At 75.1% G+C, this 106,524-nt stretch carries 94 protein-coding genes and 1 pseudogene; 55 read left to right on the forward strand and 40 right to left on the reverse strand.

All coding sequences use genetic code 11. The annotated features are described in order from the left end of the window. Nucleotides 1-171 precede the first annotated feature (171 nt). The 4 genes from ACZ462_RS16545 to ACZ462_RS16560 all read left to right on the forward strand — a co-directional run bounded on the left by ACZ462_RS16545 (nucleotide 172) and on the right by ACZ462_RS16560 (nucleotide 3,697). Nucleotides 172-549 (forward strand): hypothetical protein, encoded by a 378-nt coding sequence (locus ACZ462_RS16545; RefSeq protein WP_467803549.1) that lies wholly within the window; start codon nucleotides 172-174, stop codon nucleotides 547-549. A gap of 7 nt (nucleotides 550-556) precedes the next feature. Further along, a complete protein-coding gene (locus tag ACZ462_RS16550) occupies nucleotides 557-826 on the forward strand; it encodes a DUF4031 domain-containing protein (RefSeq protein WP_467803548.1) in 270 nt (89 codons plus the stop codon). Nucleotides 827-977: 151 nt separating this feature from the next. Continuing rightward, nucleotides 978-2,132 carry a lipase family protein gene (locus ACZ462_RS16555; RefSeq protein ID WP_467803547.1) on the forward strand — a complete coding sequence of 385 codons (1,155 nt, stop codon included), beginning with the start codon at nucleotides 978-980 and terminating at the stop codon, nucleotides 2,130-2,132. Next, complete coding sequence (locus tag ACZ462_RS16560) at nucleotides 2,120-3,697, forward strand: caspase family protein (protein WP_467803546.1); 1,578 nt, start codon at nucleotides 2,120-2,122, stop codon at nucleotides 3,695-3,697. The genes ACZ462_RS16555 and ACZ462_RS16560 overlap by 13 nt, the downstream gene beginning before the upstream one ends. 10 nt (nucleotides 3,698-3,707) lie before the next feature. Here ACZ462_RS16560 and ACZ462_RS16565 read toward each other — a convergent pair whose 3' ends face one another. Continuing rightward, entirely contained in the window at nucleotides 3,708-4,937 is a 1,230-nt protein-coding gene (locus ACZ462_RS16565) for a Cmx/CmrA family chloramphenicol efflux MFS transporter (RefSeq protein WP_467803620.1), read from the reverse strand. Between the two features lie 150 nt (nucleotides 4,938-5,087). Beyond that, nucleotides 5,088-5,813 carry an HD domain-containing protein gene (locus tag ACZ462_RS16570; RefSeq protein WP_467803544.1) on the reverse strand — a complete coding sequence of 242 codons (726 nt, stop codon included), beginning with the start codon at nucleotides 5,811-5,813 and terminating at the stop codon, nucleotides 5,088-5,090. Nucleotides 5,814-5,926: 113 nt separating this feature from the next. On the opposite strand from ACZ462_RS16570, the gene ACZ462_RS16575 reads away from it, so the two are divergent. After that, a complete protein-coding gene (locus ACZ462_RS16575; RefSeq protein WP_467803543.1) occupies nucleotides 5,927-6,622 on the forward strand; it encodes a copper homeostasis protein CutC in 696 nt (231 codons plus the stop codon). 165 nt (nucleotides 6,623-6,787) lie between these two features. Here ACZ462_RS16575 and ACZ462_RS16580 read toward each other — a convergent pair whose 3' ends face one another. Continuing rightward, complete coding sequence (locus ACZ462_RS16580) at nucleotides 6,788-8,905, reverse strand: HelD family protein (protein WP_467803541.1); 2,118 nt, start codon at nucleotides 8,903-8,905, stop codon at nucleotides 6,788-6,790. Nucleotides 8,906-9,240: 335 nt separating this feature from the next. Here ACZ462_RS16580 and ACZ462_RS16585 point away from each other — a divergent pair, with 335 nt between their 5' ends. Continuing rightward, nucleotides 9,241-9,426 carry a hypothetical protein gene (locus tag ACZ462_RS16585; protein ID WP_467803540.1) on the forward strand — a complete coding sequence of 62 codons (186 nt, stop codon included), beginning with the start codon at nucleotides 9,241-9,243 and terminating at the stop codon, nucleotides 9,424-9,426. A gap of 121 nt (nucleotides 9,427-9,547) precedes the next feature. After that, a complete protein-coding gene (locus tag ACZ462_RS16590; protein WP_467803539.1) occupies nucleotides 9,548-10,408 on the forward strand; it encodes a glycosyltransferase 87 family protein in 861 nt (286 codons plus the stop codon). Here ACZ462_RS16590 and ACZ462_RS16595 read toward each other — a convergent pair. Continuing rightward, nucleotides 10,366-12,009 (reverse strand): DNA repair helicase XPB, encoded by a 1,644-nt coding sequence (locus ACZ462_RS16595; RefSeq protein ID WP_467803538.1) that lies wholly within the window; start codon nucleotides 12,007-12,009, stop codon nucleotides 10,366-10,368. The genes ACZ462_RS16590 and ACZ462_RS16595 overlap by 43 nt on opposite strands. Before the next feature lie 135 nt (nucleotides 12,010-12,144). On the opposite strand from ACZ462_RS16595, the gene ACZ462_RS16600 reads away from it, so the two are divergent. Next, the gene (locus ACZ462_RS16600) at nucleotides 12,145-12,606 is read left to right on the forward strand and encodes an N-acetyltransferase (RefSeq protein WP_467803536.1); all 462 of its coding nucleotides are present in this window, start codon (nucleotides 12,145-12,147) and stop codon (nucleotides 12,604-12,606) included. A 108-nt stretch (nucleotides 12,607-12,714) separates the two neighbouring features. On the opposite strand, the gene ACZ462_RS16605 is transcribed toward ACZ462_RS16600, so the two are convergent. The 3 genes from ACZ462_RS16605 to ACZ462_RS16615 form a co-directional block, all read right to left on the reverse strand. Then, a complete protein-coding gene (locus ACZ462_RS16605) occupies nucleotides 12,715-13,986 on the reverse strand; it encodes a hypothetical protein (RefSeq protein WP_467803535.1) in 1,272 nt (423 codons plus the stop codon). A 260-nt stretch (nucleotides 13,987-14,246) separates the two neighbouring features. Continuing rightward, entirely contained in the window at nucleotides 14,247-14,873 is a 627-nt protein-coding gene (locus ACZ462_RS16610; RefSeq protein WP_467803533.1) for a DUF4291 domain-containing protein, read from the reverse strand. Between the two features lie 89 nt (nucleotides 14,874-14,962). Next, on the reverse strand, nucleotides 14,963-17,449 hold the full coding sequence (locus ACZ462_RS16615) for a helicase-associated domain-containing protein (RefSeq protein ID WP_467803532.1): 2,487 nt from the start codon (nucleotides 17,447-17,449) through the stop codon (nucleotides 14,963-14,965). An 85-nt stretch (nucleotides 17,450-17,534) separates the two neighbouring features. On the opposite strand from ACZ462_RS16615, the gene ACZ462_RS16620 reads away from it, so the two are divergent. Together ACZ462_RS16620 and ACZ462_RS16625 are read left to right on the forward strand one after the other, a co-directional pair. Beyond that, the gene (locus ACZ462_RS16620) at nucleotides 17,535-18,593 is read left to right on the forward strand and encodes an HAAS signaling domain-containing protein (RefSeq protein WP_467803530.1); all 1,059 of its coding nucleotides are present in this window, start codon (nucleotides 17,535-17,537) and stop codon (nucleotides 18,591-18,593) included. Between the two features lie 76 nt (nucleotides 18,594-18,669). Continuing rightward, a complete protein-coding gene (locus ACZ462_RS16625) occupies nucleotides 18,670-19,347 on the forward strand; it encodes an HAD family hydrolase (protein WP_467803529.1) in 678 nt (225 codons plus the stop codon). Between the two features lie 36 nt (nucleotides 19,348-19,383). Here the strand turns inward: ACZ462_RS16625 and ACZ462_RS16630 are convergent, their stop codons facing one another. After that, nucleotides 19,384-19,650, reverse strand: coding sequence for a hypothetical protein (locus tag ACZ462_RS16630; protein WP_467803527.1), 267 nt, complete (start codon nucleotides 19,648-19,650; stop codon nucleotides 19,384-19,386). Between the two features lie 190 nt (nucleotides 19,651-19,840). On the opposite strand from ACZ462_RS16630, the gene ACZ462_RS16635 reads away from it, so the two are divergent. Beyond that, nucleotides 19,841-20,224, forward strand: coding sequence for a cold-shock protein (locus tag ACZ462_RS16635; protein ID WP_125548056.1), 384 nt, complete (start codon nucleotides 19,841-19,843; stop codon nucleotides 20,222-20,224). A 107-nt stretch (nucleotides 20,225-20,331) separates the two neighbouring features. On the opposite strand, the gene ACZ462_RS16640 is transcribed toward ACZ462_RS16635, so the two are convergent. The 4 genes from ACZ462_RS16640 to ACZ462_RS16655 all read right to left on the reverse strand — a co-directional run bounded on the left by ACZ462_RS16640 (nucleotide 20,332) and on the right by ACZ462_RS16655 (nucleotide 23,932). Next, entirely contained in the window at nucleotides 20,332-21,213 is an 882-nt protein-coding gene (locus ACZ462_RS16640; protein ID WP_467803526.1) for a 1,4-dihydroxy-6-naphthoate synthase, read from the reverse strand. Continuing rightward, a complete protein-coding gene (locus tag ACZ462_RS16645) occupies nucleotides 21,179-21,925 on the reverse strand; it encodes a futalosine hydrolase (protein ID WP_467803524.1) in 747 nt (248 codons plus the stop codon). Before ACZ462_RS16645 ends, ACZ462_RS16640 begins: the two co-directional genes overlap by 35 nt. A gap of 14 nt (nucleotides 21,926-21,939) precedes the next feature. Next, nucleotides 21,940-22,425, reverse strand: coding sequence for a DUF2771 domain-containing protein (locus ACZ462_RS16650; protein WP_467803523.1), 486 nt, complete (start codon nucleotides 22,423-22,425; stop codon nucleotides 21,940-21,942). 133 nt (nucleotides 22,426-22,558) lie between these two features. Next, entirely contained in the window at nucleotides 22,559-23,932 is a 1,374-nt protein-coding gene (locus ACZ462_RS16655; RefSeq protein ID WP_467803521.1) for an MFS transporter, read from the reverse strand. A 382-nt stretch (nucleotides 23,933-24,314) separates the two neighbouring features. Between ACZ462_RS16655 and ACZ462_RS16660 the strand changes: the two genes are divergently transcribed. Both ACZ462_RS16660 and thpR read left to right on the forward strand, forming a co-directional pair. Further along, nucleotides 24,315-25,223 carry a DUF3027 domain-containing protein gene (locus ACZ462_RS16660; RefSeq protein ID WP_467803520.1) on the forward strand — a complete coding sequence of 303 codons (909 nt, stop codon included), beginning with the start codon at nucleotides 24,315-24,317 and terminating at the stop codon, nucleotides 25,221-25,223. A 296-nt stretch (nucleotides 25,224-25,519) separates the two neighbouring features. Further along, the gene (gene thpR / locus ACZ462_RS16665; RefSeq protein ID WP_467803518.1) at nucleotides 25,520-26,071 is read left to right on the forward strand and encodes an RNA 2',3'-cyclic phosphodiesterase; all 552 of its coding nucleotides are present in this window, start codon (nucleotides 25,520-25,522) and stop codon (nucleotides 26,069-26,071) included. Between the two features lie 195 nt (nucleotides 26,072-26,266). Here thpR and ACZ462_RS16670 read toward each other — a convergent pair whose 3' ends face one another. Beyond that, nucleotides 26,267-27,256, reverse strand: a complete 990-nt coding sequence (locus tag ACZ462_RS16670; protein WP_467803517.1) for an aldo/keto reductase — start codon at nucleotides 27,254-27,256, stop codon at nucleotides 26,267-26,269. 58 nt (nucleotides 27,257-27,314) lie between these two features. Continuing rightward, nucleotides 27,315-28,016: a GDSL-type esterase/lipase family protein gene (locus ACZ462_RS16675; protein WP_467803516.1), complete on the reverse strand. Its 702-nt coding sequence runs from the start codon at nucleotides 28,014-28,016 to the stop codon at nucleotides 27,315-27,317. Between the two features lie 77 nt (nucleotides 28,017-28,093). Here ACZ462_RS16675 and ACZ462_RS16680 point away from each other — a divergent pair, with 77 nt between their 5' ends. Beyond that, nucleotides 28,094-29,182, forward strand: coding sequence for a WD40 repeat domain-containing protein (locus ACZ462_RS16680; protein WP_467803514.1), 1,089 nt, complete (start codon nucleotides 28,094-28,096; stop codon nucleotides 29,180-29,182). Between the two features lie 25 nt (nucleotides 29,183-29,207). Here the strand turns inward: ACZ462_RS16680 and ACZ462_RS16685 are convergent, their stop codons facing one another. Together ACZ462_RS16685 and ACZ462_RS16690 are read right to left on the reverse strand one after the other, a co-directional pair. Beyond that, nucleotides 29,208-30,560, reverse strand: a complete 1,353-nt coding sequence (locus ACZ462_RS16685) for an MFS transporter (protein WP_467803512.1) — start codon at nucleotides 30,558-30,560, stop codon at nucleotides 29,208-29,210. A gap of 25 nt (nucleotides 30,561-30,585) precedes the next feature. After that, nucleotides 30,586-31,023, reverse strand: coding sequence for a MarR family winged helix-turn-helix transcriptional regulator (locus ACZ462_RS16690; RefSeq protein ID WP_467803511.1), 438 nt, complete (start codon nucleotides 31,021-31,023; stop codon nucleotides 30,586-30,588). Nucleotides 31,024-31,163: 140 nt separating this feature from the next. Here ACZ462_RS16690 and ACZ462_RS16695 point away from each other — a divergent pair, with 140 nt between their 5' ends. Next, nucleotides 31,164-31,346, forward strand: coding sequence for a ribbon-helix-helix protein, CopG family (locus tag ACZ462_RS16695; RefSeq protein WP_467803510.1), 183 nt, complete (start codon nucleotides 31,164-31,166; stop codon nucleotides 31,344-31,346). On the opposite strand, the gene ACZ462_RS16700 is transcribed toward ACZ462_RS16695, so the two are convergent. Beyond that, nucleotides 31,339-32,802 carry an NCS2 family permease gene (locus ACZ462_RS16700; protein WP_467803509.1) on the reverse strand — a complete coding sequence of 488 codons (1,464 nt, stop codon included), beginning with the start codon at nucleotides 32,800-32,802 and terminating at the stop codon, nucleotides 31,339-31,341. The genes ACZ462_RS16695 and ACZ462_RS16700 overlap by 8 nt on opposite strands. A gap of 140 nt (nucleotides 32,803-32,942) precedes the next feature. Here ACZ462_RS16700 and ACZ462_RS16705 point away from each other — a divergent pair, with 140 nt between their 5' ends. Both ACZ462_RS16705 and ACZ462_RS16710 read left to right on the forward strand, forming a co-directional pair. Beyond that, nucleotides 32,943-33,239, forward strand: a complete 297-nt coding sequence (locus tag ACZ462_RS16705; RefSeq protein ID WP_467803507.1) for a DUF2530 domain-containing protein — start codon at nucleotides 32,943-32,945, stop codon at nucleotides 33,237-33,239. A gap of 145 nt (nucleotides 33,240-33,384) precedes the next feature. After that, nucleotides 33,385-35,883 (forward strand): HAD-IC family P-type ATPase, encoded by a 2,499-nt coding sequence (locus ACZ462_RS16710; RefSeq protein ID WP_467803505.1) that lies wholly within the window; start codon nucleotides 33,385-33,387, stop codon nucleotides 35,881-35,883. Nucleotides 35,884-36,057: 174 nt separating this feature from the next. On the opposite strand, the gene ACZ462_RS16715 is transcribed toward ACZ462_RS16710, so the two are convergent. Together ACZ462_RS16715 and ACZ462_RS16720 are read right to left on the reverse strand one after the other, a co-directional pair. After that, on the reverse strand, nucleotides 36,058-36,276 hold the full coding sequence (locus tag ACZ462_RS16715) for a hypothetical protein (protein WP_467803504.1): 219 nt from the start codon (nucleotides 36,274-36,276) through the stop codon (nucleotides 36,058-36,060). A 22-nt stretch (nucleotides 36,277-36,298) separates the two neighbouring features. Further along, nucleotides 36,299-37,636 (reverse strand): transcriptional regulator, encoded by a 1,338-nt coding sequence (locus ACZ462_RS16720; protein WP_467803503.1) that lies wholly within the window; start codon nucleotides 37,634-37,636, stop codon nucleotides 36,299-36,301. 419 nt (nucleotides 37,637-38,055) lie between these two features. On the opposite strand from ACZ462_RS16720, the gene ACZ462_RS16725 reads away from it, so the two are divergent. The 8 genes from ACZ462_RS16725 to ACZ462_RS16760 all read left to right on the forward strand — a co-directional run bounded on the left by ACZ462_RS16725 (nucleotide 38,056) and on the right by ACZ462_RS16760 (nucleotide 45,119). Continuing rightward, complete coding sequence (locus ACZ462_RS16725; RefSeq protein WP_467803502.1) at nucleotides 38,056-38,259, forward strand: hypothetical protein; 204 nt, start codon at nucleotides 38,056-38,058, stop codon at nucleotides 38,257-38,259. A 144-nt stretch (nucleotides 38,260-38,403) separates the two neighbouring features. Beyond that, entirely contained in the window at nucleotides 38,404-39,483 is a 1,080-nt protein-coding gene (locus ACZ462_RS16730; protein ID WP_467803501.1) for a sugar-transfer associated ATP-grasp domain-containing protein, read from the forward strand. 13 nt (nucleotides 39,484-39,496) lie between these two features. Then, the gene (locus tag ACZ462_RS16735; protein ID WP_467803499.1) at nucleotides 39,497-40,426 is read left to right on the forward strand and encodes a hypothetical protein; all 930 of its coding nucleotides are present in this window, start codon (nucleotides 39,497-39,499) and stop codon (nucleotides 40,424-40,426) included. Nucleotides 40,427-40,477: 51 nt separating this feature from the next. Further along, the gene (cysS, locus tag ACZ462_RS16740; protein ID WP_467803497.1) at nucleotides 40,478-41,857 is read left to right on the forward strand and encodes a cysteine--tRNA ligase; all 1,380 of its coding nucleotides are present in this window, start codon (nucleotides 40,478-40,480) and stop codon (nucleotides 41,855-41,857) included. Continuing rightward, on the forward strand, nucleotides 41,854-42,423 hold the full coding sequence (locus tag ACZ462_RS16745; protein ID WP_467803496.1) for a 2OG-Fe(II) oxygenase: 570 nt from the start codon (nucleotides 41,854-41,856) through the stop codon (nucleotides 42,421-42,423). Before cysS ends, ACZ462_RS16745 begins: the two co-directional genes overlap by 4 nt. A 54-nt stretch (nucleotides 42,424-42,477) precedes the next feature. Further along, complete coding sequence (locus ACZ462_RS16750) at nucleotides 42,478-43,650, forward strand: serine hydrolase domain-containing protein (protein ID WP_467803494.1); 1,173 nt, start codon at nucleotides 42,478-42,480, stop codon at nucleotides 43,648-43,650. 185 nt (nucleotides 43,651-43,835) lie between these two features. Continuing rightward, the gene (locus tag ACZ462_RS16755) at nucleotides 43,836-44,402 is read left to right on the forward strand and encodes a DUF4291 domain-containing protein (RefSeq protein ID WP_467803493.1); all 567 of its coding nucleotides are present in this window, start codon (nucleotides 43,836-43,838) and stop codon (nucleotides 44,400-44,402) included. Between the two features lie 171 nt (nucleotides 44,403-44,573). Next, the gene (locus ACZ462_RS16760) at nucleotides 44,574-45,119 is read left to right on the forward strand and encodes an AAA family ATPase (RefSeq protein ID WP_467803492.1); all 546 of its coding nucleotides are present in this window, start codon (nucleotides 44,574-44,576) and stop codon (nucleotides 45,117-45,119) included. A 236-nt stretch (nucleotides 45,120-45,355) separates the two neighbouring features. On the opposite strand, the gene ACZ462_RS16765 is transcribed toward ACZ462_RS16760, so the two are convergent. Together ACZ462_RS16765 and serC are read right to left on the reverse strand one after the other, a co-directional pair. Beyond that, the gene (locus ACZ462_RS16765) at nucleotides 45,356-48,499 is read right to left on the reverse strand and encodes a sacsin N-terminal ATP-binding-like domain-containing protein (RefSeq protein ID WP_467803491.1); all 3,144 of its coding nucleotides are present in this window, start codon (nucleotides 48,497-48,499) and stop codon (nucleotides 45,356-45,358) included. 287 nt (nucleotides 48,500-48,786) lie between these two features. Continuing rightward, entirely contained in the window at nucleotides 48,787-49,905 is a 1,119-nt protein-coding gene (gene serC, locus ACZ462_RS16770; RefSeq protein WP_467803489.1) for a phosphoserine transaminase, read from the reverse strand. Between the two features lie 85 nt (nucleotides 49,906-49,990). Between serC and ACZ462_RS16775 the strand changes: the two genes are divergently transcribed. Both ACZ462_RS16775 and ACZ462_RS16780 read left to right on the forward strand, forming a co-directional pair. Beyond that, on the forward strand, nucleotides 49,991-52,768 hold the full coding sequence (locus tag ACZ462_RS16775) for an FAD-binding and (Fe-S)-binding domain-containing protein (protein WP_467803488.1): 2,778 nt from the start codon (nucleotides 49,991-49,993) through the stop codon (nucleotides 52,766-52,768). Between the two features lie 46 nt (nucleotides 52,769-52,814). Further along, nucleotides 52,815-53,846 (forward strand): EamA family transporter, encoded by a 1,032-nt coding sequence (locus ACZ462_RS16780; protein ID WP_467803486.1) that lies wholly within the window; start codon nucleotides 52,815-52,817, stop codon nucleotides 53,844-53,846. A gap of 37 nt (nucleotides 53,847-53,883) precedes the next feature. On the opposite strand, the gene ACZ462_RS16785 is transcribed toward ACZ462_RS16780, so the two are convergent. Continuing rightward, a complete protein-coding gene (locus ACZ462_RS16785; protein WP_467803484.1) occupies nucleotides 53,884-55,497 on the reverse strand; it encodes an alpha/beta fold hydrolase in 1,614 nt (537 codons plus the stop codon). 354 nt (nucleotides 55,498-55,851) lie between these two features. Between ACZ462_RS16785 and ACZ462_RS16790 the strand changes: the two genes are divergently transcribed. From ACZ462_RS16790 to ACZ462_RS16820, 7 genes are all read left to right on the forward strand, one after another. Then, entirely contained in the window at nucleotides 55,852-56,652 is an 801-nt protein-coding gene (locus tag ACZ462_RS16790) for a TIGR03084 family metal-binding protein (RefSeq protein ID WP_467803482.1), read from the forward strand. 92 nt (nucleotides 56,653-56,744) lie between these two features. Next, complete coding sequence (locus ACZ462_RS16795) at nucleotides 56,745-58,478, forward strand: acyclic terpene utilization AtuA family protein (RefSeq protein WP_467803619.1); 1,734 nt, start codon at nucleotides 56,745-56,747, stop codon at nucleotides 58,476-58,478. Further along, entirely contained in the window at nucleotides 58,475-60,073 is a 1,599-nt protein-coding gene (locus ACZ462_RS16800) for an acyl-CoA carboxylase subunit beta (protein ID WP_467803481.1), read from the forward strand. The genes ACZ462_RS16795 and ACZ462_RS16800 overlap by 4 nt, the downstream gene beginning before the upstream one ends. 11 nt (nucleotides 60,074-60,084) lie before the next feature. Next, nucleotides 60,085-62,145 carry an acetyl/propionyl/methylcrotonyl-CoA carboxylase subunit alpha gene (locus ACZ462_RS16805; protein WP_467803479.1) on the forward strand — a complete coding sequence of 687 codons (2,061 nt, stop codon included), beginning with the start codon at nucleotides 60,085-60,087 and terminating at the stop codon, nucleotides 62,143-62,145. Continuing rightward, complete coding sequence (locus tag ACZ462_RS16810; RefSeq protein ID WP_467803478.1) at nucleotides 62,142-63,344, forward strand: acyl-CoA dehydrogenase family protein; 1,203 nt, start codon at nucleotides 62,142-62,144, stop codon at nucleotides 63,342-63,344. Before ACZ462_RS16805 ends, ACZ462_RS16810 begins: the two co-directional genes overlap by 4 nt. Nucleotides 63,345-63,428: 84 nt before the next feature. Continuing rightward, nucleotides 63,429-64,169, forward strand: coding sequence for an enoyl-CoA hydratase family protein (locus ACZ462_RS16815; RefSeq protein WP_467803477.1), 741 nt, complete (start codon nucleotides 63,429-63,431; stop codon nucleotides 64,167-64,169). Beyond that, nucleotides 64,157-64,825 (forward strand): TetR/AcrR family transcriptional regulator, encoded by a 669-nt coding sequence (locus tag ACZ462_RS16820; protein WP_467803476.1) that lies wholly within the window; start codon nucleotides 64,157-64,159, stop codon nucleotides 64,823-64,825. Before ACZ462_RS16815 ends, ACZ462_RS16820 begins: the two co-directional genes overlap by 13 nt. Nucleotides 64,826-64,866: 41 nt before the next feature. Here the strand turns inward: ACZ462_RS16820 and ACZ462_RS16825 are convergent, their stop codons facing one another. Beyond that, entirely contained in the window at nucleotides 64,867-65,973 is a 1,107-nt protein-coding gene (locus ACZ462_RS16825) for a citrate synthase 2 (RefSeq protein ID WP_467803474.1), read from the reverse strand. A gap of 199 nt (nucleotides 65,974-66,172) precedes the next feature. Here ACZ462_RS16825 and pdxH point away from each other — a divergent pair, with 199 nt between their 5' ends. Together pdxH and ACZ462_RS16835 are read left to right on the forward strand one after the other, a co-directional pair. Next, the gene (gene pdxH, locus ACZ462_RS16830; protein ID WP_467803472.1) at nucleotides 66,173-66,835 is read left to right on the forward strand and encodes a pyridoxamine 5'-phosphate oxidase; all 663 of its coding nucleotides are present in this window, start codon (nucleotides 66,173-66,175) and stop codon (nucleotides 66,833-66,835) included. Between the two features lie 389 nt (nucleotides 66,836-67,224). Then, nucleotides 67,225-68,538 (forward strand): PAS domain-containing protein, encoded by a 1,314-nt coding sequence (locus tag ACZ462_RS16835; protein WP_467803471.1) that lies wholly within the window; start codon nucleotides 67,225-67,227, stop codon nucleotides 68,536-68,538. A 52-nt stretch (nucleotides 68,539-68,590) separates the two neighbouring features. Here ACZ462_RS16835 and ACZ462_RS16840 read toward each other — a convergent pair whose 3' ends face one another. Continuing rightward, on the reverse strand, nucleotides 68,591-69,346 hold the full coding sequence (locus ACZ462_RS16840; protein ID WP_467803470.1) for an SIS domain-containing protein: 756 nt from the start codon (nucleotides 69,344-69,346) through the stop codon (nucleotides 68,591-68,593). A 214-nt stretch (nucleotides 69,347-69,560) separates the two neighbouring features. Between ACZ462_RS16840 and ACZ462_RS16845 the strand changes: the two genes are divergently transcribed. Next, nucleotides 69,561-70,253: a metal-dependent transcriptional regulator gene (locus tag ACZ462_RS16845; protein ID WP_467803468.1), complete on the forward strand. Its 693-nt coding sequence runs from the start codon at nucleotides 69,561-69,563 to the stop codon at nucleotides 70,251-70,253. Between the two features lie 277 nt (nucleotides 70,254-70,530). Beyond that, nucleotides 70,531-71,400 (forward strand): alpha/beta fold hydrolase, encoded by an 870-nt coding sequence (locus tag ACZ462_RS16850; protein ID WP_467803467.1) that lies wholly within the window; start codon nucleotides 70,531-70,533, stop codon nucleotides 71,398-71,400. Nucleotides 71,401-71,411: 11 nt separating this feature from the next. On the opposite strand, the gene ACZ462_RS16855 is transcribed toward ACZ462_RS16850, so the two are convergent. Continuing rightward, nucleotides 71,412-71,861 carry a MarR family winged helix-turn-helix transcriptional regulator gene (locus tag ACZ462_RS16855; RefSeq protein WP_467803465.1) on the reverse strand — a complete coding sequence of 150 codons (450 nt, stop codon included), beginning with the start codon at nucleotides 71,859-71,861 and terminating at the stop codon, nucleotides 71,412-71,414. Between the two features lie 157 nt (nucleotides 71,862-72,018). On the opposite strand from ACZ462_RS16855, the gene ACZ462_RS16860 reads away from it, so the two are divergent. Together ACZ462_RS16860 and ACZ462_RS16865 are read left to right on the forward strand one after the other, a co-directional pair. Further along, complete coding sequence (locus tag ACZ462_RS16860; protein WP_467803464.1) at nucleotides 72,019-72,411, forward strand: DMT family transporter; 393 nt, start codon at nucleotides 72,019-72,021, stop codon at nucleotides 72,409-72,411. Between the two features lie 41 nt (nucleotides 72,412-72,452). Continuing rightward, nucleotides 72,453-72,770, forward strand: a complete 318-nt coding sequence (locus tag ACZ462_RS16865) for a DMT family transporter (RefSeq protein ID WP_467803462.1) — start codon at nucleotides 72,453-72,455, stop codon at nucleotides 72,768-72,770. 94 nt (nucleotides 72,771-72,864) lie between these two features. Here the strand turns inward: ACZ462_RS16865 and ACZ462_RS16870 are convergent, their stop codons facing one another. The 3 genes from ACZ462_RS16870 to ACZ462_RS16880 form a co-directional block, all read right to left on the reverse strand. Further along, the gene (locus tag ACZ462_RS16870; protein WP_467803461.1) at nucleotides 72,865-74,523 is read right to left on the reverse strand and encodes a transporter; all 1,659 of its coding nucleotides are present in this window, start codon (nucleotides 74,521-74,523) and stop codon (nucleotides 72,865-72,867) included. Beyond that, nucleotides 74,520-75,362, reverse strand: coding sequence for an ABC transporter ATP-binding protein (locus tag ACZ462_RS16875; RefSeq protein WP_467803459.1), 843 nt, complete (start codon nucleotides 75,360-75,362; stop codon nucleotides 74,520-74,522). Before ACZ462_RS16875 ends, ACZ462_RS16870 begins: the two co-directional genes overlap by 4 nt. Nucleotides 75,363-75,512: 150 nt before the next feature. Next, nucleotides 75,513-76,193 (reverse strand): bifunctional DNA primase/polymerase, encoded by a 681-nt coding sequence (locus tag ACZ462_RS16880; protein WP_467803618.1) that lies wholly within the window; start codon nucleotides 76,191-76,193, stop codon nucleotides 75,513-75,515. Nucleotides 76,194-76,414: 221 nt separating this feature from the next. Between ACZ462_RS16880 and ACZ462_RS16885 the strand changes: the two genes are divergently transcribed. Together ACZ462_RS16885 and ACZ462_RS16890 are read left to right on the forward strand one after the other, a co-directional pair. After that, nucleotides 76,415-77,794: a transcriptional regulator gene (locus ACZ462_RS16885; protein WP_467803458.1), complete on the forward strand. Its 1,380-nt coding sequence runs from the start codon at nucleotides 76,415-76,417 to the stop codon at nucleotides 77,792-77,794. Between the two features lie 149 nt (nucleotides 77,795-77,943). Next, complete coding sequence (locus tag ACZ462_RS16890; RefSeq protein ID WP_468252304.1) at nucleotides 77,944-79,824, forward strand: DNA polymerase III subunit gamma/tau domain-containing protein; 1,881 nt, start codon at nucleotides 77,944-77,946, stop codon at nucleotides 79,822-79,824. Nucleotides 79,825-79,916: 92 nt separating this feature from the next. Here ACZ462_RS16890 and ACZ462_RS16895 read toward each other — a convergent pair whose 3' ends face one another. Then, on the reverse strand, nucleotides 79,917-81,197 hold the full coding sequence (locus ACZ462_RS16895) for an ABC transporter substrate-binding protein (RefSeq protein WP_467803455.1): 1,281 nt from the start codon (nucleotides 81,195-81,197) through the stop codon (nucleotides 79,917-79,919). A 198-nt stretch (nucleotides 81,198-81,395) separates the two neighbouring features. On the opposite strand from ACZ462_RS16895, the gene ACZ462_RS16900 reads away from it, so the two are divergent. Beyond that, entirely contained in the window at nucleotides 81,396-81,842 is a 447-nt protein-coding gene (locus tag ACZ462_RS16900; protein WP_467803617.1) for an SCO4402 family protein, read from the forward strand. Between the two features lie 14 nt (nucleotides 81,843-81,856). Then, nucleotides 81,857-82,732: a formyltetrahydrofolate deformylase gene (purU, locus tag ACZ462_RS16905; protein ID WP_189809543.1), complete on the forward strand. Its 876-nt coding sequence runs from the start codon at nucleotides 81,857-81,859 to the stop codon at nucleotides 82,730-82,732. Between the two features lie 15 nt (nucleotides 82,733-82,747). Here the strand turns inward: purU and ACZ462_RS16910 are convergent, their stop codons facing one another. Both ACZ462_RS16910 and ACZ462_RS16915 read right to left on the reverse strand, forming a co-directional pair. After that, nucleotides 82,748-84,061, reverse strand: a complete 1,314-nt coding sequence (locus ACZ462_RS16910; protein ID WP_467803454.1) for a maleylpyruvate isomerase N-terminal domain-containing protein — start codon at nucleotides 84,059-84,061, stop codon at nucleotides 82,748-82,750. Continuing rightward, nucleotides 84,058-84,636, reverse strand: coding sequence for a sigma-70 family RNA polymerase sigma factor (locus ACZ462_RS16915; RefSeq protein ID WP_467803452.1), 579 nt, complete (start codon nucleotides 84,634-84,636; stop codon nucleotides 84,058-84,060). Before ACZ462_RS16915 ends, ACZ462_RS16910 begins: the two co-directional genes overlap by 4 nt. A gap of 313 nt (nucleotides 84,637-84,949) precedes the next feature. On the opposite strand from ACZ462_RS16915, the gene ACZ462_RS16920 reads away from it, so the two are divergent. Continuing rightward, on the forward strand, nucleotides 84,950-85,471 hold the full coding sequence (locus tag ACZ462_RS16920; RefSeq protein WP_467803450.1) for an EF-hand domain-containing protein: 522 nt from the start codon (nucleotides 84,950-84,952) through the stop codon (nucleotides 85,469-85,471). A gap of 57 nt (nucleotides 85,472-85,528) precedes the next feature. Here ACZ462_RS16920 and ACZ462_RS16925 read toward each other — a convergent pair whose 3' ends face one another. After that, nucleotides 85,529-86,812 carry a serine hydrolase domain-containing protein gene (locus ACZ462_RS16925; RefSeq protein ID WP_467803449.1) on the reverse strand — a complete coding sequence of 428 codons (1,284 nt, stop codon included), beginning with the start codon at nucleotides 86,810-86,812 and terminating at the stop codon, nucleotides 85,529-85,531. A 96-nt stretch (nucleotides 86,813-86,908) separates the two neighbouring features. Further along, the gene (locus tag ACZ462_RS16930; RefSeq protein WP_467803447.1) at nucleotides 86,909-88,591 is read right to left on the reverse strand and encodes a class I adenylate-forming enzyme family protein; all 1,683 of its coding nucleotides are present in this window, start codon (nucleotides 88,589-88,591) and stop codon (nucleotides 86,909-86,911) included. Nucleotides 88,592-88,769: 178 nt separating this feature from the next. Between ACZ462_RS16930 and ACZ462_RS16935 the strand changes: the two genes are divergently transcribed. The 4 genes from ACZ462_RS16935 to ACZ462_RS16950 all read left to right on the forward strand — a co-directional run bounded on the left by ACZ462_RS16935 (nucleotide 88,770) and on the right by ACZ462_RS16950 (nucleotide 93,086). Next, complete coding sequence (locus ACZ462_RS16935) at nucleotides 88,770-89,957, forward strand: amidohydrolase family protein (RefSeq protein ID WP_467803445.1); 1,188 nt, start codon at nucleotides 88,770-88,772, stop codon at nucleotides 89,955-89,957. 9 nt (nucleotides 89,958-89,966) lie between these two features. After that, entirely contained in the window at nucleotides 89,967-91,121 is a 1,155-nt protein-coding gene (locus ACZ462_RS16940; RefSeq protein ID WP_467803444.1) for an acyl-CoA dehydrogenase family protein, read from the forward strand. Between the two features lie 2 nt (nucleotides 91,122-91,123). Further along, nucleotides 91,124-92,287, forward strand: a complete 1,164-nt coding sequence (locus ACZ462_RS16945) for an acyl-CoA dehydrogenase family protein (RefSeq protein WP_467803443.1) — start codon at nucleotides 91,124-91,126, stop codon at nucleotides 92,285-92,287. Nucleotides 92,288-92,612: 325 nt separating this feature from the next. Continuing rightward, entirely contained in the window at nucleotides 92,613-93,086 is a 474-nt protein-coding gene (locus ACZ462_RS16950) for an ATP-binding protein (protein WP_467803441.1), read from the forward strand. Nucleotides 93,087-93,255: 169 nt separating this feature from the next. Here ACZ462_RS16950 and ACZ462_RS16955 read toward each other — a convergent pair. Both ACZ462_RS16955 and ACZ462_RS16960 read right to left on the reverse strand, forming a co-directional pair. After that, a pseudogene (locus ACZ462_RS16955) lies at nucleotides 93,256-93,627 on the reverse strand (response regulator transcription factor); the annotation flags it as partial. 196 nt (nucleotides 93,628-93,823) lie between these two features. Continuing rightward, nucleotides 93,824-94,750, reverse strand: coding sequence for a cyclase family protein (locus ACZ462_RS16960; RefSeq protein WP_467803616.1), 927 nt, complete (start codon nucleotides 94,748-94,750; stop codon nucleotides 93,824-93,826). Between the two features lie 107 nt (nucleotides 94,751-94,857). Between ACZ462_RS16960 and ACZ462_RS16965 the strand changes: the two genes are divergently transcribed. Genes ACZ462_RS16965 through ACZ462_RS16975 form a run of 3 tightly spaced genes read left to right on the forward strand, consistent with a single transcriptional unit; the run spans nucleotide 94,858 to nucleotide 98,114 of the window. Beyond that, the gene (locus ACZ462_RS16965; protein ID WP_467803439.1) at nucleotides 94,858-95,784 is read left to right on the forward strand and encodes an SDR family NAD(P)-dependent oxidoreductase; all 927 of its coding nucleotides are present in this window, start codon (nucleotides 94,858-94,860) and stop codon (nucleotides 95,782-95,784) included. Between the two features lie 13 nt (nucleotides 95,785-95,797). After that, nucleotides 95,798-97,045 carry an acyl-CoA dehydrogenase family protein gene (locus ACZ462_RS16970; protein WP_467803438.1) on the forward strand — a complete coding sequence of 416 codons (1,248 nt, stop codon included), beginning with the start codon at nucleotides 95,798-95,800 and terminating at the stop codon, nucleotides 97,043-97,045. 4 nt (nucleotides 97,046-97,049) lie between these two features. Further along, nucleotides 97,050-98,114, forward strand: coding sequence for a Zn-dependent alcohol dehydrogenase (locus tag ACZ462_RS16975; protein ID WP_467803437.1), 1,065 nt, complete (start codon nucleotides 97,050-97,052; stop codon nucleotides 98,112-98,114). 50 nt (nucleotides 98,115-98,164) lie between these two features. Here the strand turns inward: ACZ462_RS16975 and ACZ462_RS16980 are convergent, their stop codons facing one another. Beyond that, nucleotides 98,165-98,779 (reverse strand): flavin reductase family protein, encoded by a 615-nt coding sequence (locus tag ACZ462_RS16980; protein ID WP_467803615.1) that lies wholly within the window; start codon nucleotides 98,777-98,779, stop codon nucleotides 98,165-98,167. Between the two features lie 253 nt (nucleotides 98,780-99,032). Here ACZ462_RS16980 and ACZ462_RS16985 point away from each other — a divergent pair, with 253 nt between their 5' ends. Next, nucleotides 99,033-99,830, forward strand: a complete 798-nt coding sequence (locus ACZ462_RS16985; RefSeq protein ID WP_467803435.1) for a VOC family protein — start codon at nucleotides 99,033-99,035, stop codon at nucleotides 99,828-99,830. Between the two features lie 111 nt (nucleotides 99,831-99,941). Here ACZ462_RS16985 and ACZ462_RS16990 read toward each other — a convergent pair whose 3' ends face one another. The 3 genes from ACZ462_RS16990 to ACZ462_RS17000 all read right to left on the reverse strand — a co-directional run bounded on the left by ACZ462_RS16990 (nucleotide 99,942) and on the right by ACZ462_RS17000 (nucleotide 104,610). Next, nucleotides 99,942-100,673, reverse strand: coding sequence for an enoyl-CoA hydratase/isomerase family protein (locus ACZ462_RS16990; RefSeq protein WP_467803613.1), 732 nt, complete (start codon nucleotides 100,671-100,673; stop codon nucleotides 99,942-99,944). A 162-nt stretch (nucleotides 100,674-100,835) separates the two neighbouring features. Next, the gene (locus ACZ462_RS16995) at nucleotides 100,836-103,070 is read right to left on the reverse strand and encodes an acetate--CoA ligase family protein (protein WP_467803434.1); all 2,235 of its coding nucleotides are present in this window, start codon (nucleotides 103,068-103,070) and stop codon (nucleotides 100,836-100,838) included. A gap of 235 nt (nucleotides 103,071-103,305) precedes the next feature. Beyond that, nucleotides 103,306-104,610: a flavin-containing monooxygenase gene (locus ACZ462_RS17000; RefSeq protein WP_467803433.1), complete on the reverse strand. Its 1,305-nt coding sequence runs from the start codon at nucleotides 104,608-104,610 to the stop codon at nucleotides 103,306-103,308. Nucleotides 104,611-104,789: 179 nt separating this feature from the next. Between ACZ462_RS17000 and ACZ462_RS17005 the strand changes: the two genes are divergently transcribed. After that, nucleotides 104,790-105,242: a DoxX family protein gene (locus tag ACZ462_RS17005; RefSeq protein ID WP_467803431.1), complete on the forward strand. Its 453-nt coding sequence runs from the start codon at nucleotides 104,790-104,792 to the stop codon at nucleotides 105,240-105,242. Continuing rightward, the gene (locus ACZ462_RS17010) at nucleotides 105,239-105,682 is read left to right on the forward strand and encodes a Zn-ribbon domain-containing OB-fold protein (RefSeq protein WP_467803430.1); all 444 of its coding nucleotides are present in this window, start codon (nucleotides 105,239-105,241) and stop codon (nucleotides 105,680-105,682) included. The genes ACZ462_RS17005 and ACZ462_RS17010 overlap by 4 nt, the downstream gene beginning before the upstream one ends. 29 nt (nucleotides 105,683-105,711) lie before the next feature. On the opposite strand, the gene ACZ462_RS17015 is transcribed toward ACZ462_RS17010, so the two are convergent. After that, complete coding sequence (locus ACZ462_RS17015) at nucleotides 105,712-106,401, reverse strand: pyridoxine/pyridoxamine 5'-phosphate oxidase (RefSeq protein WP_467803429.1); 690 nt, start codon at nucleotides 106,399-106,401, stop codon at nucleotides 105,712-105,714. Nucleotides 106,402-106,524 lie beyond the last annotated feature (123 nt).

The following is a 106,524-nucleotide window of genomic DNA, read 5'->3' on the forward strand; positions in this document are numbered from 1 at the left end:
GGGCAAGGCTGAAGGCTCCCTCCGCGTCCTCGCGCATGCCGGAAAGCTAGGTTCGGTTCCCGAACCGGGTCAATACGCCATAAGGCTCCCCGGCGGTCTTGGCCGCGTGACCTGCGGAATGCCGTCGGGCGGGCCTTCGCCGCGGGGCCCGTACGGGTCCACAATGGCCCCATGGACCACGCAACACCGCTGGAGCAGGCGCTGCACGCCGCGCGGGCGCTCGTCATCGCCGACCTCGTCGCGGGCCAGGTCGCCGACGCGGACGTCGTCTCCCTCGTCGAGGACTCCGTCACGCACCGCCGGTGGTGGGTGGAGCAGTGGCCGGAGGGGGTCGAGTACCTCGCCGGGCTCGTCGCCCAGGACGTCCAGGACGCCCTGCTGGAGAAGTACGGGCGCTGGCCGCTGTGCCCGGTCTGCTCGCACGGCGACCCGCACGCGCTCGACGTGGAGCCGGAGTTGGGGCCGGACCCGCACTGGGTGTGCGCGAAGGCGGGCGTGAAGGTCGCCTCCGTCGGCGGGCTGGGCCCGGTCCTCGGGCCCGGCCGGTGAGCCGCCGGTGACGCTCTACATCGACCCGCCGACCTGGCCGGGCCACGGCCGCATGTGGTCGCACCTGGTCAGCGACGTCTCGTACGAGGAGCTGCACGCCTTCGCGGCGTCGATCGGCTGCCCCCCGAAGGCGTTCGACGGCGACCACTACGACCTGCCGGAGTTCCGGTACGCGGACGCGGTCGCGGCGGGCGCGGTGGAGGTCGGCAGCAAGGAGCTGGTGCGCCGGCTGACCGCGGCGGGCCTCCGCAGACCGAAGCACCGGCCGTCGGCGTGACCGGGCCGCAGGGGCGCAGGGGCCCGCCCCGCGCCCCTCGCCTGACGATATGACGCTTCGTCACATGGCCGGAAAAATACGGTAGTTGCTGCATTAGGATGACCGCCTGTTCGTCCCGTCGCACCGCCTGAGGGGGATCGTGGATCGGTCAGTGCTGTTCGTACACGGAACGGGAGTGCGGGAGGCCTCGTACACCGAGAGCCTGGCCGCCGTCCGGGACGGTCTCGGCCGGATCCGGCCCGGCCTGGAGGTCCGCGGCTGCTTCTGGGGCCGCGAGCAGGGCGCGTCCATGGCGCTCGGCGGCGACTCCGTCCCCGGCTACCGGCAGTCGCGCGGCGGCACGCGTGAGGACGACGGGGACGACGAGATGGCCCTGTGGCGCGTGCTGTACGACGACCCCTGCTACGAGCTTCGGCTGCTCGGCCTGCGCCCCGCGCCCGAGAGGGGCATGTCCCGCGGGCTCCCCCCGTCCGAGCTGTTCCTCGACGAGATCACCGGGTATGCCCCCTCGCCGGCCGTGTCCGAGGCCTTCGCGGCCCGGGGCCTGGAGAAGGATCTCACCGAGGCGCTGCGCACCGTCGCCGCGGCCCAGGAGCTGCGCGACGCGGCCGCCACGGTCGACGGCGACGGCTTCGAGCACCGCCGGACCGTGGCCCGCGCGGTCGTCGCCCTGGTGGTCGACCTGGCGACCGATCGCGGGGCGGAGGTCTCCGGCATCGTCCGCGACGCACTCCTCGCCGCCCTGAGCGCCGACCTGTACGCCGACGGCCGCTCCCTGAAGGGGATGATCGGGAAGGCGCTCCTCGCGCCGGTCGGCCGCCGCGCGCGCCGCCGCCGCGGCGCCTGGGGCGACACCGCCCTCCCCGCCTTCGGGGACATCCTGCGCTACCAGGCCCGCGGACAGGGCGTGCGCGACCAGATCCGCCGGACCCTGGACACCACTCCGGGCGAGGCGGTCACGATCGTCGCGCACAGCCTCGGCGGGGTCGCCTGCGTGGACCTGCTGGTGCAGGAGCGCCTGGACCGGGTCGACCAGCTGATCACGGTCGGCTCGCAGGCGCCGTTCTTCTACGAGATCGGCGCCCTCGTCTCCCTCGAACCCCCGCAGCCGCTGCCGCCGCACTTCCCCGTGAAGTGGCTGAACGTCCACGACGGCCGCGACATGCTCTCCTACCAGGCGGCCAAGGTGTTCCCGGGGCGGGCGCACGACCACCGGGTCGACAACCGGCAGCCCTTCCCCTGGGCACACACCACCTACTGGTCCAACCCGGGGCTGTGGGACGCCGTGGACGCATGGCTGGGGTGAGCGGCACCGACCCGGCGCGCGTGCACGCCGTCCTCGTCGGCATCGAGAGCTTCCCCCGCATGCCGGGGATGGACCTGCCCGGAGCGGCGGAGGATGCGATGCGCCTCGCCCGCTGGCTGCGCAGGCGCGGCGTCCCGGCCGAGAACATCCGGCTGCTGCTGGCTCCCGCGAACGACTCGTGGGCCGAGCTGAACCGGTCGGTGCGCGACCTCGGCCTGACCGCCTCCACCACGTACGTCGCCTCCCGCGACCAGATCCTCGACGGCCTCGCGGCCGGGGGCTCCGCACCCGGGGGCGACGTCCTGTACGTGTACTGGGGCGGCCACGGCGTACTGGGCCGGGGGGAGCGGCGGCTGCTGGTCTGCCCGGACGCCTCGGACGCGGACCTGCGCTGCATCGACCTCACCGACCTGCGGGAGTACCTCACCCGCAACGACGTGTACCGGTGCCCCAGGCACGTGTACCTCGTCGACACCTGTGCGGACTTCCTCAAGGCGCACGAACGGGCGGCGGTGGCGGTGTTCCCCGAGGGGCGGCGGGAGTCGGTCGAGCACTTCATGCTGCTCGCGGCGGCCGTCGGACAGACGGCCGTGCAGAACAACGCCGAGCGGTCGGGGGCGTGCTCGACCGTCGTCATGGACTGGCTGGAGGAGCACTCGCCGGGCCTCGACCCGGACCTGGACGCCCTGGTGGCGCACGTCCGGGAGAGCTTCGCCGGGCTGCGGCCGGGTGGCCGGCGGCTTCAGACGCCGGTCACCTGGGTGGCGCGGTCCTTCGCCGGAGACACCGAGGAGTTCGGCGGCGGCCCGGCGGCGGAGGCGGCGGCCGGGCCCGCGCCGGAGGCGGGGCGTCCTGCCGGCCGGGGCGCGGCCGCGAGTACGCCGGAGGTGCGCGTCCCCCGGCGGCGGGGCGGCCGGGTGCTCGTCGGGGCCGCGGTGGCGGCCGTGGTCGCGGTTGCTGCGGGCGGGACGGTGTACGGCGTGATGGCGCGCGGGCAGGACGGCGCCGCCGCGAAGGCAGCCGCCCCCGGGGCGGCGGCTCCGGGAGCGGCGTCCCCGTCGGCCACGCCGAGCCCCTCGCCCTCGGCGAGCCCCTCGCCGTCCGGCAGCCCGTCGGCGCAGCCGGCCAGTGCGTCGGCCTCGGCTGTGCCGGGCCCGTCGGCGCAGGCCACGGGCGTGCAGCCGGCCGGCGCGACGAAGCCGACGTGTGCGTCCACGCAGCCCATCGCCGCTGTGCCCGAGGTCGTGGCGAGCCCCTGCTACGTCCTCGACGGCGGCCGGGTCGCCATGGTGGCCCAGCTCCGGGCGACGAAGCCGGTCGACGTCACCGTCTACCTGTGGCTGACCGCGAAGGACGACCCCCGGCACCTGTTCCCCGCCGGCGGCATGGCGCAGCAGACGCTGCGGTTGGGGACGGAGCCCAGGGAGGTGCGCGAGCAGGTCGGGATCGCGCTGGCTCCGGGGAGGTACGAGGTCCACGTCTATGTCACCCCCAAGGGCGAACCCGCGCCGAGCCCGACCAACCCGACGGTGACCGGCCGCTCCCAGGGGTTCTCGTACCCGTAGGAGCCGCGGGTCAGGTGCAGTCCGCCGTAGGGCGGTCCGCGCCGCGGGCACCGGCCGTGGCGGTGGCGGACGAGGCGACGATGCGGGTCGGGCGGGGGCGGCGGTCCAGGCGGAGGGCGGTCAGGCCGAGGGCGATCGCGGTGACGGTCATCGCCGCGCCCGCCCACGCCGTGGCGGTGAAGCCGAGCCCGGCGTCGATGACGGTGCCGCCGAGCCAGGGGCCGCCCGTGTTGCCGAGGTTGAACGCGGCGGTCGTGGTGGCCCCGGCCAGGGTCGGGGCGGCGCCGGCCACGTTGAACATCCGGGCGTTGAGGGCGGGGGCGGTCAGGAACGTCGAGAAGCCGATCAGGAAGGACAGGGCCACGGCTGCCGCGGCCGACGACGCGGACAGGGCCAGCGCGACCAGCAGTGCGGTGCTGGCGGTGATGCCCCCCAGCATGATCCCGAAGAGGTGGGCGTCGGCGAACCGGCCGCCGACGGCGGTCCCGGCGAGCGCGCCCAGCCCGAACAGGCCGAGCACCCACGGTACCCACGCCGAGTCCAGGCCGGCCACGTCCGTGAGCAGCGGCGAGAGGTAGCTGAAGGCGCAGAAGACGCCTCCCGCGGCGAGTGCGGTCACGCCGACGGACAGCCACACCTGGCGGTCGCGGTAGATCCGCAGCTCCCGGCGCAGGAGGGGCCGCTCCGCGGGCAGCGGGATGCGGGGGACGAGGGCGAGGATGCCGGCGAGGGCGACCGCGGAAGCCGCGCCGACCGCCCAGAACGCGGAGCGCCAGCCCAGGTGCTCGCCGAGGAAGGCGCCGGCGGGCACGCCGAGGACGTTCGCGACGGACAGGCCGCCGATCATGACGGCCATGGCGCGGGCCCGCTGGTCCTGGCGGACCATCGCGATGGCCACGGCCGCGCCGACGGCCCAGAAGCCGGCGCAGGCGAGCGCGGAGACGACGCGGGAGGCGAACAGCAGCGCGTACGTGGGTGCGAGCGCGCCCGCGACCTGCCCGAGCCCGAAGAGGCTGATGAGCGCGATGAGGGTGGTGCGGCGCGGGAGGCGGAGCGTGGCCACGGCCAGCAGCGGCGCGCCGACGACCATGCCGACGGCGAACGCGGAGATCAGCAGGCCGGCCTGCGGGATGCTGACGCCCATGTCCTCGGCGACGGGCGGCAGCAGTCCCGAGAGCATGAACTCGCTGGTGCCGAGGGCGAAGACGGCGAGTCCGAGGACGTGGACGGCGACGGGCATCCCCGTCCGGGCGGGTACGGCGGCGGGTGTGGCGGGTGCGGTGGGACGGGTGTCTCGCTGGGCTTCGGGCATGCCTTTCACGAACCGGAGCGGGCGTGATCGCATTCCCGGGCGGCGGGCGGCGGGTGGCGGGCGGCGGGCGGCGGGCGGTCAGCCGGTGAGCGCGGCCAGCTCTGCGGCGAGGTTGCGGCGGGCCTGGGCCTCCCAGTGCGCGGCCCCGTACGGGGTGCGGAAGAGGCGGGGCAGGGCGAGCAGCTGCCGCAGGACGGCGGCGCGGCCGGCGCGGAACGCGTCGTCGGGGACGAAGCCGTACTCGGCGCGCACGGCGGCGGCGTACGCGGCGTAGGCGCCCGGGTCGCCGGCCAGGACGGCCAGGTCGGCGTCGCAGAGGACCTCGCCGTCGGTGTCGCCGGGGGCGGGGTCGTGGGTGGTGGTGAGCCGGACCAGGCGGGCCACTTCGGCGGTGCGCTCCTCGGCGATGCCGAGTTCGCGCAGGGCGCGTTCGGCGAGGGCGGCGCTGCGCTCCTCGTTCTCGGAGCGGTCGGGCCGGTAGACGGCGTCGTGGAACCAGGCGGCGAGTTCGACCGCGGCCCGGTCGGCGGCGTGCGGGGCGAGTACGTCGATCCGGGCGAGGACGTCGGCCAGGTGGGCGGTGGTGTGGTAGCGGCGCTGGGGCTCCGACCAGGCGGCGAGGAGGCGGTCGGCGTAGGGGCCGGGGTCGCGGTCGGCGGGGGCGCCGGCGGAGGCGGCGGTGGCGAGCCAGCGGGAGCGGAGGCGGGCGGCGGCGCCCGCGTCCGGGGCGGAGCCGGGTGCGTGGGCCTGTGCGGCGTCCGGGGCGGAGCCGGGTGCGGAGTCGGGTGCCCTGTCTGAGTCCATGCGGACATTGTGGGTGGCGTGAAGGTGCTGGTGATGGGTGGGGCCGCCCCGTACCCTGGATATTGGACTAGACCTATTTTTCCCATCAACAGCTTTCCCGAGGAGTGGGCCCAATGAGCAACCGTGCAGTCCTGGAGGTGATCGCCCTCGACGCGGAGGACGCGGTCGCGGCCCAGGCCGGTGGGGCGGACCGGCTGGAACTGGTCAGCGACATCGCCGCCGACGGGCTCACCCCCGCGCGGGAGACGTTCGCGCGGATCCGGGCCGCCGTCGACATCCCCCTGCGCGTGATGCTCCGGGCCGCCGACGGCTTCTCCGCCGGCTCCGCGGAGGACCTGGAGCGGCTCGGCGCGCAGGCGCGGGCGCTGCGGTCGGACGGGGCGGGGGAGTTCGTCCTCGGGTTCCTGAACCCGGACGGCAGCCCCGACCTCGCCGCCGTCGAGGCGGTCGTCGCGGAGCTGGACGGCTGCCCGTGGACGTTCCACCGGGCGATCGACCGGGCCGCCGACCGGGAGCAGGCGCGGAAGGCGCTCGCGGACCTGCCCGGCCTGGACACCTACCTGACCGCGGGCTCCGCGGACGGCGTCGACGGAGGACTGGCGGTGCTCGCCGCGGAGGCCGGGCGCAGCGGCGAGCCGGGGTACGGGGCGCGGCTGATGGTGGGCGGCGGGCTGCGCCTGGAGCACCTGGACGGGCTGCGGGCGGCCGGGGTCGACGCGTTCCACATCGGCGGCGCGGCCCGGCCGGACGGCTGGGGCGGGCCCGTCTGCCCGGCCGCCGTCGAGGCCTGGCGCACGGCCCTGGCGTAAGCCGCCCGCCGCGGGTGCGGGCGGCCGGGCCGCGGGCAGGGCGGCCGGCCCGGCACCGTACCCCCGCCTGCCCCGCCTGCCCCGCCTGCCCCGCCTGCCCCGCCTGCCCCGCCTGCCCCGCCTGCCCCGCCGCCGCGCCGTCCGCGCCGCCGCGCCGTCGTGGTGTCAGGCGGCGAGCGGGGCCGGGAGGGGCAGGGAGTGGACGGCGGTCAGGCCCGACACGGCCCGGGTGAGGCAGACGTACAGGCGGCGCAGGCCCGTCCGCTCGTCCGGTTCGCCGGCCACCACCGCGGCCGGCTCGTCCAGTACCACGTAGTCGTACTCCAGGCCCTTCGCCAGCGACGCCGGGACGAGCGTCAGCCGCGACCGCGCCGTCGTCTCCTCGCCCGGCGACAGCCACTCCATCCCGGCCGCTTCCAGTGCCCGTGCCAGCTCGGGGATCCGGGCGTCGGCCGCGATCAGGCCGATCGACCCCTCCCGTTCCAGCGACGCCCGGCAGGCGGCCAGCACCTCGGCCGCCTGCCGCTCCGGGTCCCCGACCCGCGACACGGCCAGCGAGCCGGGCGTCTCGCGCACCGACGAGACCGGAGCCAGCCCCGGCGAGATCGACGGCAGCAGCCGCGACGCGTACGCGATGACCTCCCGCGGCACGCGGAAGCCCGCCGTCAGCTCCTCGACCGCCGCGTCCGGCTTGCCCAGGTGGGACAGCGCCTCCGCCCAGTCGCGGGTCGCCCACGGCGTGGTGCCCTGCGCCAGGTCGCCCAGTACGGTCGCCGAGCCCGTCGTGCAGCGCCGGCCCACCGCCCGGTACTGCATGGGCGACAGGTCCTGCGCCTCGTCCAGGACGACGTGGCCCAGCGACGGGGTGCGCTCCACCAGGTCCGCGGCCTCGTCGATCAGCACCAGGTCCGCCGGCGACCACTTCGCCGAGCGCACGCTGCGGGGCGGCTTCTCCCACAGCAGGAGCCGCTGCTCCTCCGCGGTCAGGAGCCCGTCCGCGTGCGCGGTCAGGAACGCGGCGTCGGACAGCAGCCGCAGCACCAGCTTCGCCGGATCGACCGCCGGCCAGACCGCCTTGACGGCCGCCTTCACCGCCGCGTTGCGGGCGACCGCGTCCTGGACCCGGTCGTCGGGCGCCTCGCCCGCCTGCTCCATCCGCACCAGCACCGTGTGCGCGATCCGCTGCGGCAGCGCGTCGCGGGCGGCCCCGTAGCGCATGTCCCGGGCGAGGAGCTCGGAGACGATCTCCCGGAGCTCGTACGCCGGCACCCGCCACCGGCGCGAGCCCCGTACGACGACCAGCGGCTCGGCCGGCTCGGACACGTGCGAGCGGACCGCCCGCCGCAGCACCTCGGCCATCCGGGCGTCGCCCTTGACGACGGCCGTCGCCGGCATGTCGGCGCCGCGCACCTCCAGGCCGTCGCGGGCCACCAGGTCGTCGACGGTGGCCTGCCTGACCTCCAGCTCGCCGAGCGCCGGCAGGACCTGCTCGATGTAGCGCAGGAAGGAGCGGTTCGGGCCGACGACGAGGGTGCCGGTGCGGGCGAGCCGCTCCCGGTGCGCGTACAGCAGGTAGGCGACGCGGTGCAGGCCGACGGCGGTCTTGCCGGTGCCCGGACCGCCCTGGACGCACACGGATCCCGACAGCCCGGAGCGGACGATCTCGTCCTGCTCGGGCTGGATCGTGGCGACGATGTCGCGCATCGGGCCGACGCGGGGCCGCTCGATCTCCTGCTGGAGCAGCCGGCTGACGGTCGCCGCCTCGGCCGGGTCCGACAGGTGCTCGTCCTCGTACGCGGTCAGCTCGCCGCCGGTGTAGCCGAAGCGGCGGCGCAGGGCGACGTCCTGCGGGTCGGCCTTGGACGCCCGGTAGAACGGCTGGGAGACCGGCGCCCTCCAGTCGATCACCATGGGGTCGCCCTCGGCGTCGTGGACGTGCCGGCGGCCGATGTAGAACTGCTCGCCCTCCCTGCCCTCGGCGAGGTCCGCGCCGGGCGCGTGCAGGTAGTCGAGGCGGCCGAAGAACAGCGGGGTGTGCGCGAGGTCGGCGAGCGCCTTGATGCGGTCGTCGATCTGCGCCTGGAGGACGAGCGCGTTGACCCAGTTCGCGGTGACGTCGCGGATGTCGAGGGCCTCCACGTCGGCGCGCATCGCGCGCAGCGCGGCGCGGGAGGCGGCCAGGTGCGCCTGCTCGCGGGCCAAGGGGTTCGCGGTGTCGGGCGCGGCGTGCGCGTCGGGCGCGGCGGTTGCGGGGGCGGCGGACTCGGGGGCGTGCGCGGGCACGGCAGGGCCTCCAGCTGCTGGTCTGCGGGGTCGGGTGCGTCAGCGGTGCGATGCGGGTGCCCGCCGGTTTCCGTGCGGCGGACGCTCTCCCCGGTCGGGCTGCGGGAGGCGGCGGAAGCGGAGATTGTAGTCAGCAGCCCCCGCCCGCGCGAACGGAATTCGCCGCCGGGGCGGGGCCGGCGGCCCGTTCCCCCGTACGGGTCCCCTACCTCGGAGTGTCAGACCTGCGGGTGGGGGCCGCGGTCCGGCATGGGACGTCAGGAGGAGGCCAGCGCCCGTGCGGTTCAGCCCCGCGAGCGATGCGCGCCCGGCCCCCGTGAACGCACCATGGAGACATGAGCACCGCAACCTTCACCCCGGTCCCCGGGGGCCGCCCGAGCGGCGCCACCGCAGCCACTTCCGGCCCCCACCGCCACCTCATAGGCAACGCGCTGCGCGCCGTGAAGGTGTTCGCCGCCGCGGCCGTCAGCGTGGTCGTCATGGGCGAGTTCGCCGAGGACGCGGGCGTGGCCCGCCGCTGACCCCGGCGAGCCGCCCCGCCTCGCCGGCGACCCGTCCCGCGCCTCACCGGCGGCCCGCCCGGGCGTCGTCGGCGTCCGGATTCCGGCGGTCCTCCCGCGTTGATCCACTAGGGTCACGCGCGTGACCCCCCGCGCCCCTTTCCGCCCCGCGCCGGCAGCCCTGCCCGGCGTGCTGGTCACGGCTCCGCTCCTCGCCCTCGGCGTCCTGTGCGTCCTGCTGCGGGTCCCCGCCGCGGACTCGCTCGTCGCCGGCCTCGCCGACGGGCTCTCCGCCGCCGAGTGGCGCCCGCCCGCCGCCTATCCGCCGTTCGCCGCGATCATGTTCACCCCGGCGGCCTGGCTGCCGACCGGCATCCTCAAGGCCGTCTTCGTCCTCGGCAACGCGGGGCTGCTCGCCCTCCTCGTGCTGCTGTCCTGCCGCCTCGCCGGGCTGCGGCCCGGGCCGGCGGCCCTGCTCGCCGCGACCACCGCCGGGCTGTGGGTGGAGCCGCTGTTCCAGAGCCTGCTGCCCGGGCAGGTCAACCTGGCGCTCGCCTGCCTGGTGCTGTGGGACCTCGGCCGGCCCGGCGGCGCGCTCGGGAAGGGCTTCGGCGTCGGCACCGCCGCCGGGATCACGCTGGCGCCGGCGGTGCTCGTCCCGTACCTGCTGCTGACCGGGCGGGTCCGGGCCGGGCTGACCGCGCTCGCCGCCTTCGCCGGGACGGCGCTGCTCGGGCTGCTCGTCCTGCCCGAGGAGTCCGCCGCGTTCTGGGCCCGGCTCGCCGCGGCCGGCCCCGACCTGCTGCCGTACTGGCCGCACCTGTGGGTGTGGGCCGTCCCGGCCCTCGCGTTCGCGGCCCGCGCCGGCCTGCCCCGCCAGGGCGCCGCGTTCCGGCCGACCGGGCCGGCCCGCCCGCGGCCCGCGGCGGGGCGGCTCCGCGCGCCCGGCCGCGGGCCCGGTCAGCCCTCCGCGAGCAGGTCGTCGGCGTCCATGATCCGGTAGGCGTAGCCCTGCTCGGCCAGGAACCGCTGCCGGTGTGCGGCGAAGTCCTGGTCGATCGTGTCGCGCGCGACGACCGAGTAGAAGCGGGCCTCGTGCCCGTCCGCCTTCGGCCGCAGCACCCGGCCCAGGCGCTGCGCCTCCTCCTGCCGGGACCCGAACGTCCCCGACACCTGGATGGCGACGGTCGCCTCGGGCAGGTCGATGGAGAAGTTCGCGACCTTGGACACCACCAGGACGCTGATCTCGCCCTCGCGGAACGCGTCGAAGAGCTTCTCCCGCTGCGCGTTGGACGTCTCGCCCTTGATGACGGGCGCGTCGAGGTGCTCGCCGAGTTCGTCGAGCTGGTCGATGTACTGCCCGATGACGAGGGTCTGCTCGCCGCGGTGCTTGCGCACGAGCGCCTCGGTGACCTTCCGCTTCGTCGCCGTCGTCGCGCAGAAGCGGTACTTCTCCTCCGTCTCGGCGGTCGCGTACGCGAGCCGCTCCGACTCGGTCAGGTTCACCCGGACCTCGACGCAGTCCGCGGGGGCGATGTAGCCCTGCGCCTCGATCTCCTTCCACGGGGCGTCGAACCGCTTCGGCCCGATCAGCGAGAACACGTCCGACTCGCGGCCGTCCTCGCGGACGAGCGTGGCGGTCAGGCCGAGCCGGCGGCGGGCCTGGAGGTCGGCGGTGAACTTGAACACCGGCGCGGGCAGCAGGTGCACCTCGTCGTAGAGGATCAGGCCCCAGTCCCGGGAGTCGAACAGCTCCAGGTGCGGGTAGACGCCCTTCCGCTTCGTCGTCAGGACCTGGTAGGTCGCGATGGTGACGGGCCGGATCTCCTTGCGGGTGCCGGAGTACTCGCCGATCTCGTCCTCGCCGAGCGAGGTGCGCCGCACCAGCTCGTGCTTCCACTGGCGGGCCGAGACGGTGTTGGTGACCAGGATCAGCGTCGTCGCCTTGGCCTTGGCCATCGCCCCGGCGCCGACGAGCGTCTTGCCGGCGCCGCACGGCAGGACGACGACACCGGAGCCGCCGTGCCAGAACCCCTCGACGGCCTGCTGCTGGTAGGGGCGCAGCGCCCACCCGTCCTCCTCCAGCTCGATCGGGTGGGCTTCGCCGTCGACGTAGCCGGCGAGGTCCTCGGCGGGCCAGCCGAGCTTGAGCAGCGTCTGCTTGATCTGCCCGCGCTCGGAGGGGTGCACGGCGACGGTGTCGGGGTCGATGCGGGCGCCGACCAGCGGCGCGACCCGCTTGGACCGCAGGATCTCCTCCAGCACGGGCCGGTCGGTGGTGGTGAGCACCAGCCCGTGCACGGGGTGCTTGGACAGGGTGAGGCGGCCGTAGCGGGCCATGGTCTCGGCGACGTCGACGAGGAGGGCGTGCGGGACGGGGTAGCGGGAGAACTCGACGAGTGCGTCGACGACCTGCTCGGCGTCGTGCCCGGCGGCCCGCGCGTTCCACAGGCCGAGCGGCGTGATCCGGTAGGTGTGGATGTGCTCGGGGGCCCGTTCGAGTTCGGCGAACGGGGCGATGGCACGGCGCGCGGCCCCGGCGAGTTCGTGGTCGACCTCAAGCAGGAGTGTCTTGTCGCTTTGTACGATGAGAGGCCCGTTCACCTGGCGTGAGTCCTTCCGGCAGAGTGACCCCCCGTTTACGGGCGGCCAAACCTCCAGTCTGCCGCATCGCGGCGCGGGCCGGAGTGCGGGAAATTCGGTGGCGGGTCGGTGCCGGGCGGTGCCTAGGGTCGGCGCATGAGTGATCACGATTCCTTCGTGCCCGACGGGTTCGAGGTGCCGGCGGGGCTGGTCGGCGACGGGTTCCGGCTGGAGCCGCTCGGTGAGCGGCACAACGAGCGGGACCTCGCGGCCTGGAGCGGGAGCATCGGGCACGTGCGCGCCACGCCCGGGTTCGGCGACGGCGCCTGGCCGCCGCCCGAGGGCATGTCCGCCGAGCAGAACCTCGCCGATCTGGCCCGGCACGCACGGGACTTCGCGGCTCGGACCGGGTTCACGTACAGCGTCCTGGACGGCGACGACGTCATCGGCTGCGTCTACATCTACCCGGGCCGGAAGGACCCGGACCGGGTGCAGGTCAGCTCCTGGGTGCGGGCCGACCGGGCCGCGCTGGACCGGCCGCTGTACGAGGCGGTGTCCCGGTGGCTGGCGGAGGCCTGGCCGTTCGAGCCGGGGCGGATCGTGTACGCCGCCCGGTGAACGTCCGGAGGGCCCGGCACGCAGGTGCCGGGCGCTCCGGGGTGCCGCGGGGTGTCAGGGGTGTGCGGCGGGGGTGTCGAGCCGGGTCGGGTCGGTGGGTCGGGTGGGTCAGGAGTGGGTGGCCTTGCGGCGGCGGGCGCCGAGCCAGGCCGCGGCCCCGCCGGTGGCGATCAGCGCCGCGGACACGGCGGCGAACAGGCCGGTGCGGGAGTCGGCGCCGGTCGCGGCGAGGGTGCCGGAGGCGCCGCCGGGGGTGGTGGTCGAGGTGGTCGTGGTGGCCGCCGTGGCGGTGGCGGTGGTGGACGGGGACGGCGAGGGGGAGGCCGTCGCGGAGGTGCTCGGCTTCGGGCTCGGCGAAGGCGACGGCGAGGCCGGGGTGGCCGGCGCCAGCTGGATCTTGGTGATGGCGGAGTGGAACGGCGCCGGGTTGCCCTCGGTGTGCCGGAACTCGGCGGTCACGTCGAACTCGGTGCGCTGTGTCAGCTTCGCCTTCGGGCCGAGCTTGACCTGGACGCGGACGGAGCGCTCGCCGGAGGCCGCGCCGAAGCCCTCGGCGATGCGCAGCAGCTCGAGGTTGCCGCTCTCGCCCTTCAACTGGCGCCACGTTCCGTCCACCCGGGCCCGAACCTCCAGGCCGTCGGTGTCGGCGGGCTTGGGGCCGTTGATCCGCAGCAGCGTCACCAGGCCGGTGTCGAAGGTGCCTTCACCGTTGGCGCGGTACTTCAGGTCCAGCTCGCGGCAGTCGGCGCCCGTGCTGCCCTCGCAGGGGGTGGCCGGGGTGAACGCGCTGGTGAACTTCTCGGCCTTGACGGCCGGGTCCGTCTTGAAGGTGAGGGAGGCGGCACCGCCGGGCGCCAGCTCCCTGGCGTACGTGGAGGCCTGCAGCGTCAGGTCGCCGTTGTTGCCGGGGTAGCCCTTGCCGAGGCCGACGGTCACCTTCCAGCTGAGCTTGCCCTTGGCAGGCACCTCGAAGCCGTCGCCGGCCTTCCCGCCCTGCGGGTGGAAGACGCCCTGCCATTCGCCGTCCTGCCCTCCGATGGAGGACGTCGTCGCCGGGGCGTCGGCCGCCTCGACCTTGAAGGCCACGTCCTCGGCCCGGAGCAGGCTGGGGCCGGCGGGCAGGCCGTGGATCCACGGGTGGAAAGGCGCGGCCTTGTCGGAGGGGTTGGTCACCGTCAGCTCGAAGGTGCTCGTCGCGCCGCCGCGGGTGAGCGGGGCGTCCGGGACGGGCGCGCCCAGCGAGATCTTCAGGCTGCCGCCGTCCGCGGTGGGGACGGCGTACGCGGCCGGCTGCATCAGCACGGTGCCGGCGACGGCGGCGACGAGTGCGGTGGCGGCCGCGGCGAGGGCGGGGCGGCGGGCGGCGGTGCGAGCGGACATGGCGGATCTTCCCGGGGAATCGGATGGGGTGGGCATGCCGAGGTGCGGCGGACGCGCGAGGGGCGGGGTGCGGGATGTCGCTCCCGGCCGGGACCTGCCTCTGCGGCGGCCGCCGTTGCGATGTACCGATCTTCACATGGTGTGGATCACCAATCCAACCCCCGTTTGTCACCGCTGTGCAACAGCCCCGGCGGTAGCGCGCACCACCTCTGACCTGCAAGAACGGTATGAGCCACTCCGCTTTTCGGCGGGCTTCCGGCCTACGCCCCCAGGTGCTCCAGCGGCCCCGCCGGATACGGCGTCTCGGCGGGCAGCAGAGCCCGCGCCGCGGCCAGGTCGCCCGCCCGCACGAGCGCCCGGATCTCCGCGGCCAGCGGCGTGACGTCGCGGATGGAGACCGTCCAGGCGTCGGCGTACGCGCGCGAGGCGGGCCCGGACAGTCCCAACTGGAGCGAGCGGTGGGGCAGCGGGTGCAGGCGCAGGTCCCGCTCGGGGTCCCACTGGACGCGGACCGGGGAGGTGCGCAGCGCCTGCCGCCACGCCTCGCGGTCGGGGTGGGTGCCGGGCTCGTAGTGCGAGAGGCAGGCCCGGCGCAGCGCGTCGTCGAAGCCCTCGCGGGTGATCTCGACGGCGAGGACGGTCTCCTGGTCGGGCTTGGTCGCCCAGCCGCAGCGGTACATCATCCACAGGAACGACGGCTTGATCCAGGTCATCCGCTCGCGTTTCCAGGCCGGCGGGAAGCGGCCGTCGCGGGCCGCGGGCAGCCCGAGGGAGGGCGCGTAGGCCTGGTACACGGTGACGGTGTCGGCGGTGTGGGCGGCGCGGATCTGCCGGTACGGGACGGGGGCGGCGGCCTGCTCGGGCGCCGGGCCTGCGGTGTCGTGCATGGGGCCAGCCTGCGGGGCGGACGCGCGCGGCGGCCACCGGTTTTCGCGGCGGGCGCGCCCTCGCCCGCCTCCGCCCGGCCGACGGCCCGTCAGACCTGGTCGTCGGCGAGTTCGGCGACCCCGGTGATGCGGTGCAGGGCGAACGTGCGGACCTCGTCGGCGGTGTGGTCGTAGCCGGTGACGAAGCCGCCCTCCACCCGCACCGGGGCGATGACGCGCTGGCTGGCCGCGCCCTCCGCGTTCACGTACCCGATCCACACGACCGACCCGGTCAGCGCGGCCGCCTGCACGGTGGCCAGGGTCTCCGCGGCGCTGGTGCGCGGCAGCTCTCCCGGGGCCGCAGCCGCAGCCCCGGCCCCGCCGCCCGCCGCGGCGGCCGCCGGCTCCTTGCGTACGGCCGTCGCCGCGAGGTCGCCGGCGCGGATGGCCCGTACGGCCGCCGCCAGCAGCGTCTCGTCCGGTACGGGCGGCCCCTCCGGCACCGGCACGGGCCTCGCGCGCGCCGGGGTGCGGCGGGCGTCGGCCCGCGCCACGAGCACGTCGCCGGTGTGCGATTCGGCGGCCGGGGCGTAGCCCATGGCCCGCAGCCCGTCGAGCAGCGCGCCGGGCTCGGCCTGCGCGGCGAGCACGGTCGGTGCGAGGCGGCGCAGGCCGAGGGAGGCGGACCGCTTGTCGGCGAGGATCTCGCCGAGCAGGGCGTCGTCGTCGCAGCGGACGTACGAGGAGGCGGCGCCGACCCGCAGCCGGCCGTGGCGCCGGGCCACGTCGTCGATCAGGTACGACAGCGGTTGCGGGACGGGGGTGGCGCTGTGCTCGGCGAGGAAGGCGTGCAGGTCGGCGGCGGTGTGGCCGCCGTCGAGGGCGCGGCGTACCGAGCCGGGCGTGAACCGGTAGACGGTCGCCCCGCCCTTGGACTCCACGTCGGCGAGGACGGCCAGCACGTCCGCGAGCGGGCGGGCCAGCGGGCCGGGGGCGACGGCCGTCAGGTCCGCCTGGAGCAGGACGCGGTCGACGGGCTCGGGCAGCAGCGGTGCCAGCGGCTGCGCCGGGTCGCGGTGTTCCAGCAGGGCCCGGCCGGGTGCGGAGAGCGCCCCACGGCCCGTGACGCCGAGGAGTTCGGCCTCGGTGAGGGTCCGGCCGGCGAGGCGGGCCCGGAGCTCGCTCGTCCCGCGGACGGGCCGTTCCCAGGAGAGCCGGTCGAGGAGGGCCTGCGGGTCGGGGGCGGCGCCTTCGGGGAGCGCGGCGAGGAGTTCGAGGACGCGCCGGCGGACCTCGGGCGCCGCGGACCGGTCGAGACCGGGGCCGAGGGCGGCGAGGGTGCGGCCCTTGGGGTCCTGCTCGCCGACGGCGCCGGCGGTGCGGCTGGCGGGCAGCCACGCCCGGACCAGGGCCGACCACCGCTCGGCGGGCGGCAGTTCGCGCCAGTCGTCGAAGGCGGGGGTGGGCCCGTACCGCTCGTCGACCTCGCCGTCGGCGGCCAGGAGCCCGGCGGCGTAGGCCAGTTCGATCCAGAACGCGGCGGTCGTCTCGTCCGCGTCGAGGGCGGCCGCGGTGCGCTTCAGGTCGCGTACGGACAGCCCTCCGGCGCGCAGCACGGGCGGGCCGGCGTGCTCCCAGGACTTCACCAGCTCCTCGGCGGTGGCCAGTGCGGCCAGCGCCTGCCCGGCCGCGTTGGCGTCCACAAGCTGTGGACGGTGCTCGCGCTGCACCGCCACCTCCGGCGCCACCGGCTCCGGTGCGCGGTGCGCGAGGCCGCCGCGCAGGTGCAGGGCGACCTCGCGGGGCAGCACCACGGTCCGCGTCGACGCGGGCAGCAGCAGGCCGCGGTCGCGCAGCCAGCGCACGGGCGGTGTCGGGTTCGCGGTGACCTCCCCGTACGGCGGCCCCCACACGAGCCGGTCCAGCACCTGGCGGGCCTCGGGCGGGGCCTGGTCCAGCAGGGCGGACATCCGCGCCGGGTCGGTGAACAGGCCGGTCAGCGCGGCGACCGCGGAAACGGGGTCGTGGGTGGCGGGCAGCCCGGCCGCCGCGACGATCTCCTGGAGGCGCGTCGGCGACATCCCGGCGGTGGCCTCGGCGACGGTCGGGCCGAGGCCGGTCGGGGAGGGGCGGGAGGCGGAGGGCGCGAGGAGCTCGCGGGCGGTGCGCACCAGGCGCAGCTGCTCGTCGCCGCCCCATACGAGGGCCTGGTCGCGCAGGGTCGCGAGGGCGCGGGGCAGCGCGGCGCGGGTGCCGTTGTCCGGGGTGTCCCCGCCGGTCCCGGCGAGGAGGGTCTCCAGCACCCCGTACGGGCAGGGGTCCGGGGCGACGGCGAGCGCCTCCGCGGTCTGGAGCGCGAACCGGTCCAGCCGGTCCAGGGCGCGCACCACCGAGGCGCGGGTGCCGGCCCGGGTGGCGAGCTGCGTCACGTCGCCCGGCACCGGGCTGAGGAGGTCCGGGCGCGCGTGCAGCAGGGCCGCCAGCGCCGCGTCGTCGCGGCCGCGCAGCGCCTCGGCGAGGGAGCGCGGGGCGCCGTTTGCTGCGGTGCTGCTCGGTTCAGGCACGGTCGCCTCCTGGTCGCGTCGGCCGGTCCCCATCCGGCCAACGGTATCCGCTGCGCCGTCGCGGGCTCCACGGGCGCACGCGCTACCTTTCGGGCAGGGCGCCAGGGAGGATGCGGGAATGGGGATCGAGAGCGACCACCTCGTCTACGAATATCTGAGCCGCGTCGGGGACTTGGCGCAGCAGCGGCAGCTGCCGTCGGGCGACCGGATGCGGCTGGTGGCGGGACTGCGGGACGAGATCGACCGCCGGCGGGCCAGGTACGAGCCGGAGACGCCGGCCGCGGTGCGGCGCATCCTGGAACGGCTCGGCACCCCGGAGGAGGTCGTCGACGGCGCCGGTCCCGGGCCGGGTCCGGCCGCGGACCCGGAGGAGGCCGCGGCGTCCGTACCGGCCCAGCGGGGCCCGGACCGCCCGGACCGCCCGGCCCGCCGGCGGCAGCCCAGGCCGGCACCGGCCGCGCCGGCGGAGCCGCCTGCGGCACAGGCGCCGGCGCCGCCGCACCTGGCGGGCCTCGCCGAACTCGGGTCCGACGGCGGCGCGGAGCCCGACTGGTGGCGGGTCGCGCCGGGCCCGTACGGGACGGGACCGCAGGTGGAGGGATTCGCCGGCGGTGTGGAGATCCCCGAGCTGTTCTCCCGCCCGGAGGACCGGGAGGGCGGCGGGCCGGCCTCGGCGAAGGAGGCCCCGCAGCGGAAGCAGGACCGGAAGCGGGACCGGAAGCAGGAGCCGGAGCAGGACCGGAAGCAGACCCTCCTTGGCCACCTGCGGGAACGCCGCCGGGCCCGCAGGGCCGCCCCGGCGGCCCCCGCCGCGCCGGTCGCCCCCGCCGCGGCTGCCGCGCGCCCGAGGCCGCACGCGTTCCTGCTGCTCGCCGCGGCCGTCCTCGTCGCCGGCGCGGCCGCCGGTTCCTGGCTGCTGCTGGCCGGCGGCTGGCTGCTGGCGTACGCCTCCCGCGTCCTCGGGCCGGCGGAGCGCAAGGCGGTGGTCTTCGGGGTGCCGGGCGCGGTGTTCGCGGGGGCGGTGGTGTGGCTGTGGGGCCGGCTGGAGGGCAGGTGGGGCGCACCGCTGGCCGACGGCAGCGCGGCCGCGGTGTTCCAGGGCATGTGGCCCTGGCTGGCCAGGACGGCCGCCGTCGCGTCGGCGGCGTACCTCCTGTGGCGCTCCCGCCGCCGCTGACGACGTCCGCCCCGGAGCACTCCCGCCCCGACGGCTCCCTGACGGCGCCCGGGCCCCCTTCGGCACAATGGCCGGCATGACCTCCGAGACGACCGCCGCACCCGCCGGGCCCGCCGACGCCGACGGCGGCGCGCCCGCCCCCCTGACGGTCGGGTTCGACCTCGACATGACCCTCATAGACTCCCGGCCCGGCATCAGGGCCGCCTACCTGGCGCTGTCGGCCGAGACGGGTGCGCACATCGACGCCGACGCCGCGGTCTCCCGGCTGGGGCCGCCGCTCGCCGAGGAGCTGGCGCACTGGTTCCCGCCGGCGGAGGTCGAGGCCATGGCCGACCGCTTCCGGGAGATCTACCCGGCCTTCGCGATCGAGCCGACGCACGCCCTGCCCGGCGCCCGGGAGGCGGTGGAGGCGGTCCGGGAGCTCGGCGGCCGCACCGTCGTCGTCACCGCCAAGCACGAGCCGAACGCCCGCCTCCACCTGGAGCACCTCGGGATCCGCCCGGATGCGGTCGTCGGCTGGCTGTGGGCCGAGGCGAAGGCGGTGGCGCTGCGCGAGCACGGGGCGCAGGTGTACGTCGGCGACCACGTCGGGGACGTCCGCGGGGCGCGGGCGGCCGGCGCGGTGTCGGTCGCGGTGGCGACGGGTCCGTGCCCGGAGCGGGAGCTGCGGGAGGCGGGGGCGGACGTCGTCCTGCCGGACCTGACGGCCCTGCCGGTCTGGCTGGCCGGATTCGCCCGCATCCGGAACCCCTGACGGCCCCTCGCCGGGGCCCGCGCCGACCCCCGGGTCCTACGCCTGCCGGTCCGCCCCGACGGCCGCGCGGGCGGCACGGCGCTGGGCCGCCGCCGACCGCAGGACCCCGGCGGCGGAGATCGCGAAGCCGACGCCCATCAGCATGCAGACCGCCCAGGCGTACGGCGGGAACGGGTCGATGTCCAGGAACAGCGGGGCCATCGTGGCCAGCGTGGCCAGGGCGCCCGCGATGAACACGACGCCGCCGGCCTTCACGAGGCCGTCGCCGGGCCGCGGTTCGTCGGGGTGAGGAGTAACAGTCACCCCGCCAGGGTAGTTCCCTGGCCTGAGCGGCCGACAGCCGAAGAGCCGGTGAAGGACCGGGGAACGTCTTGTCACCTGCTCAGCGCCCACTAGCCTGGAGTCGGCGGGTCACCCATGGCCCGCTGCGCTGTTATCCGGAGCCGCCGCGGCGGCCCCCCGGACCCGACGAGCACAAGGACAGAGGACGGACGTGCCCACCGGCAAGGTCAAGTGGTTCAACAGTGAGAAGGGCTTCGGCTTTCTCTCCCGAGACGACGGCGGCGACGTCTTCGTGCACTCGTCGGTACTCCCGGCCGGGGTCGACGCCCTCAAGCCCGGCCAGCGGGTCGAGTTCGGCGTCGTCGCGGGGCAGCGCGGCGACCAGGCGCTGTCGGTGACGGTGCTGGACCCGGCGCCGTCGGTGGCGGCCGCCCAGCGGCGCAAGCCGGACGAGCTGGCGTCGATCGTGCAGGACCTCACCACGCTGCTGGAGAACATCACGCCGATGCTGGAGCGCGGCCGCTACCCCGACAAGGGCCACGGCACGAAGATCGCCGGCCTGCTCCGCGCGGTCGCCGACCAGCTGGACGTCTGAGCCGCCGCCGGCCCCGCGCCGGCCGTCTCCCGCCCGCCCCGGTGCCCCGCCGCTCCCGACGAGCGGCGGGGCACCCGCGTGCCCCCGCCGGGGCAGGGGGCGGGCGCCTACGGGAACGCGAGCGCGTCCGGCGCCACCGCCGGGACCAGCCCCTCCGCCGCGGCCCGCGTCAGCAGTCCGCGGACCGCGGCGTAGCCGTCCTCACCGAGGTCGGCGGTGAACTCGTTCACGTACAGCCCGATGTGCTGGTCGGCGACGGCCGGGTCCAGCTCCTGCGCGTGTGCCCGCACGTACGGCCGGGAGGCCTCCGGGTCGTCCCACGCCATCCGCACCGAGGTCCGCGCGGACTCCGCCAGCACGCGCAGGGTCTCGGGCCCCAGCGAGCGCCTGGCGATGATCGCGCCGAGCGGGATCGGCAGGCCGGTGGCGGTCTCCCAGTGCTCGCCCATGTCGGCGAGGCGGTGCAGCCCGTAGTCCCGGTAGGTGAACCGCGCCTCGTGGATGACCAGCCCCGCGTCGACCCGCCCGTCCCGCACCGCCGGCATGATCTCGTGGAACGGCAGCACGACGACCTCGCCGACCCCGCCCGGCAGCACGTCCGCCGCCCACAGCCGGAACAGCAGGTACGCGGTGGACCGCTCGCTCGGCACCGCGACCGTCCGCCCCGCCAGGTCCAGGCCCGGCTCGCGGGCCAGCACCAGCGGCCCGCAGCCCCGGCCCAGCGCGCCGCCGCACGGCAGCAGCGCGTACTCGCCGAGCACCCACGGCAGGACCGCGTACGACACCTTCAGCACGTCCAGCTCGCCGCGCTCGGCCATGCCGTTGGTGACGTCGATGTCGGCGAAGGTGACGTCGAGGGCGGGCGCGCCCGGCACCCGGCCGTGCGCCCACGCGTCGAAGACGAACGTGTCGTTCGGGCAGGGCGAGTACGCGATCCTCAGCGCGGCGCCCGGATCACGGTCGGCCGCGGTGCTCACGGCGGTGCTCATGCTGCTCTCCCCAGTGGACGAGTACGGGCCCCAGCGCGCGGAATCCCGCGGTGAGGGCGGCGAGCGCGTCCCCGATCCGCCAGGCGTCCCGGTCCCGCGGGCCGACGGCGTTCGAGATGCCGCGCACCTCCAGGACCGGCAGGCCGTGCGCCGCGGCCGCCTCGGCGACCCCGAAGCCCTCCATGGCCTCGGCGCCGGCCGACGGGTGCCGGGCGGCGAGGGCGGCGGCGCGCTCGGCGGTGCCGGTGACGGTGGAGACGGTCAGGACGGGCGCCGGCAGCGCCCCCGAGGCCTCCGCGGCGTACGCGGCGAGCTCGGCCGGCGGCAGGTGCACGCTCCGCCCGAAGCCGAGCTCCTGCACGGGGACGAAGCCGTCCGCGGTGTCGGCCCCGAGGTCGGCGGCGACGATCGCGTCGGCGACGACGAGGGAGCCGGGCGGGGCGGCGGGCGCGAAGCCGCCGCCGATCCCCGCGGAGACGACGAGCGCGTAGTCGCCGAGCGCGAGCGCCGTGGCCGCCGCGGCCGCCGCGGCGGCCGGTCCTACGCCCCCGGCGAGCACGTCGGCGGCGAGCCCCGGCAGGTCGCGGCGCAGGACGGCGTAGCCGCCCGGCAGGGCGCGCGGCTCCGTCGCCGCCCGATCCGGGTGAGGGGTGAGCCCGGCGGCGACGGAGTCCGCCTCCGCCGCCACCGCGGTCACGATGAGCGCGCGCACCGTCGCCTGCGCGGCTACTTCAGCTTGACGTTGTAGGCCCAGACGGCGAGCGGCTTGCCGTCCGCGCTGACCTGGACGATGTTCAGCTTCTTGGAGGACGGGGCCTCGCCCTGGCCGCCGGTGGCGAAGATGTCGGCGCCGGGGAAGCTGCGGTAGGTGTTCGAGGACGGCTCGGTGATCGGCTGGCCGTCCAGGACCGCCTGCCACCGCTTGCCGTCCTCGACGACCTCCGGCTCGACGCCCAGGCGCAGCGTGTCGCCGCGGCCGTAGTCGATGGTCTTGGCGTCCTTGATGTCGGTGAGGCACTCCTGGACCTTCTCCATGGAGAGTTCCTGGGAGTCCTGGCAGGCGGCCTCGGCGGACACCGACGACGTGCCGACCGTCACGGTCGCGAGCGGCGTCGGCTTGTCGCAGGCCGAAAGGAGGAGGAGGCCGGCGGACACGGCTCCGAGAGCCGCGACGCTGCGGCGGCCCTTACCCGAGATAAGCGGTGCGGTCATGAGCCGAAGGCTATCGGGCCGGTCGCCCCGGCCGCCGCACGGGGTCCCGCCGACCTGCGGCGCGCCGCCCCGCTCCCTCCCCCGCCCGCCGCACACCGCCACCCGGCCGCCGCACACCCCGCCGCAGGCGGCGTCACGCCGCACGTGTCCGGGCCGAGCCCGGACGGCCGGCGCGGGGGGCCGACAGCAGGCCCCGTACGGCCATCGCGGTCCCCGCGGCGACGATCACCGCGGCCACCGCCATGCCCAGCACCCCGTTCAGCGGCAGCGCGATCCCGATCGCCCCGCCCAGCACCCACGCCACCTGGAGCAGCGTCTCCGACCGGGCGAACGCGGAGGTCCGCACCGACTCCGGGACGTCCCGCTGGATGGTGGCGTCCAGCGACAGCTTCGCCAGCGCCTGGCAGAACCCGGCCGTCGCACCCAGCACGGCCACCAGCACCCCGCTGAAGAACACCGCGGCCAGCACCGCCACCCCCAGCGCCAGCGACAGCACCGACGCGATGATCGCCTCCGGGGCCCGCGCCCGCAGCCACGCCCCCACCGCCGTCCCCGACGCGTTGCCGAGGCCCGCCGCCACGCCGACGACGCCCAGCGACACCGCCGCGCTCTGCCCGGACAGCGGGTGCTCCCGCAGCAGGAACGCCAGGAAGAAGATCAGGAAGCCGGACAGGGCGCGCATCGCCGCATTGGCCAGCAGCCCGCACAGCACCGAACGGCTGACGGTGCGCAGGCCCGGCCGCCGCGAGCGCGGCTCGTGCGTCGACAGCAGCGCCCGCCGCTCGCCCTTGGCCTCGTCCACCTTGTGCGGCAGCCGGAACGCCGCGACCGTACCCCCCACGAAGATCGCGCACGCCCCGTACAGCGGCCACGGCGGCCCGATCGAGTGCAGTCCCGCAGCGACCGGCGCGGCCGCACCCGTGGCCAGCAGGCCCGCGAGCGTCACCCGCGAGTTCGCCTTCACCAGGGAGAACCCGGCCGGCAGCAGCCGCGGCACCACCGCGCTGCGCACCACCCCGTACGCCTTCGACGCCACCAGCACGCCCAGCGCCGCCGGGTACAGCTCGATCCCGCCCGTGGCGACCGCCCCGGACATCGTCAGCGCGAGCAGCGCCCGCGCCAGCATCGCCCCCGCCATCGCGGCGCGCCGCCCGTGCGGCAGCCGGTCCAGCAGCGGGCCGATCACCGGGGCGAGCAGCGTGAACGGCGCCATCGTGATGGCCAGGTACAGGGCGACCCGGCCGCGCGCCTCGTCCGTGGGAACGGAGAAGAACACCGTCGACGCCAGCGCCACCGTGATCATCACGTCGCCGGCGCCGTTGACGGCGTGCAGCTCGATCAGCTTGCCCAGGCCCGACTCGCCGGCCCCGTGCGCGTGCGTCGCCCGCCGGATCCCGCGCGCCGCACCGGTCACCGGCAGGTGCAGGGCGCGCCCGACGGCCCGGCCGGCCCGCCTGGCCGGTCCCGGGCCGCGCCGCGACGACCGTTCGGGTGCCACACCCGACATACTGCCCCACCGGCCCGGCGCCGACCCGCGCCCCGGGGCCTCCGGGCGCGCCCCGGCACCCCCGCGGGGGCGGCCCGCGGCCGCCGGCCGGTCGCGTCCGTGCCGCGGCCTTGTCCGCGAATCGGACCTTGCATGTGGGCGAGGGGCTCCGGAGGAGGTAGCGTGCGTAGCGCGCCACCGGCGGTTGCTCTTGGCGGCGCGCCTCTCCGCGATCCCGCAGAATGGATGGCAGGTAGGTGCGCCCGGGACCGATCGGGTGCGGACGTCGACGCGGCCCTCTGGTCCGCTCCGCCCGCGCTTCGCACGGACAGGACCGACGGGTCGTTGTGGACGACGGTACGGACGGCGCACTCGTGAGACGGCGTAGGAGAGAACGAGACCTGTGAGTGCTGCGACGACGCGAAGCCGTACCCCCGACCGCCTGTGCGCCGAGGCGGTGGACCTCGCCCGCGGGGCGGCCGAGGAGCTCGCCGCGCCAGGGATCGTGGGCGAGCACGTAGGCATGGTCGCGGAGGGCGACCGCGTCGTCACGCACTTCTTCGAGTGCAAGGACCCCGGCTACCGCGGCTGGCGGTGGGCCGTCACCGTGGCGCGCGCCTCCCGTGCGAAGTACGTCACCCTCGACGAAACGGTGCTCCTTCCCGGATCCGACGCCCTCCTCGCCCCCGAATGGGTGCCGTGGAGCGAGCGCCTGCGGCCCGGCGACCTCGGCCCCGGCGACCTCCTCCCCACCGACGCCGACGACCTGCGGCTGGAGCCCGGCTTCACCGGTGAGGACGCGCCGCCGCCGAACTCGGCGGTCTCCGCGGAGATGGCCGAGCTCGTCGAGGCGGAGGACGCCGACGTCACCGACCGCACCGCCGTCCCCGTCCGCGGCTCCATCGCCGCGGTCGCGGAGGAGCTCGGCATGCGGCGCGCCCGCGTCCTGTCCCGGTACGGGCTGCACTCCGCCGCCGACCGCTGGGACGAGGCCTACGGCGCGAAGACCCCGATGGCGCAGGCCGCGCCCGCCTCCTGCGTCTCCTGCGGCTTCCTCGTCGCCATCGGCGGCTCCCTCGGCCAGGCCTTCGGCGTCTGCGCCAACGAGTTCGGGCCCGCCGACGGCCACCTGGTCTCCCTCTCGTACGGCTGCGGCGGGCACTCCGAGGCCGCCGTCATGCCGAAGCCGCTGCGGCCCGCACCGCCCGTGCTCGACTCGATGGCGGCGGACGAGTTCCCGCTGCGGCCCGCCCCCGACACCGGCTCGGTGCCGTCGACGGACCTCCCGGCCGCGGACCTCGGCCACTCGTAACCGCCGGGCCGCACCCGCCCGAACGGCGCCGCACCCTGCGCCCGTTGGCGGTCCGCGGGCCAACGCGGCGGCCCTGCACGGCGATTCGCCCGGCACCGCCCGACACGCCGTCGCGGCGCGCGGGTTGGCCCCGGGGGACGCCCGTACACCGCGACCGGGCGCACCGTCGGCCGGGGAGGCGTCCCCGGCGTCCGCAGCCCCCGCACCTCGGCGCGGGAGGGCGCGCGTACGCGGCCCGGGGCGCGCCGCGGCGGATCGGCGGGCGGGCCCCCGCACCCGCGGGCTACGCTCGCGCCATGAGGCTGTTCGCCGCGGTGCTGCCGCCCCCGGAAGCCGTCGCCGAGCTGCGCCGGGCCCTGGAGCCCGTCCGCGACGACCGGCTGCGCTGGACCGGAGAGGACGGCTGGCACTTCACGCTCGCCTTCATGGGCGAGGTCGGCGACGCGCTCCTGCCCGACCTGCACGCCCGCCTGGAGCGGGCCGCGCACCGCACCGACCCCTTCACCCTCCGCCTGCACGGCTTCGGCCGCTTCGGCGACCGCGCCCTGTGGGCGGGCGCCGCCGGCGGCATCGACACGATGCGGATGCTCGCCGAGCGGGCGGACGCGGCTGCCCGCCGGGCCGGCGTCCCCATGGACCGCCACCGCCGCTACACCGCCCACCTCACCGTCGCCAGCAGCGCCGGCGGCACCGGCCTGCGCCCGTACGCGGAGGCCCTCGCCGGCTTCGAGGGCACCCCGTGGCAGGTCACCGAGCTCAGCCTGGTCCGCAGCAACCTCCCGGCCGGCGGTGTCCCCGGGGAGCGGCCCCGCTACGAGGTGGCCGCCGCCTGGCCCCTCGGCGGCTGACAGCCGGCCGCGGGGGCGGCCGCCCGGCCCCCTCGGGTACGGGGACCGCCGGCGGCCGCGTTACGCTCGACGGGTGGATCCCAAGACCCGAAACCGCGTGATGGCCGGTGTGCTCGTGCTGATGTTCCTCGTCGTGGCAGTGGCGGCCGCCGCCGGACAGTAGAGCCCGCCGGCGACCGCCGTGTGCCGCCGGCCCTACCAGGCGAACGCCTCGGGCGCGGGGCCCGGCCCCGGGAACACCTCGTCCAGCCCGTCCAGGACCTCCTGGGACAGGTCCAGCTCCACCGCCCGCAGCGCGGACGCGAGCTGCTCCTGCGTACGCGGCCCCACGATCGGCCCGGTGACCCCGGGCCGCGTCAGCAGCCACGCCAGCGCCGCCTCCCCCGGCTCCAGGCCGTGCTTGCCGAGGAGGTCCTCGTACGCCTGCACCTGCGCCCTGACCGCCGTGTTCGCCAGCGCGTCCGCGGACCGGCCCGAGGCGCTGCGCCCGGAGGTCGCGGCCTTGCGGATCGCCCCGCCGAGCAGGCCGCCGTGCAGCGGGGACCACGGGATGACGCCGAGCCCGTACTCCTGCGCCGCCGGGATCACCTCCAGCTCGGCCCGCCGCTCGGCCAGGTTGTACAGGCACTGCTCGCTGACCAGGCCGAGCCGCCCGTGGCGCGCCGCCGTCTCGTTGGCCTGGGCGATCTTCCAGCCGGGGAAGTTCGACGAGCCCGCGTAGAGGATCTTGCCCTGCCGGACGAGGACGTCGACGGCCTGCCAGATCTCCTCGAACGGGGTCCGCCGGTCGACGTGGTGGAACTGGTAGAGGTCGATGTAGTCGGTCTTCAGCCGCTTGAGGCTGGCGTCGACGGCGCGGCGGATGTTCAGCGCCGACAGCCGGTCGTAGTTGGGCCACGGCTCGCCCTCGGGGGCCATGCTCGCGTAGACCTTGGTGGCGAGGACGGTCTTCTCGCGGCGGCGGCCGCCCTGCGCGAACCAGGTGCCGATGATCTCCTCGGTGCGGCCCTTGTTCTCGCCCCACCCGTACACGTTTGCCGTGTCGAGGAAGTTGACGCCTGCGTCGAGCGCGGCGTCCATGATGGCGTGGCTCTCCGGCTCGCCCGTCTGGGGGCCGAAGTTCATCGTGCCGAGTACGAGTCGGCTGACCTTGAGACCGGTGCGTCCGAGCTGTGTGTACTTCATGGGCCCCAGCCAACTGCCTGGGCCGGGCCCGGGGCAAGTGCCCCCGCCGGGCGGCGCGTTACGGGCGGGCGTGGTCCGGAGCGGGGGCGTAGGGGGCGCCGATGCCCCAGGCCTGGTGGAGGACCGAGGCGAACTCGCCGGCCAGGCGGTGTTCGCCCGAGGCGTTGGGGTGGGTGCCGTCGTAGGTGTCGCGGTGGATGTCGTACCCGGCGGGGCGCGCGCCCAGCAGGATCGGCGAGGCGGGGGTCGACAGGTCGGCGACGGCCTTGGCGAGGAGCTCGTTGAAGCGGTCGACCTCGGCGGCGAACGGCGCGTCCGACTCGGCGCGCACGTTCGGGATGACCGGTAGCAGCACCATGCGGATGCGGGGGCGGGCGGCGCGCGCGGCGGCGATGAAGCGGCGGGCGTTGGCCGCGGTCTCGTCGGCGGCGGTGTAGAAGCCGAGGTCGATCAGGCCGAGGGAGACGAGCAGGACGTCGGCGCGGCCGTCGGCGACGGCGCCGCCTATGGCGGGCGCCATGTGCTGCCAGCCCTCGCCCCAGCCGGCGAGGTGGCGGCGGGCGCGCTCGGGGAAGCCGGGGTCGGCGTAGTCGTGGCTGGTGGGTGCGTCGTCCCGGGGGTCGTAGAGGGCCGTGCGGGGGCCGACGACGGCGTACGGGCCGCCGAAGGTGGAGTTCAGGTGCTGCCACATCCGGTAGCGCCAGGTGTAGTCGCCGGCGCGTCCGATGGTCATGGAGTCGCCGACGAACATGAAACGCATCCGGTCATCATCGCGGATCACGCGCCGCGCGCCCCTGTGATGCCGGACACGCCGGGCGCCCCTGGCAGGCTTGGCACATGCGCCTGCTGCCGTCCCGGCCCCTGCCCGTGTCCGAGAGCCCGCCCCGGCCCCGGCCCGCCCGGCGGGCCGCCGCCGTGGCCGTCTGCGCCGCCGCCGTCCTCGCGGCGGCGCTGCCCGGTCCGGCCGCGGCGGCGGGAGGGGCGGCCGCGGCGAGCCAGTCCCCGGCCGCCGCCACGGGCTTCACCATCGCGGACCCGCGGATAAAGGAGTCGAGCGGGCTGGCCGCGAGCCGCGTCCACCCGGGCGTGTACTGGACGCACAACGACAGCGACGACGGCCCGTACGTGTACGCGGTGGACTCGGCGACGGGCAGGACGGTGGCCCGGCTGGCCCTGACCGGCATCGGCCGCCCGCGCGACGTCGAGGCGATCTCGCTGGGCCCGGACGGGCAGCTGTACGTCGGCGACATCGGCGACAACAGGGACGGCACCTGGGACCACGTCTGGATCTACCGCTTCCCCGAGCCGGCGGAGCTCGGCGACGCCACGGTGAAGGCCGAGCAGTTCACGGTGCGCTACGCGGACGGGCCGCGCAACGCGGAGGCGCTCATGGTGCACCCGGTGACGGGCCGCGTGTACATCGCGAGCAAGAGCGAGGACAAGGGCGGCCTGTACGAGGGCCCCGAGAAGCTGTCCGCGTCGGGACCCAACGTCTTCCGGCGGGTGGCGGACCTGCCGTGGGTGACGGACGGCGCGTTCTCCCCGGACGGCGCGAGCCTCACCCTGCGCGGCTACTTCTTCGCGAAGACGTGGGCGTGGAAGGACGGCCGGCCGCAGGGCGAGGGGGTGCCCGTGGCCGCGCCGTGGCAGGGCCAGGCGGAGTCGGTGACGTACACCGCGGACGGTTCGGCCCTGATGTTCGGGGCGGAGGGCGCGAACAGCCGGGTGGTGGCGGTGCCGGTGCAGCCCGCGGCGGCCGGGGTGCCGGCCGGGCCGGGGGCCTCGGCGGCGCCGGGCGCGCCGCCGGCCGCCGCCCCGGAGGGCGGTGGGGGCGGCGTGGGCCGCGGTGCGGCGGTGCTGGCGGTGGGCGCGCTGCTCGTCGTGGCGGGCCGGCGGCTGCTGCGCCGGCGGCCCCGCTCCTCGTAGGGCCGGCGCCGCGCCCGCCGGCGGCTCAGGCGGCCTTGACGAGCCGGCCGCCGGGCCCGCCCGCGGGGACGAAGACGACGCCGCGGCGGCTGACGCTCAGCCGCAGGTTGCCGACCCGGGAGAGGACCACGCCGATCGCGGCGGCCGCGGCCAGCGACACGAGGCCGCCTGCGGCCATGCCGGTGCGGGCCCCGTACGTGTCGGTGACCCAGCCGACGAGGGGCGCGCCGATCGGGGTGCCGCCGGAGAACACCATCATGAACAGGGCCATGACCCGGCCCCGCATCTCGGGGTCGCAGGCCGTCTGGACGCCCGCGTTCGCGGTGACGTTCACGGTCAGCCCGAACATCCCGATCGGCACGAGCAGCGCCGCGAACAGCCAGAACGACGGCGCGAAGGCGGCCGCGACCTCCAGGACGGCGAACAGCACGGCCGCGGCGACCAGCATCCGCAGCCGCGAGGTGCCGCGGCGGGCGGCGAGGAGCGCGCCGGCCAGGGAGCCGGCCGCGAGCAGCGTGTTGAGCAGGCCGTACGTGCCGGCGTCCTGGTGGAAGACGTCGGAGACGAACGCCGTCAGCCAGATCGGGAAGTTGAACCCGAAGGTGCCGACGAAGCCGACCAGGACGATCGGCCAGAGCAGTTCGGGCCGCCCGGCGACGTACCGGACGCCTTCCCGGAGCTGGCCCTTGGCGCGGGGCTGCGGTGCGGTGCGGTGCAGCTCGGCCGGGCGCATCAGCAGCAGGGCGGCGACGGGCGCGGCGAAGGACAGTCCGTTGAGCAGGAAGGCCCAGCCGGAGCCGACGGCGGTGATCAGCAGTCCGGCGACCGCCGGGCCGACGAGTCGGGCGGACTGGAAGTTCGCCGAGTTCAGGCTGATCGCGTTGGCGAGCTGGTCGGGGCCGACCAGCTCGGAGACGAAGGTCTGCCGGGCGGGGTTGTCCACGACGGTGATCAGGCCGATCAGCAGCGCGGCGACGTAGACGTGCCAGACCTGGACGTGCCCGGCCAGGGTGAGGACGGCCAGCGCGACACCGGTCAGGCCCATCAGGCTCTGTGTGGCGACGATCAGCGGGCGCTTGGGCAGCCGGTCGGCGAGGACGCCGCCGTACAGGCCGAGCACCAGCATGGGCAGGAACTGCAGCGCGATGGTGATGCCGACGGCGGAGGCCGAGCCGGTGAGGGACAGCACCAGCCAGTCCTGGGCGATGCGCTGCATCCAGGTGCCGGTGTTGGACACGGCCTGTCCCGTGGCGAAGAGCCGGTAGTTCCGGATCCTCAGCGAGCGGAACATCGAAGGCTTCGTGTTCCGGCCCGCGGCGCGAGTGGTAGTGGTGGGTGTATGGCCGGGTGCGGAGGATGCTCCGTTTCCCGTACTCAAGGGCGTTCGCCTCCCGGTGTGGTTCCTACAGGTGGGCGAGCTTCTCCAGGACGGGCGCGGCTGCGCGCAGTCTGGCCCATTCGTCCTCGGTGAGCTCTGCCGCGAGCCCGGCCAGGAAGGCGTTGCGCTTGCGGCGGCTCTGTTCGAGCATCGCCTCGGCCTCCTCCGTCTGGCTGACCACCTTCTGGCGGCGGTCGTCGGGGTGCGGTTCGAGCTTGACCAGGCCTTTTGCCTCCAGGAGCGCGATGATGCGCGTCATGGACGGCGGCTGTACGTGTTCGCGCCGGGCGAGTTCGCCGGGCGTGGCCCGGCCGCACCGGGCGAGGGTGCCGAGGACCGACATCTCGGTCGGGCTCAGCGATTCGTCGACGCGCTGGTGTTTCAGGCGCCGGCCCAGCCGCATGACGGCGGAGCGCAGGTCGTTCACGGCGGCGGCGTCGTCGCCATGGGTCAGGTCAAGCATGTCCTTAGCGTAACTCATTACCCTGACTAAAGACCAATCGGTTTTCCGCCCCGTCCGGCGACCCCCCGGCGTCACTCATACGGGTGAGGGCGCGCCGAAAAGCGACCCGCGTGCGCGTCCTGTGCGACGACTCTGTCGCCATGGGGACACAGGTGCTCAGCTTGCGCATGGACGGGGAGCTGCTCGACCGCCTCCGCGCTCATGCCGCCAAACGCGGAATGAGCGTCCAGGACTATGTCGTCCGGACGCTCATCCGCGATGACTTCGACGAGCGCTTCAAGGCGGCCGTCGACGAGACGGAGAAGTTCTACGGGGTCACGTGAGGCCCAGGGCGGGCATCGCGTAGTAGAAGAGGAACACCGCCGAGACCGCGTACATGGCCGCGGGGACCTCCCGGCCCCGTCCGGTCGCCAGCCGCAGCACGCTGAAGCTGATGAAGCCGATGCCGATGCCGTTGGTGATCGAGTAGGTGAAGGGCATCATCACCATGGCCAGGAAGGCCGGGACGGCGATGGTGAAGTCGCTCCAGTCGATGTCCTTCACCGAGCCCGCGAGGATCAGGAAGCCGACTGCCACGAGGGCGGGGGTGGCCGCCTGGGACGGGACCATCGTGGCGAGCGGGGTGAGGAACAGGGCCACGGCGAAGAGGCCGCCCGTGACCACGTTGGCCAGGCCCGTGCGGGCGCCCTCGCCGACGCCGGCCGTGGACTCCACGAAGCAGGTGGTGGCGGAGGAGGAGGTCGCGCCGCCGGAGGCGACGGCCAGGCCGTCCACGAGCAGGACCTTGTTGATGCCGGGGAAGGTGCCGTCCTTCTCGATCAGCTTGGCCTCGTCGCCGACGCCGAGGATCGTGCCCATCGCATCGAAGAAGCAGGACAGCAGCACGGTGAACACGAAGAGGCAGCCGGTCAGCAGGCCGACCTTGCCGAAGCCGCCGAACAGGCTGACCTCGCCGACGAGCCCGAAGTCGGGGGCAGCGACCGGGTTGCCCGGCCACTCGGGGACGGTCAGGCCCCAGTCGGCGGCGGGCAGCTCCAGCACGGCCTGGACGACGGCGGCGACCACGGTCATGGCCACGATGGAGATCAGGATCGCGCCGGGCGTCTTGCGGATCAGCAGGGCGAGGGTCAGCAGCACGCCGGCGACGAAGACCAGGACCGGCCAGCCGAGCAGGTGGCCGCCCGTGCCGAGCTGGAGCGGGACGGTGGTGTGCGCGGCGTCGGGGATGCGGGTGACGAAGCCGGAGTCGACGAGGCCGATCAGCATGATGAAGAGGCCGATGCCGATCGCGATGCCCTTGCGCAGGCCGAGCGGGACGGCGTTCATGACCCGCTCGCGCAGGCCCGTCGCGACGAGCAGCATGACGACGAAGCCGGCCAGGACGACCATGCCCATCGCGTCGGGCCAGCTCATCCGCGGGGCGAGCTGGAGGGCCACCACCGTGTTGACGCCGAGGCCGGCGGCGAGCGCGATCGGGACGTTGCCGATCACGCCCATGAGGAGGGTGGTGAAGGCCGCCGTCAGGACGGTCGCGGTCACGAGCTGGCCGCCGTCGAGCTGGTGGCCGTACATGTCCTTCGCGCTGCCGAGGATGATCGGGTTCAGCACGATGATGTAGGCCATCGCGAAGAAGGTGGCGAAGCCGCCGCGGACCTCGCGTGCCACGGTCGAGCCGCGCTCGGAGATCTTGAAGAAGCGGTCCACCCCGGACGCCTCGGAAGCCGGGGGCCGGGAGGGGGAGGGGGAGGCGGGGGCCGGAGCAGGGGCCGACGTGGTCATACGGTCCTCATTGCGTGGGCATTGGGGGGTTCATACGAGAGAAATGGGCCATGCCCAAACCGTTTCAGTATGAACACATGAACGAAAGGCCGTCCATCTCCGCGCGTAGACCCCGAATTCCGCCGCCTAGACTGGTGGCCATGGCGAAATGGACAGCGAAACACGAGGCCCCCGAGCCCCTCGAAGGCCCGGTCGTCGCGACCGTCACCGGGGGAACCGTCCTCTGGTTCGCCCTCTTCGTCCTCCAGCTGCCCTTCTACGGCTGGTTCGCCGACCGCGGCCTGCTGTGGTGGGTCTGGTGCTGTGCCGCGGGCGGCGTCCTCGGCCTCATCGGCATCCGGTACGTGCGCGGCCGCGACGCCGCGCTCAAGCGGCACGCCGCCGAGCGGGCCGCGCAGCAGGACGGCCCCTCCCCGGCGGCCCCCGAGGCGGGCTGAGCACGGGCCCCGGACGCAGGCCGGACGGCGCCCGGGCCGCCCCCGGAAGACCCCTTCGACCGGAGGACGATTTCTGTCATACCGAAGTCGGATCTTCCTATCGTTCGGCGGGTGAAGCGGCAGTTCCGGCTCTAACGTCGAAAGCATGACGCAGCGGGCGAAGATCGAATCCGACGGCCCCGAACCGGGCGGCGAAACCGGAACCGGAACCGGGACCGGGACCGGAACCGACGGCGGCATCGACGCGGGCGCCGAACTCGACCCCGTCCACCCCGTCAGCCCGCCCGCGCCCGCCCCCCGCTTCCGGCCCGGCGGCCTGACCACCGCGGAGGTCGCCGAGCGCGTCGCCCGCGGCGACGTCAACGACGTGCCCGTCCGCTCGTCCCGCTCCGCCGCCGACATCGTCCGCGCGAACGTCTTCACCCGCTTCAACGCCATCATCGGCGTCCTGTGGGTGGTCATGCTGATCGTCGCCCCGCTCCAGGACAGCCTCTTCGGCTACGTCATCCTCGCCAACACCGGCATCGGCATCATCCAGGAACTCCGCGCCAAGAAGACCCTCGACAGCCTCGCCGTCATAGGCGAGGCCAAACCCGGCGTCCGCCGCGACGGCCGCACCGCCGAGGTGTCCACCTCCGAGATCGTCCTCGACGACGTCATCGAACTCGGCCCCGGCGACAAGGTCGTCGTCGACGGCGTCGTCGGCGAGGCCGACGGCCTGGAGATCGACGAGTCCCTCCTCACCGGCGAGGCCGACCCCGTCCTCAAACAGCCCGGCGACCCCGTCATGTCCGGCTCCTTCGTCGTCGCCGGCGGCGGCGCCTTCACCGCCACCAAGGTCGGCCGCGAGGCCTACGCCGCCCAGCTGGCCGAAGAGGCCACCCGCTTCACCCTCGTCCACTCCGAGCTGCGCTCCGGCATCTCCACCATCCTCAAGTACGTCACGTGGATGATGGTCCCCACCTCCATCGGGCTCATCGTCAGCCAGCTCGTCGTCAAGGACACCAACCTCAAGGACTCCATCGCCCGCACCGTCGGCGGCATCGTCCCGATGATCCCCGAAGGCCTGGTCCTGCTCACCTCCGTCGCCTTCGCGATCGGCGTCATCCGGCTCGGCCGCAAGCAGTGCCTGGTGCAGGAGCTGCCCGCCATCGAAGGCCTCGCCCGCGTCGACGTCGTCTGCCTCGACAAGACCGGCACCCTCACCGAGGGCGGCATGGACGTCACCGAGCTGCGCCCCCTCGGCGGCGCCGAGCCCGCCTACGTCAGGAAGGTCCTCGGCGCGCTCGGCGAATCCGACCCGCGCCCCAACGCCAGCCTCCAGGCGATCATCGACGCCTACCCCGACAGCGCTGACTGGCGCTGCACCGAATCACTGCCGTTCTCCTCCGCCCGCAAGTACAGCGGCGCCTGCTTCAGCGAGGGCGACGGCGAAAGCTCCACCTGGCTCCTCGGCGCCCCCGACGTCCTCCTCCCGCCCGGCGACCCCGCCCTCGACGAGATCGACACCCTCAACGAGCAGGGCCTGCGCGTCCTGCTGCTCGCCCGCGCCGCCCGCGAACTCGACGACGACCGCGTCGCCGCCGGAGCCCGCCCCACCGCCCTCGTCGTCCTGGAGCAGCGGCTGCGCCCCGACGCCGCGGACACCCTGCGCTACTTCGAGGAGCAGGACGTCCGCGCCAAGGTCATCTCCGGGGACAACGCGGTCTCCGTCGGCGCGGTCGCCGGCAAGCTCGGCCTGCCCGGCGCCGAGAACACCGTCGACGCCCGCCGCATGCCGGCCGAGCGGGACGGCATGGCCCGCGTCCTCGACGGCAACTCCGTCTTCGGGCGGGTCACCCCGCAGCAGAAGCGGGACATGGTCGGCGCCCTCCAGTCCCGCGGCCACACCGTCGCCATGACCGGCGACGGCGTCAACGACGTGCTCGCCCTCAAGGACGCCGACATCGGCGTCAGCATGGGCTCGGGCTCGGAGGCGACCCGGGCGGTCGCGCAGATCGTCCTGCTGAACAACAGCTTCTCCACCCTGCCGTCGGTGGTCGCCGAGGGCCGCCGCGTCATCGGCAACATCACCCGAGTGGCGACCCTCTTCCTCACCAAGACCGTCTACTCGGTGCTGCTGGCGATCCTGGTCGTCTGCTCGCAGGTCGAGTACCCGTTCCTGCCGCGGCACCTGACCCTGCTGTCGACGCTGACCATCGGCGTCCCCGCGTTCTTCCTCGCCCTGGCCCCCAACAAGGAGCGGGCCCGCCCCCACTTCGTGAAACGGGTGATGCGGTACGCGATCCCCGGCGGGCTCGTCGCGGCCGTCGCCACCTTCACCGCGTACCTGGTCGCCCGCCACCACTACAGCGGCCCGGAAGCCCTCCAGGCCGAGACGAGCGCCGCGACGCTCACGCTGTTCCTCACCTCGATGTGGGTCCTGGCGATCATCGCCCGCCCGTACACGTGGTGGCGGGTCGCCCTGGTCGGGACGATGGGCGGGGCGTTCCTGCTGGTGCTGGTCGTGCCGTGGCTCCAGGACTTCTTCCAGCTGAGGCTGGTCGGCACGCAGATGCCGTGGACGGCGGTCGCCATCGCGGTGGCGGCGTCGGCCCTGATCGAGGGCCTCTTCCGCTGGGTCGACCACCGCTTCCCGGCATAGGGCGGGGCTACGCCCCGCGGCGGGGCCGCGGCTTCAACGGCCGCAGCGGAATGCGCTCACACCCGGCATGCACCCAGCAGTCCGGCAGCGCCCCCGACGCCGAATGCCGCACGATCCGGATCCCCTCGCCGTGGACCGGCTCCTGGCAGACGACGCAGATCCGCCCCGCCGGCGTCACCGCCCGCCCGCCGGCGGCGGACAGGCGAACACGTCGGCGTCGAGCAGCATGGCCCCGTCCCGCCCGAGGACCGGCCCCCGGTAGACGGCCCCCACCCCGAGCGCCTTCCCACAGGCGACACACGCCCGCCCGAGCGCCTGCTCGGCGCTCAGGTCCCAGAAGTCGTCGGGCAGCGGCGCCTTGTGGCAGGCGGCGGTGGACTCGCGGGTCTCCATGGCAGAGCGCTCCCTACGGTCGTCAGCCAATGGCAAGGGCATGGAGGCGTTCGCGGAACTCTCGTACGGCCGGCACTGCAGAGTGCGGTTCGAGACGGCGGCTGAATTTGGTCAGGCGGACATGTGCCCGGTCGGAGCGGACCCGGTTCTCCAGCAGCTCCAGACCGAGGCTGGCGGCGTCGAGAGCGCCGTCGAGGTCTCGGGCAGCCAGTCGTGCCGTGGCGAGGCGGCCGGAGCGTACGGCGCGATCGCGCGGGACGGCCTGATCCACCGCGACCGCGAGGGCGCTGGTGGCGCGCTCGGGGAAGCCGGAGCGGAGCATGATCTTGCCCTCAGTGGACTTGAGCTGCGCCTCGCCATACCAGCCGAGCCAGTCGGGACGGTCACCTTCGACGTATGCGCCCCACAGGTCGTAGGCCCTGTTGAGGGACCTGGCGGCCGCCTCGTGCTGGGTGTCTCGGGACAGAGCCTCGGCTTGGTGGAGGTGGAGGTAAGAGGCCGCCGCCGCAGGGAGGGCCGACGGGGCGTTGCCGATGGCGGTGTCGATGAGCTTCACACGCGCGGCTGTGTCCCCTGAGTCGGAGATGTGGACTCCCATCTCGGCGAGGATGAAGGCGCCAAAGCCATCGTCCTTGGCGCTGTGGGCGCTGCGGAGGGCTCCGACGTAGTAGCGCTGGCCGAGGGAGCGGAGGCCCTTGTCGTAGGCCATCCATCCGGCGAGGTAGGACACGCGGGCTGCCGTGGCGTAGAGGCGGTGTTCGATGGCGTCGGTGTAGCGGCCGTGGTCGAGGAGGCTGGTGATCAGTGCAAGGTCGCTGGTGGCCTGGTCCAGGAGGCGGGCGCCGCCCATCTGGTCGTCGAGCGTGCGGAGGGTGTCCACGCGCGCTTCGATGGTGGTCACCATTGCGTCGGTGACACAGTCGCCGTCAACTGCCGAGGCGAACGCCTCAGGTGCGGCCGCCCAGTTGGCGGCGACTCCCGTCAGCGCGACGCCGGTGATGGACAGGAATCCCCGACGATCCATGTGACCGCTCCTGACCAGATCAGCGAACACCTTCACGGTGCCGGTCGGAGTCCACGGTGACGCCAGGGCCGTCGACTCCCAGGCAGGTAGCCATCGAGGCCAGGCCGCCGAACGCATATGGTCCTCGGGGACGCCCAAGAGATCGGCGAGCACCCGTTGAGCATCAGCGTCAGGGCCCTGCCCCTGCTCCCACTTCCAGACCGTCGTCCGGTTGGTGGCCAGCGGTACGCCCAGTTGGGCCCCGCGTTCGCGCATGCGCCGGGCTAACTCGGCTTTGCCCCAGCCCTTGCCTTCTCGCACGTAGGTCAGTGGGTGCAGGGCCATCGGGTCAGACATCCCACCCTCCCCTCAGGTCGGTAGTCAGGAGGCTACCCCCCGTGCGTGCGGGAAACGGGGGTTTTGCTCGCTGGAGGAACCCCCTGGAAACGTTCCGGGCGCGTGGTCCACGGCCGTTCACTGGGCCTCACGCCGTTCGGAGCTGAGCATCCGGGTTAACCGGCTCCCCCGCCCGCTCCGAACGGCTCCCAGGACCGCAGCCCGTCATCGACGTCCCTCGCGTGGGTGACGGGCTGCACCGCCCCCGAGGAGATCGTGATGAGCCAGTCTCTGCCCGTCCGTACACCCGGTGATACCGGACGACAGCCCACGGTTCCCAAGCCGCCAGCCGGTCCGAGCCCGGCCCTCCGTGCCCGCGACGAGTCCGGGTGGGAGAGATTCCTCCGTCGCGCAGCGAGCGACCGCGAGGAGTCCGAGCGGTGAATCCGGTCGACGCCGAAGGCCGGGAGGACCACCCCCTCCTTCACCACCTGGTCCGCGACATCGCGAGCCGGGGTGAGGGGGAGCTGACGGCTGTCGTCCACGAGAGGCACGGCGGCCGGCTCATCCGTATCGCCCACATCCAGCCCGCGAACGGCATCGGCTGGTCGACGGCCGCCGACAACATCGGGCCCGCCCAATGAGGCAGCGCCTCGCTGTCGTGGCCTACGTGATCGTTGTCAGTGCGCTCGTCGTCACGCTGGCCATCGCCGGAACCCCCGACCACTGAAAACGGGAGGAGCACCATGAGACCTACCGCGAACCGCGGCTTCAACCACCGCCAGGCCGTGACCGAGGAGTGGTTCCGCACCCGGGTTCTTCCTCGCGTGTCCGGCGCGCGGTTTCTCCCCTACCAGGTGCGGCAGCTGCGGCATGAGCACCTTCCCGCGATGTTGCGCGAAGAGGACAGGAAGAGCCTGGCCCGCATCGCCGGCGACTTGGTCAAGGTCTCCGTGCGGTGGCGCTGCCTGCCCTTCCACTACTTCCGCTACGGAGGGTACCGGCGCGAGGTGTCCGCCGAAGGGGCCTGCTCGTACTTGCCGGAGAGCGCGCTGTTCCACCGGCTCCTTCCCCGCGTGAACCGGGACGCGATCGACCTGGACGACAAGACGTCCTGCAAGAGGATCCTTGCCTCCGCCGGCATCCCGCAGCCCTCGCTCATCGCGAGCGGTGACCGCCGCACGGGTCTGACGTCCGACGGTTATGTGGTGCCGCTGACGGAGGTCCTCGACCACGCTTCGGGCCTCGGCCGCGTGGTGGTCAAGCCCTCCCGCTACTCCAGCGGTGGGTCCGGCGTTGCAATCGTGCGGCCCGGCGAGGACGCCTTCGACCTGCCGGCCTACGCGCAGCGGTGGGGCACGTGGCTTGTGGAGCAGCACGTGCCGCAGCACCCCGACCTGGACGTGCTGAACCCGTACGCCCTCAACACGTTCCGTGTGATCACCCTGCTGCGCGAAGGCAAAGCCGAGGCCCTGTACGTGTTGTTGAAGCTCGGCGAGGCCGAGAGCACCACGGACAATTCGGCCGCCGGCGGCATGCAGATCCGTGTTCATCCCGACGGAAGGCTCGACGGTCACGGGTACGACCGGTACCTGAACGCCCACACCCGTCACGGGGTCAGTTCGGTGCCGTTCGCCGCCCACCGGATCTCCCGCATGACGGAGGTCCGAGAGCTGGCCGAGCGCTGTGCCCGCCTGTTCCCGCAGGTGCCCTTCATCGGCTGGGACATCGCACTGACGCCCGGCGGACCCGTGGTCATCGAGGGCAACAGCAGCCCCTCCCTCGCACACATCCAGCGCACCCATGGCGGCGTCGCGCTGGAGCTCGTTCCCGCGCTCCGCTCCGCGATGGATCGCCCGATCATCTGACCAAGGAGTTCCCGTGGAAAACCTGAGAATGCAGGCCCGCGCCGCGGCCGGAGGTCTGCTCGACACGCTCAAGACGATGCCCGAGGTCCAGGCGCTCTACGTCCTGTCCTCCTCGGCGGTCGCGCCCCGCAACGTCACCCGCTTCAGCACCGACTCCGACTTCGACCTGGCCGTCATCCTCGACGTCCCGCTCAAGGAGGACGAGTGGAGGCCGCGGCCAGCGGACACGTACGCCCTGGTCCACGACCGGCTCCCCGCCTGGATCCCGGAGTTCAGCTTCCACCTGCCGGTCCCCTGGGGACGCATGGAGGTCAACGTCCACCAGCTCCTCTTCCAGTACGAGGCCGACCCGCGCACGACGTGGAACAGCGACAGGTGCGACGCCTACGGGAACAAGGGCGAGCCGCTGTTCGACCGCGGGGAAGCCTTCGGGGCACTGATCTCCCACAAGACGCGCGAGCAGCTCCAGCGCCTGGAGGGCGAGACCTACCGGCTGCACAACCGGATCACCTGGGACGTGCGCGAGATCCCGCTGCGCATGGCGCGGCGAGTCGGAGTGCCCACGGGCCACTTCGTCCTATCCGGGGCGCTGGACGAGGTCGTGGACTGGATGTACGCCCGCTCGGGCCAGCTGCTGCCGAACATGAAGTGGAAGCTGTACTCCCTCGGCGCACTCGGCCTGATCAGCAGCGAACAGGAAAACCTGCTGATCGAGGCCCAGCAGTGCGACCCGCTGTCGATGGTCGACCTGGAGCGGCGGTGCGAGGCCCTGAGCGAGTTCTGCCGCGTGGTCGGGATGGACCTCAGCCCCGGGGCGATCGAGGCCGTGCGGAAGGCGTACCAGCAGGCCAACCACCACCTTCTCGGGGAGAAGGCGGCGATCTTCGCCACTCTGCCGTCCCCGCGATTCGTTCCGTTCGGCGGGCGCGGCGGTTCCGGTTAGGCGCTTATGTCCGGGCGTCAGTACGCTGCGTGATCCGCTTACACAGGAGGCATGATGTCGATCAAGGTCCACAACACGCTGACCGGCCAGACCGAGGAGTTCCGCCCCGAGCGGGAGGCCGAGGTGCGGATGTTCGTGTGCGGACCCACCGTGTACGGCCCGAGCCACGTCGGGCACGCGAAGACGTACACGCAGTTCGACTTCATCGCCCGGTACCTGGAGGCGAGCGGGTACAGGGTCACGTACCTCCAGAACATCACCGACGTCGACGACAAGATCATCCGGCGGTCGGCGGAGGAGGGCGTCCCGCCGGAGGAGATCGCGGCGCTCTTCGAGAAGCAGTACCTGGAGGACATGGCCGCGCTGGGGAACACCCGTGTCGACGTACATGCGCGGGCCCACGACCACATTGACGGGATCGTGGACCAGATCAAGCGGCTGATCGAGCGAGGCCACGCCTACCAGCTCGACGACGGCTGGTACTTCGACCTGGCCTCGTTCCCCGCGTACGGCAAGCTCTCCGGCCGCACCGATCTCCGGCCCGAGGACTCGGTGTCGCGGATCGACGACAACTCGAAGAAGCGCAACCCGGGCGACTTCGCGCTGTGGAAGGGCCGCAAGGACGGCGAGCCGTTCTGGGAGACCGAGCTTGGCCCGGGGCGGCCGGGGTGGCACATCGAGGACACCGCGATCACGGAGACGTTCTTCGGACCCTCGTACGACCTGCACGGCGGCGCCGTCGACCTCATCTTCCCGCACCACGAGGCCGAGGTGGCGCAGATGGAAGCCGCCTCCGGGATCGAGCCGCTGGCCCGCTACTGGATGCACACCGGCCTGCTGCGGGTCGACGGCGAGAAGATGTCGAAGAGCACCGGCAACTTCCTCACCATCCGCGATGCCCTCGCCCGGACAGACTTCCGCACACTGCGGCACGCCTTCCTCTCCCAGCACTATCGCTCCTCCATGGAGCTGAACGACTCCACCCTGGAGCAGGCCCGAGGGGCACGCCGCCGGATCGAGAACTTCGCCCGGACCATCGACCCCGCGCACACCGACAGCCCGGCGAACGCCGCACGGGCGACGGACGCCTGGAAGGAGATGCGCGAGCGCCTGGACGACGACTTCGACACCCCCGGTGCCCTCGCCGTCCTGTTCCAGTACATCCGCGAGCAGAACCGCACGGAGGAACTGGCCGGCCCGGCCGCCCTGCGGCTGATCGAGGACGTCAACAACCTCTTCGGAACCTTCGACATCCCCGGCTCCGCCCAGAGCGACGCCGCCGTCGACGAACTCGTGAAGGAACGCGACCGGCTCCGCGCGGCGAAGAAGTTCGCCGAGGCCGACGCGATCCGCGACCAGCTCACCCAGCAGGGCGTCGTCCTTGAGGACTCGCCCGAAGGCACCCGTTGGTGGAAGGAGACCACCTCATGACCTGGAAGAGCCGCTTACCGCTCGTCGTAGAGAGCGCCATCCCCCTCAGCCTCTGCGGAGCGCTGATGGACCACATGAAGAACCACACCGCCCGCCCCCGCACCTACCAGGGCGTCATCGACAAAACGCTGCGCAAGAGCGAGTACGTCGAGATCCCGAGGCACCTGGAGGAGGCGGTCATCTCCCACTGCGCCGCCCACATCCGCAGCCACTTCGAGATCACCCCGACGCGCATACCCAGCCAGCCAGCGGTCGTCTACCGCTACGGCCCCGGCGTCGGCTTCGTCGCCCACCACGACGAGGTCACCGACATCGAGCGCGAGCGGGCCCGGACCAACGGACAGCCCGTCGTCGGCGGCGACCTCACCCTCGTGGTCTGGCTCAACACACCGGACTCCTACGGCGGCGGCGAGCTGTTCTTCGAGAACCCCGCCCAGGAGATCAAGCCGTCTTGCGGCACCCTGGTCGCCTTCCCCGCCACCCGCGACCACATCCACGGCGTACGGTCGATCACGAGGGGCGAACGCGTGACGCTCGTCGTACGCGTCGACGCCGACTGCCTCTGAGCAGATGCCAGTTCCCCTGTCAGCCAGGGCAGCCCGGCTGCCAGGATGAGCGGTATGACGGCCATCCACGGTGAGGTAGCGCCCGGGTTCGAACCGGTCCGCGAGGCGTTCGCAGCGAACTTCACCCAGCACGGGGACATCGGTGCGGCCGTGTGCGTCTACCGGCACGGCCGGCCGGTGGTCGACCTGTGGGGTGGCGTCGCCGACGTCGACACCGGCCGTCCGTGGACGCGGGACACCTTGCAGTTGGTCTACTCGGCGACCAAGGGAGCCACGGCGACCGCGGCGCACATGCTGGTCGAGCGCGGCATGCTCGATCTTGACGCCCCGGTGGCGAAGTACTGGCCGGAGTTCGCGGCGAACGGCAAGGCGGACATTCCCGTCCGGTGGCTCCTGTCCCACCAGGCCGGCCTGGTCGCTCTCGATCAACCGCTGCCGCTGGTCGAGGCGCTGGCCTGGGACCCCATGGCAGCAGCGCTGGCAGCCCAACGCCCGCTGTGGACTCCGGGAACTGCACACGGGTACCACGGTCGCACCTGGGGCTGGCTGGTCGGCGAAGTGATCCGCCGAGTGTCGGGCCGGTCGCCGGGCCGTTTCTTCGCCGACGAGATCGCGCGCCCCCTCGGGCTGGACTTCTTCATCGGCCTGCCGGCGAGCGAACGCGAGCGAGTCAGCCGCATGGCGTACCAGCGCCCGGCTGTGGACCTCACCACCGTGCCCGCCGAGGACGTTCCCGAAGAACTCCGCGAACAGGTCGCCGCCTGGCGCGACCCGAACTCCTTCAGCAACCGGGCCTTCGCGGTCACCAACCCGGCCGCGATCGACTTTGCCTCCCCCGAGGTGCAGGCCGCCGAACTCCCATCCTCCAACGGAATCGGCACCGCACAGGCACTCGCCCGCATGTACGCCGCCCTGATCGGCGAAGTCGACGGCGTACGCCTCCTTGCCCGGGAAACGTTGGCGTCGGCAACGGAAGAGCAGGCCAGCGGGAAGGACCAGGTGCTGCTGTTCCCGAGCCGGTTCGCCACCGGCTTCATGCTGCCGACCGAGGGCAACCTCATGACCGGCCCGAGCGCCTTCGGCCACACCGGCCGCGGCGGCTCACTCGCCTTCGCCGACCCGGAGCACGGCATCGCCTTCGGCTACGTGATGAACCACATCACCAGCGGGTCCGACGACGTACGCGCGGCTTCACTGACCGAAGCGGTCCGGAAGTCCCTGGTGTAGGCGACCGCCCTCAGCACGAAGCGGGATACCGGCTTACGCCGCCGACTCGATCTCGCCCGACGGATCGACGCGATCGTGTCCGCACACCAGGCCCTCCCGCTGGACTGACCCGGAGACGGAACTGCCCGTCAGGCGGGCGGAAATCGGGTCGCCGGGTCGGCGGAGCAGGTGGCAGGGTGCGGCGTATGGCGACGCAGTACCAGGTTCGGGCCGACTTCGACGCGCAGACCATCGTGGTCTACCAGGCGTACCCGCCCGCCATCGCCGATGCGGCGCTGCGGGCAGGGCGGTTCACCGCGCCGTTCTCGTTCCGGCGGATGACGTGGGTCAAGCCGTCGTTCCTGTGGCTGATGCACCGCAGCAACTGGGCCCGCAAACCCGGCCAAGAGCGGGTTCTCGCGGTGCGGATGACGCGGGAGGGCTGGGAGGAGGCGCTGTCGCGAGCCGTGCTGACGACCGCCGACCCGGCGGCCGTCGCCCGGGCGGCCGTGCACGTGCAGTGGGACCCGGAGCGCTCGCCGCGCGGGGCGGCGCTGAACCACTACAGCATCCAGGTCGGCATCGGCCGCCACCTGATCCGCACCTTCGCCGACGACTGGGTGGTCGGGCTGACCGACCTCACGCCCCGCGTCCGCAAGGCCGCGATCCTGGTCCAGGGCGGCCAGGCCGCGAAGGCACAGCGCCTGCTCCCCGCCGAGCGGCCGTACCCGCTGCCCCCGGCACTCGAAGCGGCCGTGTGCCGGGCCGGGTGAGGGCGGGCCGGGGCCGGTCGCGTCCGGCGCCGAACCGACCCGCGCCGAACCGAGCCGCGCGGCGCTCGACGGCGATACCCGGGCGGTCAGCGCCCAGGGGAAGCTGCGGCTACCGCTGATCCGCGCGCATGTGGTTCGCGTGGTTCGACTGCTCGGTGGCAGGGTGCAGTCATGAATCAAGCGGAGGTACTGCTCATCGGGGGCCGCGCCGGTGTCGGCAAGACGACGGTTGCATGGGAGGTCTCGGCACGACTGCGTGCAGCGATGGTTGCCCACTGTGTGATCGAAGGTGACTTCATGGGGCAGGCCCACCCCGCCCCGGAGGGGGACCCGCAGCGCAGGGGGATCACCGAGCGCAATCTGACTGCGCTCTGGTCGAACTATGCCGAGCTCGGGTACCGCCGCCTGATCTACACGAACACGGTGAGCGTCCTGGCCGAGAACGAGGGCATGTTCCGACGCGCCATGGGTGCGGATGCCAGGATCGTGCGGGTGGTGCTCACCGCCTCCGACGCCACCGCCCGCGAGCGGCTGACCGGCCGGGAACTGGGCTCGGAACTGGAGCAGGAGCTGCACGGCAGCGCCCGCAAGGCGCGGATTCTGGATGAGCACGCGCCCCCGGACACGGTACGGGTGGCGACTGACGGGCGGACCGTCGTCGACATCGCACGCGAGGTCGTGCGTGCCACCGGATGGCAGGCGAGCGTGTCCCGGTAGGTCCCTCGCCGGTCAGGGTCGGTTCGGCGGGTCCTCGGTCTTCCGCTCCGCCTCGCGGAGGCCGGGGCGCCGCCCGCCTGGCCCGCGGTGACGCGGAGCGCCAGGGGGGCGTGCACGGCCGTCGCCGGCGAGGTGCACTTTCGTGCTCAGGCCGGAGCGGGAGCGTCCGAGCGCGTGGCACGTTCCCCACCCCGTGAAAGGCCGGCGGCCGACCTGCCGAAGCGTCCGTTGCAGCACTAGTCGAACCAGCGGTCGCGGGCCAGTTCCGCCGTGCGGGACGGGTCTTCCAGGAGGGCGGCGACCTCGAAGCGGCGGGGCCATTGGCCTGCCGACCAGGCGAGGCCGGCGGCGACGCCCTCCAGGGTGGAGGCGTGCAGGACGCCGTCCGGGGTGCGGCGCCAGTCGAGTTCGACGCCGCCTGCGACCAGTTCGGCGTGTTCCAGGTACGTGCGGGGGGTGCCCGGGCCGAGGAGGATGCGGACGGCCTCCGGGACCTCGTGTTCCTCGCCCGGGGAGCTGACCTCGGCCGGGACGGTCTCCGACAGGCGGCGGACCTGGAGGAGGTCGGCCAGGTCGGCGGCGCGCGTCGGGGCCACGGGCAGGAGCGGCATGCCCGCCGTCAGCGGCAGCAGGTCGGGGGCGTCGGCGATGACCGCGTCGGCCGCGTCCACCACCGTGACCTCGCCGTCGACCACGGCGCGCAGGTCGTCCGGGAGGGTGACCTGCTCGGGGTCCAGGTCGGCCAGGGCCCCGTACAGGGCGTGGAGTTGGCGGTCGGTGACCTCGCGGTCGGGGTCGGCGAGGCGGCCGAGGAGTTCGGCGGCGCCGCCGGGCTCGTCCAGGAGGGCCGCGACGGAGGTGCGGACGCCGAGAGCGCGGAGGACCTGCTCGTCCTCGAAGCCGGTGGCGTCCGCGGCGGTGTAGAGGCCGACCAGCAGCGGGTCGGTGCCGGCGGCGCGCAGCCCGGCGGGGCGGCGGCCGTCGAGTACCGGGTGCCCGCGCAGCCACCAGGCGGTGTACGGGCGCACGGAGCGGGTGGTGCCGTCCGGGAGCAGGATCCGGACGGGCTGGGTGAGGGCGTCGCGGAGCGGCGGCTGGGCGAGCATGGCGAGGGCCTGCGGCCAGCAGTCGTCGTCGACGAGGTCGAGGTCGCGGACGGCGGTGATCTCGGTGGCGACGGGCGGCAGCGGGGTGTCGGGAAGCTGGTCCAGGACGTCCTCGCACCACACGTCGACGGCGTCGAGGAGGCCGACGTCGTCCGGTTCGGCGTAGTCGGTGTCGCGGGGCTCCAGCTCGTCCGGGTCGAGGACGACGTCGGCGGCGCGGACCAGCTGGAACTCGGCGAGCACCCCGCAGGCGGTCAGGGGCTGGGCGCCCCAGCGGTCGGCGAGTTCCGCGTCCACGTACGGGATCTCGTCCTCGCGGATGACGGAGGCGAGGGGGGAGCCGGGCAGCAGCAGTTCGCCGGCGGGGGTGGGTTCGCCGTCCTCGTCGGGCAGGGCGAGGGCGCCCAGCCAGGGTTCGTCGCCGGGGGCGAGGTCGGCGTCGCGGACCAGGCCGAGAACGATGTCGGCCAGCTCGTCGGGATCGAGGGCGTCCTCGTCCCAGATCTCACCGGCGTCGAGGGACGCGGCGACGGCGGCCCGCACCTGCGGGGTCGTCAGGATCGCGCGGGGCGTGGCGGGCAGGGCGCCGAGCTTCTCCAGCAGCGGGTGCGCGGCGTCCGGGTGGGCGACCTTCAGGCCGAGGCGGGCCAGGTCCTTCGGGGTGTCGGCCTCGGGCAGGAGGACGTGCCGCGGCCCGATGGTGGTGCGGCCGTCGGTGAGGGGGACGGGCAGCCCGGAGAGCCGGTCGGGGTCGACGCCGGCCAGGGTGCCGTACAGCCGGTGCCACCACTCGGGGGTGCGCTCGATGCCGGCGATCCGCTCGATGGCGTCGCCGAGCGGCAGCCGCCCGACGCCCAGGGTGCGCAGCTCGGTGCGCCGCTCCAGCCCGCCGGGCAGCAGCGTGGGCAGCACCTCGGCGAGTACGCGGACGGTGTCGGCCCCGGCGCCTTCGACGACCTCGGCCTCGAAGGGGCGCAGCGCGGCCCGTGCCGGCTCCTCCCCGGCGGTGTCCGCGCCGGTGGCGGCGGGGGCGGCGGGGGCGAGGAACGCGGTGCGGGGGAGCCGGGCGAGGACGGCGGTGCGCAGGGCGCCGTCGAGGGGGCCCTTGCCGAGCGGGCCGGGGACGAGGTCGAGGAGGCCGGTGGAGACGGGCTCCCAGGTGCCGAGGAGTTCGGCGTACGCGTCGGCGGCACGCTCGGTGAGGAAGTCGGTCAGCGGCCCCGGCGCGGGGTGCCGGCGGGCGGTGTCGAGCGGCAGGGTGGCGATGAGGAGGGCGGGGATGCCGAGCGGCTCGTCGGTGGGGGTCGGGGCGTGGACGACGGGCGCGGTGCCCGGGTGCAGCGGTGCGCCCTCGGTGTCGACGGGGACGGCCCAGGAGACGGTCCAGGAGGGGCGGAGGCGCTCTTCCACGGGCCGGTCCGCGAGCAGTGCGGGCGGGGTGGGGCCGGTGTGGCGGACGGTGCGCCAGCGGCGGGTCTCGCCGCGGGAGTCCTCGATCACGGTGTACGCGCCGTCGGCGCCGCGGCGCAGGGTGCGGGTGCCGTCCTGCGGGGTGTCGACGGTGATCTCGTGGAGCCCGGGCAGCGTCAGCAGCAGGGCGTCGTCGATGCCGGACAGCAGCCGCTGGGCGAGGTCCTCGGCGGCGGCGTCGCGCAGCGGGAGGACGACGACGGTGTCGTAGCCCTCGGGGGCGGTGCCCTCGGCGGGCAGGGGGAGGCGCAGAAGCGGGACGTGGCCGTCGCGGCGGCGGAGTTCGTCGCCGAGGCCGGGGCTGTGCGCGGCGGCCTCGCGGGCCAGTTCGCGGGCCTCGGCGAGGGACCAGCGGACGCCGCCGTGGCGGCCGAGGACGGCGGGCTCGTCGGAGACGGCGAGGACGGCGGCGAAGCCGACGCCGAAGCGGCCGACGGTGTCGCCGGAGGCGGCGGACTCGCGCTTGGCGGAGGCGCGCAGGGTGCTGAGGGATTCGACGCCGGCGGCGTCGAGGGGGGCGCCGGTGTTGGCGGCGGCGAGGACGGCGGGGCCCTCTTCGGCGGCGTGCAGGGTGAGCCGCAGGCGGCCGGGGACCTGCGCGCGGGCGGCGGCGTCGGCCGCGTTCTGCGCCAACTCGACGACGAGGCGGTCCCGGTAGCCGCCGAGGGCCAGGTCCTCCTCGGCGTTGGCGTCCTCGCGGAAGCGGGCCGGGCCCGCGCCCCACGAATCGAGGACCCCGCGCCGCAGCCGGGCCGTGCCGAAGGGGTCCACTCCGCCGGGGGCCGCCGTCACTCGCACGCTCACGCCGCTTCCTCCAAGAATTGCCGAGGTCTTGAAGGTATCGCGTGCACCACCCGGGCGGCGGGGCGGCCGGGCCCGGCCCGCCCCGGTCGGGGCGGGCTGGGGTGCCGGCAGGGCCGGGTCGCCCTTTTCCGGATCTCGCCTGACCCGCGCCGCCCGGGGCCGCGCCTCGCCGCGTTGCCGGGTCGTCCGCGTACCCCGGTACGCGGACGACCCTCCGCCTTGCGATGCACGGCACCGGACGACGCGGGCTTGACCGGCAAGTTCCGCAAAAGGCGCCCCGGGAGCCGTCAGAGCTTCTCGATCACGTGGTCGATGCAGGCCGTCAGCGCCTCGACGTCGGCCGGGTCGACGGCCGGGAACATCGCGATGCGCAGCTGGTTGCGGCCGAGCTTGCGGTACGGCTCGGTGTCGACGATGCCGTTGGCGCGGAGCACCTTGGCGACCGCGGCGGCGTCGACGTCGTCGGAGAAGTCGATGGTGCCGATGACGGAGGACCGCTTGGCGGGGTCCGCGACGAACGGGGCGGCGTACTTGGAGGCCTCCGCCCAGCCGTACAGGGTGCGGGCGCTGGCCGCCGTGCGGGCCGTCGCCCAGTCCAGGCCGCCCTGGCCGTTGATCCACTTCAGCTGCTGGTCCAGCAGGAACAGCGTCGACAGGGACGGCGTGTTGTACGTCTGGTTCTTCAGCGAGTTGTCGATCGCGGTCGGCAGGGAGAAGAACTCGGGGATGTGCCGGCCGGAGGCGTGGACGCGCGCGGCGCGCTCCAGGGCGGCGGGGGAGAACGCCGCGAGCCACAGGCCGCCCTCGGAGGCGAAGGACTTCTGCGGGGCGAAGTAGTAGACGTCGGTCTCGGTGATGTCCACCGGGAGGCCGCCGGCGCCCGAGGTGGCGTCCACCAGGACGAGCGAACCGGCGTCGGCGCCCTCGACTCGCCGGATCGGGGCGGCGACGCCCGTCGAGGTCTCGTTGTGGGTGTACGCGTACACGTCCACGCCGGCCTCGGCGACCGGGTCCGGGTGGGTGCCGGGGTCGGAGGAGATCACCGACGGCTCGTCCAGCCACGGCGCCAGCTTGGCGGCCTTCGCGAACTTCGAGGAGAACTCGCCGAAGGCGAGGTGCTGGGACTTGCGCTCGATGAGGCCGGCGGTCGCGATGTCCCAGAAGGCGGTGGAGCCGCCGTTGCCCAGGACCACCTCGTAGCCCTCGGGCAGGGAGAAGAGGTCCCGGATGCCCTGGCGTACCGAGCCGACCAGGTTCTTGACCGGGGCCTGGCGGTGGGAGGTGCCGAGCAGGGAGGTACCGGTGGCGGCGAGGGCGTCCAGCGCCTCGGTCCGCACCTTGGAGGGGCCCGCGCCGAAGCGTCCGTCGGCGGGCTTGATGTCAGCGGGAATCTGGATCTCAGCCACGGGCGGAGCGTATCCGGTCGCGGACCGTCCGTCGGAGGCGCGTCCACCCGGTGAGACGAGCGTCGCACGGTGGAAGGGTGGGGGTGTGAGCGATTCCGGTGACCTTGAGCGGACATTGCGGGGCGCCCTGCGCGGGGAGGTGGACTTCGGGGCCGGGGCGCGCGCCCTGGTGACGATGGACGCGTCGAACTACCGGCGGGTCCCCCTCGGGGTGGTCGCCCCGCGGGACACCGCGGACGTGGCGGAGGCGCTGCGGATCTGCGCGGACGCCGGGGTCCCGGTCGTGCCGCGCGGCGGCGGCACCTCCATCGCGGGCCAGGCGACGGGGACGGGCGTGGTGCTGGACCTGACCCGGCACATGGACGCCCTGGTGGCGGTGGACCCGGCGGCGCGGACCGCCGTCGTCCGGCCCGGCCTGGTCCTGGACCGGCTGCGGGAGGCGGTGCGGCCGCACGGGCTGGTGTTCGGCCCCGACCCGTCCACCCGCGCGCGCTGCACCCTCGGCGGGATGATCGGCAACAACGCGTGCGGGGCGCACTCGGTGGCGTGGGGGACCACCGCCGACAACGTCGCCGAGCTGGAGGTCGTCGCGTACGGGGGCGCCGTGCACCGCATCGGGACCGGCTGGGCGGGGGCTCCGGCCGGGCTGCGCGAGCTGGTGGCGGGCAGCCTGGAGGTGCTCCGGACGGGCATGGCGACCCCGGCGGGCGCGCGGTTCACGCGGCGGATCTCGGGCTACGGCGGCCTGGACGCGCTGCTGCCCGAGCGCGGCGTGCAGGTGGCCCGCGCGTTCTGCGGCAGCGAGGGCACCCTCGGCGTGGTCACCGAGGCGGTGGTCCGCCTCGTCGAGGCGCCCCGGGCCCCCGCCCTCGCGGTCCTCGGGTACGCCGACGAGGGCGCGGCCGCGGACGCGGCGGCGGGCCTCCTCCCGTACGGGCCGCTGACCGTCGAGGGGATGGCGGAGGACCTCGTCCCCGGTGCCGCGGGCGCGGGCCTCCTGCCCCGCGGCGCGGCCTGGCTGTTCGCGGAGATGCCCGACGAGGCGGCCGCGCGGCGCCTGGCCCGCGCGGCGGACGCGCTGGACGCGCTCGTCGTCGCCGACCCGGCCGGGCAGCGGGCGCTGTGGCGGATCCGGGAGGACGCCGCGGGCACCGCCACCCTGCTGCCGGGCGGCGGCCTGGCCTGGCCGGGCTGGGAGGACTGCGCGGTGCCGCCGGCCCGGCTCGGGGCGTACCTGCGGGAGTTCCGGGCGCTGCTCGCCGCGCACGGGCTGCGCGGGACCCCGTACGGGCACTTCGGCGAGGGCTGCGTGCACGTCCGGATCGGCTTCGACCTGGTCTCCCGGGAGGGCGTGGCCCGCTTCCGGGCCTTCTCGGGCGAACTCGCCGACCTGGTCGTCGCGCACGGCGGCTCGCTGTCGGGGGAGCACGGGGACGGGCAGGCGCGGGCGGAGCTGCTGCCGCGGATGTACGGGCCGCGGGTGATCGACCTGTTCGGCCGGTACAAGGACGTGTGGGATCCGCGCCGGGGGATGAACCCGGGCATCCTCGTGCGGCCCGCCCGGCTCGACGAGAACCTCCGCTTCGCGGTCCTGCCGTCCACCGGGCTCGCCGCGGAGGTCGCCCGCTGCGTCGGCGTCGCCAGGTGCCGGTCCGCGGACCCGGGCGCGGCCGGGGTGATGTGCCCCTCGTACCGGGTCACCGGCGAGGAGCGGCACTCCACGCGGGGCCGGGCGCGGCTGCTGCACGAGATGCTGGCCGGTGAGCTGCTGCCGGACGGCTGGCGGTCGGCGGAGGTCGCGGAGGCCCTCGACCTGTGCCTGGGCTGCAAGGGCTGCCGCAGCGACTGCCCGGTGGGCGTGGACATGGCCGCGTACAAGGCGGAGTTCCTCGACCGGCACTGGGCGGGCCGGATCCGGCCGCTCGCCCACTACACGCTGGGCGGCCTGCCCGGCTGGCTGCGGGTGCTCGCCGCGCTGCGGCTGGCGCGGCCGGCGGGGGCGCTGGCCCGGCTGCCGGGGGCGGCCCGGCTCGCCGGGCTGGAGCCGGGGCGCCGGCTGCCGGCGCCGGCGGCCCGGCCGTTCACCCGATGGTGGCGGGAGCGGGGCCCGTCCGGCGGGGCGGGCGAGGGCGTCCTGCTGTGGCCGGACACCTTCACCGAGTACCTGGCGCCGCAGGCCGGGCGGGCGGCCGTGGAGGTGCTGGAGGCGGCCGGGCTGCGGGTGGCGGTGCCGCGGGGGCGGGTGTGCTGCGGGCTGACGTACGTGTCCACCGGCCGCCTGGACCGGGCCCGCGCGGTGGCGCGCCGCACCCTGGACGCCGTCGGCCCGGTCCGCGGCCCCGTCGTCGTCCTGGAGCCCAGCTGTGCGGCCGCCCTGCGGGCCGACCTGCCGGCGCTGCTGCCGGACGACCCGCGGGCGGCGCGCCTCGCGGCGGCCGTGCGGACGTTCGCCGAGGCGCTGGAGGAGTACGCGCCCCGCTGGCGGCCCCCGCGCGTGGACCGGCCGGCGGTCGGGCAGACCCACTGCCACCAGCATGCCGTCCTGGGTGACGCCGCGGACCGGCGGCTGCGCGCGCTGGCCGGGCTGGAGGGCGGGCTCAGCGGCGGCTGCTGCGGCCTCGCCGGGAACTTCGGCTTCGAGCGGGGCCACCTGGAGGTGTCGCGGGCCTGCGCGGAGGAGCGGCTGCTGCCGTCGCTGCGGGCCGCCCCGCCCGGGGCGGTCGTCCTGGCCGACGGGTTCTCCTGCCGGACGCAGATCGCCGAGCTGGGCGGCGGCGTACGGGCCCTGCACCTGGCCGAGGCACTGGCCCGCGCCCTGCCGGAGCGGAATCCTCCGAAAGGGCGCCCACCCAGGCCGGTGTAAGGAAGCACATGCTGCGACGGTCCTTACGGGGGCCTAGGCTGGAGGGATGCCCGTACCACCCGCCGGCCCGCCGGCAGCCAGCTCAGTGCCCCACTCTGCCCCGGCCGGCCCGGCCGTCCGCGGGACCGGCCCCGGCGCCGCCCCCGGCGGTCCCGCCGCGCCCGCCGGCCCGGAACCGGAAGACGCCGCGGCCTCCGGCCCCGCCCGGACCGCCGGCCGCGGCGCCCGCCTCGGACCGGTCGCCCTGGTCGTCGCCGCGGGCGTCTCCGTGCAGTTCGGCGCCGCCCTCGCCGTCGTGATCATGCCGCGGGCGGGCGCGTCGGGCGTCGTCGCGCTGCGCCTCGCGGCCGCCGCGCTGGTGCTGCTGCTCCTGTGCCGCCCGAAGGTCCGCGGGTACACGCGCGCCGACTGGGGCACCGTCGTCGCCTTCGGCGTGGCGATGGCCGGCATGAACGGGCTCTTCTACCAGGCCATCGACCGGATCCCGCTCGGCCCGGCCGTCACCCTGGAGGTGCTGGGCCCGCTCGTGCTGTCCGTCGTCGCCTCCCGCCGCCTGGTCAACCTGCTGTGGGCCGCCCTGGCCCTGGCGGGCGTCGCCCTGCTCGCCGGACACAGCGGGGGCGGCTTCGGCGGCCTCGACCCGCTCGGCGCGGCCTTCGCGGTCGGCGCGGGCGTGATGTGGGCGGCGTACATCGTCTTCAGCGCCCGCACCGGCCGCCGCTTCCCCCAGGCGGACGGGCTGGCCCTCGCCATGGCCGTCGCCGCGCTGCTCGTCCTCCCGCTGGGCGTGGCCGAGGCGGGCTCCGCGCTGCTGGAGCCGGGCACGCTGGCGCTGGGCGCGGGCGTCGCCGTGCTGTCGTCGGTGCTGCCGTACACCCTCGAACTGCTCGCGCTGCGCCGGCTCCCGGCCCCGACCTTCGCGGTCCTGATGAGCCTGGAGCCGGCGATCGCGGCAACCGCCGGCTTCCTCGTCCTCGGACAGGCGCTCGGCGCGCTCGACGCCCTCGCCATCGCGCTGGTCATCGCGGCGAGCATGGGCGCGGTCCGCTCCCGCGCGGGCGCGGACCGGCCCGCCTGACCGCCGCGGCCCGGCCGCGCCGTCAGCCCCCGCGCCGTCAGCCCAGCGGCAGCTCCAGGCAGGAGGGCGTCGCCTCCGGCGAGGTGAACGCCAGCGTGGCGCGCGGCGGGTTGACGTCCCCGTAGAACGGGTCGCGGGCGGCCGCAACCAGCATCAGCCGGTTCCCGCGCGGCACGTCGTACGCGGTCGCCTGGAGCTCGACCTCCGCGGCGACCAGGCCGCCGGGGGCCGAGTCCAGGTCGGCGTACGGGGCGTGTGTGACGAGGCGGCCCGTCCCGTCGGGCGCCACGTCCAGCAGGTACACGACGAACCCGGAGCGGGGGTTCGCCGTCCTGTACGTGACCCGCAGCCGGGGCGTGCCGCGCAGCCGGGCCGTCTCCGGTTCCGGGTCCGCCACCCACACCGCGGTGACGGCGCGGTCGATGTCCCCCGTCGGATAGGCCCGCGGCAGGCCCGCCAGCTCCCCGCGCCCGGACCGGGCGACCGCGTCGGCGACGACCGCCGGCGTGTCGACCCCGCACACGACGCCCGCGCTCCAGCCCGCCTCGGGCGCGTCCGCCAGCTCCCCGCCGTCCGCCAGGTAGAGGCGGCGGACGTGGTCGGTGACGGACGGCCAGGTGGGGCGGGGCTCCAGGGTCCGGGACCACATGACCTCGGCGAGGACCTCGCCCTCCTCGCCGATGCCGTTCTCCGCGCCCCTGAGGTGGTGGTCGAACCAGCGGTGCGCGGTGGTCCAGATCCGATTGGGCAGGCCCGCCAGCCCCGCCGTCTCGGGGCCGGCGTGGTCGCCGACGGACAGGTCGATCCGCTTGGGCCCGGCCAGCTCGTCGAACAGCCGGAGGGTCTGGTTCGCGGGGAACAGCGTCTCGTGCCAGGCGTGCGAGAAGTAGACGGCCACCCGCCGCCGGGCGAGCTCCTTGGCGTGGACGGACGGCGAGCGCTCGGCGGCCCAGCGCAGCACGGCCCCGATGTCCCGGCCCGCGGCGACGTCCTCGAACACGCTCTGCGCGCGCGGGCTCAGCCGGGCCCGGCCGGCGGCCCGCAGCAGCGCCTCGACGGCGGCGGTGTGCCGGGTCCGGTTCTCGACGAGGACCTCGCCGAGGTCGCCCCAGCCGCTGAGCGCGGCCACCGCGTCGACCCGGCTGTCGTGGGCGGCCGTGAGCAGGGCGATCCCGGCCCCGTAGCCCTCGCCGAGGAACCCGATGCGGCTGACAGGCCCGGCGGTGCGCTCCACGAGGTGGTCCAGGGCGCGGCTGGCGTCGGCGGTGTCGAGCGGCCCGGCCACGTCCGCCTCGCCCTCGGAGGCGCCGAACCCGCGGGCGCTGTACGCGAGGACGTTGTAGCCGCGGGCCGCGAACACGCTCGCCTGGACGGCGTACGCGAGCCAGCCCAGGTCGCTCCACGGCGAGGGCATGACGATCACGGGCCGCGGGCCGCCGCCCGGGTGCCGCCACAGGGCGCCGTCCAGGAGGTCTCCCTCGGCCCCGGCCACCTTGACGCGGCCGAAGGCGGCCGCGGCGCGGCAGTCGGCGGCCTGGGCGGCGCGGGCGGGCGGCAGGCCGTCGGTGTCGCCGCTCTCCAGGGCGGCGGCGAACGCGGCGAGGGCGGTCGCGTCGAGGTCGGGGTGGAGCGGGAAGTCGGCTGGGGTCACGGCTTGTTCATCCTCTGCGTCGGTGACGTGGACGTGCGTCGGGTGACGTGGACGGCGGTGCGGTGCGGTGCCGGGGCCCGGCCGGGCCGGGATCGGGGGGGGCCGAAGCGTTCAGTATCGGTATCGCTACCGGACGTGTTCGCGCCTTCGCGGCGGACGGCCGGATCCGGGCCCCCGGCGTGCACCCCGCACGCCTGCCGGATCGCGGCCCTGACCACAAGTCCTGTGTCCGGGAGGGCGGTTGCGGCCGCTTGCGGGGACGCGATGCCCCCCGGCCAAAGCATGCAAGCACGCTTGATTGTTTCCGGAGGTGCTGCCACTCTTCCCCTCACGCCGAGCCAGGGGAGCCCCGTCGTGCCACTCGATCCGCCCGCCGCCGTCCTCGCCGATCTGCGCGAGGAGGGCCTGGAAGTCGAAGCCCTCGTCACCGGCCTTCCGGACGCCGCCTGGGCGAAACCCACGCCGGCCGCCCGCTGGACCGTCGCCCACCAGATCGCCCACCTGCACTGGACCGACCGGGCCGCCCTGGTCTCCCTCACGGACGCCCCCGGCTTCGCCCGCCTCGTCGAGGCCGCCCTGCGCTCCCCGGCGGCCTTCGTGGACGAGGGCGCCGAGGAGGGCGCCGCGCTGGCGCCGGCGGACCTGCTGGCCCGCTGGCGCGCCACCCGCGCGGAACTCGACACGGCCCTCGCGGCGGCCCCGGCCGGCGCCCGGTTCCCCTGGTACGGGCCGCCGATGAAGGCCGCGTCGATGGCGAGCGCCCGGCTGATGGAGACCTGGGCGCACGGCCTGGACATCGCGGACGCCCTCGGCGTGCGCCGCACCCCGACCGGGCGGCTGCGGCACGTCGCCCGGATCGGCGTACGGACCCGCGACTACGCCTTCTCGGTACGGGAAATCCCGCCGCCCGCCGAGGAGTTCCGCGTCGAACTGGTCCCGCCGGACGGCGGGCCGCCGTGGACGTACGGGCCGCCGGACGCCGCCCAGCGCGTGACCGGGCCCGCCCTGGACTTCTGCCTGCTGGTCACCCGGCGCGCCCACCGCGCCGACCTGGCCCTGGCGGCCGAGGGCGCGGACGCCGACCGCTGGCTCGACGTGGCGCAGGCGTTCGCCGGCCCGGCCGGTCCGGGCCGCGCACCCCGGAACGCCCGGTGACGGGCGCCGGACCGGGCGGCCCGCCCGGGCGGCCGCTGCGCATCGGGAACGCCTCCGGCTTCTACGGCGACCGCTTCGACGCCGTGCGGGAGATGCTGGCCGGCGGCCCGCTGGACGTCCTGACCGGGGACTACCTGGCCGAGCTGACCATGCTGATCCTCGGCCGGGACCGCCTGAAGGACCCGGCCGCCGGGTATGCGAAAACCTTCCTGCGGCAGCTGGAGGACACCCTGGGCCTGGCCCGCGAGCGGGGCGTGCGGATCGTCGCGAACGCCGGCGGCCTCAACCCGGCCGGGCTCGCCGAAGCGGTCCGCGGCCTCGCCGCCAAGGCGGGCGTCCCGGTCTCCGTCGCGCACGTCGAGGGCGACGACCTGATGCCCTGGGGCGAGGGCGCGCTGACCGCCAACGCCTACCTCGGCGGCGCCGGCATCACGGCCTGTCTGCGCGCGGGCGCCGACATCGTCGTCACCGGCCGGGTCACGGACGCGGCGCTCGTCAGCGGCCCCGCCGCCTGGTGGTTCGACTGGGCGGCCGACGACTGCGACCGGCTCGCCGGAGCCGTCGTCGCCGGCCACGTCCTGGAGTGCGGCACGCAGGCCACCGGCGGGAACTACCCGTTCTTCACCGCGCACGACGTGCGGCGCCCCGGCTTCCCCCTCGCCGAGATCGCGGAGGACGGCTCCTGCGTCATCACCAAGCACCCGGGGACGGGCGGCGCGGTCACGGTCGGCACGGTCACCGCCCAACTCCTGTACGAGACGCAGGGCGCCCGCTACCGGGGCCCGGACGTGACCGCCCGGCTGGACACCGTCCGCCTCGCGGACGCCGGACCCGACCGGGTCGCCGTCACCGGCACGGCCGGGGAGCCGCCGCCGGACACCCTGAAGGTCGGGGTGACCCGGATCGGCGGCTGGCGCAACGAGGTCGTCTTCGTCCTGACGGGCCTCGACATCGAGGCCAAGGCCGCCCTCGTCCGGGAGCAACTGGCCGGCGTACTGGCCCCCGTGGCCTCCGTACGGTGGACGCTCGCCCGCACCGACCACGAGGACGCCGGCACGCAGGAGGCGGCGAGCGCCCTGCTGCGGCTGGCGGTCCGCGACCCGTCCGCCGAGCGGGTGGGGAGGGCCCTGACCGCGGCCGCCGTCGAACTGGCCCTCGGCAGCTACCCCGGCTTCCACGTGACGGCCCCGCCCGGGCCCGCCCAGCCGTACGGGGTGTTCGAGGCCGGCGCCGTGCCCGCGGACGCCGTCCCCGCGGTCGCGGTCCTCGCGGACGGCACCCGCATCCCGGTCCCGGCGGGCGGCCCGCCGCGACGTCCCGCCGTATCGGAGCAGCCCGCGCCACCGGAGCCGACCGCCCCACCCGAACCGCCACAGCCACCCGCCCCGCCGGAATCATCCGCCCCACCGGAATCACCCGCCCGACGGCAACCACCCGCCCCACCCTGCGCACCCGCCCCGCCGGCCCCCGTCCGCCGCGCCCCGCTGGGCCTGGTCGCCGGGGCCCGCAGCGGCGACAAGGGCGGCGACGCCAACATCGGCGTCTGGGCCGAGGACCCCGCCGCCTGGCCGTGGCTGCACGCCACCCTCACCGAGGACCGGCTCCGCGACCTCCTCCCCGAGGTCCGCGGCCTGACCGTCACCCGGCACGTCCTGCCGAACCTCCGCGCCCTGAACTTCACCGTCGAGGGCGTCCTCGGCGCCGGCGCCGCCTCCGCCCACCGCTTCGACCCGCAGGCCAAGGCGCTCGGCGAATGGCTGCGCTCCCGCCTCCTCGACATCCCCGCCCACCTGCTGCCCGCCCCGGAGGGGACGACCGGACCATGACCCGCCTCAGCACCGCCGTGGACCCCCGCGCCCCCGAGTACGCGGCCGCCCGCGGCGCCGCCCTCGAACGCCTCGCCGCCCTCGACGCCGAGCACGCCAAGGCCCTGGCCGGCGGCGGCGAGAAGTACACGGCCCGCCACCGCGACCGCGGCAAGCTCCCCGCCCGGGAGCGGATCGAGCTGCTCCTCGATCCGGACACCCCGTTCCTGGAGCTGTCCCCGCTCGCCGCCTGGGGCAGCGACTACCCGGTCGGCGCGTCCCTCGTCACCGGCATCGGCACGGTCGAGGGCACCGAATGCGTCATCACCGCCAACGACCCCACCGTCCGCGGCGGCGCCTCCAACCCGTGGACGCTGAAGAAGGCCCTGCGGGCCAACGAGATCGCCCTCCGGAACCGGCTCCCGCTCATCAGCCTCGTCGAGTCCGGCGGCGCCGACCTGCCCTCCCAGAAGGAGATCTTCATCCCGGGCGGGGCGCTCTTCCGCGACCTCACCCGCCTGTCGGCCGCGGGCGTCCCGACCGTCGCCGTCGTCTTCGGCAACTCCACCGCCGGAGGCGCGTACGTCCCCGGCATGTCCGACCACACCGTCATGATCAAGGACCGGTCGAAGGTGTTCCTGGGCGGTCCGCCGCTCGTGAGGATGGCCACCGGCGAGGAGAGCGACGACGAGTCCCTCGGCGGCGCCGACATGCACGCCCGCACCTCCGGCCTCGCCGACCACCACGCCGTCGACGAGCACGACGCGATCCGCCGCGCCCGCCGCATCGTCGCCCGCCTGGAGCACCGCTGCGCCCACCCGGCGCCGCCGGCCGCCGAGGAGCCGCTGTACGACCCGGAGGAGCTGCTCGGCATCGTCCCCGAGGACCTGCGCACCCCGTTCGACCCGCGCGAGGTCATCGCCCGCATCGTCGACGGCTCCGACTTCGACGAGTTCAAACCGCTGTACGGCAGCAGCCTGGTCACCGGCTGGGCGCGCCTGCACGGCTGGCCGGTCGGCGTCCTCGCCAACGCCCGCGGCGTGCTGTTCAGCGCCGAGTCGCAGAAGGCCGCCCAGTTCATCCAGCTCGCCAACCAGCGGGACATCCCGCTGCTGTTCCTCCACAACACCACCGGCTACATGGTGGGCAGGGAGTACGAGCAGGGCGGCATCATCAAACACGGCGCGATGATGATCAACGCCGTCTCCAACTCCCGCGTCCCCCACCTGTCCGTCCTCGTCGGCGCCAGCTATGGTGCCGGGCACTACGGCATGTGCGGCCGCGCCTACGAGCCGCGCTTCCTGTTCGCCTGGCCCAGCGCCAAGTCCGCGGTCATGGGCCCGCAGCAGCTCGCCGGGGTGCTGTCCATCGTGGCCCGGCAGTCCGCCGCCGCGAAGGGGAAGCCGTACGACGAGGAGGCCGACGCCGGGATGCGGGCCTTCGTCGAGGCGCAGATCGAGGCGGAGTCCCTGCCGGTGTTCCTGTCCGGGCGGCTGTACGACGACGGGGTCATCGACCCGCGCGACACCCGCACCGTCCTCGGCCTGTGCCTCTCGGCCGTCCACAACGCCCCCGTCGAGGGCGCCCGCGGCGGCTTCGGCGTCTTCCGGATGTGAGTGACCGACCCATGACCACGACCACGGCCACGCCTCTGCCGATCACCTCCGTCCTCGTCGCGAACCGCGGCGAGATCGCCGTCCGCGTCTTCCGCACGGCCCGCGCCATGGGCCTCGCGACCGTCGCCGTCCACTCCGACCCCGACGCCGGCGCCCTGCACGTCCGCGAGGCCGACGCGGCCGTACGCCTGCCGGGGGCCGCACCGGCCGACACCTACCTGCGCGGCGACCTCGTCATCGCGGCGGCGCGGGCCGCCGGCGCGGACGCCGTCCACCCCGGCTACGGCTTCCTCTCAGAGAACGCCGGCTTCGCCCGCGACGTCCTGGCCGCCGGACTGGCCTGGATCGGCCCGCCGCCCGACGCGATCGAGGCCATGGCCTCGAAGACCCGCGCCAAGGAGCTGATGCGGGCCGCCGGGGTGCCGCTCCTCGACCCCGTCGACCCGGCGGCCGCCACCGCCGCCGACCTGCCGCTGCTGCTGAAGGCGGCCGCGGGCGGCGGCGGGCGCGGCATGCGCGTCGTCCGCGACCTCGACGCGCTGAAGCCCGCACTCGACGCGGCGGCCGCCGAGGCCCGGTCCGCGTTCGGCGACGGCGAGGTCTTCGCCGAGCCCTACGTGGAGCGCGGCCGGCACGTCGAGGTGCAGGTCCTCGCCGACGGGCACGGCACCGTGTGGGCGCTCGGCACCCGCGACTGCTCCGTCCAGCGCCGCCACCAGAAGGTCGTCGAGGAGGCCCCGGCCCCCGGCCTGCCCGACGCCCTGCGCCGCACCCTGCACGAGGCCGCCACCGCCGCCGCCCGGGCCGTCGGCTACCGGGGGGCGGGCACGGTCGAGTTCCTGCTCGCCGCCGACGGGCGCCCGTACTTCCTGGAGATGAACACCCGGCTCCAGGTCGAGCATCCCGTCACCGAGGCCGTCCACGGCGTCGACCTCGTCGCCCTCCAGATCCGGGTCGCCGAGGGCGCCGCCCTCCCGCCGGAGCCGCCCGAGCCCGCCGGGCACGCGGTCGAGGCCCGCCTGTACGCCGAGGACCCCGCGCAGGACTGGCGCCCGCAGGCCGGCACCCTGGCCGCGTTCGACATCCCGGCGGCGGACGCACCCCCGCCCGTCCCCGGCACCGCGGCCGGGCCGGGCGGGACCGCCGCCGTCCGCGTCGACGCCGGGTACGCCGCCGGCGACCGGGTCGGCGTCCACTACGACCCGATGCTCGCCAAGGTCATCGCCCACGCCCCGACCCGCGCCGAAGCCGTCCGCGCCCTCGCCCGGGCCCTGGCGACCGCCCGGATCCACGGCGTCGCCACCAACCGCGGCCTCCTCGTGCGCACCCTGCGGCACCCGGAGTTCACCGCCGCCGCCCCCGACACCGGCTTCTACGACCGCCACCTCGGCGCGCTCACCGCACCCGCCCCCGGCGCCGCCCGGGCCGCGGCCCTCGCCGCCGCGGCCGCCGCGCTCGCCGCCGCCGCACCCGCCGGAGGCGCCCCGCTCGCCGCCCGCCTGGGCGGCTGGCGCAACGTCCGCTCCGGCCCGCAGGTCCGCCGCTACCGCTGCGGGGGCGCCGAGCACGAGGTCCGCTACCTGCCCGCGCGGGGCGGCCCGCCGCAGCTCCCGGACCTGCCGGGCGTCCGCGTCCTGGCCGCCGCACGGGACCGCGTCGTCCTCGAAGCGGACGGCGTCCGGCGCGTCTTCCACGTCAGTCACCGGGCGGACCAGGGCGCCGACGGGCCCGGCGAGGTGTGGGTCGACACCGCCCCCGTCCCCGGCAGCGACGCCCCCGCCTCCCACACCCTCACCCCCGTCCCGCGGTTCACCGAGCCGCAGGACGCGACCCCGCCCGGCTCCCTGCTCGCCCCCATGCCCGGCACCGTCGTCCGCGTCGCCGAGGGCCTCGCCCCAGGCGCCACCGTCACCGCCGGGCAGCCCCTGCTCTGGCTGGAGGCCATGAAGATGGAGCACCGCGTCACCTCGCCCGCCTCCGGCATGCTCACCGCGCTCCACGCCCGCCCCGGCCACCAGGTCGAGGTCGGCGCCCTGCTCGCCGTGGTCCAGGAGGAGGAACCCCGCCCATGAGCCCCGCCCCCGCGCCCGCCGCGGAAACCGAAGAGCACCGCGCACTGCGCGCCGCCGTCGCCGCCCTCGGGCAGCGCTACGGCCGCGACTACCACGCCCGCATCACCGAAGAGGGCGGCCGGCCCGCCGACCTGTGGGCCGACGCCGCCAAGCTCGGCTACCTCGGCGTCAACCTGCCGGAGGAGTACGGCGGCGGGGGCGGCGGCATCGCCGAGCTGTCCATCGTCCTGGAGGAACTCGGCGCCGCCGGCTGCCCGCTGCTGATGATGGTCGTCTCCCCGGCCATCTGCGGCACCGTCATCTCCCGCTTCGGCACCCCCGCCCAGAAGCGGGCCTGGCTGCCCGGACTCGCCGACGGCAGCCGCATGATGGCCTTCGGCATCACCGAGCCCGACGCCGGCTCCAACTCCCACCGCATCACCACCACCGCCCGCCGCGACGGCCCCGACTGGGTGCTGACCGGCCGCAAGGTGTTCGTCTCCGGCGTGGACATCGCCGACGCCACCCTGATCGTCGGCCGCACCGAGGACGCCCGCACCGGGCGGCTCAAACCCTGCCTGTTCATCGTCGACCGCGACGCCCCCGGCTTCTCCCGCTCGCCCATCGACATGGAACTGCGGGCCGCGGAGAAGCAGTTCGAACTCGTCCTCGACGAGGTGCGGCTGCCGGCCGGCGCGCTCGTCGGCGCCGACGACACCGGCGCGGACCAGGCGGAAGCCCCCGACACGGGCCTCCTCCAGCTCTTCGCCGGCCTCAACCCCGAGCGCATCATGACCGCCGCGTTCGCCGTCGGCATCGGCCGCCACGCCCTGGCCCGGGCCGTCGAGTACGCCCGCACCCGCCAGGTGTGGGCCGAGCCGATCGGCGCCCACCAGGCCATCGCCCACCCCCTCGCCGCCGCCCACATCGAACTCGAACTCGCCCGCCTGATGATGCAGAAGGCCGCCCGCCTCTACGACGCCGGCGACGACGCGGCCGCCGGGGAGGCCGCGAACATGGCGAAGTACGCTGCTGCCGAGGCCTGCGTGAAGGCGGTGGACCAGGCGGTCCACACCCTGGGCGGCAACGGCCTCACCCGCGAGTACGGCCTGGCCTCCCTGGTCACCGCCTCCCGGGTGGCCCGCATCGCCCCCGTCAGCCGCGAGATGATCCTCAACTTCGTCTCGCACCAGACCCTCGGCCTGCCGAAGTCGTACTAGCGCCGACCCCGGGCGGGCGGCGGACCCGCGGCCCGCGGCCGCCGCCCGCCCGGCCGGAACCGGACCCGCACGGAAAGGAGCGGCATGCAGGACGCCCCCGTCACCGCCGCGCACGCGCACGGCATCACCACCCTCGCCCTGGACTCCCCGGCCAACCGCAACGCCCTCTCGGCGCCGCTCGTGGCCGGGCTGCGCGCCGCCCTCGCCGAGGCCGCCGCCGACCCGGCCGTCCGCGCCGTCGTCCTCACCCACACCGGCGGCACGTTCTGCGCCGGAGCCGACCTGAGGAACCCCTGCGACCCGGCCGACTTCCTCGCCCTGCTCCGCGAGATCGCCGAACTGCCCCGGCCCGTCGCCGCCCGCGTCACCGGGCACGTCCGCGCGGGCGGCCTCGGCCTGCTCGGCGTCTGCGACGTCGCCGCGGCCGGGCCGCGGTCCACGTACGCCTTCACCGAGACCCGCCTCGGCATCGTCCCCGCCGTGATCTCGGCGCCCCTGCTGCCCCGCCTGGAACCCCGCGCCGCGGCCCGCTACCTGCTGACCGGCGAGGCCTTCGACGCCGCCGAGGCGGCCCGCATCGGCCTGCTCAGCCTGCACGGCGAGGACGTCGACGAGGCCCTCGCCCCCGTACTGGACGGCTTCCGCAAGGCCGGTCCGGAGGCCCTCGCCGCGACCAAGCGGCTCGTCACCGCCCCCGTACGGGCGGCCCTCGCCGCCGACGGCGAGGCCCTCGCCGAGCTGTCCGCCCGCCACTTCGGCTCCGCCGAGGCCCGCGAAGGCGTCACCGCCCGCATGGAGCGCCGCGACCCGGCGTGGGCCCTGTGACCGGCAACCCGGCCGCCCCAGCGGCACCGGCGGCGGAGGGCGCGGCCGGCGACCGGACCGGGAACGCGCCCAAGCAGGCCCGCAGCCGCGTCACCCGCCGCCACCTCCTCGATGCGGCCATCACCTGCCTCGCCGAACACGGCTGGGCCGGATCCACCGTCGCCGTCGTCGCCGAGCGGGCCGGTGTCTCCCGCGGCGCCGCCCAGCACCACTTCCGCACCCGCGAGGACCTGTTCACCGCGGCCGTCGAGTTCATGGCGGAGGAGCGCTCAGCCGCCCTGCTGCGGGAGCGGCGGCGCGCCGAGGCCGCGGGCGGCGGCCCTGCCGGCCGCGCCGCGGTCGTGGAGGCGCTGGTCGACCTGTACACCGGGCCGATGTTCCGGGCCGCCCTCCAGCTGTGGGTCGCCGCCTCCCACGAGGAGCAGCTGCGGCCCCGCGTCGCCGGGCTGGAGGCGCGCCTGGGCCGGGAGACGCACCGGATGGCCGTCCAGCTGCTCGGCGCGGACGAGTCGGTGCCGGGCGTGCGGGAGACCGTCCAGGGCTTCCTCGACATGGCGCGCGGGCTGGGCCTGGCGAACGTCCTCACCGACGACGCGGCCCGCCGCGCCCGGGTGGTCGCCCAGTGGACCCGCATCCTGGACGCCGCCCTGGGCTGACGGACGGGCGGCACCGCCCGCCGACCCATGCGCGGCCGCGGTCAGGCGGTTCTGGCGATGTCCGCGTAGCCCTCGATCTCCTGCGGGTTGCGCTTGCCCGGGCCGGTGTAGCGGGCGGAAGGGCGGACCAGGCGGCCGGTGCGCTTCTGCTCCAGGATGTGCGCGGACCAGCCCGCGGTGCGGGCGCAGGTGAACATGGAGGTGAACATGTGCGCCGGGACCTCCGCGAAGTCCAGCATGATCGCCGCCCAGAACTCCACGTTCGTGGCGAGCACCCGGTCGGGGCGGCGCGCGTGCAGCTCCTCCAGGGCGGCCTTCTCCAGCGCGGCGGCCACCTCGTAGCGCGGGGCGTCCAGCTCCTTCGCGGTGCGCCGCAGGACGCGGGCGCGCGGGTCCTCGGCCCGGTAGACGCGGTGGCCGAAGCCCATCAGCCGCTCGCCCTTGTCGAGGGCCTTCTTCACGTAGGCGACGGCGTCGCCGGTGCGCTCGATCTCCTCGATCATCCCGAGCACGCGGGACGGCGCCCCGCCGTGCAGCGGCCCCGACATGGCGCCGACGGCGCCCGACAGGGCGGCCGCGACGTCCGCGCCGGTGGAGGCGATGACGCGGGCGGTGAAGGTGGAGGCGTTCATGCCGTGCTCGGCGGCGGAGGTCCAGTAGGCGTCGACGGCCTTGACGTGCCGCGGGTCCGGCTCGCCCCGCCAGCGGATCATGAACCGCTCCACGACGGACTCGGCCTTGTCGATCTCCCGCTGCGGGACCATCGGCAGGCCCTGCCCGCGCGCGGACTGCGCGACGTACGACAGGGCCATGACGGCGGCGCGGGCCAGGTCGTCGCGGGCGGTCCGCTCGTCGATGTCGAGGAGCGGTTTCAGGCCCCAGACGGGGGCGAGCATCGCCAGCGCGGACTGCACGTCGACGCGGATGTCGCCGGAGTGGACGGGGATCGGGAAGGGCTCGGCGGGCGGCAGGCCCGGGTTGAACGCCCCGTCGACCAGCAGGCCCCACACGTTCCCGAAGGAGACGTGGCCCACCAGGTCCTCGATGTCGACACCCCGGTAGCGGAGCGCTCCGCCTTCCTTGTCGGGTTCGGCGATCTCCGTTTCGAACGCGACGACTCCCTCGAGCCCGGGTACGAAGTCGGACATCAGGCGGCTCCTCAGATAGTGCGGACACACGCGGTTGCCGGCGTGCCTCGCGGTCCGGCGCGGTCATCCCCGTTGATGCCCGGTACGGCCGGCGGCCACCCGCGGGGGGCCTGGCGACCGGCCCCAAGATTTTGGCGGCTCGGGATCCCGGGCGGAAGCGTGACATACGGCACACTCGCAGGAGCACTCCTGCGGCAGGATGGCACGCGTGACCGACATGGACCTTGATCCCTCCACCATGCGCAAGCAGTACCGCTCCGAGATCGTCCTGGAGGACGGCCTCGACGAGGACCCCATGCGGCAGTTCGCCCTGTGGTTCCGGCAGGCCGTCGACTCCCACCTTTTCGAGCCGAACGCGATGGTCGTCTCCACGGCGGACGCCGCGGGCCGGCCCAGCGCGCGGACGGTGCTGCTGAAGCAGTTCGACGCGCGGGGCTTCGTCTTCTACACGAACTACGGCTCCCGCAAGGGCCGCGAGATCGACGCCAACCCGCAGGTCTCGCTGCTCTTCCCCTGGCACCCGATCGCCCGGCAGGTCATCGTCACCGGCACGGCCACCCGGGTGGGCCGCGACGAGACGGCCGCCTACTTCCGCTCCCGGCCGCACGGCTCGCAGCTCGGCGCCTGGGCGAGCGAGCAGTCCCGGGTGATCTCCTCGCGGGCCGAGCTGGACCGGCGGTACGCGGAGCTCGCGGCGCGCTACCCGGAGGGGGAGCAGGTCCCCGTGCCGACGGAGTGGGGCGGGATCCGCGTCGCGGCCGACGAGGTGGAGTTCTGGCAGGGCCACGAGAACCGGCTGCACGACCGGCTGCACTACGTCCGCGACGGGGCGGGCTGGCGCATCGAGCGCCTGTGCCCGTAAGGAGTCGGCGGCCGCGGGGCCGCGGGCCTGCGGAAACGCAGACGACCCGCGGGCTCCGTCCTCTCCTGCAGTGAGAGGAGCCGGCCGGACGTGCCGGCGAGCCCGCGGGTCGGGTGACTGCTGTGGTTTGGCGCCGGGCGTCCTCCGCCGGGCACCGCACTGGGTGCGTTGCGACGACGGGCCCTAGCCCGCAGTCACCTCACGCGTCCGGTAGTCGTACATTTCCGGAACCACCTCCCTTCTCGTGTACCGCAGACATTAGGACGCTCCCGCCGGGGTCTCAACCCATTTTTTTCGGGACGATTCGGGGAATGCGGTGTGGGCTGCGTCACGTTCCAGTTCAATGATCTGACGTGCCGCACACGCGAGAACACCTGCGGGGGTGCCAGGTGAGTGCTTCCGGACAACCGACCCACGACCTGCTCGCCGCGCTGCTGGACGGGATGGACGCCGCCCTGTGCGCGTTCGACTCCGACGGCGTGGTCACCCACTGGAACCGCGAGGCCGAGCGGATCCTGGGCTGGACCGCGGCCGAGGCGGTGGGCCGCAAGGGCTTCTCCGGCTGGGCGGCCCGCCCCGCCGACGCCCAGGACGTCGAGGACCGGCTCATGGCCGCCCAGGACGTGCCCGGCCGGCAGGTCCACGAGTTCGCGCTGCTCACCAAGGACGGCGGGCGGGTCCTGGTGCGGACGCAGTCCGCGGGCGTCCCGGGCGCGGACGGCAGGCCCGCCGGCGTCTACTGCGCCTTCACCGAGGTGCACGCCCAGATCGACCTGGAGCGGTCGATCGCGCTGAGCGACGCGCTGATGGACGACGCCTCCTGGGCCGTCGTCCTCGTCGACGTGGACCTGCGGCCCGCCGTGGTCAACGCGCGCGCCGCCCGCGCCTTCGGGTCCGGGCGTACCGACCTGCTCGGCCGGCCGCTCGGCGACCTGCTGGCGCAGGGCGCCGACGAGCTGGAGGCGGCCCTCCAGCACGTGCTGGCCGAGGGCGCCCCGCCGGGCCCCGCGGAGGTGTGGGTGTCGGTGCGCACCCCGGAGGGCGAGCGGCGCCGCTGCTGGCGGTGCGGCTTCGTACGGCTGGGCTCCCCGCTGGCGGAGGAGCCCGTACCGCTGGGCGTGGGCTGGCTGTTCCAGGACGTCACCGAGGACCGGCAGGACGCGCTGGACACCTCCAGGCTGCGGTTCCGCACCGCACAGCTGCACCGGGCGGGGCGGGCGGCCGCGGAGTGCGAGGACCCGGCGGAGGCGGCCGGGGTGCGCCTGGACTTCGCCCTGGCCGGGTTCGCGGACCACGCCCTGCTGGACGCCCTGGAGCCGTCGGCCGGGGCGGGGAGTGCGCCGCGGCTGGTCCGGACGGCCGCCGCCCCGCCGGCGCCGGCCGGGCGGGGGGCGCGGCCGGTGCCGTACGAGCCGGGGCACCCGGTGCTCCAGGCGCTGGACCGGATCGGCTCGGTGCGGGCGAGCGTCCCGCGCGGGGAGTCCGCCGAGGGCTGGGCGCGGGCGCGGCTGTGGCCCGAGGGCGCGGCGCACGCCCTGTGCACGGTGCTGCGCAGCCGGGGGCGGACGCTGGGGGCGCTGACGTTCCTGCGGTCGGCGTCGCGGTCCGCGTTCGACCGGGCGGACGCGGCGTACGCGGAGGAGGTGGCGGGCCGGGTGGCGGCCGACCTGGACCTGGCGCGCGCCGCGCCGGAGCGGCCGTAGGGTGCGGGCCGGTCCGCGGCCGGCGCGGGGCGGCCCGCCGTCAGGCCCGCGGTCAGTGCCGGTAGAAGATCCGGTCGCCGTACTCCCGCATGACGCGGCCGTTCCACTCGTGGCCGCCGTCGACGTTGCCGGAGCGCAGCAGCGGCGGCTCGATGCCGCGGGCGGCGAGCTCGCCGGCGGCGGCGGCCATCACCGCCTGCATGATCGCGCTGGTGACGACGGTGGAGGCGGGGGCGAAGGGGGCGTCGATGCCGTCGAGGGTCAGCTCGGCGTCACCGACGTCGATCTTGCTGTCGAGGACGATGTCGCAGTGGTCCCGCAGGAAGGTGCCGGAGGAGTGCCGCGACTTCGTCCCCGTCGTGTAGGCGACCGAGGTCACCCCGATGACCTTGAGGCCGAGGGCGCGCGCGTTGACGGCCATCTCGACGGGCAGGGCGTTGCGCCCGGAGAGGGAGATGACGAAGAGGACGTCACCGGCGGTGGCGGGGCTGCTGTCGAGGACGGCGCCGGCGAGCCCGCCGACGCGCTCCAGGGCGCTGCCGAGGGTGGCGGGCATGACGTCGACGCCGGCGGTGCCGGGGACGGCGAGGAAGTTCATCAGGGCGAGCCCGCCCGCCCGGTAGACGACGTCCTGGGCGGGCAGCGAGGAGTGCCCGGCGCCGAAGGCGAAGAGCCTGTTCCCGGCGGCGACGGCGTCGGCCACGACCGTGCCGGCCTCGGCGATGCGCCCGCCCTCCTCGCGCTGCACCCGCTGGAGCAGGGTGATCGCGGCGTCGAAGAAGCGGTCGGCCGGCTTGCTTTCGGTCATCGCGGTGGAGCCCTTCCGGGGATGGGGTGCGTCCGTGTCCGCCGCTCACCGTGCGGTCTGGACCAACGTGCTGTCAATACGGGCGCGGGCGGCGTCCGGAGGTCGAGAGCGGCTCGCGGAGGCCTGGGGACTCCGCGGCAGGCGCGGGACGGTTGTCGGCGCGATGCGTCAGAATTGGGGTCAGGGCCAGCGCACGATAATCCGAGGGGCACGAATGTCCGGACTGATCGACACCACGGAGATGTACCTCCGCACCATCCTCGAGCTGGAAGAGGAAGGCGTCGTCCCCATGCGCGCCCGGATCGCGGAGCGGCTCGACCAGAGTGGCCCGACGGTCAGCCAGACCGTGGCGCGGATGGAGCGCGACGGCCTGGTGGCGGTGGCGAGCGACCGCCACCTGGAGCTGACGGAGGAGGGGCGCCGGCTGGCGACGCGCGTGATGCGCAAGCACCGGCTCGCGGAGTGCCTCCTCGTGGACGTCATCGGCCTGGAGTGGGAGCAGGTGCACGCGGAGGCCTGCCGCTGGGAGCACGTGATGAGCGAGGCGGTGGAGCGGCGCGTGCTGGAGCTGCTGCGGCACCCGACCGAGTCGCCGTACGGGAACCCGATCCCGGGCCTGGAGGAGCTGGGCGAGAAGGCCGAGGCCGACCCGTTCATCGAGGACGGCATGGTCGCCCTGTCGGAGCTGGAGCCCGGCACGGACGGGAAGACGGTGGTGGTCCGCCGCATCGGCGAGCCGATCCAGACGGACGCCCAGCTGATGTACACGCTGCGGCGGGCGGGCGTGCAGCCCGGCTCGGTGGTGAGCGTGACGGAGTCGCCCGGCGGTGTGCTCGTCGGCAGCGGCGGCGAGGCCGCCGAGCTGGAGCACGAGATCGCCTCGCACGTCTTCGTCGCCAAGCGCTGACCGCGCGCCGCCGCGGACGCGGCGGTGTCAGGGGGTCCCGGCGCCTGGCGGCGCCGGGACCCTTCCTCCCCTTGCTGACCCGGAGCCCCGAGCTCTCAAGGTCATCCCCTTCGGACCGTCTTCCCCGAGCGGCCCGCCTCCCTGCTCAAAGGATCTCCGTCGGCAGGGGCGGCCAATCCTTGAGCAAGGTCACTCGAAAGAGCGGTGTTGGGCGCCGCAGAGCCATTTTCGAATATGGGTTCGATAGTCTGCCGTGGACGAAGGGGGTGCATCTGCGGTGGTACAGCGCATCGATGTGACGGGGCACGACGGCGTGCGCCTGGCCGCCTGGGAGTTCGGCTCGGCCGCAGGCCCCGGGGCTCCCCGCGTCCTGTTACTCCACGGCCTGATGGGCCGCGCCCACCACTGGGCCGGCACCGCCCGCTGGCTCGCCGAGGGCCGCCGCGTCGTCGCCCTCGACCAGCGGGGCCACGGCCACAGCGGCCGCCCGCCGGCCGGCGCCGACCCCTCCACCGCCCTCGGCCGCGAGGCCTTCGTCGCGGACGCCGAAGCCGCGGTCGAGCAGCTCGGCCTCGCCCCCGTCACCGTCGTCGGCCACTCCATGGGCGCCCTCACCGGCTGGCAGCTTGCCGCCCGCCGCCCCGACCTGGTCGCGGCCCTGGTCATCCTCGATATGCGCGCCTCGGCCCTCGGCGAGGCCTCCCAGCGCGACTGGGAGGACTGGTTCCGCCGCTGGCCCCTCCCCTTCCCCAGCCAGGACGCGGCCCGGCGCTGGTTCGGCGAGGACGACCCGCGCGTGGAGCGCCCCGACCCCGGCCGCGGCGACTTCTTCGCGGACGTCATGCACGAGGCTCCCGACGGCTGGCGCCCGCTGTTCTCCCGCCGCCACATGCTGAGGGCCCGCGAGACATGGGTGCACGACGCGCACTGGGACGAGCTGGCCCAGGTCGCCTGCCCCACCCTGGTCGTCCGCGCCCTCGACGGCGAACTGGGCCGCGCGGAAGCCCAGGAGATGGTGCGTGTCCTCCCCGCGGGCCACTACGCGGAAATCCCCGACGCGGGCCACTACCTCCACTACGCCCATCCGGACTCCTGCCGCACGGCCTTGGAGCCCTTCCTGCACACCCTGGAACCGGCCCGCGGCTGACCCGGCCGCCGTCAGCCCGAGGTGCGGAGGGCCTGGACCGTCGCGGTCAGGCGGGGGTCGGCGGCGACCGTGTTCAGCGCCGAGCCCAGGACCTCCGCGTACGTGGCGCGGGCGGCGGCGTGGCGTTCCCGGCCCGCGTCGGTGACCACGGCGTACACCCCGCGCTTGTCGTCCGGGCAGTGGTCCTTGTAGGCGAACCCCGCCGTCTCCAGGCGGGCCACCAGGCGGGTCACGGAGCTCTGGCCGAGGCCGATCCGGTCCGCCAGCTCCTGCATCCGCAGTTCGCCGCCGTCCGCGCGGGCGAGGTCCTCCAAGGCGCGGTACTCCGACAGGCCGATCCCGTGGCGGCGCTGGAGCGCCTGTGCGAGGCTGCGCTCCACCTGGGCGTGGACGGCCAGCACCCGGCTCCACAGCGCCTGGTCGGAGGCGGCGGGCGGCGGTGCGGGCGGGCGGGTGGTCACGGGCACCTCCGGGGAGTGGGTCGTCGTTGACAACAAGTTACATGACTGTGCAAGCTTCTGATATGCCGCCAGGTCGTCCATGAGGCCGATCGCGGGCGGCATCTGTATGCACGTACATGCAACTACTGTCACCACTCAGTCGCCTCCGGGGGTTCCTGTGTCATCTCCGTCCTTTTCCGGCGCCGCCTCCTCCAAGGGGTGGGCCTGGCTGCTCTTCTCGTCGCTCTTCGAGATCACCTTCGCGCTCGGCACCGAGGCCACCGACGGCTTCACCCGGCTGTGGCCCTCGCTGCTCACCGCCGCGGCCGCCTCCGCCGGCATCTACACGCTGTCGCAGGCCCTCAAGACCATCGACGTCGGCGTGGGGTACACCGTCTGGTCCGGCATCGGCGGCGTCGGCACGGTCGTCCTCGGCACCGTCGTCTACGGCGAGCCGATGACCGTCTGGAAGGCCCTCGCCTTCGTCCTGATCATCGGCGGCGCACTCGGCCTGCGCATCGGCGACCACCGCTCCGCGAAGAAGGCCGCAGCCTCCGCCGGCGCCGTCTGACCCCGCCACCCGCCCTCCCCGCCTGTGAAGGACACAGCGTCATGACCTGGATCTACCTCGGCACCGCCATCGTCTTCGAGATCGCCTTCGCGCTCGGCACCAACGCCACGAAGGGCTTCACCCGCCTGTGGCCGTCCGTCTTCACCCTGCTCGCCGCCGCCGGCGGCATCTACAGCCTGTCGCTGGCCCTGCGCGAACTCGACGTCAGCGTCGGCTACACCATCTGGACGGGCATCGGCGGCGCCGGAACCGTCGCCCTCGGCGCCGTCCTCTTCAAGGAGCGGATCACCACCACCCGGCTCCTCTCCTTCGCCTCGATCATCGGCGGCGCCGTCCTGCTCCGCCTGACCGCGGCCTGAGCGCCCGCCGGGCGGCCGACCCCCGGCACACGCACGAGGGGGGTGCCGGGCCCGCAGGCCCCGCACCCCCCTCGGCCGCGCCCGGCCCGGGGGATCAGCCCTTGCTGACCGCCTGGAGGATCTCCGGCAGCTGCCGGGCCACCCGCGGGGCCGCCAGCCGCACGCCCGCCCACACGGCGGCCGCACCCCAGGCCGTGCCCAGCGGCAGCAGGATCCAGGAGGCGGACTCCCTCCCCGCCGCCTCGAACCAGATCGCCAGTCCGATGACCGGGCCCGAGAGGACCAGCGACGCCAGCAGGCCGCCGACCATGCCCGACCAGGCCAGGCCGCCCTGCCCCGGGACGACGCTCTTGAACGCCCCGTCCGACGGGATCGAGTACGGGAACCGGGCCGAGGCCAGTGCCCCCGTGCACATCATCGAGCCCGTCACCGCGAGCGCCACGCCCATGCCGGCCGGGAAGGCCTGCCAGTCCGGGATGACGGCCGCGGTGGCCGCCGTGACGAGGACCGTGTACGGCACCGTGATCAGGGCGAGCGCGTAGGCGCGGGCCAGCAGCTCCTCGTACGCGTCCCGGGTCGTCGAGATCGTCTGTGCGACCATCCAGAACGCCGAGGTGTCCTGGCCGAACTGGTTGTACATCTGCAGGCCCAGCATGCCCGTGCCGAAGCACACCAGGTAGATGGAGCCGTTCCCCTGGAGGGCGTTGAACACCGGGATGATCATGCCGACCGCCAGGGACGACACCCACGCAGCCTTCGTCTTCGGGTCTCGGACCACGTACCGCAGCGTGCGCTGCATGGTCGCGCCGGTCCGGCCGCCCGGCAGCAGCGCCCACAGGCCGCCGCCCGCCGACCCGCGCTCGGAGGAGGCCTGCGCGGCGACCGTCGAGCCGTCCGGGGTCACCATCACCCGGGTGAGGCTCCGCTCCCACAGCCACAGCAGCAGCGCCAGCCCGATCAGGGTCAGCGCCAGTTGCGCCGCCGCCGTCCCGTACGCGCCCCGGCTCGCCGAGTCGACCATGCCGACGGCGGTGGCGGGCGGCAGCCAGCGCACCACCTCGCCGGCGGGCTGCAGCTGCGCGACGCCGCCGGTCTCCATCAGCCGCTGGCTGGCGAAGTTCGCGAGCTGGGCGCCCACCGCGACGACGAGGCCGCTGAGCAGGGCGAGGTCGCGGCCCTTGCGGCTGGTCAGCAGCCGTACGTTCGCCGTGGCGACGGCCCGGGCCAGCGTCACGCAGCCGAGCAGCAGCAGGGGCACCGCCACCACGGCGGCGGCGATGCCCGCCGCGCCGCGGGCGACGGCGACGACCGAGCCGACGGCCACGCACACCGTGAACAGGGGGCCGATGCCGATCAGCGACGAGACCAGCAGGGCCCGCACGAGAGGCCGCGGCCGCAGCGGCAGCATCACCAGCCGGCTCGGGTCGAGCGTCTCGTCCCCGGCGGGGAAGAACAGCGGCATGAACGCCCAGCCGAGCGCGAGGACCGCGGCCAGCAGGACGACGACCGTGCCGCCGTGGGCGTGGCCGCGCAGCGCGGACAGCCCGAGGGTGAGGCCCAGCCCGACCAGCAGGGCGAAGGCCAGCGACGCGAAGTAGGCGGCCTTCCGCTTGGAGGAGCCCTTCAGGCCGTTGCGCAGCAGCGACAGCTTGAGGCGGACGAACACCGCGGCCGGGTCGGGGGCGTGCACACCGGCCGGAGCCGCGGCCGCCGGAACCGGCGCGGGCGGGGAGGCGGGGGCTGCGGTGTTCATCGGGCGGCCTGCCCGCCCAGCCAGTCCAGCGAGTCGCCGGCGGGGCGGCCGCCCGCACCGACGAGCTCCAGGAACGCGGCCTGCAGCGTGGGGGCTTCGCCCCGTACGTGGGCCAGCGGGCCCGCGGCCCGGATCCGGCCGCCCGCCATGACGGCGACCCAGTCGCACAGCGACTCGACCAGCTCCATCACGTGGGAGGAGAAGACGACCGTGGCACCGGAGGCGGTGTAACGTTCCAGCACCCCGCGGATGGTCTGCGCCGACACCGGGTCGACGCCCTCGAACGGCTCGTCCAGGAACAGCACTTCGGGATTGTGCAGCAGCGCCGCCGCCAGCCCGATCTTCTTCCGCATGCCCGTCGAGTAGTCGACGACCAGCTTGTGCTGCGAGCCCGCCAGGTCCAGGACGTCCAGCAGCTGCGTGGCCCGCTTGTCGGTCTCCTCGCCCGGCATGCCGCGCAGCCGGCCCATGTAGCCGAGCAGTTCACGGCCCGAGAGCCGCTCGAACAGGCGCAGGCCCTCCGGCAGGACGCCGATCCGGGACTTCACCGCGACCGGGTCCGCCCACACGTCGTGGCCGGCGACGAGGACCCGCCCCATGTCCGGCCGGAGCAGGCCCGTCACCATGGACAAGGTCGTCGTCTTCCCCGCGCCGTTCGGGCCGACCAGGCCGATGAACCTGCCCGCGGGCAGCTCCAGGTCGATGCCCGCGACCGCCACCTGCTCGCCGAAGCGCTTCCACAGCCCCTCGACGCGGACCGCCGCCCGCCCCCCGTACGGCAGCGCGGGCTCCCCGCCCGCTCCGACCGCCCCGCCCGTCGCATCGCCCTGGTTCGGCATGCGCCCGCCTCTCGTCCATGTCCCCGTGGTCCTACACGGACGACGATAGGGCGGCCGGAAGAGACGCGGCAGTTACGAATGTCATGTCTTTCCCGAGCGGAACGCACCCCCGCCGACCTGCACTTGGGCCGCAGCCGGGGACGCCGGATGTCAGGCGCCGCGCCGGTCCCGTTCCGCGGCGGCCTCGCGCCCGCACGCGTACGCGAGCGCGTCGATCAGTTCCTCGGTGTCCGGCAGCCACCTGTTCGCGGGCGTGGGGCGCCGCGCCCACTGGACGGCCCCCCGGCCGCCGACCCGGGTCGGCGGGGCGGCCACGTACTCGCCCTCGCCGCGCACCTTCAGGTCGATCGCGCCGGGCGACCAGCCGAAGCGGCGGACCATGTCCGGGACCTTCGCCGCGGCGCCCGGCAGCACGAAGAACAGCATCCGGTGGTCGGGGGTGAGCGTCACGGGCCCGAGGGTGCGCTGCATGCGCTCCAGCCGGGCGAGGGCGAGGAACCCGGCGGCGTCGGGGACGTCCAGCGCGTCGAACGTGCGGCCCGTCGGCAGCAGGATCGACGCGTCAGGCCGCTTGCCCCACACCCGCCGCACCTGCACCGCGCTGCCCGTGGTGACCGCCGCCCAGTCCGCCACCGCCGCGTGCGCGCCCGGCGCCGGGCAGTCCGCGGCGCCGCAGGAGCACAGCTCGCGCCCCTCGGCGTGCTCGAGCCAGGTGCCGGCGAAGACGTCCCAGTGCCGCTCTTCCGTGTACCGCACGGCATGGTCCAGCAGCTGTTCTCCCCGCTGCCGGGGGATGGGCGCGGTCTCCGTGACTCCGATGGTGTCTTCCACGCCCTTCACAACTGGCTCCCCGACGCGGGGTTACGGGGCCGGACCGGCCCGGGGGACGCTGCATCGATCCTGCATACGGGGCGCACTGGAGCACGGGCGGGGGCGCGTGGGAGGCCGGAGCGCCGGGCTTGGGTAGCGACACGACGCTAAGCGGATGATTCTCCACACATCAGGCGGGAAGTGATCTTTCCAACGATCACCCGCGGCCTCTGGGGGTTTTCATGGCAGCCAGGCCTCTCGTCGCCCGTCAGCCGAACGAACGGCTGCAGGCACTCATCCAGGAAGCCGGGTGCTCGAACGCCGGGCTCGCCCGGCGCGTCAACATGTGCGGGGCCGAGCACGGCCTCGACCTCCGCTACGACAAGACGTCGGTCGCGCGCTGGCTGCGGGGCCAGCAGCCGCGCGGCCGGGCACCCGGCATCATCGCGGAGGCCCTCGGCCGAAAACTGGGCCGGACCGTGACGATCGACGAGATCGGCATGGCCAACGGAAAGAACCTCGCCTCCGGGATCGGCCTCCAGTTCTCCCCGACGGTCGTCGGGGCGATCGAGCAGGTCAGCGAGTTGTGGCGCACCGACGTCGGGCGGCGGGACTTCCTGTCAGGGTCGAGTGTGGCCGCGTCGGCGCTGGTCGAGCCGAGCCGGGACTGGCTGATCACGGGGGCCGACGCGCAGGTCGCCCGCAACGGCGGCTCGCGCGTCGGCATGTCGGACGTGGAGGCGGTCCGGGCGACGACCGAGGCGCTCAAGGACCTCGACCACCGCTTCGGCAGCGGACACGTCCGCCCGGTCGTGGTGCACTACCTCAACTCGGTGGTGTCCGGGCTGATCGGCGGCTCGTACCGGGAGCCGGTCGGGCGGGCGCTGTTCGCGGCGGTGGCCCGGCTCACCGAACTCGCCGGGTACATGGCGGTGGACACCGGGCAGCCGGGGCTGGCGCAGCGGTACTACATCCAGGCGCTGAGGCTGGCGCAGGCCGCAGGCGACCGCGCGTACGGCGGGTACGTGCTCGCGGCGTCCATGAGCCACCTGGCGGCGGAGCTCGGCAACCCGCGGGAGATCGCCCAACTGGCGCGGGCGGCCCAGGAGGGCACCCGCGGCCAGGTCACGCCGCGGGCCGAGGCGATGTTCTACGCCGCCGAGGCGCGCGGGCACGCGCTGATGGGCGACGCCCGCGCGACGTCGGTGCTGGCCTCGCGGGCGGTCGGGGCCCTGGAGCGGGCCGAGCCGGAGTCCGGGGACGACCCGGTGTGGATCCGGCACTTCGACGGGGCCTACCTCGCGGACGAGCTGGCCCACTGCCACCGCGACCTCGGCCAGCCGGACCAGGCGGCCCGGCAGGCCCGGGAGGCGCTGGCCGCACTGCCGGCCGGCAAGGAGCGCCGCCGGGCGATCGGCCTGCTGCTGCTCGCGGCGGCGCATGTGCAGCAGCGGGAGGTGGAGCAGGCCTGCCAGACCGCGGGCCAGGCGGCGGAACTGCTGTCCGGTCTGCGCTCCAGCCGGGGCGTCGAGTACCTGGACGACTTCCGGGCGCGGCTGGAGCCGTACCGGGACGAGGCGGCGGCCCGGGAGTTCACGGCCCGAGCGGAGGCGGTGGCTTAGCCGGGGCCTGTGCGGCGGAGGGTGGGTGGGCGGTATATCCGATCGTGTCCGGAAAGGTGCTCGGGGTGGGCCTGACGGGGCGGCCGGGGGCCGGGTAGCGTGAGTCGCCGGTTTCGCAAGTGACGGAGCAGTCGGCGAGGGAGTCCCGGGTGACGGAGAGCGGACAGGGCAGCGGCCAGCAGGGGGCCCCGCAGGCCGGTGCGCAGTGGAATCCGGACCAGGCGTACCCGGACCCGCAGGTCCCGCAGCCCGGATACGGCTACCCGCAGCACCCGGAGGCGTACGCCCCGCCCGCCGCCGCGGGCCACCCGCAGGCCCAGGGGGGCCCGGCCGGGGGGTTCCCGCCCGCCACGGCCCCGCCCTACCCGGACCAGGGCGCCGCAGGCCAGGCCTACCCCGGCCCGGCCTACGCGGACCAGGCCCACCCGGGCCAGGCCCACCCGGACCCGGGCCGCCAGGACCAGAGCTTCCCGAACCAGGCCCACCCGGCCCAGGCCCACCCGGGCCAGGCCTACCCGGACCCGGGCCGCCAGGATCAGGGCTTCCCGGCCCAGGCCCACCCGGCCCAGGCCCACCCGGGCCAGGCCCACCCGGACCCGGGCCGCCAGGATCAGGGCTTCCCGGCCCAGGCCCACCCGGCCCAGGCCCACCCGGGCCAGGCCCACCCGGACCCGGGCCGCCAGGACCAGAGCTTCCCGGGCCAGGCCTACGCGGGAGCGGCACACACGGACCCGGGCCGCCAGGATCAGGGCCGCCAGGACCAGGGCTTCCCGAACCAGGCCCACCCGGACCAGCCCTACCCCGGCCCGGGGCAGCCGGAGCAGGGCCGTCAGGACCAGGGCTTCCCGGACCAGGCCCGTCCGGATCAGCCCCACCCCGGCCCGGGGCACCCGGATCACGGCAGCCAGGGCCAGGGCTTTGCGGTGCCGGGGGTGCCGCCGGCCGGGCATGTCCTCGGGCCCGGGTACGAGGGGCCGGGGCAGCCGCACGGATACGGGTATCCGCCGCTGCCGGAGGCCGTCACCCAGTACATCCCGCCGGTTCCGGCCGACCCGGGCCCCGTCCCGCCCGCCGGGCCCGGGGCGCACGACGAGGCGGCGACGCAGTACATCCCGCCGGTCCCGGCCGCCCCGGGGGGCGGGCCGGACGAGGCGGCGACGCAGTACATCCCGCCCGTCACCGACGACTTCGACGCCCTGTTCCGCCAGGACGGCGCCGACGGCCACACCCGGCAGATGCCGCCCATCCAGGAGCCGGTGCTGCGGCAGCCCGCGCCGCGCCCGCAGCCGCCGCGCGGGCAGCGCCCGGCGCCGCACCCGCAGCAGCCGTACGCCCGGCAGCCGCAGCCCGGCTTCGCCCCGCCGCCCCCGCCCCCGCCGACGGCGGAGCCCGCGCGGCGGGTGCCGCCCGCCGTGATCGCGGCGGTGGTGATCGGCCTCGCGGTGGTCGGGCTCGGCGTCGGCGCGATGCTGAGCGACCCCAAGGCGCAGAACAACGACCCGGCCGCCGCGGCGGCCGCGCCGTCCCCCACCGGTTCGGCCGCGGCGGCCGCCGAGGCGCCGGTGGATCCGGCCCGCTCCCAGGCCGTCCAGCTGGACAAGGTGCTCGCCGACAGCGCCGACAGCCGGGACTCGGTCATCAAGGCGGTCGACGACATCAAGGCCTGCCGCAACCTCGGCACGGCCGCGGACGACCTGCGCAGTGCCGCCCGCCAGCGCGAGGAGCTCGTCACGCGCCTCCAGGAGCTGCGGCTGGACAAGCTGCCGAACCACCAGAGGCTGTCCGCGTCGCTGACCAAGGCGTGGAAGGCGTCGGCGGACGCCGACAACAGCTACGCGGCGTGGGCGGAGGATGTCGCCGACGACAAGAAGAAGGGCTGCAAGGACGGCCACGCCCGGAACACGGACGACGCGGCCGACGGCAACAAGTCGAGCGGGGAGGCGACCCGCGCGAAGGAGTCGGCCGCGGCGCTGTGGAACCCGATCGCGGTCAAGTACAACCTCCCCAAGCGCGACAAGTCGCAGCTGTGACGCCGGCCCGGGCATGACGCCGGCCCGGGCGTGACGCCGGCCCGGGCGCGGCGGCGCCTGCCCGGGACTCCGCGTCAGGCCGGGCCTCCGCGTCAGGCCGGGCTCGGGGCCTGCTCCAGGGCCGCGGTCATGTCCCGCGCCTGCTCGCCCGGCTGGGCGACGAGCCGCCCGGACCGGACGACCTGGAAGGTGACCTGCCCGTTCACCATGCGGGGGTAGCCGGCGATGGCGCGCATGTGCTCGCGCCGCCAGCTCAGGGCGGGGGTCAGGCCCCCGGTGTGCACGGCTTCCGCCCGGTTCAGGGCGCGGGCCACCTTCCGGGCGGTGACCTCCTCGCCGGGCTTCAGCCGCCCCAGTACCTCGCTCAGCGCGGTGTACGCGATCCAGGCGGTCTGGACGCCGCTGTCGTCGGGGTCGACGGCGAGGTCGCGGGCGGCGTGCTCGGCGACCACCCGGCGCATCGGCTCCCACAGCGGGTCCGTCGAGACGGGGTACCAGCCGGTGACGAGCGCGCCCTCGAAGGGGCTCTCGCGGCCGCCGGTGCGGTCGATCAGGGCCTGGCTGACGCTGCCGAGGACGGAGGCGATCTGCGGGCTCTTGCGCGGGTCGCCGGCGCGGCGGAAGGCGTCGAAGAAGGTCTCGGTGCGCTGGCCGAGCACGGCGGTGACGCAGCCCCGGTCCTTGCCCGACGAGCCGGCGTGGGCCTGGCGGGCCTGCGGGACGAAGTCCGCGGTGTCCTCGGCCGCGCGGATGTCCTCGGCGCCGCCCGCCTTGCCGCCGGTGTCGGCCTTCAGGCCGGCGTCGAGCAGGACCGGCATGGAGTCGCCGGCGAGGGTGTCGGGCCGGACCAGGGACACCTGTCCGCAGACCCGGCCCAGCTGGTGGCCGGCGCCCGCGAGGAGGACCGGCTGGCCGCCGTTGACGGGGTAGGACAGCGGGCTCTGGAACTCCTCGGAGGTGACGCCGTAGCCGCCGACGAAGGGGATGCCCTCGGATTCGAGGGGGGCCATGAAGGAGCGCCCGTGCTGGCTGTAGGAGCCGACGACGGCCACCGCCTTCTCCGCCACGGCCTTGCGGGCGCAGTCCGCGGCTCCGCCGGGGGTGTTCTTCTCGTTGCAGGTGATCACGCGCAGCCGGCGGCCGTTGATGCCGCCCCTGGCGTTGGTCCAGCTCTCGTAGGCCTTGGCCATGCCGACCATGCCGGGCATGTTGGTGGCCGCGGTGTCCTGCGGGGCGAAGGTCATGACGGTGATGGTGTCCCCGGTGGGTCCCGAGCCCGACGGGATCACCCCGCATCCGGCGGCCAGGCATGCTGCCAGCGCCGATGCGAGCACGGTGCGGTGGAAGGGGGTCGCGCGTCGCCGATCGGTCATGTCCATGCACCCTTCCGCCCCGCGGGGAACGTGGGAGTGAGAGCGGTGCAACGGAGGGTGACGTCCGGGTGAAGGGCAGTGGCCTCGGGCCCGTCGCAGGCGCTTCAAGATCGGGCCGGAGGGGAACGTACGATCGAAAGCGTGACATTCGCCCAAGGTTCGAAGAACACTTCCAAACGAGGCGGCCGCTCCTCCACCATGGGCGGCATGCCCCTGAACGACATGCCGTGGTGGCGCTGGCGCAGCAACGTGCGCTCGGCGCTGCACATGCTCTCCGACCCCGTCTTCCAGAAGGAGACCTGGCTCGCCGGGGCCGAGGGGTACGGGGACGTCACCGACGCCGTGTACCGGCTCGTCGAGGACACCTGGCTCGACAGCTGGTCCGCCGACAAGTACGTCGGCACGATCTTCCGCGACGCCCACGAGGCCGCCCTCGTCGACGCGGCGGTCCTGCGGGTGCTGCGCATCCTGCACCAGGTCGGCCCCGACGCTTCCGTCTCCGCCTACCTCGCCCACCCGGACTGGCCGGACGCCGTGCACGCCGCCCGCGAGGCGCACGTACGGATGGCGCAGTCCGACGGCGACGACCCGGACGCGGCGCCGCGGTCGCTGGAACTGCTGAGGATCCTGACCCGCGGCGTGTGAAAAGCTGTGGGGTCATGAGCGACGACCCGCACACCCAGGCCCCCCAGCAGTACGTACTGACCCTGTCCTGCCCCGACAAGCAGGGCATCGTGCACGCCGTGTCCAGCTACCTGTTCATGACCGGGTGCAACATCGAGGACAGCCGCCAGTTCGGCGACCACGACACCGGCCTGTTCTTCATGCGGGTCCACTTCTCGGCCGAGCCGCCCGTCTCGGTGGAGAAGCTGCGGGCCAGCTTCGCCGCGATCGGCGACTCCTTCCGCATGGACTGGCAGATCCACCGCTCCGACGAGCGGATGCGGATCGTCCTGATGGTCTCCAAGTTCGGGCACTGCCTGAACGACCTGCTGTTCCGCACCCGGATCGGCGCCCTGCCGGTGGAGATCGCCGCCGTCGTCTCGAACCACACCGACTTCGCCGAGCTCGTCGCCTCGTACGACATCCCCTTCCACCACATCCCGGTGACGAAGGAGACGAAGGCGGCGGCCGAGCAGAAGCTCCTGGACATCGTCCGCGCCGAGAACGTGGAACTCGTCGTCCTCGCCCGCTACATGCAGGTCCTCTCGGACACCCTGTGCCGGGAGCTGAGCGGCCGGATCATCAACATCCACCACTCCTTCCTGCCGAGCTTCAAGGGCGCGAAGCCGTACCACCAGGCGCACGCCCGGGGCGTGAAGCTGATCGGCGCGACCGCCCACTACGTCACCGCCGACCTCGACGAGGGCCCGATCATCGAGCAGGAGGTCGAGCGCGTCGGCCACGAGGTCACTCCCGACCAGCTCGTGGCGATCGGCCGCGACGTCGAGTGCCAGGCCCTTGCCCGGGCCGTGAAGTGGCACAGCGAGCACCGCGTCCTGCTGAACGGCAGCCGCACGGTCGTCTTCGCGTAACCGCGGCCGGCCCGGTCAGAGGCGGCTCAGCGAGGCGGCGGCGAACAGCACGTCGCGGATCGCCTCGCGGTCGCCGTCCTGACCGACGGCCGCCTCCTCCGGGGAGATGTGCCCGGCGGCCAGCTGGCAGAACTCGGCGCCGTCCAGTGCGATCCGCGCCACCGTGTGCTCCGGTGACGGCTTCGCCGCCGGGGAGTCCAGCGCGATGTCCCAGCTGCCGCCGCCCGAGCCCTCGATCTCCAGGCGCAGGGTCCGGCCGGGCGCGCCCGCCTCGACGAGCCGGCGTACGGGGGCGGCGAGGCCCGCCCGCCGCCGGTGCGCCAGCGCGCTCGGCAGGAGCCGCGCCGCGAGGTCGATCATCCGGTTCAGGTCCTGCCCCGACGGCGCGTCGTACGGGTAGTCCACCGCCTCCGCGATGTCCCAGGCGTGCACCCAGCACTCGAAGGCGCGCTCCAGGAAGGCGTCGCCGAGCGGCAGGGCGAACGGCCCGTAGTCCACGGTCAGCTCGGCCGCGCCGCGGCCCGCGAACGAGACGGTCCGCAGGAGGGTGTGCCCCTGCTCGCGCCACGGCTCGCGGACGTGCCGGGTCAGCGGCTGCCCGGCGGAGGTCCAGTAGTGCTCGGTGCGGGCGGTCGCCCCGCCCTGCGGCGGAGCCTCCGGGCCGAGGGGGTCGTCGAGCCCGAGGGCCGCGGCGACGAGCCCGTCCACGGTGAGCAGGTGCCCGATCACCCCGGCGACCGTCGTCCGGCGGGTGCGCCGCCGTTCCTCCTCGAACCACTTCAGCCGGACCGGGGTCTCCCACTCGCCGTCGCCGAAGTCCCGCAGCAGCGCGTCGAGCCGCGCGGTCTCGGTGTCGTACGGGCCCGCCCACGCGGGGACCGGGATCCGGGCGGGCCGCTTGCCCAGGCACTCCTCCAAGACCCGAGACCGCAGCATCGGCTTGAGGTCCAGGCTCTCCTCCCGGTGCAGCAGGCCGACCGCGTCGCGCAGCCGCAGCGCCTCCTCGGCGCAGGGCGCGCACTCGGTGAGGTGGTCCTCCACGGCCTGCGTCTCCTCGGCGGAGCACGCGGCGAGCGCCCACGCGCCGAGCAGGGACTTCAGCACGGTGTGCGGGCGGGGCTCGGGGGCCCGCCCGCTCCGTGCCGCGGTCTGCGGCGCCTCCGGTTCCGGGTGCTCCTGCGCGTGCCCGGATCCCGGGCCGCCGGCCCCGCCGCGCGGGCCCGGTATCCGGTGGGCCCCGCCGACCTGCTGCTCTTCGGAGGCGGGGCGGCGGCCTCCGGGGCCGCCCGGGCCGCCGGGGCCGTCGAGTCCGTCGTCGGGACCGTTCATCGGGGGGTTCCATATCCGGGCGGGCCGTATCCGGGCGGTGCGGTGTCCTCCGGCGGGAGGGCGCTGGCGGTCGACAGCAGCTGCAGGCCGAGGCGGAGCCGGCGCCGGGCCTCGTCCTCGCTGATCCGGAGGTCCGCGGCGGCCTGCCGGTAGTCGCGGCGCTGGAAGTACGCGAGTTCCAGCGCGGCCCGCAGCGGCGCGGGCATGGACGTGACGATGTAGTCGGCGCGGGCGGCGGCGTTGGCGCTGCGGACCTTCTCCTCCAGCTCCTCGCGGGAGCCGCGGTCCCGCTCGGCCTGGCGGAGCCGGTCCACGGCCCGGCCCTGGGCGATCCGGGCCACCCAGGAGCGCATGGAGCCCTGCCGGGGGTCGTAGGCGTCCGGGTGCTGCCAGATGTAGCCGAACACCTCGCGGGTGACGCGGTCGGCGCCGCCCTCGTCGCCGAGCACCCGGTGCGCCAGGCCGTGCACGAGGGACGCGAACCGGTCGTACAGCTCCCCGAGCGCGGCGGCCTCGCCGCGGGCGAGGCGCTGCTGCATGCGGCGGTCCCAGCGCGGTGGTACGTCCTTCGGCATTGTGCTGCCCCCAGCCGTGTGTCGACCCCACGAATGTACTGGCCACGGGCCCGTGCGCGAATCTTTTGCCGGAAGCCGCCCCGTAAGTGCGCCTCCGTGCTAGCGGGCTGACGTCCGTTCACGGCCTCTTTCGGGGGCGCGGCGGGAGGCGGCACACGCGCCCCCGGGTGCGCGCCCCGCCGCGCTCCTCGTGCGCGGGTTCGATGCGGCCACCTGCGGGGCACCTCCGCTTAACGTGCGGGCCATCGAGGGCTTACGCTCTCGCCTTGTCTTGAAGTGCACCCCACCGCACATGTGAAGGCGGAACGCCGATATGGACAGCGCAGAGTACGAGCGCAAGATCGCCGCCCGATTCGCCGCCTTCGACCAGGACGGCAACGGATACATCGACCGCGAGGACTTCAGCGCGGCCGCCCGGTCGGTCCTGGCCGAATTCGGCACGACGGCACGGTCGGAGAGGGGCCAGGCCGTCTTCGCGGGCGCGGAGGCCTTCTGGCAGGGCATGGCCGGCATCGCCGACGTCGACGGCGACCAGCGGGTCACCCGCGAGGAGTTCGTCACGGGCGCGGCGAAGCGGCTGCGGGACAACCCGCACCGGTTCGCGGAGATCGCCCGTCCGTTCCTGCACGCGGTGCTGGCCGTGGCCGGCGGGGACGGCGCGGGGACGCCCCCGGAGGCGGCGGCGCGCGTGCTGCACGTGCTCGGCACGCCGGCGGAGCTCGCCGGGCAGGTGGCGGCGGGCCTCGACACGGACGGGGACGGCCTCATCGCGGAGGACGACGTCCTGGCGGCGTTCGCGGCGTACTGCGGCGTCGAGGCGCCCGACACGCTCTGACGGAAGCCGGACCGGAGCCGGCCCGCGCGGGCGGCGGGCCGTGCGGCGGCCGCGCCGTCAGCTCCCGGCCGGGGACGGCGCGGTGCCGGTGCCGGGGGCGGTGCTCCCGGTCTCCGGCCTGCCCGTCGCGGGTGCCTCGGAAGGCCCGGCCGGCCCCTTGGGCTGTGCCGCCGCCGGCAGCTCCCAGACGTTCTCCGGCGTGACGATCTCGGTCACGGCGTTGCCGATGAGGGTGCTCAGGCTGCCCTCCTTCTTGTCGATGTCGGAATTGACGATGACGACGAAGGTGGTGCGCTCCTGCGGGAGCCGGACGGCGATGGTCTCGTAGCCGGGCAGTTCGCCGTTGTGCCCGATCCATCCGTCGAACTCGGCGATGCCCAGCCCGTACCGGACGCCCTGGTGTCCCGTCGGCAGCATCCGCACCCGCTGGGCCTGGGTGCCCGGCTCCAGGAGGCGGCCGCCGTCGGGCAGGCGGCCGGAGGCCATGACGGGGGCCCAGGTGCGCAGGTCGTCCAGGGTGGACGTCATGGCGCCGGCGGCCCACGCCCAGCTCGGGTTCCAGCCGCTCGCGTCGGTGGTCTTCCCGCCCGGCGCGAAGTCCGTGTAGCCGTGCACGTACGGCTCCGGGATCTCTGCGCCGACCGGGAGTGCGGTGTTGTCCAGCCCGGCCGGCTCCAGGACCTCCTCCCGGATGTAGTCCCTGAGCGGCAGTCCGCCGACCTTCTCGACGAGCAGCCCCAGCAGCACGGTGTTGGTGTTGCTGTACTCCCAGCGGGCGCCGGGCGCGAACTGCGCGGGGTGCTTGAACGCGGTGTCGAGGAGTTCCTGCGGGCTCCAGGCGCGGTCCGGGTTCTGCTTCATGGCGTCCAGGAAGCCCTGGTCCTCGGTGTAGTTGTAGAGGCCGCTGCGCATGTCGGCGAGCTGCCGGACGGTGATGCGGTCGCCGCCGGGTACGCCGTCCACGTACCGGCCGATCGGCTCGTCCAGGCCGACCTTGCCGTCGTCGGCGAGCCGGAGTACGGCGGTGACGGTGAACGTCTTGGTGATGCTGCCGATACGGGTGTGCAGGTCGGTCTTCATCGGGGTGCCGGTCGCGGTGTCGGCGGTGCCGAAGGCCCGCTCGTACGAGCCGCCGCCGTCGGTCCACAGGCCGACGGAGACGCCCGGGATTCCGGCCTTGCGCATCGTCTCGGTGATGGCCTCGTCGAGGCGCTCGGCGGTGGCGGGGTCGATGTCCACACGCCCGGGGAGTGCCGCGGCGGGTGCCTGGCCCGTGCAGAGCGCGGCGAGGAGCAGGGAGGCGGCGGCGACGGCGGGGACGGCCCGGTGGCGTCGGCCCATGGCGGATCACCCCTGTCCTGGAGGTGTGCCGGGTCCCCGAGCTGACTCACCCCATCGTAGGAACCTGCTGCTGCGGCGGCGACCGCAGCGTGCGGTTCAGGGCCGGGTGAACCGCTCGCGGAGCTTGTACTTGAGGACCTTGCGCAGGGCTTCGTTGCGGGGCAGGGCGTCGAGGAGCTCCAGCTGCTCGGGCAGCTTGTGCGGGGCGAGGCCCGCGGCGCGCAGGTGGGCCGTGACCCGGTCCAGGGTGAGCGGGGCGGCGCCGGGGGGCTGCTCGACGACGGCGCAGACCCGCTCGCCCCGCTCGGGGTCGGGCAGGCCGATGACGGCGACGTCGGCGGCCTCGGGGAGCAGGTGGATGAGGTCCTCTATCTCCTTCGCGGAGATGTTCTCGCCCTTGCGGATGATCACGTCCTTGCTGCGGCCGGTGAGGACGAGGTGCCCGGAGGGGGTCAGCCGGCCAAGGTCGCCGGTGCGCAGGAACCCCTCGGCGTCGAAGGCCTCGGCGGTGGCGGCCGGGTCGAGGTAGCCGCGGCACACGGCTTCGCCGCGCAGCCGCACCTCGCCGTCGGCGCCGGCCGGGAGCGGCTCGCCGGCGGGGCCGGTGATGCGGATCTCCATGCCGGCGGGCGGGCGGCCCTCGGTGTGGGCGAGGTCGTCCTCGCCGTCGTCGGGGGAACCCATGGTGATCATGGGTACTTCGGTCATGCCGTAGCCGTGGGCCAGCCGGCAGCCCAGCTCGCGGACGACCGCGTGGTACACCTCGGGCGGTTTGGGGGCGCCGCCCCCGGCCATGAGGCGGAGGGTGGGTATCAGCTTCCGGCCGGGCTGCCGGCGCTGCTCGGCGAGGAACATCGTGTAGAAGGCGGTGGAGCCGCCCGCGATGGTGACGCCGTGGCGCCGGTAGCCGTCCAGGGCGTCGGGGAGCGCGAACGCCTCGAAGAGGACGGCGGGGAACCCGTACAGGAGCAGCATCACGAGGTAGTCGGGGCCGCCGATGTGGGCGTACGGGAAGGCGATGGAGCCTACGTCGCCGGGGGCCGGGCGCAGCGCGTGGGCGAGGCAGGACCCGCCGGCGAGCAGGGAGCGGTCGGTGTGCAGGACGCCCTTGGGGTCGGACGTGGTGCCGGAGGTCCAGTAGATCCAGCGCACGCCGGTGCCGTCGGCGGGCGGCGGGGGCAGCACGGCGGGGTCCCCGTCGGGGAGGTCGGCGGGGGCGTGGGCGCGGAAGACGCCGCGGGCGCCGAGCCGGGCGGCCATCGCGGTGTGGTCGAAGCCGCGCCAGACGCCGGGGACGGCGAAGAACTCGGCGTGTGACGCGCGCAGGGCGAAGCCGGTCTCGCGCTCGCGGTAGAACGGGATGACGGGGGACTGGACGGCCCCGAGACGGGCGAGGGCGAGGGAGAGCAGCACCGTCTCGATCCGGGTGGGCAGCTGCCAGGCGACGACCGTGCCCGGCCGGACCCCCATGCCGTACAGGCCCGCGGCGACGCGCTCGGCGCGGTCGCGGAGGGCGCCGAAGGTCAGCGTCCGGTCGCCGGCCGGGTCGGGGGCGGCCTGGACCAGGGCGGGCCGGTCGGGGGTGAGGGCGGCGCGCCGGGCGACGAGGTCCCACAGGGTGGGGGAGGCGCCGAGGGCGCGCGCGGTGTCCGCGACGGCGGCCGTGGTGCTGTCCGGGGCGGTGTCCGCCGCCGGTTCGCGGTGCGCGTACGGGTCCGGCCCGGTGGCCGGGTCCGGCTGCGGGTCCGTGTCGGTCGTGCTCCGCGGTGTTTCCGGCATGGCGGGCCACCTCCGCTTACTGACGATCCGTCAGATCCAGCGCAGAGCGTAGGGCCCGGGCGCTTGCCGGTCCAGGGGTGCGGGGCTAGCGTGGAGCCGGTTCTTTTCTGACACACCATCAGATACGGTCGGCCGGCCCGCACGGGCCCGGCCGCCCGGCCCGCGGCGAGGGGACACCATGGAACTGCCCCGGATCATCAGCGTCGACGACCACGTCATCGAGCCCGCCCACCTCTTCGACGTCTGGCTGCCCGCCAAGTACCGCGACCGCGGCCCCAAGCCGCTCACCGCCGGCATCGGCGAACTGGAGTACCGCGGCGGCAAGTACGTCGTCTCGATGGACCCCGACGGCCCCCCGGCCGACTGGTGGATCTACGAGGACCTGCGGTTCCCGTACAAGCGGAACATCGCCGCCGCCGGCTTCGACCGCGACGACATGACCCTGGAGGGCATCACCCGCGAGGAGATGCGCCGCGGCTGCTGGGACCCCGAGGCGCGCCTGGAGGACATGGACCTCAACCACGTCGAGGCCTCCCTCTGCTTCCCCACCTTCCCCCGCTTCTGCGGCCAGACCTTCGCCGAGGCCCGCGACAAGGAGGTCGCGCTCGCCTGCGTGCGCGCCTACAACGACTGGATGGTCGAGGAGTGGTGCGGCGACAGCGGCGGCCGGCTGATCCCCCTGTGCCTCATCCCGCTGTGGGACATCGGCCTCGCCGTCGCCGAGATCCGCCGCAACGCCGCCCGCGGGGTGCGCGCCGTCACGTTCTCCGAGATCCCCACCCACCTCGGCCTTCCCTCCATCCACTCCGGGTACTGGGACCCCTTCTTCGCGGTCTGCCAGGAGACCGGCACGGTCGTCAACATGCACATCGGGTCCTCCTCCCAGATGCCCGCGGCCTCCCCCGACTCGCCGCCCGCCGTCCAGGCCGCCCTCAGCTTCAACAACGCCATGGCCTCGATGACGGACTTCCTCTTCAGCGGCGTCCTCGTGAGGTTCCCGCGGCTCAAGCTGGCGTACAGCGAGGGGCAGATGGGCTGGATCCCGTACGCCCTGGAGCGCGCCGACGACGTGTGGCGCGAGCACCGCGCCTGGGGCGGCGTCCGCGACCTGATCCCCGAGCCGCCCTCCACCTACTACTACCGACAGGTCTTCTGCTGCTTCTTCCGCGACAAGCACGGCGTCGCCTCCCTCGACGCCGTCGGCCGGGACAACGCCACCTTCGAGACCGACTACCCGCACGTCGACTCCACCTTCCCCCACACCAAGGAGGTCGCCCTCGACCACGTCGCGGGCCTCGACGACGAGACCGTCCACAAGCTGATGCGCGGCAACGCCATCCGCATGCTCGGCCTGGACCTGGTCTGAGGCGGCGCCGTGGACCTCGCCGACACGGAGGAGGAGCGGGAGTTCCGGGCCGGGCTGCGCGCGTGGCTGGCCAGGACCCTGCCCGGGCTGCCGCCCCGGCCCGCGCCCGACGACTGGCCCGGCCGGCGCGCGTACGACCTCGGCTGGCAGCGCCGCCTGTACGACGCCGGCTACGCCGGCCTGCACTGGCCCGCGGACGCGGGCGGCCGCGGCGCCGGCCCGACCCGGCACCTGGCCTTCCTGGAGGAGGCCGAGCGGGCCGGCGCCCCGTACGTCGGCGCGAACTTCGTCGGCCTCCTGCACGCCGGCCCCACCATCGCCGCGGAGGGCACGCCCGCGCAGCGGGCCCGCTGGCTGCCGCCCGTCCTGCGCGGCGAGGAGGTCTGGTGCCAGGGCTTCAGCGAGCCCGGCGCCGGCTCCGACCTGGCCTCCCTGCGCACCCGCGCCGTCCGCGACGGCGACGCCTACGTCGTCACCGGCTCGAAGATCTGGACCTCGCACGCCGAGATCGCCGACTGGTGCGAGCTGCTCGTCCGCACCGACCCCGACGCCCCGCGGCACCGCGGCCTCAGCTGGCTCGCCCTGCCGATGGACGCGCCCGGCGTGACGGTCAGGCCGCTGCGCACCCTGGCCGGGTCCGCGGAGTTCGCCGAGGTGTTCCTCGACGGGGTGCGCATCCCCGTCGCATACCGTGTCGGCGCCGAGAACGACGGCTGGCGCGTCACGATGACCACGCTCTCCTTCGAGCGGGGCACCGCCTTCGCCGGCGAGGTCGTCGCCTGCCGCCGCACCCTCGGCGCCCTCGCGCGCGCCGCGCGGGCCAACGGCCGCTGGGACGACCCGGTGCTGCGGCGCCGCCTCGGCCGGCTGTCCGCGGAGTTCGCGGCGCTGTGGCGGCTCACCCAGTGGAACGTGTCCGCCGCCGAGCGCACCGGCGGGGTGCCCGGCGCGGGCGGCTCCGTCTTCAAGCTGGCCTACTCGCAGGCCCGGCAGGAGCTGTACGACGCCGCGGCGGAGGTCCTCGGCGCCGACGCGCTCGCGCTGGACGAGGAGTGGGTGCGCGAGCGCCTGTCCTCGCTGTCGTACACGATCGCCGCGGGCACCTCGCAGATCCAGCACAGCATCGTCGCCGAGCGGATCCTCGGCCTCCCGAAGGGCCGGTGACCGTGGACTTCCAGCCGACGCAGGAGCAGAACGACCTCCGGTCGGGTGTACGGGCCCTGCTGGCGCGGCGGTTCGGCCGGGAGGCCCTCCGGGCCGCGCTGGACCGCGCGGAGGCGGCGGGCGGCGCACGTGCGGGCGGGGCGGGTGCGGGCGGGCCCGGTGCGGGCGGGGCGGCGGCCCGCGGGGCGCCCGCCGCCGGATCCGGGTGCGTGGACCGCGGGCTGTGGCAGGAGCTCGGCGCGGCAGGGTTCTTCGCCCTGCGCCTGCCCGAGGCGGACGGCGGGTTGGGCCTCGGGCTCGCCGAGGCCGTCCTCGCCTTCGAGGAGGCCGGGCGGGCCCTGCTGCCCGGCCCGCTCGTCGCCACCCACCTGGCCGCCGGCCGCGTCGAGGGCGCCGCCGACGGCACGGCCGTCGTCACGGCCTTCGACCTCGGCGACCGCCCCGCTGCGGCCGGAGCGGGAGCCGGAGCCGCGCCCGGGGCGCTCGTCGCCCACCTCGCGGACGCGGACGCGGTCCTCGGCGGCGCCGCGGACCCCGTGGAGCTGCTGCCCGCCGCAGCCCCGGTGCCGTCCGCGGACCCGCTGACACCGCTCCACCGCGTCCCCCCGCCCGGCGCCCCTGACCTGCCGCCCGCGGCCGGGGCCCGCCTGCGCGACGAAGGTGCCCTGCTGACGGCCGCCCTCCAGCTCGGCAGCGCCCTGCGCACCGTCGAGCTGGCCGTGCGGCACGCGGGGGAGCGCGAGCAGTTCGGGCAGCCCGTGGGCGCCTTCCAGGCGGTGCAGCACCTCTGCTCGGGCATGCTGGTCCGGGCCGAGGCGGCCCGTACGGCGGTGTACGCGGCGGCGGTCGCCGCCGACGCGGCCGACCGGGCGGGCGCGGCCCGAGGGGCGGGGTTCGGGGCCGCGGTGGCGGCGGAGGTCGCGGGCGCGAAGCTGCTGGCCGACCGGGCCGCCGCCGCGAACGCCCGGGACTGCCTCCAGGTGCACGGCGGGATGGGCTTCACCTGGGACGCCGATGTCCACCTGCACCTGAAGCGGGCCTGGGTGCGGGCCGAGCAGTGGCGGACGGCGGCCGCCGCGGAGGAGGCCCTGGCCGCGCACCTCCTCGCCGACGCCCTGAGGTCCCGGCGACAGGGGGCCTCGCACGCCCGTGATGGCGGGCTGTGACGAACCCGGGCCCGGCGCCGGGCACGGGCTCGACGCCGCGGGACGCATGTCTGATTACAGAGAGTTGATATCGGTTTGTGTCCTACGAGGGGGCCTGGACGGCCCGGCCCGCGGGTACTGCTCCGGTACGCTCCCGGGAATGCGAGCGGTAGCGCGGCGTGAGCGTCGCACAGTATGCACCATGCCTACTCCTTCGCGCTGGAATATGCCCGAAGCGCTTGTTGTGGTGACTGTATGTCAACCATGCTGCTCGACAAGGGGATCACAATCGGTGATCCCGTCCTGTCGCGAGGCGAAGTGTCCGCCGGTTCGGATGGTGTGAGCGGTGCAGGTGCTTCAGGTGCAGCTGGAGGTAGGACCGGACCCGGCCGAGGTCGGCCGGGCCCGACGATGGGCCCGTTCCCGGCTCGCGGGATGCGGGATAGGGGACGACGAACCGCTCGCGGAGACGCTGATCCTGCTGATCTCCGAGCTGGTCACGAACGCCGTCGTGCACACCGGCTGCCCGGCCGTCCTGCGCATGCTCCTCGGTGAGCCGGCGGTCCGCGTCGAGGTCGCCGACGCCAGCGGCCGGGCCCCGTCCCGGCGGCAGGCCGGCGCCGGGGACACCGGGGGCCGCGGCCTGGAGCTCGTCGACGGGCTCGCCGACCGCTGGGGCTGGCAGCGGGAGGGCGCCGGCAAGCGCATCTGGTGCGAGGTCGACCGCGCCGCCGGACCGGCCGGCGGCACCCCGGACGCCCGCCCGGAGCGGGCCCGCGAAAATTTCGGGTCGATACGGGAACCGCGCGTGTACCTCTAACGAGGTGTTGACGGTTCGTCAACCGTTGATAAACCCTTGTCCTGAGCGATTCGTCGCGAGGGGACGCCAAGGACAGCCTTGACGAGTGCGGGTCGCGGGGTGGCGGCTGCCGCGCCGAGCTCGGGGCGTGCGCGGCTGCCCGCCACCACCCGCCGAAGCCGCGCCGCGCTCACCGGGGCGGCGCGACCAGCCCGCGGTCGTAGGCCTCGATCACCAGCTGGACCCGGTCGCGGGCACCGAGCTTCGTCAGCAGCCGCGCGACGTGCGACTTCGCCGTCGCCACCGAGATGAACAGCTCCTGCGCGATCTCCGCGTTCGACAGGCCGCGGCCGACCAGCGTCAGGACTTCCTGCTCCCGCTCGGTGACCGCGGCCACGCGCGCGGCCGCGGGCGCCGGTCCGGCGACGAAGTCCGCGATCAGGCGGCGCGTCACGCCGGGCGCGAGCAGCGCATCGCCCGCCGCGACGACCCGCACCGCGGCCAGCAGGTCGTCCAGCGCCATGTCCTTCACCGCGAACCCGCTCGCGCCGGCGCGCAGCGAGGCGCACAGCAACGTCGCATGACCCCTCTCGCTTCCTCGGCCACGGTCACGCAGCCCGGCTGCCGATGCGCTGGTGCTGCCGGGTCTCAGCAGCATTTTCCCGTCGCCCGGGCATCGTCCGCTCTCGAACCCGCCGGCACGTGCTCTCCCCAGTCACCCACGCAGCCAAGCGGACATGCCGGGCGGCCCGGACCGGTCAGAAGACGGCCACCGGGGCGACCGGGGTGCCGACCGCGCCGGCGAAGGGTTCGGGGACTGCCGTGAGGAGGAAGGTGTAGCGGGAGGTTTCTGCACAGGCTGTGGACAGTTCCTCCAGGTTCCAGTTCTGGCCCTGGTGCATGCCCATCTCGACCAGGTGCAGGGCGTGGACCGGGAGCCAGAGGTCGTCGATCTCCGGGGGGAAGACCTCGAAGGTGAGGGTGTCGTTGGCGACCGCCGCCACGTCGCGGGCGTGGAACCACTCCGGGGTGCGGATCGACAGGCCCGGGGAGGGGAAGGCGTAGCCGTGGCGGTCGCCGGCGAGGCAGAGGGCGATCTGGCCGGTGCGGACGAGGACGATGTCGCCCGCCCGCACCGTGGTGCCGGTGAGCGCCTCCGCCTCCGCCAGGTCCTCCGGGGTCACCGCGTGCCCGCCCGGCAGGCGGTCCGCGCCTTTGGCGCGGGCCACGTCCAGCAGGATGCCGCGGGAGATGATCGGGCCGGCCTTGTCGATGCCGCTGAACCGCGCCCGCCCGTGTGCGGTGATGGTGTCCGCGGGGCGGCCGTTGTAGATGCGGCCGGAGTGCGAGACGTGGGTGAGGGCGTCCCAGTGGGTGCCGGCCTGGAGGCCCATCGTCACGGTGTCGTCGCTGCACGCCACGGTGCCGGGCCCGAACAGCTCCTGGTTGATCTGCACCATCGTGTGGAGCGGGTTGATCCGGCCGGGGATCAGGCCCGCCTGGACGCCGTCCTCCTTCAGCGGGAGCGCCAGCGGGATCCGCCGGCCCGTGCGGACCTCTGCGGCCGCGGCCCGCACGACCTCGTCGGTGACGAGGTTCAGGGTGCCCCTCTCGTCATCGGCGCCCCAGCGGCCCCAGTTGTTGACGCGCTTGGCGATCTCGTGGAACTCGGCGGGCAGGGCCATGGTCCTCATCAGCTCCTCGCGACGGGGGGCCACGGGGGCTTGTGCACCCGTGTCCGGCTGCCCATAAAATCTAACGGTCCGTCAGAAACCGCGGGAAGGGGTCCGGCGTGGGGAACTTCTTGGCAGGCAAGGTCGTGGCCGTCACCGGCGCCGGGCGCGGCATCGGCCGCGCCGTCGCCCTCTCCGCGGCCGCCGAGGGCGCCCGGGTCGTCGTCGGCGACCACGGCGTCGGCATAGCCGGCGGCGACCCGACCGGCGAGGTCGCCGAAGCGGTCGTGAAGGAGATCCAGGCGGCGGGCGGCGAGGCCGTCGCCGTCAGCGACGACATCTCCACCATGGACGGCGGCCGCCGCCTCGTCGACACCGCCCTCGCCCGCTACGGCCGCATCGACGGCGCCGTCTGCGTCGCGGGCATCCTCCGCGAGCGGATGCTGTTCAACATGTCCGAGGAGGAGTGGGACCCCGTCATCGCCACCCACCTCAAGGGCACGTTCACCGTGTTCCGCGCCGCCTCCGCCGTCATGCGCCGGCAGGGCTCCGGCACCCTCATCGGCTTCACCAGCGGCAACCACCAGGGCTCCGTCGCCCAGGCCAACTACAGCGCCGCCAAGGGCGGCGTCATCTCCCTCGTCCGCTCCGCCGCGCTCGGCCTGCACAAGTACGGCATCACCGCCAACGCCGTCGCCCCCGTCGCCCGCACCCGCATGTCCGCGAACGTCCCCGTGGAGCTGAAGGAGATCGGCGAGCCGGAGGATGTCGCCGCACTCGTCACCTACCTGCTCAGCGACAAGGCCGTCGCCGCCGGCGGGGAGCGCATCACCGGCCAGGTGTACACGGTCGCCGGCCCCAAGATCGCGGTCTGGGCGCAGCCCCGCGAGCTGCGCGCCGGCTATGCCGAGGGCCCGTGGACCCCGCAGCGCATCGCCGACTTCCTGCCCGGCACCGTCGGCACAGACCCCATGCCGATGCTGGCCCAGCTCGACGCCATGGCCAGGGCGGCGGCCGCTGGGGAACGCCCGAACGCCCGCCGGTAGGGGAGGCCGCACCGTGGACTTCGCCTTCGGCGCCGACGACGACGCCCTCCGCGCCCGCGCCCGCGCCTGGCTCGCCGGCCGCCTGGCCTGCCCGTACGCACGCGCCGCCGGCCTCGGCGGCCCCGGCAGCGAGCACGAGGAGGTGGCGGCGCGCCGCGCCTGGGAGCGGGAGCTGGGCCGCGGCGGCTGGATCGGGCAGGGCTGGGACGTGCCCGCCGGCACGTACGGGCAGCAGCGGCTCTCCCTCACCGGGCAGGTCGTGTGGGCCGAGGAGTACGCCGCCTGCCGCGCGCCCGCCCGCGTCGGCCACATCGGCGAGAACCTCCTCGCCCCCACCCTGATCGCGCACGGCACCCGCGAGCAGCAGGACCGCTTCCTGCCCGGCATCGCCCGCGGCGAGGAGCTGTGGTGCCAGGGCTACAGCGAGCCGGGCGCCGGCTCCGACCTCGCCGGGGTGCGGACCTCGGCCGTCCGCGACCCGGCCGACGGGCTGTGGCGGGTCACCGGCCAGAAGACCTGGACCTCCCTCGCGCGGGACGCCGACTGGTGCTTCGTCCTCGCCCGCACCGACCCGGCCTCGCGGCGCCGCCGCGGCCTGTCGTTCCTCCTCGTACGGATGGACCAGCCCGGCCGCGTCGAGGTGCGGCCGATCCGGCAGATGTCGGGGACCTCCGAGTTCAACGAGGTCTGGTTCGACGGGGCCGTCGCCGCGGCGGCCGTCGGCGGAGAGGGCAACGGCTGGGCCGTCGCCACCGGCCTCCTCGCCCTGGAGCGCGGCGTGTCCACCCTGGTCCAGCAGATCGGCTTCGCCGCCGAACTCGACCGCGTCCTCGCCGCGTACGCCGCCCGCACCGGCCCCGCGGAGGGCGGCGGCGCCGACCCCGTCCTGCACGACCGGCTCGTACGGCAGTGGGCCGAGCTGCGCACGATGCGCTGGCACGCCCTGCGCACGCTGGCCGCCTCCGCACCCGGTCCCGGCTCCCGCCGCGCCCCCGCCGATCCGGGCGCGCCCAGCGTCGCCAAGCTCCTGTGGGGCGGCTGGCACCGTCGGCTCGGGGAGCTGGCGGTGGCGGTCCGCGGCGCCGCGGCCACCGCCGGGACGGCGCCGTGGGCGCCCGGCCTGCCGTACGAGCAGGGGCTCGGGGAGGACCAGCGGCTGTTCCTGTTCAGCCGGGCCGACACGATCTACGGCGGCTCGGACGAGATCCAGCGGAACATCATCGCCGAGCGGGTGCTCGGCCTGCCCGGAGAGGCACGGTGAACGCATGAGGGGTGTCGTGTTCGACGGCAGGGAGGTCCGGGTCGTCGACGACCTGGAGGTCCGCGGTCCCGGACCGGGGGAGGTGCTGGTCGCGGTGGCCGCGGCAGGGCTGTGCCACAGCGACCTGTCGGTGGTCGACGGGACGATCCCCTTCCCGCGGCCGGTGGTGCTGGGGCACGAGGGGGCGGGCGTCGTCGAGGCCGTGGGGGCTGGTGTGACGCACGTGGCGCCCGGGGACCACGTGGCGCTGTCCACCCTCGCCAACTGCGGGGCCTGCGCGGACTGCGACCGGGGTCGGCCCACGATGTGCCGGAAGGCGATCGGGATGCCGGGGCGGCCGTTCACCCGCGCCGGGAAGCCGCTCCACCAGTTCGCCTCGAACTCCGCCTTCGCGGAGCGCACGGTGGTGCGGGCGGTGCAGGCGGTGCGGATCGCCAAGGACGTGCCCCCGACCTCGGCGGCCCTGATCGGGTGCGCCGTCCTGACGGGCGTCGGCGCCGTCCTCAACCGGGCGCGCGTCGGTCACGGCGAGACGGTCGTCGTCATCGGCACGGGCGGGATCGGGCTCAACGTCCTCCAGGGCGCCCGGCTCGCCGGGGCGCGCACCGTCGTCGCGGTCGACGCGAACCCGGCGAAGGAGGCGGCGGCCCGGCTCTTCGGCGCCACCCACTTCGTCGACGCCTCGGCCGGCGGCGCCGAGGCCGCCGTACGGGAGATCCTGCCGACCGGCGCGGACCACGCCTTCGAGTGCGTCGGCGACGTCCGCCTTGTCCGGCAGGCCGTCGACCTGCTGGACCGGCACGGGCAGGCGGTCCTCCTCGGGGTGCCGCCGGCCGGCGCGGAGGCGTCCTTCCGGGTCTCCTCGATGTACCTCGACAAGACGATCATGGGCTGCCGGTACGGGTCCTCCCGCCCGCAGCGCGACATCGCCCTGTACGCCGACCTCTACCGGCAGGGCCGGCTGCTCCTGGACGAGCTGGTGAGCGCGGCCTACCCGGTGGAGGACTTCGCCAAGGCCGCGGACGACGCACGGCACGGGCGCATCGCCCGCGCCGTGCTCACCTTCTGAACGCCGGTCGCAGCGCTCCGGCCCCCGCACGGGCCGGGGCGCGGTGCGTTTCAGCCGGTGAAGCGGCCGAAGCGGCCCCGGTGGAAGAGCAGCGGGCCGTCCCCGCCGGGCGCGCCCAGCGCCTCGACCCGGCCGACGACGATCAGGTGGTCGCCGCCGGTGTGCACGGCGTGGACGCGGCAGTCGATCCAGGCGGGGGCGCCGGCGAGGAGCGGCGAGCCGGTCGCGGGCGCGGGCGTGTGCGCGACGCCCGCGAACTTGTCGCCGCCGCTGACCGCGAACTGCCGGCACAGCCCGCCCTGCCGCTCGCCGAGGACGTTGACGCAGAACACCCCGGCGCGGGCGATCCGCGGCCAGGTCGCCGACGTCCGCGCCACCATGAAGGCGACCAGCGGCGGGTCCAGGGAGAGCGACGCGAAGGACTGGCAGGCGAACCCGGCGGGAGACCCGTCCTCGCCGGCCGGGGCGGTCACGACGGTCACCCCGCTGGCGAAGTGCCCGAGGACGGCCCGGAAGTCGGCGGGCCCGACGGGCGCGCGCTCGTCCGCGCCGACGGCCCGCAGGTCGGCCCGGGGCAGCGCGGACGGCTCGCGCGCGGCGGCGGAGGGGGAGCCCGCGGACCTGAGGTATCGGACGACGGCGGCCGCCATCCCTGCGTGTCCCATCACACGGCCGATTGAAGCTGACGGATCGTCAGATGGGAAGGGGCGCGCGGGACCGCGGGCGCGGATGCCGTGCGCCGCCGGGCCCCGCTCCGCGCGGTGTCGGCCGTACGGGTGAACCGGGCCGACGGGCCCGCCCGGCGGGTCGGGCACGCCGCGGCCGCTCGGCAAGGTGGCCCCGAACCGGAGGGGACCCCGTCCCGTCCCGCTCGTCCCGACCCGTCCGCGAACCGTGCCGCACCCCGCAGGAGGAACCGTGCTCGGAACCGACTTCACCCATGGCTCACCGAACTGGCTCGACCTCGGCAGCCCCGACACCGCCGCGGCCGGCGCGTTCTACGGCCGCGTCTTCGGCTGGGACTACGAGCCGGGCCCCGCCGAGGCCGGCGGATACGGGTTCTTCCGGATCGGGGGCAAGACCGTCGCCGCCCTCGGCCCGCTGACCGAGGAGGGCGCCTCCTCCGCCTGGATGGTCCACTTCATGGCCGAGGACATCCAGGACACCGTCCGCGCGATCCGCGACGGCGGCGGCCGTATCCGCATGGAGCCCATGGACGTGATGGGCGAGGGGTGGCTCGCCCAGGCCACCGACCCGCAGGGCGCCCAGTTCGCCCTCTGGGAGCCCGGCAAGACCGGCGGCCTGGAGGTGGCGTCCGCCGAGAACAGCCTGCTGTGGGCCGAGCTGCACGTGCCCGACCCGCTCGCCGCCCTCGACTTCTACCGGGGCGTCTTCGGCTGGCGCAGCCGGGAGATGCAGACGCCCGGGATGACGTACCGGGTCCTCAGCGTCCGCGAGGGCGACCAGGAGCAGGCCTCCTTCGGCGGGGTCGCCCCCATGGGCGACGCGGCGGGCGGCGACCAGGGCGGCGAGCGGCCCCGCTGGGTGCCCTACTTCCACGTCGCGGACGCCGACGCCACGGCCGCGGCCGCCGACCGGGCCGGCGGGAGCACCCTCATGCCGCCGGTGGACGTCCCGGACGTCGGCCGCATCGCCTGGCTGGCGGACCCGTTCGGGGCGGTGTTCGCCCTGCTCAAGCCGGACCCGCGGATGTAGCGGCGGGCCCGGGGGCGGAGCGGCGGGTCCGCGGATGTGGCGGCGGCCCGGGGGCGGAGCGGCGGGTCCGCGGATGTGGCGGCGGGCCCGCGGCCCGAGCGGCCCGCCCCGTCAGCGCCCGAGGAACTTCGGGGGCCGGCGCTCCACGAAGCCCGCCACGCCCTCGGCCGCGTCGGCCGTCGCCATGTTGATCTCCTGCGCGGCGGCCTCCGCGGCCAGCGCCGCCGCCCGGTCCTGGTCCAGGGAGGCGTTGACCAGCTGCTTCGCCAGGGCGATGGCCCGGGTCGGCCCCTGCGCGAGGCGCTCGGCCCACTCCCCGGCACACCGCACCAGCTCCCCGTCGGGAACGACCCGGTTGACCAGCCCGAGCCGCGCCGCGTCCGCGGCGGGGACGGCGTCCCCGAAGAACATCAGCTCCTTGGCCCGCTGCGGCCCCACCAGCCGCGGCAGCAGGTACGCGCCCCCGCCGTCGGGGACCAGGCCGCGGCGTACGAAGACCTCGACGAAGCGGGCCGACTCGGCCGCGATCACCAGGTCGCACGCGAACGCCAGGTGCGCCCCGATCCCCGCCGCCGTCCCGTTGACCGCGGCGAGCACCGGCTTCTCGCAGTCGAGCACCGCGGTCACCAGCCGCTGCGCGCCGAGCCGGATCATCCGCGCCACGTCGCCGGCGACCCGTTCGCCGCCCCCGCCGCCCGTACGCGGGCCCGCCCGCAGGTCGGCGCCCGCGCAGAAGCCGCGGCCGGCGGCGGTGAGGACGACGGCCCGCACACCGGGGTCGCCGGAGGCCGCGTCGAGCAGCGCGATGACGCGCTCGCGCTGCTCCCACGTCACGGCGTTCATCGCCTCGGGGCGGTTGAGGGTGATCCAGGAGACCCCGTTCGCGGTGCGGTGCAGCACCTGCGCGTCCAGGGGGCGCTCCGCGGGTCCGGTCCGGGGGGAGTCGCTCACGTCGTCAGCTCCGATTCCTCAGGGTCTGTCCGGCGCACGGACGGACCGGCCGGCTCACCGGCAGACGGCCAGCGCGTCCAGCGCCACCGCGCCCTGCCCGCGCGGGAGCACCATCAGCGGGTTGATGTCGAGCTCCGACAGGACCCCGTCCAGCTCCATCGCCATCCGCTGCACCCGCAGCACGACCTCGACGAGCGCGTCGGTGTCGGCGGGCGGCGCCCCGCGCACCCCGTCGAGGAGGGCCCGGCCGCGCAGCTCGGCCAGCATGGCGCGCGCCTGGTCCTCCCCGAACGGCGGCACCCGCACGGCCGCGTCGTGCAGCACCTCGACGAGGACCCCGCCCAGCCCGACCGTCACCGTCGGCCCGAACAGCTCGTCCCGGGTGACGCCGACGACCATCTCGACGCCGCGCTGCACCATCTGGCAGACGAGGACGCCGTCCAGCGGCGCGTCCTCGTAGCGCGCGATGTCCGTCAGCTCCCGGTAGGCGTCGCGGACCTGGCTCGCCGAGGTCAGCCCGATCTTCACCAGGCCCAGCTCCGTCTTGTGCGCGAGCTGCGGGCCCGACGCCTTCATGACGACCGGGTAGCCGACCAGGCCGGCCGCCCGCACGGCGGCCGCCGCGCTCGTCACGAGCTGCTCGCGCGGTACGCGGATCCCGTACGCCCGCAGCAGCTGCTTGGCGGCGTGCTCGCTGAGCTGCTCGCCGGGGCGCATCAGCGCCTGCGCCTTGCGGTACGAGGGGGAGGGCGTGCGCGGGGCGTCGGCGAAGGGGGAGCGGTAGCGGGCGGTGAAGCGGTGGTGGTCGAGGTAGGCGCGTACGGCGGTGACGCAGTTGCCGAAGGAGCGGAAGGTGGTGACGCGGGAGGAGCCGAGGAGGGTGGTGCGGTAGGCGTCCTCGGTGCCGACGGGCGAGCCCCACACGACGCAGACCGGCTTGTCGGTGTGCTCGGCGGCGTCGACGAGGTCCTGGACGAGGCGGTCGCTCAGCGGCGGGAAGGGCCCGGTGATCGGGCAGACGAGCACGCCGACGGACGGGTCGGCGAGGATCGCGTCGATGATCTTCCGGCCGCGCCGGTCGCCGACGGGGTGGCCGCCGCAGTCGATCGGGTTGGCGGTGCTCAGGTACGGCGGTATCCACTGGTGCAGCTCGTCCTGCCGGGCCTGCGGGAGGGTGGGCAGGTGCAGTCCGGCCGCGGCGGCCAGGTCGGCGAAGTGGGCGCCGGTGCCGCCGGAGATGGAGTAGACGGCGACGCCGTCGGCGGTGGGCGGCTTGGCCCGGGCCAGGAGGGTGGCGGTGTCCTGGAGCTCGTCCAGCCCGTCGACGCGGATGACGCCGAACTGGCGCATGGCGGCGTCGACGACGTCGTCCGCGCCGGTGAGCTTCCCGGTGTGCGAGGCGGCGGTCCGGGCGCCGGCCTCGGTGCGGCCCACCTTGACGGCGACGACGGGCACCTTGTTGCGGGCGGCGCGGTCGGCGGCCAGCAGGAAGGACCGGCCGTCCTTGAGGCCCTCCACGTAGCAGGCGATGGCGCCGACCTCGGGGCGCTCGGCGAAGTAGGAGAGGAAGTCGGCGGTCTCCAGGTCGGCCTCGTTGCCGGTGGGCGCCCAGTGCGACAGCCGGATGCCGAGTTCCTGGAGGGCGTACACGGGGCGGCCCTGGTGCCCGGACTGGGTGATCAGGGCGATCGCGGGGCCGCCCAGGTCGTCGCGGAACTCCTCGAAGGCGTTGAGGTTGGTGTTGGGGCCCATCAGGCGCAGGCCGGAGCGGCGCACCGCGGCGGCGAGCCCGTCCTGGGCGGCGGCGCCCTCGGCGCCCGTCTCGGCGAAGCCGGAGGCGAAGGCGACGGCGAACCTCACCTTGGCCTCGGCCAGCTCCCCGACGACGGCCAGCGGGTCGGCGACGAGCAGCACGGCCAGGTCCACCCGCTCGGGCAGCGCGCCGACGGACGGGTGGCAGGGGAGTCCGTAGACGGCGGAGCGGGCCGGGTGGACGGGGTGGATGCGGGCGCCGACGCGCTCGGCCCAGGCGATGAGCCGGCGGGTGATCCCGGCGGCCGGGCGGCCCTCGGTGTCGGAGGCCCCGACGACGGCGACGGATTCGGGCCGGAAGAGGCGGTCCAGATCGGGCACCTCGGAGTGCAGCGGCCGCCCGCTGACATCGAGCGGGACGGCGTCCCCGGCGGACGCGGGGGCGGTGCAGTGGACGGCCGCCCGGGGGGTCTCCCCGCAGGCCTCGACCCGTGCGCGGAAGTCGGTGGTGAGGGTGCCGTGAGTAGATCCAAGCATCGCTTCGCCCGCTCCTGCTCGATGGGACCCGGTAACTGACGAGTAGTCAGATTCAGACTACTGAACTGACGGGCCGTCAGGAACACTGCTGCGCGCGAAAGGTGGTGAAGGTGGTGTGTGGAACGGTCCCAGATCCCCGCCCGCCCGGTCCAGGCCCGGATCCGGCCGAGCTGCCGGACGGCGGCCGGGCGCCCGCGGGCGGGCGCCACGGGGCGGGGGCCCCTGCCGGGCTGGCTCAGGCGAGGGGGTCCACCGGGGGCAGGCCCGTGTTCGGGAGGGCGTCGTCCGCCCCTCGCCCCCCTTTGCCCGGTGGGCGGACGCCGAGCCGGCGGGCCAGGGCCGCCGCGATGCGCTCGGCGTCGAGGGCCATCTCGCGGAACATGCCGCTGATCGGGTTGGTGTACCCGGTGAAGTGCAGGCCCGGGGCCTGCCGCAGGGTGCGGGTGCCGTGCGCGAGGGGGCGGCCGCGGCCGTCGAGGACGCCCAGGTGCCCCACCAGGCCCTCCAGGCCCCGCCGGTAGCCGGTGGCGGCCACCACCGCGTCCGGCTCGATCCGCGAGCCGTCCGCGAGGACGACCTCCCCGCCGTCGAACGAGGCCACCGCCGCCACCGGCTCCACCCGGCCCGAGCGCACCGCGTCGACCAGCCCGACGTCCTGCACCGGGATCGCCCCCTCCCGGACCCTGCTGTACAGGCCGGTCGCCGGGCGGGGCAGCCCGTACGCCGACAGGTCCGGTACGGACAGCCGGGCCACTGCCCGCCCCAGCCGGTCCACGACCGGCACGGGCAGCCGCCGCACCAGGATGCCGGTGCGCTGCGCCGGCCACCCGGCGGTGGAGCGGCGCACGATGTGCGGGGCGGTCCGCACGGCCAGCCGGACCCGTGCCGCGCCGCCCTCGGCCAGGTCGACGGCTATCTCGGCGCCGGTGTTGCCCGCACCGACCACCAGTACGTCCTGGCCGGCGAACGGACCCGGGTTGCGGTAGTCGCGGGCGTGCAGCAGCCGGCCCCCGTACGCCTCCCGGCCCGGCCAGTCGGGCAGCGCGGGCGTGTGGTTGAACCCGGTGGCCACGACCACGGCGCGCGCGGCCAGCACCCGCCCGCCGGTCGCGTGCAGCAGCCAGCCCGGGTCCGGCTCGGCCGCGGCCCGCCCCGGGCGGCGCCGGCGTCGCGACGGCTTGCCGCTCGCGGAAGGGTCGGGTTCGACGGCCTCGGGGGCCGCGCGCTCGATGCGGGTCACCTCGACGCCCGTCACGATCTCCAGCTCGTGGAACTCGGCGTACTTCTCCAGGTAGCGCACGACGTCGTCCCGGGACACCCACCGGCCGAAGCGGCGCGGCATGGCCAGCCCGGGCAGCGCGGACAGGCGGCGCGTGGTGTGCAGGTGCAGGCGGTCGTAGTGGCCGCGCCAGGAGGCGCCGACCTCGTCGGCCTTCTCGACGACCACGGCGCGCACCCCGCGGGCCCGCAGCGCGGCGGCCGCGGCCAGGCCGCCGGGGCCGGCGCCTATGACGTAGACGGGGCGGGGCTCGGTGGACATGTCTGGGGCTGTGGGGACTCCGGGCATGAAGTGTGAGCGTATCGACACACAGGGTTGATGGGTCTCGGACGAGGAGGGAATCGATTGCGGATCGGTCACGGCCTTGCGGGATCGCCGCCGATCCGCTGAACTGACGTACCGTCAGGTTTGGGTGCGCGGGACCGGGACGGAGGCTGCGGATGCAGACGATGTGGCTCGGCGGTGCCGAATGGCTGGCCGTGCTCCGGATCGGCCTCGGTCTGTGGTGGCTCGAAAGCTGGCGGCACAAGGACAGGAAGGGCTGGTTCGAACGCGGCACCGGCATCGCCTGGGCCGCCGACGTTGCCGCCAAGCACCGCTGGCCGCTCGTGCAGCGCGGCTTCGCCGCGGTCGTCCGGCCCAGGGCCCGCCTCATGGCGTACGTCGTCGTCTACGCCGAACTCGCCCTCGGACTCGGCCTCGTCCTCGGCATCCTGACCCCGATCGCCCTCGCGGGCAGCGTGCTGCTGAACCTGCTCTACCTCGTGCTGATGATCCACGACTGGGCGGAGCAGGGCCAGAACGCGATGATGGCGCTCATCGCCGCCGTCGCGCTCGGCGCCATGGCCTGGCAGACGTGGTCCGTGGACGCGGCCCTCGGATGGTTCCTGTGACGGCGGCCTCGGGCTCCGCCGGGACGGGCAGCGGGCCGCGCCACGACCTGCCCGAACCCGACGACTTCACCGGCCCCTACTGGGCCGCCGCCGCCGAAGGCCGCCTCCTGCTGCGCCGCTGCACCGACTGCGGGCGCGCCCACCACTACCCGCGGGAGTTCTGCCCGTTCTGCTGGGCGGGCGAGGACCGGGTGCAGTGGGTGGACGCCGACGGCACCGCCACCCTCCACACCTGGTCGGTGGTGCACCGCAACGACCTGCCGCCCTTCGGGCAGCAGGTCCCGTACACGGCCGCCGTCGTCGACCTCGCGGAAGGGCCGCGCATGATGACGCGGGTCGTCGGCTGCGCCCCGGCCGACCTCCGCATCGGAATGCCGCTCACCGTCACCTTCCAGGAGACCGCACCGGGCGTGTGGGTGCCGCTCTTCCGGCCCCGCTGACGGGCCGGGCGGCCCGGGCCCCTCCGGCCTCACGGCCAGAGGAGCTCCCGGGTCCACACGGCCCCGCCGGGGGAGTCGCGGCGGTAGCGCAGGCGCACGTGCCGGCGGGCGGCGTCACCCTGGAAGAACTCCACCTCGACGGGTTCGAGGACGTACGCCGTCCACGTCGGCACGACGGCATCGGGCTCGGCGGCGGCCCGCTCCCAGGCGGCGGCCGACGCCGCGGCCAGCTCGTCCGCGGACCCGAGCACCTCGGACTGCCGCCCCGTCAGCGCGGCGGCGAGCGCGCCCCGCGACCGGACCGCGAGGTCCGCCCGGCTCACCTCCGGGCCGAGGGCATTGACCCGCCCGCGCACGCGCACCTGCCGGGCGACGGCGGGCCAGTAGAACACGAGCGCCGCATCCGGCTGCGCCGCGAGCTGGCGGCCCTTGGCGCTGGTCGCGTGGGAGGCGAAATGCCAGCCCCGGGGGTCGGCGTCGTGCAGCATCAGGATCCGCGCATCGGGCCGCCCCTGAGAGTCGACGGTGGCCAGGCTCATCGTGTGCGGCTCGACCTGCCCCGCCCGCACGGCGTGCACGAACCACTCCCGGAACAACACCACCGGCTCCGCGGGCGCGGAGGCGGCATCAAAGCGGGGCAGCGGGGTGTCCCAGACGGGGAGGGAGCGCAGGGCGGCGTGGAAGGCCGTGGGGGCGGGGGTGTCGGTCTCGCGGGGCATGGGGGAAAGGGTAGGGGCGGGGTGGGGGGGGGGGGGGGGGGGGGGGGGGGGGGGGGGGGGGGGGGGGGGGGGGGGGGGGGGGGGGGCACACCAGCAACACCCCCACCCCCCCACACCCCCGAC

Source organism: Streptomyces sp. NPDC031121, from assembly GCF_055570615.1.

Bases quoted from the DNA above. Each gene is read 5' to 3' on its own strand.
- ACZ462_RS16960 (WP_467803616.1), bottom strand. From the start codon at position 94,750: ATGGCCCTGCCCGCCGAGTTCCACGAGATCGCCAAGCGCGTCAACAAC.
- ACZ462_RS16745 (WP_467803496.1), top strand. From the start codon at position 41,854: ATGACCTGGAAGAGCCGCTTACCGCTCGTCGTAGAGAGCGCCATCCCC.
- ACZ462_RS16610 (WP_467803533.1), bottom strand. From the start codon at position 14,873: ATGCACGACACCGCAGGCCCGGCGCCCGAGCAGGCCGCCGCCCCCGTC.
- ACZ462_RS16650 (WP_467803523.1), bottom strand. From the start codon at position 22,425: ATGACCGCACCGCTTATCTCGGGTAAGGGCCGCCGCAGCGTCGCGGCT.
- cysS (WP_467803497.1), top strand. From the start codon at position 40,478: ATGATGTCGATCAAGGTCCACAACACGCTGACCGGCCAGACCGAGGAG.
- ACZ462_RS16935 (WP_467803445.1), top strand. From the start codon at position 88,770: ATGGAACTGCCCCGGATCATCAGCGTCGACGACCACGTCATCGAGCCC.
- ACZ462_RS16605 (WP_467803535.1), bottom strand. From the start codon at position 13,986: ATGTCCGCTCGCACCGCCGCCCGCCGCCCCGCCCTCGCCGCGGCCGCC.
- ACZ462_RS16620 (WP_467803530.1), top strand. From the start codon at position 17,535: ATGGGGATCGAGAGCGACCACCTCGTCTACGAATATCTGAGCCGCGTC.
- ACZ462_RS16760 (WP_467803492.1), top strand. From the start codon at position 44,574: ATGAATCAAGCGGAGGTACTGCTCATCGGGGGCCGCGCCGGTGTCGGC.
- ACZ462_RS16655 (WP_467803521.1), bottom strand. From the start codon at position 23,932: ATGTCGGGTGTGGCACCCGAACGGTCGTCGCGGCGCGGCCCGGGACCG.
- ACZ462_RS16885 (WP_467803458.1), top strand. From the start codon at position 76,415: ATGGCAGCCAGGCCTCTCGTCGCCCGTCAGCCGAACGAACGGCTGCAG.
- ACZ462_RS16670 (WP_467803517.1), bottom strand. From the start codon at position 27,256: ATGAAGTACACACAGCTCGGACGCACCGGTCTCAAGGTCAGCCGACTC.
- ACZ462_RS17015 (WP_467803429.1), bottom strand. From the start codon at position 106,401: ATGCCCCGCGAGACCGACACCCCCGCCCCCACGGCCTTCCACGCCGCC.
- ACZ462_RS16565 (WP_467803620.1), bottom strand. From the start codon at position 4,937: ATGCCCGTCGCCGTCCACGTCCTCGGACTCGCCGTCTTCGCCCTCGGC.
- ACZ462_RS16715 (WP_467803504.1), bottom strand. From the start codon at position 36,276: ATGGAGACCCGCGAGTCCACCGCCGCCTGCCACAAGGCGCCGCTGCCC.
- ACZ462_RS16865 (WP_467803462.1), top strand. From the start codon at position 72,453: ATGACCTGGATCTACCTCGGCACCGCCATCGTCTTCGAGATCGCCTTC.
- ACZ462_RS16625 (WP_467803529.1), top strand. From the start codon at position 18,670: ATGACCTCCGAGACGACCGCCGCACCCGCCGGGCCCGCCGACGCCGAC.
- ACZ462_RS16930 (WP_467803447.1), bottom strand. From the start codon at position 88,591: ATGCCGGAAACACCGCGGAGCACGACCGACACGGACCCGCAGCCGGAC.
- ACZ462_RS16915 (WP_467803452.1), bottom strand. From the start codon at position 84,636: ATGCCGAAGGACGTACCACCGCGCTGGGACCGCCGCATGCAGCAGCGC.
- ACZ462_RS16705 (WP_467803507.1), top strand. From the start codon at position 32,943: ATGGCGAAATGGACAGCGAAACACGAGGCCCCCGAGCCCCTCGAAGGC.
- ACZ462_RS16895 (WP_467803455.1), bottom strand. From the start codon at position 81,197: ATGACCGATCGGCGACGCGCGACCCCCTTCCACCGCACCGTGCTCGCA.
- ACZ462_RS16870 (WP_467803461.1), bottom strand. From the start codon at position 74,523: ATGAACACCGCAGCCCCCGCCTCCCCGCCCGCGCCGGTTCCGGCGGCC.
- ACZ462_RS16805 (WP_467803479.1), top strand. From the start codon at position 60,085: ATGACCACGACCACGGCCACGCCTCTGCCGATCACCTCCGTCCTCGTC.
- ACZ462_RS16575 (WP_467803543.1), top strand. From the start codon at position 5,927: ATGAGCAACCGTGCAGTCCTGGAGGTGATCGCCCTCGACGCGGAGGAC.
- ACZ462_RS17005 (WP_467803431.1), top strand. From the start codon at position 104,790: ATGCAGACGATGTGGCTCGGCGGTGCCGAATGGCTGGCCGTGCTCCGG.
- ACZ462_RS16675 (WP_467803516.1), bottom strand. From the start codon at position 28,016: ATGCGTTTCATGTTCGTCGGCGACTCCATGACCATCGGACGCGCCGGC.
- ACZ462_RS16995 (WP_467803434.1), bottom strand. From the start codon at position 103,070: ATGCTTGGATCTACTCACGGCACCCTCACCACCGACTTCCGCGCACGG.
- purU (WP_189809543.1), top strand. From the start codon at position 81,857: ATGAGCGACGACCCGCACACCCAGGCCCCCCAGCAGTACGTACTGACC.
- ACZ462_RS16845 (WP_467803468.1), top strand. From the start codon at position 69,561: ATGTCCGGACTGATCGACACCACGGAGATGTACCTCCGCACCATCCTC.
- ACZ462_RS16755 (WP_467803493.1), top strand. From the start codon at position 43,836: ATGGCGACGCAGTACCAGGTTCGGGCCGACTTCGACGCGCAGACCATC.
- ACZ462_RS16600 (WP_467803536.1), top strand. From the start codon at position 12,145: ATGAGTGATCACGATTCCTTCGTGCCCGACGGGTTCGAGGTGCCGGCG.
- ACZ462_RS16990 (WP_467803613.1), bottom strand. From the start codon at position 100,673: ATGAACGCCGTGACGTGGGAGCAGCGCGAGCGCGTCATCGCGCTGCTC.
- ACZ462_RS16640 (WP_467803526.1), bottom strand. From the start codon at position 21,213: ATGAGCACCGCCGTGAGCACCGCGGCCGACCGTGATCCGGGCGCCGCG.
- ACZ462_RS16695 (WP_467803510.1), top strand. From the start codon at position 31,164: ATGGGGACACAGGTGCTCAGCTTGCGCATGGACGGGGAGCTGCTCGAC.
- ACZ462_RS16720 (WP_467803503.1), bottom strand. From the start codon at position 37,636: ATGTCTGACCCGATGGCCCTGCACCCACTGACCTACGTGCGAGAAGGC.
- ACZ462_RS16710 (WP_467803505.1), top strand. From the start codon at position 33,385: ATGACGCAGCGGGCGAAGATCGAATCCGACGGCCCCGAACCGGGCGGC.
- ACZ462_RS16920 (WP_467803450.1), top strand. From the start codon at position 84,950: ATGGACAGCGCAGAGTACGAGCGCAAGATCGCCGCCCGATTCGCCGCC.
- ACZ462_RS16825 (WP_467803474.1), bottom strand. From the start codon at position 65,973: ATGTCCGACTTCGTACCCGGGCTCGAGGGAGTCGTCGCGTTCGAAACG.
- ACZ462_RS16980 (WP_467803615.1), bottom strand. From the start codon at position 98,779: ATGGGACACGCAGGGATGGCGGCCGCCGTCGTCCGATACCTCAGGTCC.
- ACZ462_RS16545 (WP_467803549.1), top strand. From the start codon at position 172: ATGGACCACGCAACACCGCTGGAGCAGGCGCTGCACGCCGCGCGGGCG.
- ACZ462_RS16925 (WP_467803449.1), bottom strand. From the start codon at position 86,812: ATGGGCCGACGCCACCGGGCCGTCCCCGCCGTCGCCGCCGCCTCCCTG.
- ACZ462_RS16585 (WP_467803540.1), top strand. From the start codon at position 9,241: ATGAGCACCGCAACCTTCACCCCGGTCCCCGGGGGCCGCCCGAGCGGC.
- ACZ462_RS16560 (WP_467803546.1), top strand. From the start codon at position 2,120: ATGGCTGGGGTGAGCGGCACCGACCCGGCGCGCGTGCACGCCGTCCTC.
- ACZ462_RS16680 (WP_467803514.1), top strand. From the start codon at position 28,094: ATGCGCCTGCTGCCGTCCCGGCCCCTGCCCGTGTCCGAGAGCCCGCCC.
- thpR (WP_467803518.1), top strand. From the start codon at position 25,520: ATGAGGCTGTTCGCCGCGGTGCTGCCGCCCCCGGAAGCCGTCGCCGAG.
- ACZ462_RS16795 (WP_467803619.1), top strand. From the start codon at position 56,745: ATGCTGGCCGGCGGCCCGCTGGACGTCCTGACCGGGGACTACCTGGCC.
- ACZ462_RS16975 (WP_467803437.1), top strand. From the start codon at position 97,050: ATGAGGGGTGTCGTGTTCGACGGCAGGGAGGTCCGGGTCGTCGACGAC.
- ACZ462_RS16780 (WP_467803486.1), top strand. From the start codon at position 52,815: ATGCCCGTACCACCCGCCGGCCCGCCGGCAGCCAGCTCAGTGCCCCAC.
- ACZ462_RS16750 (WP_467803494.1), top strand. From the start codon at position 42,478: ATGACGGCCATCCACGGTGAGGTAGCGCCCGGGTTCGAACCGGTCCGC.
- ACZ462_RS16690 (WP_467803511.1), bottom strand. From the start codon at position 31,023: ATGCTTGACCTGACCCATGGCGACGACGCCGCCGCCGTGAACGACCTG.
- ACZ462_RS16570 (WP_467803544.1), bottom strand. From the start codon at position 5,813: ATGGACTCAGACAGGGCACCCGACTCCGCACCCGGCTCCGCCCCGGAC.
- ACZ462_RS16800 (WP_467803481.1), top strand. From the start codon at position 58,475: ATGACCCGCCTCAGCACCGCCGTGGACCCCCGCGCCCCCGAGTACGCG.
- ACZ462_RS16810 (WP_467803478.1), top strand. From the start codon at position 62,142: ATGAGCCCCGCCCCCGCGCCCGCCGCGGAAACCGAAGAGCACCGCGCA.
- ACZ462_RS16840 (WP_467803470.1), bottom strand. From the start codon at position 69,346: ATGACCGAAAGCAAGCCGGCCGACCGCTTCTTCGACGCCGCGATCACC.
- ACZ462_RS16615 (WP_467803532.1), bottom strand. From the start codon at position 17,449: ATGGGGACCGGCCGACGCGACCAGGAGGCGACCGTGCCTGAACCGAGC.
- ACZ462_RS16900 (WP_467803617.1), top strand. From the start codon at position 81,396: ATGGGCGGCATGCCCCTGAACGACATGCCGTGGTGGCGCTGGCGCAGC.
- ACZ462_RS16815 (WP_467803477.1), top strand. From the start codon at position 63,429: ATGCAGGACGCCCCCGTCACCGCCGCGCACGCGCACGGCATCACCACC.
- ACZ462_RS16700 (WP_467803509.1), bottom strand. From the start codon at position 32,802: ATGACCACGTCGGCCCCTGCTCCGGCCCCCGCCTCCCCCTCCCCCTCC.
- pdxH (WP_467803472.1), top strand. From the start codon at position 66,173: ATGGCACGCGTGACCGACATGGACCTTGATCCCTCCACCATGCGCAAG.
- ACZ462_RS16910 (WP_467803454.1), bottom strand. From the start codon at position 84,061: ATGAACGGTCCCGACGACGGACTCGACGGCCCCGGCGGCCCGGGCGGC.
- ACZ462_RS16875 (WP_467803459.1), bottom strand. From the start codon at position 75,362: ATGCCGAACCAGGGCGATGCGACGGGCGGGGCGGTCGGAGCGGGCGGG.
- ACZ462_RS17000 (WP_467803433.1), bottom strand. From the start codon at position 104,610: ATGTCCACCGAGCCCCGCCCCGTCTACGTCATAGGCGCCGGCCCCGGC.